The organism is Oryzomonas rubra, from assembly GCF_008369015.1.
GTDB classification, from domain to species: Bacteria; Desulfobacterota; Desulfuromonadia; order Geobacterales; family Pseudopelobacteraceae; genus Oryzomonas; species Oryzomonas japonica.
In genome coordinates, this window is record NZ_SRSD01000003.1 from 287597 (window position 1) to 397882 (window position 110286).

117 protein-coding genes, 1 pseudogene and 3 riboswitches (2 of these 121 only partly in view) are annotated in these 110286 nt (G+C 60.0%); of the genes and pseudogenes, 37 read left to right on the top strand and 81 right to left on the bottom strand.

The features are described 5' to 3' along the window. The 5 genes in view from ET418_RS06440 to trmB are tightly spaced (at most 27 nt apart) and all read right to left on the bottom strand, a layout consistent with a single transcriptional unit that may run on beyond the window. Positions 1–636: the 5' portion of a sugar phosphate isomerase/epimerase family protein gene (locus ET418_RS06440; RefSeq protein ID WP_149306759.1), read on the bottom strand. Its footprint begins 216 nt before the window's first position; the window shows 636 of its 852 coding nt (coding positions 1–636); it begins with the start codon at positions 634–636; its stop codon lies off the left edge, out of view. Positions 637–641: 5 nt separating this feature from the next. Next, positions 642–1877: a putative nucleotidyltransferase substrate binding domain-containing protein gene (locus tag ET418_RS06445; protein WP_149306760.1), complete on the bottom strand. Its 1236-nt coding sequence runs from the start codon at positions 1875–1877 to the stop codon at positions 642–644. Next, positions 1877–3403, bottom strand: coding sequence for a sodium:solute symporter family transporter (locus tag ET418_RS06450; protein ID WP_149306761.1), 1527 nt, complete (start codon positions 3401–3403; stop codon positions 1877–1879). Before ET418_RS06450 ends, ET418_RS06445 begins: the two co-directional genes overlap by 1 nt. Then, positions 3404–3748, bottom strand: coding sequence for a DUF4212 domain-containing protein (locus ET418_RS06455; RefSeq protein ID WP_149306762.1), 345 nt, complete (start codon positions 3746–3748; stop codon positions 3404–3406). Between the two features lie 27 nt (positions 3749–3775). Continuing rightward, complete coding sequence (trmB, locus tag ET418_RS06460) at positions 3776–4396, bottom strand: tRNA (guanosine(46)-N7)-methyltransferase TrmB (protein ID WP_188055360.1); 621 nt, start codon at positions 4394–4396, stop codon at positions 3776–3778. 224 nt (positions 4397–4620) lie between these two features. Here trmB and ET418_RS18425 point away from each other — a divergent pair, with 224 nt between their 5' ends. Genes ET418_RS18425 through hflX form a run of 3 tightly spaced genes read left to right on the top strand, consistent with a single transcriptional unit; the run spans position 4621 to position 7491 of the window. Beyond that, positions 4621–4911: a hypothetical protein gene (locus ET418_RS18425; protein WP_246152967.1), complete on the top strand. Its 291-nt coding sequence runs from the start codon at positions 4621–4623 to the stop codon at positions 4909–4911. Positions 4912–4966: 55 nt separating this feature from the next. Further along, positions 4967–5737: an enoyl-ACP reductase FabI gene (locus tag ET418_RS06470; RefSeq protein ID WP_149306763.1), complete on the top strand. Its 771-nt coding sequence runs from the start codon at positions 4967–4969 to the stop codon at positions 5735–5737. Between the two features lie 32 nt (positions 5738–5769). Beyond that, positions 5770–7491, top strand: a complete 1722-nt coding sequence (gene hflX / locus ET418_RS06475; protein WP_246152969.1) for a GTPase HflX — start codon at positions 5770–5772, stop codon at positions 7489–7491. Here hflX and ET418_RS06480 read toward each other — a convergent pair. Next, positions 7472–8131, bottom strand: a complete 660-nt coding sequence (locus ET418_RS06480; RefSeq protein WP_149306764.1) for a YceH family protein — start codon at positions 8129–8131, stop codon at positions 7472–7474. The genes hflX and ET418_RS06480 overlap by 20 nt on opposite strands. A gap of 196 nt (positions 8132–8327) precedes the next feature. On the opposite strand from ET418_RS06480, the gene ET418_RS06485 reads away from it, so the two are divergent. Beyond that, positions 8328–9470, top strand: a complete 1143-nt coding sequence (locus ET418_RS06485) for a phosphotransacetylase family protein (protein WP_149306765.1) — start codon at positions 8328–8330, stop codon at positions 9468–9470. Positions 9471–9750: 280 nt separating this feature from the next. Here ET418_RS06485 and ET418_RS06490 read toward each other — a convergent pair whose 3' ends face one another. The 16 genes from ET418_RS06490 to ET418_RS06565 form a co-directional block, all read right to left on the bottom strand. After that, positions 9751–10317, bottom strand: coding sequence for a hypothetical protein (locus ET418_RS06490; RefSeq protein ID WP_149306766.1), 567 nt, complete (start codon positions 10315–10317; stop codon positions 9751–9753). A gap of 22 nt (positions 10318–10339) precedes the next feature. Next, positions 10340–11098, bottom strand: a complete 759-nt coding sequence (locus ET418_RS06495) for a PDZ domain-containing protein (RefSeq protein WP_149306767.1) — start codon at positions 11096–11098, stop codon at positions 10340–10342. A gap of 114 nt (positions 11099–11212) precedes the next feature. Continuing rightward, on the bottom strand, positions 11213–12151 hold the full coding sequence (locus ET418_RS06500; protein WP_149306768.1) for an REP-associated tyrosine transposase: 939 nt from the start codon (positions 12149–12151) through the stop codon (positions 11213–11215). Between the two features lie 49 nt (positions 12152–12200). After that, positions 12201–12518 (bottom strand): hypothetical protein, encoded by a 318-nt coding sequence (locus tag ET418_RS06505; protein ID WP_149306769.1) that lies wholly within the window; start codon positions 12516–12518, stop codon positions 12201–12203. A gap of 469 nt (positions 12519–12987) precedes the next feature. Next, complete coding sequence (locus tag ET418_RS06510; protein ID WP_149306770.1) at positions 12988–13569, bottom strand: nicotinamidase; 582 nt, start codon at positions 13567–13569, stop codon at positions 12988–12990. Positions 13570–13571: 2 nt separating this feature from the next. Further along, positions 13572–14999 carry a nicotinate phosphoribosyltransferase gene (locus ET418_RS06515; RefSeq protein WP_149306771.1) on the bottom strand — a complete coding sequence of 476 codons (1428 nt, stop codon included), beginning with the start codon at positions 14997–14999 and terminating at the stop codon, positions 13572–13574. Positions 15000–15241: 242 nt separating this feature from the next. After that, positions 15242–16861, bottom strand: a complete 1620-nt coding sequence (locus tag ET418_RS06520; protein WP_246152971.1) for a methyl-accepting chemotaxis protein — start codon at positions 16859–16861, stop codon at positions 15242–15244. 78 nt (positions 16862–16939) lie between these two features. Next, positions 16940–18166, bottom strand: coding sequence for an EAL and HDOD domain-containing protein (locus ET418_RS06525; RefSeq protein WP_149306773.1), 1227 nt, complete (start codon positions 18164–18166; stop codon positions 16940–16942). Between the two features lie 47 nt (positions 18167–18213). Beyond that, entirely contained in the window at positions 18214–18708 is a 495-nt protein-coding gene (locus tag ET418_RS06530) for a chemotaxis protein CheW (RefSeq protein ID WP_149306774.1), read from the bottom strand. A 119-nt stretch (positions 18709–18827) separates the two neighbouring features. After that, positions 18828–18907: riboswitch (cyclic di-GMP riboswitch) on the bottom strand. 124 nt (positions 18908–19031) lie between these two features. Then, positions 19032–19235: a SlyX family protein gene (locus ET418_RS06535; protein ID WP_149306775.1), complete on the bottom strand. Its 204-nt coding sequence runs from the start codon at positions 19233–19235 to the stop codon at positions 19032–19034. Between the two features lie 183 nt (positions 19236–19418). Then, on the bottom strand, positions 19419–21536 hold the full coding sequence (ovoA, locus tag ET418_RS06540; protein ID WP_149306776.1) for a 5-histidylcysteine sulfoxide synthase: 2118 nt from the start codon (positions 21534–21536) through the stop codon (positions 19419–19421). 307 nt (positions 21537–21843) lie between these two features. After that, positions 21844–22275 carry an archease gene (locus tag ET418_RS06545; RefSeq protein ID WP_149306777.1) on the bottom strand — a complete coding sequence of 144 codons (432 nt, stop codon included), beginning with the start codon at positions 22273–22275 and terminating at the stop codon, positions 21844–21846. 2 nt (positions 22276–22277) lie between these two features. Continuing rightward, positions 22278–23735 (bottom strand): RtcB family protein, encoded by a 1458-nt coding sequence (locus ET418_RS06550; protein WP_149306778.1) that lies wholly within the window; start codon positions 23733–23735, stop codon positions 22278–22280. Between the two features lie 66 nt (positions 23736–23801). Next, positions 23802–24731, bottom strand: a complete 930-nt coding sequence (locus ET418_RS06555) for a DMT family transporter (RefSeq protein ID WP_149306779.1) — start codon at positions 24729–24731, stop codon at positions 23802–23804. Between the two features lie 69 nt (positions 24732–24800). Beyond that, positions 24801–25136 (bottom strand): cupin domain-containing protein, encoded by a 336-nt coding sequence (locus ET418_RS06560; protein WP_149306780.1) that lies wholly within the window; start codon positions 25134–25136, stop codon positions 24801–24803. A gap of 43 nt (positions 25137–25179) precedes the next feature. Then, on the bottom strand, positions 25180–25554 hold the full coding sequence (locus ET418_RS06565; protein ID WP_149306781.1) for a cupin domain-containing protein: 375 nt from the start codon (positions 25552–25554) through the stop codon (positions 25180–25182). Positions 25555–25833: 279 nt separating this feature from the next. On the opposite strand from ET418_RS06565, the gene ET418_RS06570 reads away from it, so the two are divergent. From ET418_RS06570 to ET418_RS06585, 4 genes are all read left to right on the top strand, one after another. Further along, positions 25834–26667, top strand: coding sequence for a sulfide/dihydroorotate dehydrogenase-like FAD/NAD-binding protein (locus tag ET418_RS06570; protein ID WP_149306782.1), 834 nt, complete (start codon positions 25834–25836; stop codon positions 26665–26667). Continuing rightward, the gene (gene gltA / locus ET418_RS06575) at positions 26664–28070 is read left to right on the top strand and encodes an NADPH-dependent glutamate synthase (protein WP_149306783.1); all 1407 of its coding nucleotides are present in this window, start codon (positions 26664–26666) and stop codon (positions 28068–28070) included. Before ET418_RS06570 ends, gltA begins: the two co-directional genes overlap by 4 nt. A 151-nt stretch (positions 28071–28221) precedes the next feature. Further along, the gene (locus ET418_RS06580; protein WP_149306784.1) at positions 28222–28728 is read left to right on the top strand and encodes an FKBP-type peptidyl-prolyl cis-trans isomerase; all 507 of its coding nucleotides are present in this window, start codon (positions 28222–28224) and stop codon (positions 28726–28728) included. Positions 28729–29268: 540 nt separating this feature from the next. Next, entirely contained in the window at positions 29269–30648 is a 1380-nt protein-coding gene (locus ET418_RS06585) for a DEAD/DEAH box helicase (RefSeq protein WP_149306785.1), read from the top strand. A gap of 149 nt (positions 30649–30797) precedes the next feature. On the opposite strand, the gene ET418_RS06590 is transcribed toward ET418_RS06585, so the two are convergent. After that, positions 30798–31370 (bottom strand): cation diffusion facilitator family transporter, encoded by a 573-nt coding sequence (locus tag ET418_RS06590; RefSeq protein ID WP_338045075.1) that lies wholly within the window; start codon positions 31368–31370, stop codon positions 30798–30800. A gap of 236 nt (positions 31371–31606) precedes the next feature. Between ET418_RS06590 and ET418_RS06595 the strand changes: the two genes are divergently transcribed. The 4 genes from ET418_RS06595 (at position 31607) to ET418_RS06610 (ending at position 34564) form a co-directional block, all read left to right on the top strand. Beyond that, entirely contained in the window at positions 31607–31939 is a 333-nt protein-coding gene (locus ET418_RS06595; protein WP_149306786.1) for a hypothetical protein, read from the top strand. 139 nt (positions 31940–32078) lie between these two features. Continuing rightward, the gene (locus tag ET418_RS06600; protein WP_218043376.1) at positions 32079–33311 is read left to right on the top strand and encodes a GGDEF domain-containing protein; all 1233 of its coding nucleotides are present in this window, start codon (positions 32079–32081) and stop codon (positions 33309–33311) included. After that, positions 33308–34333: a tRNA-dihydrouridine synthase family protein gene (locus ET418_RS06605; protein ID WP_338045076.1), complete on the top strand. Its 1026-nt coding sequence runs from the start codon at positions 33308–33310 to the stop codon at positions 34331–34333. Before ET418_RS06600 ends, ET418_RS06605 begins: the two co-directional genes overlap by 4 nt. 3 nt (positions 34334–34336) lie before the next feature. After that, positions 34337–34564, top strand: coding sequence for a DUF3820 family protein (locus ET418_RS06610; RefSeq protein ID WP_149306788.1), 228 nt, complete (start codon positions 34337–34339; stop codon positions 34562–34564). Here ET418_RS06610 and ET418_RS18535 read toward each other — a convergent pair. After that, a complete protein-coding gene (locus ET418_RS18535) occupies positions 34561–34689 on the bottom strand; it encodes a hypothetical protein (RefSeq protein WP_274596127.1) in 129 nt (42 codons plus the stop codon). The two genes, ET418_RS06610 and ET418_RS18535, sit on opposite strands and share 4 nt — an antisense overlap. 108 nt (positions 34690–34797) lie before the next feature. On the opposite strand from ET418_RS18535, the gene ET418_RS06615 reads away from it, so the two are divergent. Beyond that, positions 34798–35799, top strand: a complete 1002-nt coding sequence (locus ET418_RS06615) for a YhdH/YhfP family quinone oxidoreductase (RefSeq protein WP_149306789.1) — start codon at positions 34798–34800, stop codon at positions 35797–35799. A 411-nt stretch (positions 35800–36210) separates the two neighbouring features. Further along, positions 36211–36426, top strand: a complete 216-nt coding sequence (locus ET418_RS06620; protein WP_149306790.1) for a hypothetical protein — start codon at positions 36211–36213, stop codon at positions 36424–36426. Between the two features lie 137 nt (positions 36427–36563). Here the strand turns inward: ET418_RS06620 and ET418_RS06625 are convergent, their stop codons facing one another. The 9 genes from ET418_RS06625 to ET418_RS06665 form a co-directional block, all read right to left on the bottom strand. Next, positions 36564–37142 (bottom strand): pentapeptide repeat-containing protein, encoded by a 579-nt coding sequence (locus tag ET418_RS06625; protein WP_218043377.1) that lies wholly within the window; start codon positions 37140–37142, stop codon positions 36564–36566. Between the two features lie 192 nt (positions 37143–37334). Beyond that, a complete protein-coding gene (locus ET418_RS06630) occupies positions 37335–37706 on the bottom strand; it encodes a c-type cytochrome (protein ID WP_149306792.1) in 372 nt (123 codons plus the stop codon). A 46-nt stretch (positions 37707–37752) separates the two neighbouring features. Continuing rightward, positions 37753–38568 carry a UbiA family prenyltransferase gene (locus ET418_RS06635; RefSeq protein WP_149306793.1) on the bottom strand — a complete coding sequence of 272 codons (816 nt, stop codon included), beginning with the start codon at positions 38566–38568 and terminating at the stop codon, positions 37753–37755. Then, complete coding sequence (gene coxB / locus ET418_RS06640; RefSeq protein WP_149306794.1) at positions 38565–39776, bottom strand: cytochrome c oxidase subunit II; 1212 nt, start codon at positions 39774–39776, stop codon at positions 38565–38567. Before coxB ends, ET418_RS06635 begins: the two co-directional genes overlap by 4 nt. A gap of 9 nt (positions 39777–39785) precedes the next feature. Next, the gene (locus tag ET418_RS06645) at positions 39786–40076 is read right to left on the bottom strand and encodes a cytochrome C oxidase subunit IV family protein (protein ID WP_149306795.1); all 291 of its coding nucleotides are present in this window, start codon (positions 40074–40076) and stop codon (positions 39786–39788) included. A 9-nt stretch (positions 40077–40085) separates the two neighbouring features. Further along, the gene (locus tag ET418_RS06650) at positions 40086–40682 is read right to left on the bottom strand and encodes a cytochrome c oxidase subunit 3 family protein (protein WP_149306796.1); all 597 of its coding nucleotides are present in this window, start codon (positions 40680–40682) and stop codon (positions 40086–40088) included. Continuing rightward, the gene (gene ctaD, locus ET418_RS06655) at positions 40679–42295 is read right to left on the bottom strand and encodes a cytochrome c oxidase subunit I (protein WP_149306797.1); all 1617 of its coding nucleotides are present in this window, start codon (positions 42293–42295) and stop codon (positions 40679–40681) included. The genes ET418_RS06650 and ctaD overlap by 4 nt, the downstream gene beginning before the upstream one ends. Before the next feature lie 108 nt (positions 42296–42403). Beyond that, positions 42404–43234, bottom strand: a complete 831-nt coding sequence (locus ET418_RS06660; protein ID WP_246152972.1) for an SCO family protein — start codon at positions 43232–43234, stop codon at positions 42404–42406. Positions 43235–43390: 156 nt separating this feature from the next. After that, a complete protein-coding gene (locus ET418_RS06665) occupies positions 43391–44263 on the bottom strand; it encodes a bifunctional 5,10-methylenetetrahydrofolate dehydrogenase/5,10-methenyltetrahydrofolate cyclohydrolase (protein ID WP_149306798.1) in 873 nt (290 codons plus the stop codon). A gap of 410 nt (positions 44264–44673) precedes the next feature. On the opposite strand from ET418_RS06665, the gene ET418_RS06670 reads away from it, so the two are divergent. Then, positions 44674–45114 (top strand): hypothetical protein, encoded by a 441-nt coding sequence (locus ET418_RS06670; protein ID WP_149306799.1) that lies wholly within the window; start codon positions 44674–44676, stop codon positions 45112–45114. 275 nt (positions 45115–45389) lie between these two features. On the opposite strand, the gene ET418_RS06675 is transcribed toward ET418_RS06670, so the two are convergent. The 4 genes from ET418_RS06675 to ET418_RS18105 form a co-directional block, all read right to left on the bottom strand. Further along, positions 45390–46376, bottom strand: coding sequence for a serine/threonine protein kinase (locus tag ET418_RS06675; RefSeq protein ID WP_149306800.1), 987 nt, complete (start codon positions 46374–46376; stop codon positions 45390–45392). Between the two features lie 95 nt (positions 46377–46471). Then, complete coding sequence (locus tag ET418_RS06680) at positions 46472–47149, bottom strand: lytic transglycosylase domain-containing protein (RefSeq protein WP_149306801.1); 678 nt, start codon at positions 47147–47149, stop codon at positions 46472–46474. A gap of 50 nt (positions 47150–47199) precedes the next feature. Beyond that, a complete protein-coding gene (locus ET418_RS06685) occupies positions 47200–48045 on the bottom strand; it encodes an HDOD domain-containing protein (protein WP_149306802.1) in 846 nt (281 codons plus the stop codon). Between the two features lie 70 nt (positions 48046–48115). Continuing rightward, a complete protein-coding gene (locus tag ET418_RS18105; protein WP_188055365.1) occupies positions 48116–48265 on the bottom strand; it encodes a hypothetical protein in 150 nt (49 codons plus the stop codon). A gap of 201 nt (positions 48266–48466) precedes the next feature. Between ET418_RS18105 and ET418_RS06690 the strand changes: the two genes are divergently transcribed. Continuing rightward, the gene (locus ET418_RS06690; protein WP_149306803.1) at positions 48467–49129 is read left to right on the top strand and encodes an FKBP-type peptidyl-prolyl cis-trans isomerase; all 663 of its coding nucleotides are present in this window, start codon (positions 48467–48469) and stop codon (positions 49127–49129) included. 94 nt (positions 49130–49223) lie between these two features. On the opposite strand, the gene ET418_RS06695 is transcribed toward ET418_RS06690, so the two are convergent. Then, entirely contained in the window at positions 49224–49460 is a 237-nt protein-coding gene (locus ET418_RS06695; RefSeq protein WP_149306804.1) for a hypothetical protein, read from the bottom strand. A 215-nt stretch (positions 49461–49675) separates the two neighbouring features. Between ET418_RS06695 and ET418_RS06700 the strand changes: the two genes are divergently transcribed. Further along, positions 49676–50464, top strand: a complete 789-nt coding sequence (locus ET418_RS06700) for an SDR family NAD(P)-dependent oxidoreductase (RefSeq protein ID WP_149306805.1) — start codon at positions 49676–49678, stop codon at positions 50462–50464. 99 nt (positions 50465–50563) lie between these two features. Here the strand turns inward: ET418_RS06700 and ET418_RS06705 are convergent, their stop codons facing one another. The 4 genes from ET418_RS06705 to ET418_RS06720 all read right to left on the bottom strand — a co-directional run bounded on the left by ET418_RS06705 (position 50564) and on the right by ET418_RS06720 (position 53752). Then, positions 50564–50845: a PilZ domain-containing protein gene (locus ET418_RS06705; RefSeq protein ID WP_149306806.1), complete on the bottom strand. Its 282-nt coding sequence runs from the start codon at positions 50843–50845 to the stop codon at positions 50564–50566. Positions 50846–50987: 142 nt separating this feature from the next. Continuing rightward, entirely contained in the window at positions 50988–51782 is a 795-nt protein-coding gene (locus ET418_RS06710) for an ABC transporter ATP-binding protein (protein WP_149306807.1), read from the bottom strand. Further along, positions 51779–52687, bottom strand: a complete 909-nt coding sequence (locus ET418_RS06715; protein WP_149306808.1) for an ABC transporter permease — start codon at positions 52685–52687, stop codon at positions 51779–51781. Before ET418_RS06715 ends, ET418_RS06710 begins: the two co-directional genes overlap by 4 nt. A 69-nt stretch (positions 52688–52756) precedes the next feature. Continuing rightward, positions 52757–53752 (bottom strand): ABC transporter substrate-binding protein, encoded by a 996-nt coding sequence (locus ET418_RS06720; protein WP_246152973.1) that lies wholly within the window; start codon positions 53750–53752, stop codon positions 52757–52759. Positions 53753–54086: 334 nt separating this feature from the next. Between ET418_RS06720 and ET418_RS06725 the strand changes: the two genes are divergently transcribed. The 3 genes from ET418_RS06725 (at position 54087) to ET418_RS06735 (ending at position 55815) form a co-directional block, all read left to right on the top strand. Next, positions 54087–54569 (top strand): YchJ family protein, encoded by a 483-nt coding sequence (locus ET418_RS06725; RefSeq protein WP_149306809.1) that lies wholly within the window; start codon positions 54087–54089, stop codon positions 54567–54569. Between the two features lie 162 nt (positions 54570–54731). Next, a complete protein-coding gene (locus ET418_RS06730; protein ID WP_149306810.1) occupies positions 54732–55220 on the top strand; it encodes a PaaI family thioesterase in 489 nt (162 codons plus the stop codon). A 140-nt stretch (positions 55221–55360) separates the two neighbouring features. Next, a riboswitch (cyclic di-GMP riboswitch) is annotated at positions 55361–55437 on the top strand. 90 nt (positions 55438–55527) lie between these two features. After that, complete coding sequence (locus ET418_RS06735) at positions 55528–55815, top strand: hypothetical protein (protein WP_149306811.1); 288 nt, start codon at positions 55528–55530, stop codon at positions 55813–55815. Positions 55816–55885: 70 nt separating this feature from the next. On the opposite strand, the gene ET418_RS06740 is transcribed toward ET418_RS06735, so the two are convergent. The 3 genes from ET418_RS06740 to ET418_RS06750 form a co-directional block, all read right to left on the bottom strand. After that, positions 55886–57118, bottom strand: coding sequence for a bifunctional alpha/beta hydrolase/OsmC family protein (locus ET418_RS06740; protein ID WP_149306812.1), 1233 nt, complete (start codon positions 57116–57118; stop codon positions 55886–55888). A 28-nt stretch (positions 57119–57146) separates the two neighbouring features. Beyond that, positions 57147–58229: an ADP-ribosylglycohydrolase family protein gene (locus tag ET418_RS06745; RefSeq protein WP_149306813.1), complete on the bottom strand. Its 1083-nt coding sequence runs from the start codon at positions 58227–58229 to the stop codon at positions 57147–57149. 217 nt (positions 58230–58446) lie between these two features. After that, positions 58447–58701 carry a DUF3553 domain-containing protein gene (locus tag ET418_RS06750; RefSeq protein WP_149306814.1) on the bottom strand — a complete coding sequence of 85 codons (255 nt, stop codon included), beginning with the start codon at positions 58699–58701 and terminating at the stop codon, positions 58447–58449. A gap of 404 nt (positions 58702–59105) precedes the next feature. Here ET418_RS06750 and ET418_RS06755 point away from each other — a divergent pair, with 404 nt between their 5' ends. After that, entirely contained in the window at positions 59106–59306 is a 201-nt protein-coding gene (locus ET418_RS06755) for a cold-shock protein (RefSeq protein WP_149306815.1), read from the top strand. An 83-nt stretch (positions 59307–59389) separates the two neighbouring features. Beyond that, positions 59390–59545, top strand: a complete 156-nt coding sequence (locus ET418_RS18110; RefSeq protein WP_188055367.1) for a hypothetical protein — start codon at positions 59390–59392, stop codon at positions 59543–59545. Positions 59546–59583: 38 nt separating this feature from the next. Here the strand turns inward: ET418_RS18110 and ET418_RS06760 are convergent, their stop codons facing one another. Next, positions 59584–60477 carry a LysR family transcriptional regulator gene (locus ET418_RS06760; RefSeq protein ID WP_149306816.1) on the bottom strand — a complete coding sequence of 298 codons (894 nt, stop codon included), beginning with the start codon at positions 60475–60477 and terminating at the stop codon, positions 59584–59586. Between the two features lie 123 nt (positions 60478–60600). On the opposite strand from ET418_RS06760, the gene ET418_RS06765 reads away from it, so the two are divergent. The 4 genes from ET418_RS06765 (at position 60601) to ET418_RS06780 (ending at position 64772) form a co-directional block, all read left to right on the top strand. Continuing rightward, the gene (locus ET418_RS06765) at positions 60601–61677 is read left to right on the top strand and encodes a tartrate dehydrogenase (protein ID WP_149306817.1); all 1077 of its coding nucleotides are present in this window, start codon (positions 60601–60603) and stop codon (positions 61675–61677) included. 156 nt (positions 61678–61833) lie between these two features. Beyond that, a complete protein-coding gene (gene ttdA / locus ET418_RS06770) occupies positions 61834–62733 on the top strand; it encodes a L(+)-tartrate dehydratase subunit alpha (protein WP_149306818.1) in 900 nt (299 codons plus the stop codon). Next, a complete protein-coding gene (gene ttdB / locus ET418_RS06775) occupies positions 62730–63335 on the top strand; it encodes a L(+)-tartrate dehydratase subunit beta (RefSeq protein WP_149306819.1) in 606 nt (201 codons plus the stop codon). Before ttdA ends, ttdB begins: the two co-directional genes overlap by 4 nt. 15 nt (positions 63336–63350) lie before the next feature. Continuing rightward, positions 63351–64772 (top strand): DASS family sodium-coupled anion symporter, encoded by a 1422-nt coding sequence (locus ET418_RS06780; protein WP_149306820.1) that lies wholly within the window; start codon positions 63351–63353, stop codon positions 64770–64772. A 206-nt stretch (positions 64773–64978) separates the two neighbouring features. Here ET418_RS06780 and ET418_RS06785 read toward each other — a convergent pair whose 3' ends face one another. The 3 genes from ET418_RS06785 to ET418_RS06795 form a co-directional block, all read right to left on the bottom strand. Beyond that, complete coding sequence (locus tag ET418_RS06785) at positions 64979–65194, bottom strand: hypothetical protein (RefSeq protein ID WP_149306821.1); 216 nt, start codon at positions 65192–65194, stop codon at positions 64979–64981. Beyond that, positions 65191–65484: a putative quinol monooxygenase gene (locus ET418_RS06790; protein ID WP_149306822.1), complete on the bottom strand. Its 294-nt coding sequence runs from the start codon at positions 65482–65484 to the stop codon at positions 65191–65193. The genes ET418_RS06785 and ET418_RS06790 overlap by 4 nt, the downstream gene beginning before the upstream one ends. Positions 65485–65548: 64 nt before the next feature. Continuing rightward, positions 65549–66184: a flavodoxin family protein gene (locus ET418_RS06795; RefSeq protein WP_149306823.1), complete on the bottom strand. Its 636-nt coding sequence runs from the start codon at positions 66182–66184 to the stop codon at positions 65549–65551. A gap of 154 nt (positions 66185–66338) precedes the next feature. Here ET418_RS06795 and ET418_RS06800 point away from each other — a divergent pair, with 154 nt between their 5' ends. Continuing rightward, entirely contained in the window at positions 66339–66686 is a 348-nt protein-coding gene (locus ET418_RS06800; RefSeq protein ID WP_149306824.1) for a winged helix-turn-helix transcriptional regulator, read from the top strand. A 50-nt stretch (positions 66687–66736) separates the two neighbouring features. Here the strand turns inward: ET418_RS06800 and ET418_RS06805 are convergent, their stop codons facing one another. The 5 genes from ET418_RS06805 to ET418_RS06825 form a co-directional block, all read right to left on the bottom strand. Then, entirely contained in the window at positions 66737–67867 is a 1131-nt protein-coding gene (locus tag ET418_RS06805; RefSeq protein ID WP_149306825.1) for a M20 family metallopeptidase, read from the bottom strand. Then, positions 67864–68376: a GNAT family N-acetyltransferase gene (locus ET418_RS06810; RefSeq protein WP_149306826.1), complete on the bottom strand. Its 513-nt coding sequence runs from the start codon at positions 68374–68376 to the stop codon at positions 67864–67866. The genes ET418_RS06805 and ET418_RS06810 overlap by 4 nt, the downstream gene beginning before the upstream one ends. A 98-nt stretch (positions 68377–68474) precedes the next feature. Then, positions 68475–68957: a transcription elongation factor GreAB gene (locus ET418_RS06815; RefSeq protein ID WP_149306827.1), complete on the bottom strand. Its 483-nt coding sequence runs from the start codon at positions 68955–68957 to the stop codon at positions 68475–68477. A gap of 108 nt (positions 68958–69065) precedes the next feature. Beyond that, positions 69066–69539, bottom strand: coding sequence for a YehS family protein (locus tag ET418_RS06820; RefSeq protein WP_149306828.1), 474 nt, complete (start codon positions 69537–69539; stop codon positions 69066–69068). 79 nt (positions 69540–69618) lie between these two features. Next, positions 69619–70161: a YaeQ family protein gene (locus tag ET418_RS06825; protein WP_149306829.1), complete on the bottom strand. Its 543-nt coding sequence runs from the start codon at positions 70159–70161 to the stop codon at positions 69619–69621. 315 nt (positions 70162–70476) lie between these two features. On the opposite strand from ET418_RS06825, the gene ET418_RS06830 reads away from it, so the two are divergent. After that, positions 70477–70947: a VOC family protein gene (locus ET418_RS06830; protein ID WP_149306830.1), complete on the top strand. Its 471-nt coding sequence runs from the start codon at positions 70477–70479 to the stop codon at positions 70945–70947. A gap of 34 nt (positions 70948–70981) precedes the next feature. Next, on the top strand, positions 70982–71386 hold the full coding sequence (locus ET418_RS06835; RefSeq protein ID WP_149306831.1) for a DoxX family protein: 405 nt from the start codon (positions 70982–70984) through the stop codon (positions 71384–71386). A 12-nt stretch (positions 71387–71398) separates the two neighbouring features. On the opposite strand, the pseudogene ET418_RS06840 reads toward ET418_RS06835, so the two are convergent. The 5 genes and pseudogenes from ET418_RS06840 to ET418_RS06860 form a co-directional block, all read right to left on the bottom strand. Continuing rightward, positions 71399–71917: pseudogene (locus ET418_RS06840) on the bottom strand (tRNA-uridine aminocarboxypropyltransferase); the annotation flags it as partial. A 39-nt stretch (positions 71918–71956) separates the two neighbouring features. After that, positions 71957–72970, bottom strand: coding sequence for an aldo/keto reductase (locus tag ET418_RS06845; RefSeq protein WP_149306833.1), 1014 nt, complete (start codon positions 72968–72970; stop codon positions 71957–71959). 25 nt (positions 72971–72995) lie between these two features. Further along, entirely contained in the window at positions 72996–73859 is an 864-nt protein-coding gene (locus tag ET418_RS06850) for an NAD(P)-dependent oxidoreductase (RefSeq protein ID WP_149306834.1), read from the bottom strand. Between the two features lie 131 nt (positions 73860–73990). Then, positions 73991–75997: a transglycosylase domain-containing protein gene (locus tag ET418_RS06855; protein WP_149306835.1), complete on the bottom strand. Its 2007-nt coding sequence runs from the start codon at positions 75995–75997 to the stop codon at positions 73991–73993. 154 nt (positions 75998–76151) lie between these two features. Further along, complete coding sequence (locus ET418_RS06860; protein ID WP_149306836.1) at positions 76152–76682, bottom strand: YgjV family protein; 531 nt, start codon at positions 76680–76682, stop codon at positions 76152–76154. A gap of 304 nt (positions 76683–76986) precedes the next feature. After that, positions 76987–77063, top strand: a riboswitch (cyclic di-GMP riboswitch). A gap of 326 nt (positions 77064–77389) precedes the next feature. Here ET418_RS06860 and ET418_RS06865 point away from each other — a divergent pair. Further along, positions 77390–78232 carry a PA4780 family RIO1-like protein kinase gene (locus ET418_RS06865; protein ID WP_149306837.1) on the top strand — a complete coding sequence of 281 codons (843 nt, stop codon included), beginning with the start codon at positions 77390–77392 and terminating at the stop codon, positions 78230–78232. A gap of 86 nt (positions 78233–78318) precedes the next feature. Here the strand turns inward: ET418_RS06865 and ET418_RS06870 are convergent, their stop codons facing one another. The 6 genes from ET418_RS06870 to rsgA form a co-directional block, all read right to left on the bottom strand. Continuing rightward, positions 78319–79653, bottom strand: coding sequence for a serine hydrolase domain-containing protein (locus ET418_RS06870; protein ID WP_246152974.1), 1335 nt, complete (start codon positions 79651–79653; stop codon positions 78319–78321). 562 nt (positions 79654–80215) lie between these two features. Continuing rightward, complete coding sequence (gene dbpA / locus ET418_RS06875; protein ID WP_149306839.1) at positions 80216–81607, bottom strand: ATP-dependent RNA helicase DbpA; 1392 nt, start codon at positions 81605–81607, stop codon at positions 80216–80218. A gap of 102 nt (positions 81608–81709) precedes the next feature. Continuing rightward, positions 81710–82612, bottom strand: a complete 903-nt coding sequence (locus tag ET418_RS06880; protein WP_149306840.1) for a pseudouridine synthase — start codon at positions 82610–82612, stop codon at positions 81710–81712. 99 nt (positions 82613–82711) lie between these two features. Next, positions 82712–82891: a hypothetical protein gene (locus tag ET418_RS06885; protein WP_149306841.1), complete on the bottom strand. Its 180-nt coding sequence runs from the start codon at positions 82889–82891 to the stop codon at positions 82712–82714. A 171-nt stretch (positions 82892–83062) separates the two neighbouring features. After that, the gene (locus ET418_RS06890; protein ID WP_149306842.1) at positions 83063–83278 is read right to left on the bottom strand and encodes a hypothetical protein; all 216 of its coding nucleotides are present in this window, start codon (positions 83276–83278) and stop codon (positions 83063–83065) included. Between the two features lie 187 nt (positions 83279–83465). Continuing rightward, on the bottom strand, positions 83466–84422 hold the full coding sequence (gene rsgA / locus ET418_RS06895; RefSeq protein WP_149306843.1) for a ribosome small subunit-dependent GTPase A: 957 nt from the start codon (positions 84420–84422) through the stop codon (positions 83466–83468). A gap of 219 nt (positions 84423–84641) precedes the next feature. Between rsgA and ET418_RS06900 the strand changes: the two genes are divergently transcribed. Then, the gene (locus tag ET418_RS06900) at positions 84642–85490 is read left to right on the top strand and encodes a mechanosensitive ion channel family protein (RefSeq protein WP_149306844.1); all 849 of its coding nucleotides are present in this window, start codon (positions 84642–84644) and stop codon (positions 85488–85490) included. 25 nt (positions 85491–85515) lie between these two features. Here the strand turns inward: ET418_RS06900 and ET418_RS06905 are convergent, their stop codons facing one another. The 7 genes from ET418_RS06905 to lysA all read right to left on the bottom strand — a co-directional run bounded on the left by ET418_RS06905 (position 85516) and on the right by lysA (position 93831). After that, entirely contained in the window at positions 85516–86037 is a 522-nt protein-coding gene (locus tag ET418_RS06905) for a GNAT family N-acetyltransferase (RefSeq protein ID WP_149306845.1), read from the bottom strand. Between the two features lie 38 nt (positions 86038–86075). Further along, a complete protein-coding gene (locus tag ET418_RS06910) occupies positions 86076–87344 on the bottom strand; it encodes a DUF445 domain-containing protein (RefSeq protein ID WP_338045078.1) in 1269 nt (422 codons plus the stop codon). 233 nt (positions 87345–87577) lie between these two features. Then, complete coding sequence (locus ET418_RS06915; protein WP_149306847.1) at positions 87578–88810, bottom strand: LL-diaminopimelate aminotransferase; 1233 nt, start codon at positions 88808–88810, stop codon at positions 87578–87580. Positions 88811–88858: 48 nt separating this feature from the next. Beyond that, positions 88859–90451, bottom strand: coding sequence for a sensor domain-containing diguanylate cyclase (locus ET418_RS06920; protein WP_149306848.1), 1593 nt, complete (start codon positions 90449–90451; stop codon positions 88859–88861). 58 nt (positions 90452–90509) lie between these two features. Further along, positions 90510–91313, bottom strand: a complete 804-nt coding sequence (dapB, locus tag ET418_RS06925; RefSeq protein ID WP_149306849.1) for a 4-hydroxy-tetrahydrodipicolinate reductase — start codon at positions 91311–91313, stop codon at positions 90510–90512. Positions 91314–91519: 206 nt separating this feature from the next. Beyond that, positions 91520–92392, bottom strand: coding sequence for a 4-hydroxy-tetrahydrodipicolinate synthase (gene dapA / locus ET418_RS06930; protein WP_149306850.1), 873 nt, complete (start codon positions 92390–92392; stop codon positions 91520–91522). Between the two features lie 185 nt (positions 92393–92577). Beyond that, a complete protein-coding gene (gene lysA / locus ET418_RS06935; RefSeq protein WP_149306851.1) occupies positions 92578–93831 on the bottom strand; it encodes a diaminopimelate decarboxylase in 1254 nt (417 codons plus the stop codon). Positions 93832–94045: 214 nt separating this feature from the next. Between lysA and ET418_RS06940 the strand changes: the two genes are divergently transcribed. Next, positions 94046–94624, top strand: coding sequence for an NUDIX hydrolase (locus tag ET418_RS06940; protein ID WP_149306852.1), 579 nt, complete (start codon positions 94046–94048; stop codon positions 94622–94624). Between the two features lie 79 nt (positions 94625–94703). Next, positions 94704–95219, top strand: a complete 516-nt coding sequence (gene tpx / locus ET418_RS06945; protein ID WP_149306853.1) for a thiol peroxidase — start codon at positions 94704–94706, stop codon at positions 95217–95219. A gap of 222 nt (positions 95220–95441) precedes the next feature. Here the strand turns inward: tpx and ET418_RS06950 are convergent, their stop codons facing one another. From ET418_RS06950 to ET418_RS06965, 4 genes are all read right to left on the bottom strand, one after another. Further along, entirely contained in the window at positions 95442–95720 is a 279-nt protein-coding gene (locus ET418_RS06950; RefSeq protein WP_149306854.1) for a hypothetical protein, read from the bottom strand. Between the two features lie 25 nt (positions 95721–95745). Further along, positions 95746–98133, bottom strand: a complete 2388-nt coding sequence (locus ET418_RS06955; RefSeq protein WP_149306855.1) for a heavy metal translocating P-type ATPase — start codon at positions 98131–98133, stop codon at positions 95746–95748. 76 nt (positions 98134–98209) lie between these two features. Further along, the gene (locus tag ET418_RS06960; protein WP_149306856.1) at positions 98210–99271 is read right to left on the bottom strand and encodes an AI-2E family transporter; all 1062 of its coding nucleotides are present in this window, start codon (positions 99269–99271) and stop codon (positions 98210–98212) included. Positions 99272–99282: 11 nt separating this feature from the next. After that, a complete protein-coding gene (locus ET418_RS06965; protein ID WP_149306857.1) occupies positions 99283–99738 on the bottom strand; it encodes a UPF0158 family protein in 456 nt (151 codons plus the stop codon). Positions 99739–99796: 58 nt separating this feature from the next. Between ET418_RS06965 and ET418_RS06970 the strand changes: the two genes are divergently transcribed. Further along, a complete protein-coding gene (locus ET418_RS06970) occupies positions 99797–100519 on the top strand; it encodes a UDP-2,3-diacylglucosamine diphosphatase (protein WP_149306858.1) in 723 nt (240 codons plus the stop codon). A 52-nt stretch (positions 100520–100571) separates the two neighbouring features. Here the strand turns inward: ET418_RS06970 and ET418_RS06975 are convergent, their stop codons facing one another. Both ET418_RS06975 and ET418_RS06980 read right to left on the bottom strand, forming a co-directional pair. Next, complete coding sequence (locus ET418_RS06975; RefSeq protein ID WP_149306859.1) at positions 100572–101960, bottom strand: penicillin-binding transpeptidase domain-containing protein; 1389 nt, start codon at positions 101958–101960, stop codon at positions 100572–100574. 101 nt (positions 101961–102061) lie between these two features. Then, positions 102062–103090 (bottom strand): LOG family protein, encoded by a 1029-nt coding sequence (locus tag ET418_RS06980; protein WP_149306860.1) that lies wholly within the window; start codon positions 103088–103090, stop codon positions 102062–102064. A gap of 217 nt (positions 103091–103307) precedes the next feature. Between ET418_RS06980 and ET418_RS06985 the strand changes: the two genes are divergently transcribed. The 3 genes from ET418_RS06985 to ET418_RS06995 all read left to right on the top strand — a co-directional run bounded on the left by ET418_RS06985 (position 103308) and on the right by ET418_RS06995 (position 106121). Continuing rightward, entirely contained in the window at positions 103308–104894 is a 1587-nt protein-coding gene (locus ET418_RS06985; RefSeq protein WP_149306861.1) for a peptidylprolyl isomerase, read from the top strand. A 10-nt stretch (positions 104895–104904) separates the two neighbouring features. Further along, positions 104905–105795 carry a phosphoribosylaminoimidazolesuccinocarboxamide synthase gene (locus tag ET418_RS06990; RefSeq protein WP_149306862.1) on the top strand — a complete coding sequence of 297 codons (891 nt, stop codon included), beginning with the start codon at positions 104905–104907 and terminating at the stop codon, positions 105793–105795. A 146-nt stretch (positions 105796–105941) separates the two neighbouring features. Then, positions 105942–106121 carry an SAP domain-containing protein gene (locus tag ET418_RS06995; RefSeq protein ID WP_149306863.1) on the top strand — a complete coding sequence of 60 codons (180 nt, stop codon included), beginning with the start codon at positions 105942–105944 and terminating at the stop codon, positions 106119–106121. 59 nt (positions 106122–106180) lie between these two features. On the opposite strand, the gene ET418_RS07000 is transcribed toward ET418_RS06995, so the two are convergent. The 3 genes in view from ET418_RS07000 to ET418_RS07010 are tightly spaced (at most 54 nt apart) and all read right to left on the bottom strand, a layout consistent with a single transcriptional unit that may run on beyond the window. Beyond that, positions 106181–106591, bottom strand: coding sequence for a bacteriohemerythrin (locus tag ET418_RS07000; protein ID WP_149306864.1), 411 nt, complete (start codon positions 106589–106591; stop codon positions 106181–106183). A gap of 50 nt (positions 106592–106641) precedes the next feature. Further along, on the bottom strand, positions 106642–109059 hold the full coding sequence (locus ET418_RS07005) for a Lon protease family protein (protein WP_149306865.1): 2418 nt from the start codon (positions 109057–109059) through the stop codon (positions 106642–106644). Positions 109060–109113: 54 nt separating this feature from the next. After that, a protein-coding gene (locus tag ET418_RS07010; protein WP_149306866.1) for a dihydrolipoamide acetyltransferase family protein crosses the window boundary here: on the bottom strand, positions 109114–110286 show its 3' portion. The gene runs 111 nt beyond the window's last position; the window shows 1173 of its 1284 coding nt (coding positions 112–1284); the start codon falls outside the window, past its right edge; the stop codon is at positions 109114–109116.

Sequence of the window (110286 nt, forward strand, 5' to 3'; positions counted from 1 at the left end):
CGGCAGCATGCCGTGCCCCGGTAAAAGATGCTCCCGCCCCTGCCCGTAATCGGAAAAATGGATATTCCTGATGCGCCCTGATTCGTAAAATTGGTAAAAGTCGTTGATAAAATTGGCCTTGCCCGATCCCATGTGGGTACAGTCGAAGGTCATGAACAGGTTGTGGTCACGGATGAACTCGATCATCCGCTGGGTGCTGGACAGGATATGGGGATTGATCTTCATCCTGCCCACCCAGGGCATGTTCTCCAAGGTGACGGTCACCAGGCCATCCAGCCCCACGTCCTTCTGAAAATCGATCACGCTGTAGAGCCAGCGCCAGTAGCCAATCTCAAAGCTCATCCACGACGGCGGATGAAAATTCACCAGCGGGATACCGCATTCCGCGGCCAGGGCCACGCTCCGCCGCAGGGAATCCGCCGGGCCGCCCCAGCCATCCAGGGGCATGAAGGGCGCATGGATGGAGTGGATCACCGTGATCTGCTGCAGCGACCTGATCAGCCTGACCGGGTTGATCTTCTGGAAGTCCTGGTTGATGATCAACTCGACCCCGTCAAAACCGGCGGCCGCCGCAAGGTCCAAGATCCGCGGCAAGGGGAACGTGAAGAGGCTGCCTGTGGAGAGCGTGATCTGCACGGCGGCTACTCTTCCGTCCCGTTATAGACGACACTCACCAGACGCTGGACCGTCCCGACGGTATCCAGCGCATCCCTGAACATACCGAGGGTATCTTCGTCCAGGTTCGTGACGTCCAGGTAGAGAGCCGCCCCATTGTTCCTGGCCGGGAAAAATTCACGTTCCCGCATCAGGCGCAGTTCGTTCAGGATATGCCAGGACTGCAGCAAACGTTCGGCGGTATCCACATCCAATGCCTGGCGCCCGAGCAGCACCCGGATACGCTGGGGGATATCGGGGGCATCGACCCGGTGGATCAGGGCCAGGGCGGCGACCGCGGCCGAGAGCGGCAGCAGGGCATGCTCGAACAGCCTGAACAGCCCGCGCTGCGGTCCGCTCTTCTCCAGACGCCACCCCCCCATCATCCCTATGCCGTTGGACAGCCCCAGCAAGCGGGTCACAAGATCACCCATGGCCCGGCGGTCCTGTTGCAGGTGCGACAGCACAAACTCCCGGAACTCGCCCCCCCCCCCCTCGGCGGAAAAAAGGACTTCATGATCGGCCAACCTGAGCAGTTCGACCAATTCCTTCTGCTTCCCCCGCGCCAAGCCTTGCTCCAGGCGCTGGCTCCACTCCGGCAGGCTGCCGCGCCACGGAGGATGTACCGGGGCGACGTCGCCATCGACTTGCAGGCCGCAGGCCGCAAAACCCTCTTGGAGAATACGGGCATACCGGGAGCCCGCTTCCAGGTCGCCGCTGTCGTCCCGCCCAAGGACCAGCGCCAACTGCAGCGGGCAGAAGGGGGAAAACTCCCGGCGGCCGGCCGTTCCCATTGCCACGAGCGTCGTGTCATGCAGTTCTTTGCCGGACTCCCCGAGTTGGATCAGGGTGTAGCGGTGCAGGGAACCGCTCAACGCGTGCAAAAAGAGCGTGCTGAGATGGTAAAAGGCCACGCAGGAACCGTAGCGGCCGAAGTGGTCGTAGAGTTCCGCATAGAAGGCTGCACACAGTTCCCCGAGGCGAACCGGGTCAACGCTTGCCGTCGTCTCGACGACGATCCGATCGAGTCGTGCCATCCGCTCGTCGTTTTCGCCGGCAAGCGCCTCAAGCTCCCGGCAGGTTTCGCCGAACAGCCCCTCCGCCTCCTCGGAGCGACAGGGGGCGCTCTGCTTCAGGAGCGCCTGACGGAAGGCGGCGCCAAACTCCCCGGCAGCCCGCCAGGTGGTGATATCGCTCCCCTTTGCCGTGGCCAGAACCGCCATCACTCCTCCGCAGTGTCATGTACGTTGCGGGTAAGAAACAGCTTGATCCCGTCGCCCGGCGGCGGGGTCAGGAGCGAAACTGCCACCATGACCAGAATGACCAGCGGCGCGCCGATGAAGGCCGACGACGTGGCGGGCGGCAATGACGCGAGAAACGGCAGGATGCCCGCCAGGAACGGGGCAAAGGTAATCACCACCCCGGCCAGCATGCCGCTGATGACCCCGGGGGCGTTGGCCCTCCCCCACCAGATCCCCAGCAGGAAGGCCGGGAAGATGGTATTGCCGGCCAGGGCGAAGGCCAGGGCCGCGATCTCGGCGATCATGCCCCACGGCCTGAGGGCCAGCGTCATGACGATCACCGCCAGGAGCAGAAAAAAACCTTTTGCGGCAACGACCTTGTCCGTCTCGCTGGCGTTCGGCCTGATCAGGCGGGGATAGATATCGTAGGAAAACGAGGCCGAACCGGTCAGAAGCATGCCCGCCACCGTGGAAAAGGCGGCGCTCATCCCGCCGGCGGCCAACAATCCGATACACCACAGGGGCAGGCCGCTGTAACGGGCGGCGGAAAGCACCGCCATATCCGCCACCATCGGGTCGGAGCTGTTCAGCACGATGCCGCCGCGGGCCTCGAACAACCGGGCCAGGACGCCGTAGGCCGGGGCCGACCAGTAGATCAGGGCAATGAAGAACAGCCCCCACACCACCCCCCAGCGGGCATCCCGGATGGAGGGGACCATGTAGAAGCGGGAGAGGACGTGGGGCAGGCCGGCCGTGCCGAACATGAGGGTAAAACAGAGCGCCAGCCAGCGAAAGGGGGTCACCGTGGCAAACGGCTCCGACCAGGCGAAGCCGAATTGCTGCTGCAGGTCCCTGATGGCAGCGCCGTAGCCGAACTGGGGGAGGATCCAGAAATACCCCAGCTTGCGGGCCATGAGCATCAGCGGCAGGATGAAGGCGGTGATCAGTACGAAGTAGTGCAGTTTCTGATTCCGCGCCACCCCGAGGGCGCCGGATACGACCACGAACCCCACCACCAGCGCGGCGCCGACGACCACCGCCGGGGTATAGGCGATGCCGAACAGCCACGAGACGATCAGGGCGATGCCGCGGAACTGGGCGACACCGTAGATGACGGTGATACCGATGGAGATGATCGCCGCCAGGGTGCGCGCCGCCGCGGATTCATAGCGGAAGCCGACGAAGTCCGGGGCGGTGTACTTGCCGAAGCGCCGGATCTGGGTGGCCATGAGCACCAGCAGCAGGACATAGCCGCCGGTCCAGCCGACCACGAAGGCCATGGCGTAGTACCCCTTGAGGTAGAACATGCCGGCCAGCCCCAGAAAGCTGGCTGCGCTCATCCAGTTGCTGGCAATGGCGGCACCGATGCCGATCCGCCCGGTGTACCCGCCGGCGACACCGTACTCGGAGGCCTGCCTGCTGCTGGTGCGCAGTCCCGAGACGATGAACAGGGCAAACATGCCGACCACGATGGCCAGGGGCAGAAGCTGCACCGCGGATTCGGTCATTTACTCATCCTCCCGGCCGGAACGGACCCGGAAGCGCAGAGCGCCGTCCAGGCGGCGGGCCGCATGGCGGTCCATCCAGATGTTGAAGAGTACGCAGAGAATGATGAACCAGAGGGGCAACACCTGGCCGGTCAGCCAGAAATGGATCGGCAGGTTGAAAAAGGTCATCTCTTCGAGCAAAAGCTCTGAATAGTTGATTTCCAGCAGGTAGACACATGCCTGGATACCGACGATGGCGGCAAACCAACCGGCCAGAACCAGCCAGATGACCCAGACCTCGCCACGCATGGCGGTTCCGCGCGGCCTGAAAAAACTGATCTCCCTGTCCGTCCTGGATTCCTCCATGGCTGTACCCCCGTTTTCAACGCCCTGCTATGAAGCCTTGCGGTAGTGGACAAAGTAAATCTGTTTACCGGCATCCATGAATTTGAGCATGTACTTGGAAAGCGGATACCCCTCCAGGGCATGCCGATAGGGATCGGGGGCAAGGACGTTGGCGAACCCGGGCATGTCCGGCATGAAGCGGGCCACATCCTCGCCATAGTCATCGAAGTCCGTGGCAAAGTGGAAATCTCCGCCGGGCAGCATGAATTCCGACAGATAGCCGACGAACTCCGTATTGACCAGCCGCCGCTTGCGGTGACGCTTTTTGGGCCACGGATCGGGGCAGTTGATGACCACCATCCGCAAGGAGCAATGGGGGATGCAACGTTCCATGAAGGAGCGGGCCTCGGCACGGATAACCCGCACGTTGTCCAGCCCCGCCTTATCGACCCGCTTGGAGGTCTTCAGGCACCCCTTGTTGTAGTAATCCACGGCTATGAAATTCCAGTCGGGATGCAACGGGGCCATCTGGGCCACAAAATGCCCCGTACCGCAGCCGATCTCCAGCGCCAGGGGGTTGTCGTTACCAAAAATTTCGTTCCAGGCCGGCAGGGAAGCCAGCGATTCCGCATCAATGAATCGGGGGGAGGTTATGGGAATAAGCGTCACGCGTTCACCTTTTCTGATATCAAATCGTTTTAACTTACCACATTTCACGGCAATTTTTCATCGCTTTTTGCTCCCGATCACAAAAATAGCCTCACTGGCGGCGGCAACAACGATCGGACAGCGTTCTCCGGTACTTTTTTCCTTAGTTTGCGGACGGAAACACCTTAACATTTCCCGTGCGCTGTGGTATAGATGATCAGTTATTACGCAGTATCGGAGAACACATGGAAATATTTGGCGGTTTCATGGTAATGATGAGCATTATCGGCTTCTTTTTGGCGGTTATCTGGCTCATCATGCCGTTCGTGGTGTTCGCCATCAAGGGGAAACAGGACCGCACACTGGAAGTGATGGAACGCATCGAAAAACGGCTGTCAGAGGTGGAAACCCGGCTGACAACGCTCCAACAGGCTGGCCGGCCTGCCGTAGTTGAAACCGCTTCGCATGTTTCGGACACCACGGCACCGGACCAACTCCGGCCCGATGACGCACCCGCCTCCCCTCCCCTTGCCTAAGCAACCGTTTTATTGTACTATTCACCGCACCAATAAGAATCGGAGGACATGAGAGATGCCGTTGTTGCATGGCAAAAAAGTAGTGATTTTCGGGGTCGCAAACGAAAAAAGCATTGCCTGGGCCATAGCCCGGGCTTTTCATGAGCAGGGGGCCGAACTGGCCATTACCTATGCCAACGAGGCGATCGAAAAACGGGTCCGCCCGCTGGCCGAATCGTTGAACGCCGCGGCGGTCCTTCCCTGCAACGTCACCAGTGACGATGATATCAAGGCGGTATTCACGGAACTGGGCAAACGGTGGGACGGCATCGACATCGTTGTCCATGCCGTAGCCTTCGCCAACAAGGAAGAGTTGAAGGGAACCATCGTCAATACCACCCGCGAGGGTTTTGCCACCGCCATGGACATCAGCGTCTATTCCCTCCTGGGCATACTGAAGGCGGCCCAGCCGATGATGCAGGGGCGTAACGCTGCGGCGCTGACCCTTACCTACCACGGCGCCGTGAAGGTATTCCCGAGCTACAACGTCATGGGGGTGGCCAAGGCCGCCCTGGAGGCATCCGTACGCTACCTGTCCGAGGCGCTCGGTCCCGAGGGCATCCGCGTCAACGCCATCTCCGCCGGCCCTATCCGTACGCTGGCCGCTTCCGGCGTGAACGGCTTTATCCACATACTCAACCACGTGGAGTCCAAGGCCCCCCTGCGCCGCACCATCACCCAGGAGGACGTGGCCCGCTCCGCGGTCTACCTGTGCAGCGAGCTGGCCAGTGGCGTGACCGGCGAGATACACTACGTGGACGGCGGCTATAACGTAATCGGCCTATAATGTAACACTCGGGCAAAGGTGGGTTTCCACCTTTGCCCGATGTTCCCCGGAGCCTTCCCATCAAAGAACCTTACGGCAATCTCGCAGGACTCAAACAAAGCCAGATCCAGGCGTTGGAACGTCTCTACCGGAGGCGCGTCCCGCCGGCCGAGTTCTGCTCCTCCGAACTGGCTGCCCGCCTCGTCGAGATATCCTCCGACATCCGCCGTCAGCTCGGCATTCTGGTCAACCGCCAGGGTATGGTGGAATACGTCGTCGTGGGGGACGAAAAGGGGCTCGTTATCCCCGAACTGCGGGACTACCCCCTGGGCAAGCATCCGCTGCGGGGGCTGCGCCTGATCCACACCCACCTCAAGAACGAACCGGTCAGCGAAGACGATATCACCGACCTCGCCCTGCTGCGCCTCGACCTGCTGGCCGCCCTGCTCTTCACCCCGGAACGGCAACAGATCTCCGCCCAGATAGCACACCTCTCCCCGGCCCATGGCGGCCCCTCCACCATCACCGGTCCCGTGGCGCCGCTTGATCGCATCGATCTGGACTGCAGTCATTTCTTTTCCGAGCTGGAAGCCGACCTGGAGCGGGCCGTACGTACAACGAGCCGGGGCGGCGAGGCACTGGAGCGCGCCATCCTTATCTCGGTCACCACCGGCGGGACGCGCCAGGATGCCGAGGATTCCATCGCCGAACTGCGCGAACTTGCCAGAACCGCCAGCATCGAGGCCCTGGACACCTTCATCCAGCGCCCCCGCAAGCTCAACCCCCGCTTCCTCATGGGCGAGGGGAAGATGCGCGACGTGGTCATCCGCGCCCTCCAACGGGGCGCCACCATGCTGGTCTTCGACCAGGAACTGACGCCGGCCCAGATCCGTTCCATCTCGGCCATGACCGAACTGAAGGTCATCGACCGCAGCCAGCTGATCCTGGACATCTTTGCCCGCCGGGCCAAAAGCCTGGACGGCAAGGTCCAGGTGGAACTGGCCCAGCTCAAGTATCTGCTGCCGCGCCTCACCGGCCGGGGCGTGCAGATGTCACGTTTGATGGGGGGCATCGGCGGACGCGGACCGGGCGAGACCAAACTGGAGACCGACCGCCGCCGTATCCGCGACCGTATCGCCAGCCTGGAGCGGGAGCTGAAGGAACTCTCCCGGGGCCGCGACCAGCGCCGCCGCCAGCGGGTCAAGGCCGGCGTGCCGATCATCTCCATCGTCGGCTACACCAATGCCGGCAAATCCACCCTGCTCAACGCCCTGACCCAAAGCGAGGTCTTTACCGAAGACCTGCTCTTCGCCACCCTGGATACCTCCACCCGCCGCCTGCGCTTTCCCCGGGAGCGGGAGGTGATCATCACCGATACGGTCGGCTTCATCCGTTCCCTGCCCGCGTCCCTGCTGGGGGCCTTCAAGGCCACCCTGGAAGAGTTGCAGGACGCCGACCTGCTGCTGCACCTGGTGGATGCGGCCAATCCCCGCTTCGAGGATCAGATCGCCCAGGTGCGGGCCATTCTTGCAGAGTTGGGGCTGGGGGAAAAACCGGAACTGTTGGTCTTCAACAAGGCCGACATCCTGAACGACCTGAAAAAGAAGGACACGGTGGCCTTCCTCAAGGTACGCCAGGTTGCCCGCACCACGGGGGGGCTGACCATCTCGGCCCGGGACCGGAAGAGCCTGGCGCCGCTGCTGGAGGAGTTACAGCGGCGCTTCTGGCCATCCGAACAGACCGATTTCGGGACCACTACTCAAACTGAGCCTTGAATTCCTCCACCGCCTGGCGTAGGGCAGCGACCTCGGCCCGCAGGAGGGCGACCTCCTCCTCAAGCCTCCCGATCCGTTCATTCTCCGCCATCACCCGCTGCCGGGCCGCTTCGGGCGGCGGAGCACCTTCACCCGGCGCGAGTTCGGGCTCGCCGCCAAAAAGCTGGGCATAACGGGATTCCTTCCGCCCCGGCTGACGGGGCAGGCGCGCCACCAGAGGCGTTTCGCGCGCCATCAACGCCCTCAGCACCTCCTCCACCGCAGCCAAATCGGCAAAAGGATGCATCCGCTCGCCCCTGGTGCGCAGTTCCCCCACGGTCTGAGGGCCGCGCACCATCATTTCACAGACAACAGCCTGTTCAGCCGGTACCAACCCCAGCTTCTCCGCCAGAATATGGCGGTATTTGGGCACCCGTCCGCCGTCGGCCGAAACCACCGCCAACTGTTTGAAACGCAGCCCGTCCAGGGCACGAACCACCTCATCCTCGGTCAGGGCCATGATCGGGTCGCGGTTCGACTTCTGGTTGCAGGCAGCGGTGAGCCCATTCAGGGTCAGGGGATAATACTCCGGCGTGGTCATCTCCTTTTCGATCAGACAGCCGAGAACCCGCACCTCCACACCATCCAGCAGATTATCCATGGGAAACTCCTTTCGTGCATCACACCACGTGACGTCACCACTATAGCACGGGACGGAACGCCGGGCACCGGATTTTGCCGACCGCCCGCCGCAATAGTATACACGTCTACAGGTATACGTGATTGGTAATCACGAAGCCGCTCGCTATACTGAACGCGTTACACGTATGTCTTGTGCGTTCAGGGAGTATTCGTCCATGTGCAAAAAGCTCTTCATCGCCGCCACCGGCCAGAACTGCGGTAAAACCACCATCAGCCTCTCGCTGATGCATCTGGCGCGGCAGCGGTATGAACGGGTCGGCTATATCAAGCCGCTGGGTCCCAAATGCTTTGAGTTCGACGGCGTCATCGTGGACAAGGACGCGGCCCTGATGGCTCAGGTCTTTGGCCTGGAGCACGAGATCGCCCTCATGTCGCCATTGGTCATCGGCAAAGGCGCCACCAAAAAATTCGTGGACGGCGAGTTGTCCCGTGAGTGGGCCATGGAGAAGGTTGCCACGGCCTGCCGGGAGTTGGAATCACGCTACGATCTGCTCCTGATCGAGGGGGCGGGCCACGGCGGCGTCGGCTCGGTTATCGGCCTCAACAACGCCGACATGGCCAAGCTGCTGGATGCGCCGGTCGTGATGGTGGCGGGGGGGGGCATCGGCAACGTTATCGATTCCGTGCGGCTCAATCTGGCGTTGTATGAGCAGGAGGGCGTAGATGTACGCATGCTGTTGGTCAACAAGCTGCTGGCGGAAAAGCGCGCATCGTCCCTGTCCTACCTGGAACGTTATTTCGAGAGCAAACAGATCCGGGTCTGCGGGGCCTTCGATTACTCGCCGGTCCTGGCCGACCCGACGCTGCAAAATGTCGCCAAATTGCTCGAACGGCCGTTGATGGGGGACCAGAACAAGAAGATGCGCATCATCCATCACTTCCAGTTGGGTGCCGCCTCCTCCCAGAAGGTCATCGACAACCTGCGGGAATCGACCATGCTGATTTCCACGAGTTCCCGTGACGAACTCCTGGTCACCCTCTCGTCGCTGTACAACATCCCTTCGTTTCACAAACTGATCGCCGGGATGGTCATCCCCGGGCATGCGCCGGTGTCGGCCATCACCCAGCGGATCATCGACGACAGCGGCATCCCCTATATCCGCATCGAGCAGACCACGGCCGAGGCCTTCACTGCGCTGAGCGGCCACGTGTCCAAGATATCGGCCGAGGACACCGAAAAGATCTCGCTCATAACCAGCCAAGCCGAGCAGGCAATCGACTTCGACGCCATAGAGACGCTTTTCGAGAGCGGTGCGCCGCCGGCAATCGACAAGATGCCCCTTGCCCGGGCGGCGTGAGGATATACCCTTTAATTAAGAAAGGCGGCCAAGCGGCCGCCTTTTTTATTTATACCAGTGTTTAAATATAAGCCTGTTGCCATTCCAGAGCTATTCGGGCTTCACACTAAATTCGCAGCAGCTTGATTGGCGCATGTCAGACCATTTCGCAAACAAAATCGATATTCAAATCGCTAAATAAGATTCGAGTCCGTACCGATTCCCCAGTGCGGACAATTGTGGGCACTGGATTGAGTGTCTTGAAATGTAACGCCATAAGCCTGACCGGCCGGTCTTGGCGCTAGTTGGACATTGGTCGTTTTCGTTCAAATAAGCTACACAACTTACAAGCTATCCATCCGCATTCCTTGGTTTTAGTAACCTTGCCAGTTTTTGCTTCAGTTTTTGATTTATCCCACTCTTGCTTGAGCAACTCCTGTACTTTATTTTCTAGAATTTGTAGGTTACTAATAACAAGCGCACGCTGGGAAGAAACAAGTCCATCAATGACATTAGCCGCCGAAACCATTATTGCTGCATCAAGTTCGTGTTTCTGGTCTGGGTTTAATCTGAGTTTTGTCAAGATGCGAAGTTCTTGAAGCTTCGGAATGTTTATCTTAGTGGGGCCTTCGAGTTGTTCGTAGCATACACGACAAAACTCTGCGATTGTATTCCGCATCTCAGTCCGCCACTTTGCTCGCTCAACGGTAACGGTGTTAATGAATACATTTTTGTTGTTGTTCCGCGAGGTAAAGAAAGCGGTGAGAGCCACACCAAATAATGCAAGCAATGCACCTGTTAATGATGCTACTAATGTAAACATGCCACTGACTACGGCACTGTGTAGTTGTGTTGCTAGATCGTTCATTTAGAGTTTTCCTCTTTAATGACTATGGATTTGCTAAAAAAACGACGATATTTTTTTCGATATTGTTGCGGATTACCTTAAAAACCACTTTGTCGGCTGTCTGTGGGATATCAGTTAACAATTGTACTAAATGTTCATTTCCTTGGACACTCTTACCATTTATGCCGATTACCAAATCACCAGGAACAATATTCGCGATATAAACTGGTGAACCTTCAACTGCGGTACGTACCACAACTCCAGAGTTTCGTTCATACTGTTTCCTTTGATCTGGCGTAGGATCATCGGTAAACAATCCAAATCTTAATTTTTTGGAATTCTTTGCCAAAAATAAAGCACTCTGGTTGTATCGCAACTGTTGACTGCTCATCGAGGTAACGTTCAGACCTCCTATGCCGTTTGGCATAACTAAAGGCGAACTGGTTTGTTGAGTAGTCAGAAAACTCGAAGTCTGTAATACAAGCGTGGCTTTAACGTCAATTGCCTGACTTATAAAGTTCTCATCTGATTCCATTCCTCCGTTAAAATGGGACTCTCCAATTAAGAGGTAATTTTTTCCAAGGTATCGGTCATATTCGCGCCTCAGATCATCGGTCTTCACAATGACGGGAGATTGGCCTTCCTTTAATGTTTCGAGATTTTTAAGACCACTCTCGTCCATTCGCTGAGCATAAAACTTGCTGTATCCGCTAGCACAACCTGACAACAGTACCAACAGCGGCAAGAGAACCGTTAACCGCACGAAATTCCTTTTACGTGATCCATAAAATAAATTCTTCATTTATCAATTTCTCCTTTATTGGCTCCGAATTATGCCGTTGCACACCAAGATGGAGCCTTTGTCTTGTTGTTCAATTCGTTTAGCAAAATAAACAGGGGGTCAGGTCTCCAAAACTCAAATTTTAAGGATTGACTTCACACGTTCAACATCTTCTGACAATCTTTTGTCCACTTCCATTTTTCTTGCCAGCAGGCGGTGCGCTTCCGATATCGCAGTTTCCCCTACGCCGAACTGCTCGCCAATTTTACGTAACTTCTTGCCGCTATACTTATGGCAAAGATACATTCCCACCTGTCGGGCCAGTTTTGTGTTGTCGCCTATTATTGCTGCTGCGGCCTCGATTATTTCCGCCGGTTCGGGAGAGGCCTTTAGTCGCCGGATTTCCGGGACCGACCTGTCCACATCCTTTCCCGCAAGGTGAGCTGCCGTAATCTTTTCCAGGAAACCGGGCGTGCCTAACACGGTGGTTCCAGATACGCTCCTGGCCGGGTTATCGTATTCTTTCCCAAGCAGACTTTCGACAAATCCGCGATATTTCTTCTTTGCTTCCGCTTCACGTTTTCCAAAATATTCAAGTATCACCTTCGTCTGAAGCCACGCGGGCGCGGAAGCTTGGCCCGTATAGTACTGATAGCTTGACCACCGATATTCTTCCGGGCGCGCTACCATCCCGACTCTCACCGGGTTCAGATGTATGTAGCGGCTCAGTTCTTGGGCGTATTCATCAAATTCCACGAGCAATGCCTTGTACCTCCCCTGAAACAGATGCCCGGCCCGTTTTCGCTTGGTGTTGAAATAGGTGGTGTACGCTCCGTTTATGTGATGCATGATCTGGGACAGGTTCCCTGCCGGTGTCTCCAATAACAAGTGGTAGTGGTTACTCATCAGGCAATAGGTATGGATTATCGCCCCATAGCGTTCTGCCGATGATTCCAGATAGTCCAGGAACTTTTCACGATCCTTCTGGCTTTTGAAAATATCCTTACGCTCGTTGCCTCTCGATGTGACATGGTAGAATGCTCCCGGATACTCAATTCGCAAAGATCGCGCCATGGCAATCCCCTTTGGCTGATAAATTTATTTACCAGATCAAAGCATACCATCATATTTGAATTTTGGAGACCTGACCCCTTGTAAGTTTTTTATCTCCGCCCATAAGTTCCATTTCGACAGGGACAAGCCGAAGGCTATGCGATTCGAATTCGCCATTGCCTCTTTTCCACCATTTAGTAATCGAGGCATAGCCGTTTTCGTCTATTTCTTCAATCTTGAATGTCTCACCAACCATCGATATAATGTCTTCTTGTTCTTCTTCGGTTAAATATCCAAATAACGACATATCGAGACTCAACAGACGAACCGAGTCTCCCACTTTTAGTAGTTTTCCTGCTTTATCTTTTGTGGTTCTGTTGGTTTCCATTCGTCCTCAGTTCTTCAGCCAAAGAACTAATATGGGGTCACCCATTAGAAAACTAACATGGGGCCAGGTCTCCAAAACTCAAATTTTAAGTGACACCCTCTAAGGGTCAGCTCTACATTCTACATATTTTCAACCTACCCTTTAACACCGCCGATCTCTGTGCACTTTCTCTTGCCCTTCTACACCCCGCAAACTCAAATTTCAACGCAAAATCAAAATGTTAATAAAATTAACACAAAACTTTCACCACCCTCAACCTTCTGTTTTCACATAAAAAAAGGCCCCAAAACCTGCTTGGGAGCCTTTCATTGTATCATTTTGATACAGAGAAAATTGTATCAGTGAGGACACTCACTTACAAAAAAACAACGGAACTGTGACCAAAACAAAGGTACTGTTTGTCTTCCCCCTTTGTCAAAGGGGGGAACCGGCGCCAACCTGTTCTTTGGGGTATAGTCGTCCTGGGGTACTATATCCCGTCAACCGTGGCAAAGCGCACCCCGGCTTCCGCCATCTCCTCCAGGGCTCGGGCCGAATCCCCCGGTTGCAGCTCCACCCCGGCCACGCAATCCGTCAATAGCGTCACCGTGAGGCCCGCCCGTACGGCATCAAGGGCCGACGAGCGCACGCAGTAGTCGGTGGCCAGGCCGCCGATGTAGAGATGCCCCACCCCCAATGATGCGAGGCACGACCCGAGGGTGGCCCCATCATCGTTGATCCCCTCGAAGGCCGAATAGCTGTCACGATCCGGGTCGATCCCCTTGGAGATAACCGTCGTGCCCGGCGGCAGACGCAGGTCGGGGTGAAAGGCTGCCCCCGGGCTCCCCTGCACGCAGTGGGGCGGCCACATCCCGCCGTACTCCTTGAAATGCCTGGTCACGGCGGGATGCCAGTCGCGGCTGGCAAATACCGGCAGCCCGGCCCCCCTGAACCGTTCCGCGGCCCGGCTGAGCGGCACCGCCACCCGGTCGCCGTCCGGCACGCCGAGCGCCCCGCCGGGACAGAAATCGTTCTGCACATCCACGATTAACAGCGCACTGCCCCGTTCCATGGCTATGCCCCCTTTTTGCAGACTTCGCCGATCAGCCGGCAGCGCAATTCATTCAGGCGGGGAGACACCGAGACCTTGTAGCGGTGGGGGTTTATGAAACGCTGGCACCCCTGGGGGAGCAGGGCCAGTTCGCGCCGGCACCGGGCGGTCATGGCACCGAGCGGCTCCACGGCAACCGTGCGGTGCCCCTCTTCCATGACCACTTGCCGCAAATCGGACAGCTGGGCACCTTCGGGAAGGATCTTGTGCTGCAGTGGGTTGGTCGGGTCATAGACCGTTTCGCCCGGCTGCAGGTCATCCTCTGCCAGGCAGATCACGTCCTGAATGAAAGCTCCATCCGGGCCGGTTGCCCGCAGGAGGCGCTTCTTCCCCGGCAGGGTTGCCTTGGCCATGTCGCTGGTCACCTTCAGCTTGGGTTGCCCATCAACCCGGACCAGCTTGTAGACCCCGCCCAGGGAAACGCCGCCCGCCCCGGAGCAGGTTGCCAGCTTGGTGCCCACCCCGTAGACATCTATCCGCCCCCCCTCGTTGCGTATGGACTCGATCACATACTCGTCCAGCTCGTTGGATGCCACGATGAGCGCATCCGGAAAGCCGGCTTCGTCCAGCATCCTCCTCGCTTCGCGGGACAGGTAGGCCAAGTCGCCGGAATCGATGCGGATGCCCCGCAGCTCGTGGCCCCGCTCCCGCAATTCCCGCGCAACGATGATGGCGTTGGGCATGCCGCTTCCCAAGGTATCGTAGGTGTCGACCAACAGGATGGTGGCGTCGGGGAAGACCTTGGCATAGGCGCGGAAAGCGGTCAGTTCGTCGGGGAAGGCCTGAATCCAGCTATGGGCATGGGTCCCCCGCACCGGCAGGCCGAAGGCCATGCCGGCCAGGACATTGCTCGTGCTGCCGGCTCCGCCCACACAGGCGGCCCGGGACGCGGAAAGCCCGCCGTCAGGCCCCTGGGCGCGCCGCAGGCCGAACTCGATCACCTCGGCCCCACCGGAGACATGGCAGATGCGCGCCGCCTTGGTCGCCACCAGGGTCTGAAAGCTGATGATGGTAAGGAGCGCCGTTTCCACAAGCTGGGCCTCTGCCAGAGTCCCCTCCACCGTCAGAATCGGTTCGTTGGCAAAGACCAGCGTCCCCTCCGGCGGCGCGGTCACCCGGCCGCGAAAGCGGAAGCCACGCAGGAAATCGATAAAGCGGGGGGAGAACAGGCCGAGTCCCGCCAGATAGGCCAGTTCCTCTTCTGAAAAACGCAAACCTTCCAGAAACTCCAGGGCCGGCTCCAGACCGGCAAAAACGGCATAGCCCCCCTCAAAGGGGTTGGTGCGGAAAAAGAGGTCGAATACGGCCTGTTTTTCCGCCATTCCCTCATCCAGGTAGCCGGCCAGCATGGTCAGTTCGTACAGATCGGTCAAAAGAGGTGAATAGCGCATGATGCTTCTCCTGGGATACAGCAGTAATAATCGCCGGGCTGCGTGGGCTCGCGCACCGGGCCTTCCGGTAAAGTATACCATGGCGTCGCCGGCAACCGGCAACCATAACGCAAAAGGGAGATGCGGAAAGAATCCCGCAACCCCCTTTGGCCGTTTCGTGCAAACGTACAGGCTTTTTATTCACGCGTCAAGAGCACCCGAGCATGCCCGGGACGCTTTCCGGTTGGCAAACGATGACTGATTTACGCTACTTTAAACTGGCTGACCATGCGTTGCAACTCCTCCGACATGGCCGACAGGCTCTTGGCTGCTTCTGCCGTTTCACCCGCGCCTCGCGAGGTTCTTTGCACAACGGTGGTTATTTGCATCATATTGCTGCTGATCTCGCCGGTCGTAGCGGTCTGTTCTTCGGCGGCGGTGGCTATCTGGTTCGCCTGCTGGGTGACGGCGTTGATCTGCTCCAGAATATCCCCAAGCGCCTTCCCCGAGCGACCGGCCTCCTGGGTTCCCCGCTCAACCTCGCTGTTGCCCTCTTCCATGGCTGAGACAGCGCTTTTGGTCTCGCTTTGAATGGACTTGATCATGTCCGAGATCTCTTTGGTTGCGCGCGTCGTCCGTTCGGCAAGCGCCCGGACTTCATCGGCGACAACGGCAAAACCGCGTCCCTGCTCGCCGGCACGGGCCGCTTCGATGGCGGCGTTCAAGGCCAGAAGATTCGTCTGATCGGCGATATCTTCGATGGTCCCGACGATAGCGCCGATCTGGTCTGAGCGTGCGCCAAGGGACTCGACGGTCTTTGCCGCACTCTTGACGCGCTCCGCTATCGAGCCCATAACGGCAACCGTCGCCTGCACCACGCCGGAGCCTTCCACGGCGGCATCGTTGGCGCGCTGTGCGCTCTCGGCCGCCATATGGCAATTCTGGGCGATGTCGTTGGAGGTTGCGGCCATCTCCTCGCCGGCGGTCGCAACGGTGCTGGCCTGGGCGACGACCTCCTCGGAGCCTTCCGCCATCAGGTGCGCCGTACTCATGAGCTGCGTTGAGGCCGAAGCGACCTTGCTGGCATCGGTGATGAGCTGGAGCATGATGTTCTGGAACCTGTCGACGAAGTCATTAAAGTGGGCGCACAGCTGCCCCAGTTCATCCCTGCTCTCATACGCGACGCGACGGGTCAGATCCCCGTCGGCAATATGGGTAATGGAGCCCACGATCTCGCCCAGAGGCCGTTTGATGCTGCGGGTGATGGCTAAGGCGGTCAGGATGCTCAGGATAAGTGCCACCACTCCAAGGCCATACATCACCTCCATGGCTGTTTTAGCGACATCTTTGGCGCTCGCCACCCGCAGGTTGACCCGCTTTTCGTAAAAATCCAGCAAGGCATCGGCGGCTTGGGTCGTCCGCCCGATTGCCGCTTCTCCCTCGCTGCTCATCAGGGATTTGAACAGGGCGGCATCACCGGCCAGGGCCGCGTCAGTGAGTTTTTTATTAACCTCATCCCCAGAAATAGCGACATTTTTAAGTTTTTCAATCAGCTTTTTACCTTCAGGGGTCTTGGTGTTTTTTTCGACAAAGACAATATTGTCGCGATATGTTTTCCGGTATTCCTCGATGCGGGCGGTCAATTTTTCCCGGTCCGCAGGGGTGTCGGCCAGGATCAGCCCCTTGATGGATTCATCGATGCTTTTGAGGTTCATCTGCGCTTTTGCGACCCTGGCGCTCAGTTCGCTGACGCGATTGACGTTTTCCAACTGGTCGCCACTCGTGTAGAGACCGTTGACCGCCGTGGCGATCACGATGACCAGCAAGAGCGAAACGATAGAAAATCCCGCCAGCAGGCGGGTTCCGATGGTCAGATTTTTCATTACTACCTCCTGGAATATGGCTTCAGCGCCAATAACAATGCAATTTTCTTTTCTGCTTACCGGCATGGCACGAGGGTGTCACGCCGCCCCCACATGCCAATTGAAGGCCTTTCTCTGGCAGTCCAGCACCGACAGGAGCGGGATGCCCAGCACCTCGAAACATTCGGCGGCCTCGCCGAAGGCGTTCTCCTCAAGCATTTTTGCCAGGGAGAGCAGGACGCTCATCTCACCTTTGCGGTCCGATAACGCGTTGCGGATGTCGTCGGAAAGCCCCAGGCTGGTCACCACTTCGTCCATGGGAATTTCGTACACGTCCTTCAGCACCGAGAGGATGCCGACCATGAACGCTTCGTCGGGAGCGCACGTGTCGATGCGCGACGGCGTGCGGGCCAGCTCTTCCATGAAGGTGGCACGGGCCACCGCCAGGTGCATGATCGGGTTGTCGGCGCCCTGGCGGCCGTCACCGGCGAAGAGGGCTATCTGCACCCATCGTTTGAGTTGCTGCCGTCCGATGACGGTGAGGGCGTGGCGGATGGTGCGAATCTTCTCGTGCAGGCCGGCGGCGACGGAGTTGACCAGCATGAGGAGTTTGTAGACCAGGGCCGGGTTTTCCTTAAAGGTGGCCTCGATCTCACTGGTCTCGGCGTCGGTGGCCAGTTGCTGCATGAGGGTGAGGAAGCCGGTGAGGGCGTTTGCCACCCGCTGTTTTTGGATCAGGCTGGGGTGGGCGAAGAAGTACCCCTGGAACAGTTCCATGCCCAGGCTGCGGCAGCGCAGGAAGACGCCACGGGTTTCGACCTTTTCGGCCAGCAGCTTGACCGGGTAGCGCCGCAGGCGTTCCACCATGGCGGGGAGGTCGGTGAGGGGGGTCTTCACCAGGTCGATCTTGACGATGTCCACCAGGCCGGCGTAGAGGGGCTCGAAGGCGGGGCTGTATTCGTGGTCGTCCAGGACCAGCCGGTAGCCCCGGGATTTGAGCGCCCGGCACCGTTTGACGATTTCGGGGTGGGGTTCGACGTTTTCCAGCAGTTCCAGTCCGATCCGCTCGGGGGGCAGAAGTTCGATGACGTCGCTCATGAGGAGCTCGGTGTCCACGTTGATAAAACCGTGCTGCCGGCCCAGGAGCGTTTCGATGCCCATGGCGGAGAGGGTGGCGACGATTACCTGGGAGCTGGCCCGCAGCGGGCTCGAGAACCGGGCGGACGTGACCGAGTCCGGCGATCTGAAGAGCAGCTCGAAGGCCGCTATCTCTTCCCGTCCGTTCAGGATCGGCTGTCGGCCGATCAGATATGCTTCATCCGGCATTGCTTCCTCTGTCTGGTTGTGGGCGCCCCTGTCCGGGGCCGTCATGGTCAGCACTCGCCCAGGTACTCCCGTTCGGTCCGGGAGAGCATCTTGTCCGGGTCGAGCAGGATGAGCATGCGGTCGGCCCGGTTGACGACGCCGACGATGAATTCCTGTTCGAGGCCGCCGCTGGTCATGCTGGGGGGCGGCTGGATCTCGCTGCCGGTGATACGGATCACCTCCGCCACCGAGTCGACGATGAAGCCGGTCAGGGACCCGGCGATGTCGATGACGATGATACGGGTCTGGCTGTCGCTGGCTGTCTCGGCCAGGCCGAACCGCTTGCGCATGGACATGATCGGGATGACCTTGCCCCGCAGGTTGATGATCCCCTCCACGTAGGGCGGGGTGTTGGGCATGTGGGTGATGGTGGTCATGCGGATGATCTCCCGCACCTTCAGGACCTCAACCCCATATTCCTCGTTGCAGATGTTGAAGCTGACCAGTTGGGCCAGCTCACTCGACCCGCCAGCCCCTGTTATCGGTACCAGTGCGTTCGACATTGACTCTCCTTTCGGCGCTCCGCGCCCAATCCGCAGACAGGGATAACGATCATGTTACAAAAAAAGGCCCAACCTTTTACGCAAAGGTGGGCCTTGTCACAATGGTCGTATTGTGTCACTTCGGCGGCCCCTCTATCCAGTCGAAACTGGACAGGTAGCTTTGCGTCGCCAGGTTACCCTGGTTTTGCCTCTTCGATGAGATTGATTAACGATTAAAAATACACTAGGAAAAATACGAAAGCAAAATCGTATACCACGAATCCATGGTCAAAACAAATTATAAATGTTTTATTAATAAACTAATTAGGTGCCACCCTATTCCCTCAGTAATGGGGTGGCGGCTCCTCCTCGTCGGCGCTACGGTTGATGGAAGGCGCCAGCAGGCGGAGCTGTTCGCGAATCAGGCTCTGCTCCCGCACAAGCCGTTCAATGGTCATCTCCTGGCGGCAGACGGTGTCGTTCAATTCCTGGATGGTGTGTTCCTGCTGCATGAAACGCAATTCCAGTTCGGTAATCCGTTCGTTCATGGTTCCCTCCATAGTAGACTGTGAAAAACCAAGGTTTTCAAAAAATAGCCAGATCGCCGCATCCGCTCGACAAGCCCTGAGGAGGCGTAGCGGGCCTACTCCGCCGAAGCAGCTTTGGCTGCGAAGGCCGGGCGCTACGCCGCACGAAAGGTCTTTCGAGGACGAAGGTCTGACGGCTGTTTTTCAACAACCTCCTTTCAACTCCCATACGGTCATCTCGGCAATGGTGTGCTGGAACTTGCGCCGAGTCTCGCGAATCACAAAGGGGATGTCGCGCGGTTCGCCCAGCATGCGGAAACGGGGGGCCAGGGCACTCTTCAGCCCTTCCAGCGAGGTAACGTTCTCGCCCGCATCCTTGTACCCTCCGAGCCACTCTTCTTTTTTGGTGAACTCCTCCAGCCAGGTGTAGGGAGAGGTGATCACCAGCACCCCACCCGGGTTGATGCGTTCGTGGATGGTGGAGAGGAAGCGGCGGGGCGAGTAGAGCCGGTCGATCAGGTTGGCCGCCAGCACCAGGTCGTAGCCGGTGAATTTTTCCGGCAGGTTGCAGGCGTCGGCCTGAAAAAACTCCACCCGGTCGCGTCCCCCCTCCAATCCCAGGTCGACCAGGCCGACCTCGTGGAACGAGAGGATTTCGCCCTCCTCCGGAAAGGCATAGCGCAGATAGCCTTCCTCCTGCATCCGGGCCGCCAGGCGGAAGAAGCGGGTGGAAAAATCCAGCCCGGTCACCTTTTGAAAGCCGCCCCGGGCCAGTTCGAAAGAGGCACGCCCCAGGGCGCACCCCAGGTCCAGGGCCCGCCCCTTGGAGCGTCCCGCCATCGCCTCCAGGCAGAGCTTTGCACAGGTCGCCGGAAAGTTGGCCACGCCGAAGTGTTCCGCCCCGTAGTGGGCGTCGCAATATTGGGCCGTCAGGGTGTCGGTCTCGTACTGGTCCTGATGGACCTCCACCGCTGCCGTGCTCTCCACGTAACGGAACCCGGCGTGCTGGAAGAAATGCCTGCGGAAGGCATAGCGCGAATCCCGCGTCGCCTCGTTGCCGGTGGAGATCCACGAGCCGCCCTTTATCAGGTTGTGGCGGGTATCGAAGGTCGGGGTTGAGAAATCGTCGTACCACGGATGAATTCGGAAGCCGTGGAAGGGGTAGATGGGGGTTTCGGTCCACTGCCACACATTGCCCACCACGTCGTAGAAATCGCCGGAACGGAAACGGTCCACGGGGCAGGACGACGACCAGTGCTCCAGATTGATGTTGCCCGGCGCCTTCTCCCACCAGGGCTGGTCCGGGATGGCGCACACGTCCCGGAGCCGGGTCCATTCGTCCTCGGTCGGCAGGCGGATGGGGAGGCCGGCAACGGCCGCCTTCCAAGCGCAGAAGGCTTTGGCCTCCAGGCAGTTGACCTCCACCGGCCAGTTCCAGGGGAGATCGATCTCCAGGGCCATGGTGCGCAGCTTCCAGCCGCCATCGTTTTTGATCCAGAAGAGCGGATGCTCGGCCCCTTTGAACTCCCGCCAGTTCCACCCCTCCTCGGTCCACCACTTCCGCTCCCCGTAACCCCCGGCCTGGACAAAGGCCAGGAACTCCCGGTTGGATACCAGGCATTGGGAAGCCTTGAACCCGGCTACCGTGGCCTCGTGGCGGCCGTACTCGTTGTCCCAGCCGTAAAGCGGATGATCCGCGGCCTTGCCTAGGACCACCGCCCCCCCCGCGACCTGAAGCAGCCGGTTTTCCGGCGGTTCCCCCGCCTCGGTGCAGATCGCCCAGAAGGGAAGCTGCGCCACTTGGTCGATGGGCAGTTGACGGATCAGCACCGACGAGGTTTCCAGGTGGATACGCTCGTGTTCGATGCCCATCATGACGGCCCAGAACGGATCGTCCCAGGTAATGGGCAGTTTGAGCGGCAGGCGGCGGATCAGGCCGTCCACCAGTTCCCGGACCTTGTCGCGGTACTCCTTGACCTCCTGGCGGGTCGGCCAGTCGTAGTGGGTGGCATCCAGGTCGTCCCAGGACATCTCATCAACCCCCACGGCGAACAGGGATTCGAAGCGGGGATTGATGCGGCTGTCGATCGCCTTGGCGATGGTCAGCTTGTTGATGAAAAAGGTTGCGGTATGGCCGAAGTAGAAGATCAACGGGTGCCGCAGCCGGTCGGCCCGCAGGTAAAAGGTGTCGTCATGCCGGAGCGTCTCGTAGAGCTTCTCGTCGATGTCGAACGTTCGATGGAAATAATCCAGGATCTCGGCCCGTTTCTGCTCCGGGTCCCCTTCGTTGAGGATGGTGGTGCGGGTATTCTTAAGGTCCATGGCATATCCTCTCTCTTCATGACGGAAGATGACTCGTGCGTAGAGCAGTATACCCCAAGAGGGGCGAGCGGCAAGCGATACAGCCTGATTGAAGGAAATGACCTGAGTCCGCGAGGCCGGAATGCCGCACTGTTCGGAAGAGCCGGAGCCCGCACGTTGCCCCTGTCGTGGCACGTCACTCATGCTGCCGGCCCTCCGATGGGTTGCCGGCATCTTCTTAGAGGCAAAGGCTGAGGCCTTCCGGACACTGCGGCATGGAGGCGTCACGGATTCAGGAATAACAAAATGCCTGCCGTGTTATGCAGTGCTACACGTCCAGCACCACCACGGCGCGCCAGATCCCGGATTCGAAGGCGACCCGAAAACGATGCAGGGTGACCGCCTTGACGTCCACCACCAGGGGATGCCGCTGCCGGTCGATCCACTCGCCTTGCAAGGCCGCATCCAGCCGGAAGCAGCCGCCCTTTTCCACGATCAGTATCTTCTGCGGGTGCAGCAGCAACCGCCGGGCATCCTTGAGAAAGATCAATTCCTGCAGGAATGAAAAGAGCAGCAGATCAAGCTCCCCATCCTCCAAGACGATGGAGATCTTTTCCCGGCGTTCCACTGCCTCGGGATTGTGGACCATGGTCTGCAGAAGGGCTGTTGCAGCGGCGGCAAACAGCTCTTCCCGCGTCTCCCCCCATGCCTCGAAGGCCACGTCGGCCGTGGCGATGTCGTCCAGAAACCGGTAGGGCATGGCTATCCCTTGATGTTGCCCATGGGCACCAGCTTGACCACCCGCCGGGAGAGCCCAGCCTCTTCGGTGGCAGCGGTAACCAGGTCGATATCCTTGTAGGCAAAACCGGCCTCTTCGGCCAGGCCGCCCCAGGAATCGGTACGCACGTAGATCCCCCGCTGTTCCATCTCGCCCAACAGTTTCTGTCCCCTGACCATCTTCTTGGCCTGGTGGCGACTCATGGTACGGCCGCTGCCGTGGGCCGTAGTGAAGAAGGTAGCCGCCGCCCCCGCCTCTCCCGCCAGCAGGTAGGAACCGGTCTCCATGCTGCCGCCGATGATCACCGGCTGGCCGGTCTCGCGGTAGCAGTCGGGGATGCCGGCCATGCCGGGGCCGAAGGCGCGGGTGGCCCCTTTGCGGTGCACCAGCACCTCCCGCATCGTGCCGTCCACCAGATGACGCTCCAGCTTGGCCGTATTGTGGGCCACATCGTAAACCATGCGCATCCCCAACTCCTCGGGGGAACGATGGAATACCTGGGAGAACACCTCCCGCAGGCGATGCAAGATCACCTGGCGGTTGGCGAACCCCATGTTGACGGCGCACTTCATGGCTGCGAAGTAGGCCTGCCCCTCGGGGGAGCGGAACGGGGCGCAGGCCAACTCCCGGTCAGGGAGATTGATGCCGTACTTTGCGGTCATGACCCGCAGGAAGCTTTGCAGGTAGTCGGTGGCCACCTGGTGGCCAAAACCGCGGCTGCCGCAGTGGAACATGACCACCACCTGGTTGGGGATGGTGATGCCGAAGGCGCGGGCCGTGGCGGCATCAAAGATATTTTTGGGCCGGGCAACCTGGATCTCGCAGTAGTGGTTGCCGGAGCCCAGGGTGCCGATCTGGTCGAAGCCGCGCTCGATGGCCTTGTCGCTCACCGCGTCGGGATCGGCGCCGCCGAAGCAGCCCCCCTCCTCGGTCATCTCCAGGTCCTCGGGCCAGGCGTAGCCTTTCTCCCGGCACCAATGGGAGCCCTTTTCCAGCACCTGGCGGAACTCGCTGCGGGAGCAGTGCACGAAACCGGTGCAGCCGACCCCGGTGGGGATGCGGGCAAACATCAGGTCCACCAGTTGGTGCAGGCGCGGCCGCACCTCCTCCTCGGTCAGGGAGGTCAGCACCAGGCGCATGCCGCAGTTGATGTCGAAACCGATCCCGCCGGGAGAGATCACGCCGTTCATCGGGTCCATGGCCGCCACGCCGCCGATGGGGAAGCCGTACCCCCAGTGGCCGTCGGGCATGCAGTAGGCGTATTTCAGGATGCCGGGCAGGCAGGCCACGTTGGCCGTCTGCTCAAAGACCCCCGCCTCCATGCCGGCCAACAGCCCTTCCGTGGCGATGATCCGCGCCGGGACCAGCATGCCGTCCTTGTATGACACGGGGAGTTCCCAGACCGTGGGGGCAACCTTGCGTAGTTGGGGAGGAAGGGACATGGCATACTCCTCCTTCCGGGGATATCTATTCTGTGAATGAAGTATATCACATTGGCTGGATGCCGTTCAGTCCGCCTTCAGGCGGACCGTCCCGCCGCACACCCCGGCGATGACCAGCATGCCCCCCCACAACTGGGGCCACCCGAGCCGTTCCCCCAGGAGCAGGGCAGCCAGCAGGGTGCCGAAAACCGGCACCAGATTGACGAACAGGGCCGCCCGGCTGGCTCCCAGGGCCTGGACCCCTTCGTACCACCAGACAAAGCCGGCCACCGTGCCGAGCAGGGCCAGTTGCAGGATGGCCACCCACCCCAGGATGCTGAAACGGTGCGGCCCGGCCCCGCCCAGCGCCTCCAGTACGGCGGCGGGGATCAGGAGCAGGGTGCCGGACAGGGCGGCATAGGCGGTCGCCACCAGGGGCGAAAAGGTGCCCATGGCCCGCTTGCCCAAAATCGAATAGGCCGCCCAACTGAGCGGCGCCCCGAGCAACAGCAGATCGCCGTGGTTGAAGGTCAGGGTGCGGAGCACGCCGAGATCGCCACGGGTGACGATCACCCCGACGCCGGCCAGGGAGACCGCCAGCCCGACACCCTGGAGCGGCCTGATCCGCTCCCGCAGCCACCAGGCGGACAACACCGCCGTGAGCAACGGATTGATGGCGACGATCAGGGAGCCGTTGGCCGCGCCGGTCAGTTTCAGGCCGCTGAAAAAGAAGGCGTTGTAGCAAAAGATCCCGGTCAGGCCAAGGGAGGAGAGTGCCAGCACCTCACGGAGGCTGCGGGGCACCGGCACGGTTTCTCCCCTGCGCTGCGCCTGCCGGGCCACCAGCGCCATCAACACCACGGCCGCGATCGCAAAACGACAGCTTGCGGCAAAGAACGGCGGCGCTTCATGCACCGCAAAACGGGCGGCCACAAAGGTGCCGCCCCAGAAAAAGGTCGTCAGAACCAGCTTGAAATAGATCCCTGCCCTGCCGGCGTGCTGTGGGTCACTCGTCACCCTGATGTTGGCCCCCGATCATAGTATTCTATTCCCTCTAAGTATATGCGAAGAGTATCTGCCAGGTTGCTAACGGCCATTCCCGGGGATATTGACCGACACCAGGGTAAGCTCGTCGCTCCCGGTATTGCGGTAATAGTGTTCTTCACCCGCCTGAATGCGGACCGTCAGCCCCGGCCGTATGGCCGCTTCCTCACCGGCCACCCCAACCACGCCCGAGCCGGACAGGAAGTAGAGCAGGTGCCCATAGGCGTCGTGATGTGCCGTAAAGCCGTTCCCCGGCAAGACGCGGGTAACGGTCATGGTAACCCCTTCGTTGAGGATGGTCGTGCCCAGCACCCCGTGGGCGACGTCCGGCCGCACCTGCTTCCACGTCTGCGCGTCGATGTCGATGAATCTGCCCATGGCCGCATATCCTTTCTGCCCGCGTCTGTAATCCCGCCCAAGGTCAGCGAGCTGCCCTGGCGTAGTCCACCATGCCCTGAAAGTCTACCACGACGGCCGTCTCGTTGCCAACCACCCAGGCATCGTGCCCCATGGGCAAAAGCGACACATCCCCAGGCCGGCAGTCGAACTCGTTGCCGTCATCCATGACCACATGCAGTGTGCCGGCAACATGGTATTGGAAATGGGGGGCCTCGCAACTCCGCGTATTCGCCAGCGGCTGTACCGACGTCAGCCAGCGCCATCCCGGTTCGAACACCGCCCGCCCCACCGTTGCCCCGCCGATCGTGATCAATTCGAGCCTCCCCTTTGGAAAGCTCCTGACCTCATCCGGGGCTGTGAAGCTTTTAACCTCGGCTTTTTTCCCTGTCGTTTTCATGGCGTGCTCCTTGGTCCATGTACAGACACCATCGTCTGTATCTGATCTGATTGTCCTCCCGGGGGCGGGGCATGTCAAGCCAACGCTCGCCGGGGTACGCCGGACGCCCCGCGGGCCGTTTTCGGGCCGAATTGCCCCACGAGAAACGCAACATTTTGCCACGTAAGCGGATCGTCACCTGGAGCGCGCAGGCCGTATACAATCTTGTGTTTGCTTCACCATGTCGGATACCATAACGTCGGCCTTCGGGCCGTATATCTTATTTGGGCAGGTATTGACATGTTTGAAGTAGTAAGCAACGACGTCCTTGCACCGTCTCTCCACCGCATGGTGGTCAGAGCCCCGCGGGTGGCGGCGTCCCGAAAACCGGGACAGTTCGTCATCGTTCGTTCAGCACCGGGGGAAGAGCGCATTCCCCTCACCATCGGTGACGCCGACAACGCAGCCGGCACCATCACCCTTTTCATTCAGGCTATCGGCGCATCGACGCGCACGATCGTCGCCATACCTGCCGGCGGCTTTCTGCGCGACGTGGCCGGACCGCTCGGTCTGCCGACCCACATCGAACCGTGGGGACGGGTGGCCTGCATAGGTGGCGGCGTGGGGACGGCGGTCCTCTACCCCCTGGCCAAGGCGCTTGCCGCGGCGGGCAACGACGTAACCACCATCATCGGCGGCCGCGCCGAGTCCTACATCATCCTGAAGGACGAGTTGTCGGCCTTTTCCAAGGAGGTGCTGGTCACCACCGAGGACGGCAGCATGGGGCGCAAGGGGTTTGTTACCGCTGAACTGGCCGACCTGATGGCCAATCCGAACACCTGCCCCCGGGCGGTGTTCGCCATCGGCCCGGTGCCGATGATGCGGGCCGTGGCCGAGCTTACCCGCCCCTTGGGCATCACGACGATCGTCAGCCTCAACCCGATCATGATCGACGGGACCGGCATGTGCGGCGGGTGCCGCGTGCTGGTTGGAGGCGAACCGAAGTTCGCCTGCGTGGACGGGCCTGAATTCGACGCTCACAAGGTAGACTTCGAAAACCTTTTTGACCGCCTTTCCACCTATCGCGGCCATGAGGCCGCCGATTGCAAACTGAACAGGCAGGTGCAGCCATGACCACACCCATGACAACCAAGGAACGTCTCGCCATTGACCGGGCCAGGATGCCGGAATTGGCGGCGACCATACGCAGTGCCAACTTTGAAGAGGTCAACCGCGGGCTTGCAGAGGACGATGCAATCCGCGAGGCGCAGCGCTGCATCCAGTGCAAGAACCGCCAGTGCGTCGAGGGGTGCCCGGTCGGGGTATCGATCCCGGAATTCATAGGACTGCTGGCGGACAACGACCTGCCCGGCGCCGCCCGCATCCTGCAGCACGACAACGCCCTCCCCGCCGTCTGCGGCAGGGTCTGCCCCCAGGAAAGCCAGTGCGAGGCCAAATGCGTGCGGGGGATCAAGGGCGAGGCCGTGGCCATCGGCTACCTGGAGCGTTTCGTGGCCGATTGGGCCATGAAAAACGCCGCCCGACTCGGCGCGGAAACGCCCCCTCCCCCGGCCGGCAAGAGGGTGGCCATCGTGGGGTGCGGTCCGGCCGGACTCACCGCGGCAGGCGAACTGGCCCGCGCCGGTCATGGCGTGGTGATCTTCGAGGCGCTGCACGACACCGGCGGGGTGTTGCGTTACGGCATCCCCGAATTCCGCCTCCCCAAGGCGATCATCGACGTGGAGGTCGACCGCCTGCGGGCCCTGGGCGTTATGATCGAATGTAACGTGATCATCGGCAAGACCCTCACCCTGGCCCAACTTCGCCAGGAATTCGATGCGGTGTTCATCGCCAACGGGGCCGGTCTGCCGACCATGCTCAACATCCCGGGGGAGAACCTGAAGGGGGTCTACTCGGCCAACGAATACCTGACCAGGGTCAACCTGATGGGGGCCGGACGCCTGGCAGAAGCCAGCACGCCGATCATCAAGGGGCGCAACGTGGCGGTCATCGGCGGCGGCAATACGGCCATGGATTGTGTGCGCACCGCCCGGCGACTGGGTGCGGAACGGGCCATGATCATCTATCGCCGCAGCGAGGCCGAGATGCCCGCACGCGTGGAGGAGATCAAGCACGCCAAGGAGGAGGGGGTGGAGTTTCTCATGCTGACCGCGCCGGTGGCCATCCTCAGCGAAGGCGACGGCTGGGCGACCTCCCTTCGCTGCCAGCGCATGGAACTGGGGGAACCGGACGCCTCGGGTCGGCGCAAACCGGTACCGGTGGAGGGGGCCCAGTACGATGTCCCGGCCGATGTGATCGTCAACGCGGTCGGCACGGGGGCCAACCCGCTCCTGACGGCAACGGCTCCCGATCTGGCCCTGAACAAGTGGGGCAACATCGTTGCCGACGAGAACGGCCTTACCAATATTGAGGGGGTCTTCGCCGGCGGCGACATCGTCCGGGGCGGGGCGACCGTCATCCTGGCCATGGGGGACGGCAAACAGGCCGCAGCGGCCATCTCCGCCTTCCTGTCCTGACCGTGGGCGGCTCCGGCGGTCGGAGCCACCCGCCAACCCAGGCGTTGTGGGGGTCTGCACGATTTTTGTAGACGAATGACCATCTTCTCTCGTACCTTAGAGAAAGAGACAACGGCGATGAGCCGCATTACAGATGAGAGGTATGAGACACATGGCACAGGCAAAACAAGGCGACAAGGTAAAAATCGACTACACCGGCACGCTGGAAGATGGTACCGTTTTTGATTCAACTCTGGAGAGCGAGTGCGATTCCGATGAGTGCGGTTGCGAGGAAGATGGCGACTGCGGCGATGACGATTGCGGGTGCGGCTGCGAAAGCGGGCCGATGACACTGACCATCGGAGAGGGGGAACTGTTTCCCCAAGTCGACGAGGCCCTGGTCGGCATGGCCCCGGGCGACAAGAAGACCGTCGTTATCCCGGCCGCCAGCGCCTTCGGCGAGTACGACAAGGAGCGGATCTTCACCGTACCGCGCAGCGATCTCCCGGACGATCTGGACCCGGTGGTGGGCGACGAACTGGTGCTCGCCAATGAGGAAGAGGAAGAACTGGGCGTGATGGTCATCGAGGCAAACGCGGAGAGCGTTACCTTCGACGCCAATCATCCCCTGGCCGGCGAGGATCTCACCTTCGAAGTATCGTTGCTGGAGATACTGTGAGGCGTTGAGACATCGTCTCGCATAACCACGTGGAAAAGGCGACCTTCGGGCCGCCTTTTTCTGTTGTGGACAGGTTCTGCGGTCCAACACCTGCCGGACATCCCGGCATGAAGCTCAAATTGAAATTGTACACTGAAATAAATTATTTAACAGTCTTTTCATATGTATTTCCAGGAGGTATACTGTATTTACAGTAGCGCTACTGGAACAGACTGCCACGACAAGGAGGGGGAGACATAGCGGAAGTTTCACCCGAAAATCAAGTTGCAGCAGAGACCCGGCAGGTGGTGCGGCCGGAATAGCCCTTGAAAAGGGCACAAAGATATACGCCAACAGAGGCCCGCGAAGTTTGCGGGCCTTTCATTTCTGCGGGTGCAGACCGCCCCCGTGGCCGCCGTCCCAACAGATCGCTTGACATAATCTGTCAAAAGCTGTTATCTTAAAATAAATTAGCAGTACCGGATAACACGTCACGTCATCGTAGGCCCCGGAATAGCCGGGGCTTTTTTTTGTAAAACCAACAGAAACAGAGAGGCAATTATGGGTTTCACCCAGTTCAAGTTTCACCCGGCAGTGTCAGCCGGCATCCGCGAGGCAGGCTACTCGCACCCGACACCGATCCAGAAAGAAGCCATACCCAAGATAATGGAAGGACGCGATGTGCTCGGCCTGGCCCAGACCGGGACCGGCAAGACGGCCGCCTTCGCGCTGCCCATACTCGATCGGCTGAGCAAGGGGGCGCGCCATGCGACCCGCGCTCTGGTCATCGCCCCGACCCGGGAACTTGCGGAACAGATCGAGGCATCCTTCAGGCTGTTCGCAGGGCAGACCGGCCTGAAAAGCGCCACGGTTTACGGCGGCGTCGGCCAGACGCCCCAGATAGCCGCCCTCAGAAAAGGCACCGAGATCATCGTGGCCTGTCCCGGACGGCTGCTGGACCTCATGCAGCAAGGGGTGGCAGTGCTCGACAATGTCGAGGTGCTGGTCCTCGACGAGGCCGACCAGATGTTCGACATGGGATTTCTGCCCACGATCAAGAAGATCCTCCAGAAACTCCCCGCCAAGAGGCAGACCCTCCTGTTTTCGGCAACCATGCCGGACGAGATCCGGAAGCTGGCGGAAGAGATGCTGAAGGCCCCCGTGACGGTGCAGGTCGACACGATCAAGCCCGCCACCACGGTGCGCCACTCCCTGTATCCGGTCGAACAGCACCTGAAAACGGCCCTGTTGATGAAAATACTGGAAAAGCATACCGAGGGTTCGGTACTGGTCTTCACCAGGACAAAGCACCGGGCAAAACGGGTCGGCGAGTTGCTGGTCAAGGCCGGCTACCAGGCAGCATCACTGCAGGGCAACCTCTCCCAGAATCGGCGCCAGGAAGCCATGGACGGATTCAGGGACGGTTCGTACCGGATTCTGGTTGCCACCGATATCGCAGCCCGGGGGATCGATGTATCGCTGATTGGACTGGTCCTGAATCTGGATATGCCGGAGACGGCCGAATTCTACGTACACAGGATCGGGCGGACCGGCAGGGCGGAGCGCACCGGGGAGGCCATAACGTTCGTTACCAGGGATGACGCCGGCGCCATCAGGACGCTGGAAAAGTTGCTGGGCAAACAGATCGAGCGCAAGACGCTGCCGGATTTCGACTACACGGTTCCGGCCCCTGCGAAGGATGAGGAATTCAAGCGGCATCCCCACGAGATGGGCAACCGCCGGCCGGCAACGAAAAACGACGCCAAGCAGCAGGCGAAAAACCCAGCAAGGGGTTCCGGGCCATTCAGGACCAAGAGCGAGGTTGCCGGCGAGGAGACGAAAGCGTCCAAGGTGCAACCGACTGCGAAGCCGGGTGCCAAACCCGAAGCTGCACGTAGCGGGAAGCAGCGCCAATGGCGAGGCTCCAACAGCAGACCCTGATCACACCCGACTGCACATCTTGAAGTCGCGGCCGCCGCAACCGGGGCGGCCGCGACTCCCTGCCATTATTCACCGCCACACTTCCCAGCACAACAGCAGGTCATCCCCTTGGCCTTCCCAAACGCCTCGCTCCCCTCCCGCCAACTCAGCTAGGCGATCAGCATGGCGCCCACGGCATCGAGGCTGCCGATCCCGGTCACTTCGTACCCCAGGCTGGCTGCCATAAGGACCAGTGATAGGTACATACAGGCCCGCGAACAGGCCGCATTGGCCAGGATAGCGGCAGAATTGAGCGCCCTGCCGACCTTGACCTTGTGGTGAATCAGAGCCCACATAAAGGAGATTGAGACCAGCGAGACCACGATCCCCCACACCGTCGTCTGCGGCTTATGCTGTCGGCCGATGCTCACCACGGCAGTCAGAAACAGGCCCGACGCCAGGCAGTAGAAGGCTCCTCCGGTTATCCGCAACGCCCGCTGCTCGAACTCATCCCTGGTTTCCCCGTTGTTGCCCCTGATCCTTTTCAACATGTGCCAGACGCCGATGGCCGAAACCACCTCGATGAACGAATCCACCCCGAATCCGAAGAGCGTCAGGGTTTCATCGGCGGCGCCAAGCCACATGGAAGCAGCGCCTTCAATGAAATTATACACGATGGTGAACAGCGCCAGGAAGTTGGCCCTGGCGTAAAGCTTGTTTCGGGTGGAGGGAAGCATATCCATTGTATCCTCGCTGTCTTCGGCCCAAGAGCGGCTGGGCTGTTTTCGATCTTACAACAAATGTGCACACAAGTTTGGGACAAACAGCGGAATATCCTCCGCACGGTGTCGAATATCCTTCACACCAATAACGATGCATCGATACAAATTATATTCATATCAGATGGTTATGGTTTTGGCACACCACATGCTATCCTGAAGGCACACGAGAAATTTTTCGATCAAAGGAGACCGTCACCATGAAAAAATTTACCGTAGTACTGGCTGCCGTTTTGGCCCTGTCCGTCCCGATGCTGTCCCAGGCCCATGAGCACGACGATCACGCTTCCATGGATATGACCCATGAGACCATGCACAACCATCAGGATGACCAGTGCGCAAAAGAATGCGACATGCTCCTGAAAGAGTGCGCCCGCGAGGTTGATACGATCCAGCAGCGTATCCAACGGATTCAAACCGAGATACGGGATAAGGGGGCAACGGTCTACAACCGTGAAGAGTTGCAGATATTGAATAAGAAACTGAAAGAAACCAACGAACTGGTCCGGTCGCTCCAAAAACCGGGGCACTGATCGGCAGTCCCGGCCACGATTCGCCCGGGGCGTGGGCCGGGCATCTCAGACAGAGAAGACAAAGCAGGATAAAGCCAGGCAGCATCCAGAGATTGAACCTTGGATGCCGCCTGGCTTTATGCTATTCTGTGCCATTCCCATGCTCAGAAAAATCTCCACAATTCTTGTCCCGATGGCCGTTCTTTTTGCCGCCTGGGTCATCGTCTTCCGGATTCCCCTGCTTCCTCAGGAACAGCAGGGCTTGGTGCCCTTTGTTACCTACCTGCTGTACATCGTGGGGATGCTCCTTGCCTGCCATTTCCGGCGGGGGCGGGTCTTCCTGGCCCTGCTGGCCGTGGGGGTCTGTTACCACCTCTTTCGCACCCAACTCACCCACGGAACCGATACCCCTGAGGCATGGCTCGTCTACCGCGCCTTGTCGGTGGTTGTTCCGTTCAATATCCTCCTTGTTGCCCTGATGCGTGAAAAGGGGTTCTGGAGCATGGCGGGGCGCATGCGCCTGCTGTTCGTTGCCATGGAGATCGGCGCCGTGTGGTTGACGATTCGCCTTGACCAGCATGCCCTGTGGGTCGCCTTGACGCGACCGATCATCAACTGGCCGGCCCTTGAGCGCTTCGCCATGCCGCAACTGTGTCTGGTCCTGATCCTCCTGGCGGCCGGCATTGCCGTGCGGCGGGCGGTGTCCCTCGGTTCCCCCATCGAGGGGAGCGTGTTCGCCAGTTGTGTCACCCTCTTCGTGGTGTTCCGCTGGATGTGGTCCCCCCATGTGCCGGAGACATTCTGTGCCGCTTCCGCCCTCATCCTGATCATGGCCGTTATTCAGGATTCCTACAACATGGCGTTCCGCGACGATCTTACCGGCCTCCTCTCCCGGCGCGTGCTCAACGAGCAACTGCCGGGCCTGGGGAGCCGTTACGCCATCGCCATGGTGGATGTGGACCATTTCAAAAACTTCAACGACAGCTATGGTCACGATGTGGGGGACCAGGTGTTGAAAATGGTGGGGGCGCGCCTAATGAACATGACCGGAGGCGGCTCGCCGTTCCGCTACGGCGGCGAGGAGTTTACGGTGCTGTTTCCGGGCAAGAGCGCCAAGGAGGCGCTCCCGCATCTGGAGCGGCTTCGCCAGGCCATTGGCGATTACCGCATGACCCTGCGCGGGGAAGATCGCCCCAGGGACGAGGAGCGGGGCAAGAGCCGCCGCTCCGGTTCGCGCAAGGCCGGTGAGGTATCGGTTACGGTCAGCATCGGCGTGGCCGAAACGGGTGGTCGGCAAATATCGCCCCAGGAGGTGCTCAAGGCGGCAGACGGAGCGCTCTACAAGGCAAAGAACAGGGGCCGGAACCGGGTCTGCCTCGGGGGGGGCAGATGAGGAAACCAGCCCCAAACGCGCATAATGCCGCCCACACTACCGGAGCGTCGTGCATCCCCTCCCCTCCCCCGCTCCCCTGGCAGCCGGGCCATCCCCCCCTGATGCTGGCCCCCATGCAGGGGCTGACCAACCAGGCCATGCGGCGGCTGTTCATCGACTGGGTTCGCCCCGATACGGTCTTTACCGAATTCATGCGGGTCAATGCCGCCGCCCCGGTACGCCGGCTCTCGGCCACCGACCTGCGCGAGATCGCTCCCCAAGAGGGGGGCGTCCCCCTGGTGGTTCAGTTGATCGGCCACGGCTGCGAGGCCCTGGTCTCCGCCGCCCGTTCCGCCCAGGCTGCCGGAGCCGCGCATATCAACCTCAACCTGGGCTGTCCCTACGGGAGGATGACCAGCGGCCTGACCGGCGGCGGCATGTTGCAACGCCCCGAACTGCTGGAGGAGATCATCTTCGCCCTGCGCAGCGCCATTGCGGGCGGTTTTTCCATCAAGCTCCGCGCCGGCTATGATGATCCCAATCAGATCTTCGAACTGCTCCCCCTCTTCGAAGCCGCCGGCGTTGATTTCCTCGTGCTGCATCCCCGCACGGTGATCCAGGAATACCAGGGAGTGGCGGACCACGGCATTACCGCCCGCGTGGTGCGGCAGACCCGGCTGCCGGTCATCGCCAATGGGGATATCCGCACGGCCGCCGACGGGACCCGCCTGCTGGAGGAAAGCGGCGCCGTCGGCCTCATGCTGGGCAGGGGCGCCATTGCCGACCCGTTGCTGTTCCAACGGTTGCGCGGCAGCGCCCCCGCCGCACCGGCCAAGGCCGAACGGGCAGCCATGCTGCAACGGTACCTCAAGGAGCTTCTGGCCCGTTACGGAGAGCTGTTCTGCGGGGAGACCCAGGTCCTGAACAAGGTCAAGGGGGTGTTGGCGACCTTTGACGATGCCGACTTTGAAAAGGCGGTCCGGCAGCTCCGCAAGGCCAAAACCATGGCGGCGTTCAGCGCCCGGCTCGCAGAACTGGAGTAAACTATGGACACATCGGTACAACTCTTTGATCCGCAGAAATTGCTCGATTTGGCCGAAGCCCGCATGCCCTTCGGCAAATACCAGGGGCGGCTCTTGATCGACCTGCCCGAGCCCTACGTGGTCTGGTTCGGCCAGCAGGGTTTTCCCAAGGGCAAACTGGGCGACCAGCTGCGGACCATTTATGAAATCAAGGCCAACGGTCTGGAATACCTCTTCGATCCGTTACGCTAGTTGGCGCTCCACTCCTCTTTAGACCACGGCCATGTTCTGATCTGCACGGCCTCCTGTTCACCCACGCCGAGGGAGAGCAGAAAACCGCGGTGACCCATGGGGGGAGCGGCGTTCGAATTTCCCATGCCATCGCTCCATGGCGGCGCTTGTGAATCATGTATATTGGGGTATGTTTCTCATAGGGGGAAACCGCGTGCCAACCCCATCCCCAAAGCCACGAGAGGAGCGAGTCCATGGAAGATACCGTTTTCAAGGCCATGATCGTCGAGGAGCCGCACAAAGGGACCTTTACACGCCGCATCGGAGAACGGCGGATCGGCGACCTTCCGCCGGGAGAGGTCATCATCAGGGTCCACTTCTCGTCCCTTAACTACAAGGATGCCCTTTCCGCCACGGGCCACCCCGGCGTAAGCCGCAACTTCCCCCATACCCCGGGTGTGGATGCGGCCGGCGAGGTTGCGGCCTCTTCCACGGATGCCCTCTCCCCCGGCGACCGGGTAATCGTCACCGGCTACGACCTGGGCATGGGCACCCCCGGCGGTTTCGGACAGTACATCCGCGTACCCGCGGCCTGGGTACTGAAACTTCCGCCAGGCTTGAGCCTCCGGGAGAGCATGATCCTCGGCACGGCCGGTTTCACCGCCGCACTCTCGGTGCTTCGGCTCATGGAGGCGGGGGTGCGGCCGGCCAGCGGCGACGTCCTCGTCAGCGGAGCCACCGGTGGCGTCGGGAGCATCGCCGTTGGCCTGCTGGCAAAGGCCGGCTACCGGGTCGTGGCAGCCAGCGGCAAGGAGCATGAACGGGAGTTCCTTCGCTCCCTCGGGGCCGCCGAGGTCATCAGCCGCGACGAACTGCTGCAGGGGAGCGAGCGCCCACTCATGAAGGAGCGTTGGGCCGGCGCCGTGGATGTGGTGGGAGGAACCGTCCTGGCGGCGATCCTCAAAGGGACCCGTTACGGCGGGACCGTCACCTGCTGTGGCATGGTCGGTTCCTCGGAACTTCCGGCCAACGTCTTCCCCTTCATCCTGAGAGGCGTGGGACTTTTGGGGATCGACTCGGTACAGTGCCCCATGGGACCGCGTGTCACCGTCTGGAACCGGCTGGCGGACGACTGGAAATTAGGCACCCTCGCCGGGATGGCCGTCGAATGCGGCCTCCATGAACTTGAACAAAAGATCCAGACCATGCTGCACGGCGGGCTCCGGGGAAGGACCGTCGTCAACCTCTCTGACTGAACACCAGCCATGCCGCACCTGTTCTTCCAAGGCGGCCATCGGCCGCCTTTTCCACCCGGCCCCGCGGAAGTCCCGTCGCCCACGCACGACTTTCCCCCTCTATTCTGACGCTTTATGCCCATCCGATAGCGTACCGCGCCACCCCCTGCTGCCGAATCAACAACGTAGCCGACAGTTTTTATTTGATTGCCAAATGTTGTTTGATTTATTTTTTTGTTTTTATTTCAGCTATTTATAGTAATACTAAATCATGTTTGCACTCAAAAATAGAAAACATATCTATCCAGTAATACAACAATCGTGTAACATTTTGTTTTGTTTGAATAATTTTGGTATTACCACTTGCTTTTTTAAAATACGCTGTTTATAGTATTACTAAATTAAAGAGGTAGTTTAAAGAGGAGAAGAATCATGACATGCCCAGTATGCAACACCAATGGACACTATTTCGGGATTGATTCCGCTGCGGATGGGTCCGCCGAGAATGTGGTGACCTGCCTGTTCTGTGGAACGACTCGGACGACGGATAGTACGTTGACGGAGACCATCAAGAACGGCAAGGAAAAATCCTTCCTCAAGGCGTTCTCCAAGTATACGGAAAACGACGATTTCCATCTGGCGGCGTAACGACGCAGCCTTGCTTGGACTGAAGAAGTAATGCAGACACACAACCACGACAAAAGGCGGCCAATGGCCGCCTTTTGTCGTTTGGAACGTGTCCGTAAATAACGTTGGTCAGGTATCGTGCTCGGATTCAGGGTGGATTACTTGGAAGCAAAGGGCGAAACGGCTTCCCGGCACATACCATGGGACCCTTTCCCGCAGATCCTGCCATCCTGCCAGATGGCCCCGTCAAGAATGGCGTTTTCCAGATTCGAGCCGGTGAGGCCGCTCAACTTCAGGCTGGCCATCCGCAGGTTTGCACCGGCAAGATTGGCCCGTTCCAAGTCCGATTCCCCCAGGTCGGCCCGCTCCAGGTTGGCATTACTCAGATCAACGCCTTTCAGGTTGCACTTGCTGAGATTAACCCCCGTCAGGTTCATGCCGCTCAGGTTCTTGCCCGACAGGTCCCGCCCCGTTTTCAGGAGCGCCATAACCTCCCCGATGGAGAGCCTTTTGCCGGGAGCGGTTTCGACTATCGCCAAAGGTGCCTTGCGCAACGTCTTGCCCCTGGCCGACGACTTTTTCTTTTTCATCTTCTTGGGGACAACCGCGCCGAGACTCTTTTGGGGAGCCGGCGAGACCTGATCGGCCGATGCCGGGATTGCCGGATCGTTGCCCCCACTTGCCCCCTCCGCGGCCCACACGCTTGAAGAGGAAATATCCGCTAGTGAAACAGCCATAAAGAAAACTGCTACGGCACCAAACATCCTGAATATCGTCATGACGTACCTGCCTTGCGACCTCGAAAACCAGCTAAAACGGTTCGCGGGGAGAAATGTGTGCCCGATAGTATCATGCCGGCGAAAAAAAGCAACCAACCGGGGCGGTCACCACCATGGCATCAGCGGCAGCCCCCCGCCTGCGTATCCATCCTACCTGAAGGCGTACAGCACATACTCGGCGATTGCCCCGGCATCCTCGTCGGACAGGGTTGCCGCATCGAAGCGGATCATGCGTGAAATGGGGGTACGCATGATCCGCACGATATCCTGGGGCTTGGTGATATGGTGCGAGCGCAAGGCCCGTCCCCGCAGGGTGCGTTCCGGGTCGCTGACATTGCCGCCATCTGGATGGCAGGCGGCGCAGTACTGTCTGAACAATTCCTCACCCCTCTGTACCTGTTGCTGCCGCGGCGCTGCCGCGGGGGGGCGTTCCCCCCCTTGGGGCGGCTCATTGCTGCACCCTCCCAGCAGAGACGCAGTAACCAGCACAACCGCACAGGCCTGCATCGTTATTCTGAACATGGGTGCCTCCTGAACAAGGTATCGATGACGGCAACAATGTGCCAGTTCAAAAACGGCCGAGGGAGAGCGTTACGGTCACCAGAAGCGGGAACAGGTTGAGGTACGGGAAGAGGAATCTTTCGGAACGGGCCAGGGAGATGACGGCCAGCGGCAGGGGAAAGAGGGCATACCAGAGGGCGGCCTGCTGCCCGATGATGCCGAAGGCCGGCAAAAGCATGGCTGCGGCGGTCAAGGCGGCCATCCAGAGCCACACCAGGCCGGTCTCCCCGACCGGAGGGCGGAGGAGCGGGATGCCGGCGGCGCGGTAATCGGCGGCATGGCGGCGCTGGAAGAGCCAGAAATGGGGAATCTGCCACAGGTACAAAAGCCCGGCCAGGAACATGACCCGGTAATCCGTTGGGCTCCCCCCGGCCAGGCACCAGCCGATCAGCGGCGGCGCGGCGCCGCACACCGCTCCCGCTGCCAGGGCAAGGGAGGTGCGGCGCTTGAGGGGGGTATAGATCGCCAGATACCACCCCAGGGCCGCGGCGCCGAGCAGCGGGGGGAGCAACCCGCCGGCAGCGGCCAGGAGCAGCAGGCCGCCCGTCACGGCGGCCGCGCCGATGACCGTGGCGGAACGGGGCGTCAGGTCGCCTTGAGGAAGGGGACGTCGGTTGGTGCGCACCATCAGGCGGTCCAGGTCCCGCTCGACCACTTGGTTGATGGCGGAGCCCCCGGCGGCCAGGAGCGCCACCCCGCCCAGAAGCGCCCCCAAGGAGAGGACCCGCACCTCGGCCGGGTGGAGGAGATAGCCAGCCACTGCGGCAACGCCGTTCAAGAGCGCCAAGCGCGGCCGGAACAGCCTGAGCAGGGGGGCAATCACCTGAGCCCCTCGATGAATTCCACCAGGGCCGTCACCTCATCGTCCGACAGGTCGGGATCGGTGGGCATGATCGCCTGAAACCCTTCCACCACAGCGGCCCCCGGTTGGCGGATCGACTCGCGCAGATACCCCTCGTCGGCCGTAACAATGGTCTTTGTCTTCCCCCTCAGCACCGTAACCCGGCTGCCGAAAAGCCCCTTGAAGGTGGGGCCGACGCCACGGCGGCCGTCCAGGGAGTGGCAGGCCAGACACCCCTTTTCCTGGGCCAGCTTCCTGCCGTCGAGTTTGGGGGCAGCTGCTCCGCCGGTGCGGAGATACACGATGATCGCCTTGACCTCAGCCTCCGTGAGCACCCCGGCAAAGGGAGGCATGATCGGCTGGAAGCCCTTGACCACATCGGCGTTCGGTTCCAGCAGCGAGCGCCGCAGGTAGGCCTCGTCCACGCTGATGTGCCGCTCCGCACCATTGCTCAGGACCGTTTCGCTTCGCCCCCAGATCCCCTTGAGCGTTGGTCCGACCCCCGGCGTGCCATCCAGGGTGTGACATCCCAGACAGCCATGCTTTTCCAGGAGTTCATGGCCGGGCAGTTCCCCCTTGCCGGTCCGCTGCTCCAGCCAGGCGGCAAACTCCGCCTCGGGCAGCGCCTCCACGGTGGTGATCATGGCCGAATGGCCGGTGCCGCAGTACTGGGAGCAGAACAGGTCGTAGGAGCCGGGCTTGGTGGCCACGAACCAGGCATAGTTCTTCATCCCCGGCACCACATCCCGCTTGACCCGGAAGGCGGGCAGGTAGAAGCCGTGGATCACATCCCGGGAAACCAGTTCCACCCTCACCGGTTTATTCACCGGCACATACAGCTTGGCACTGGTCCTCCCGTTGGCGTAGGCAAAGCTCCACGACCACATACGGGCCGTGGCGGTCACCTCCATGGCCCCCTTGGGCACGTTGCGCAGCGCCAGATAGCCCGCCCAGCCGTAGTAAAACATGACCAGCACCAGGAGGGTCGGGAGCACGATCCAGACGACCTCCAGCCAGAGATTGCCCGTGGCCTGGGAGGTCGGCTCCGGAGCCCGGGAACGGTGGTAGCGGACCACAAAGAACACCATGGCCGCGGTGATGCCGACCAGCAACACCAGGCAGGCCCCGAAGATGAACATGAAGACCGGGTCGATGGCTTCGGTCGTGGTTGTGAGATATGCGCTATTCACGGTAGCTCCTCAGCGGTAGAGCACGTCGAAGAAGGTCAATCCGATAAAGATGGCCAGGGTCACCAGGGCCACGAACAGGAGCCAGCGCAAGAGCCGCCCCTCGTACTTCATGTGCATGAAGAATGCGATCACGAGCCCCGACTTGAGGCAGGCGATGGTCAGCGCCCCCAGCACCTTGTAGCCGCCCAGTTCGACGCGGGTGATCAGAACAGTCAGGGCGGTCAGGGCCAGCAGGGCCAGCCAGACCTGTGCCAGCTTGGCGTAGCCTACGATATGATGGGCACCAGTGTCGGACGTCATGTGGGACTCCTAGAGAATCAGGTAATACAGCGGGAAGATGAAGATCCAGATCAGGTCCACCAGGTGCCAGTACAGGGCGCTGTTCTCCAGCAGGATGTAATCTCCGCCGTGGACGGCGCCCCGTTTCACCTTGCTACCGACCCAGGTCAACAGCGTGGCGCCGATCAGCACGTGCAGGCCGTGGATGCCGGTGGTCATGAAGTACAGGCTGAAAAATACCGACTCCCCCGGAGGGCCGGCAGCCAGGTGGGGGGAGTTGGGATAGATGCCGTGCAGGATCTTGGTGCTCCACTCCACGTACTTGATCGCCATGAAGATGGCCGCGCAGAGGATCGTCCCCCCGAGCAGCCACAGGGTGCGCCGACGCTCGCCCCGTTGCACGGCGGTGACCGCCATGGCCACGAACAGGCTGCTGGTCAGCAGAACAACGGTGTTGATCGTGCCGAATACCACGTTCAATTGACGGCCGGCCGCTGAAAATTCATGGGGGTAGCGGGAAAGATAGGCCGAATAGAGCAGGAACAGGCCGCCGAACAGGAGCAGTTCGGTGAACAGGAACAGCCACATGCCGAGCTTGGCCCCGCTGTCGTCCTTGAGGTGGCTCATGGGATACCGGTCCCCCTGAAGTCGTAGGGACCGTGGGTGACGACCGGCTCCTGCTCGAAGTTTTCCGTGGGGGGCGGCGTGGCGGTCGTCCACTCCAGGGTCGCTCCCCCCCAGGGATTGCCCGTGAACGGCTCTCCCCGGAACAGGCCCCGGAACAGATTCACCAGCATGACGATCAGCCCGGCCACCAGGATCCAACTGCCGACGGTGGCCACCAGGTTGAGGGTGGCGAACTCGGGCAGGTAATCGTAGTAGCGCCGCGGCATCCCCTTCATGCCAAGCACCTGCATGGTGAAGTACATGACGTTGAAACCGACAAACATGAGCGCCCAGGCCACGATGGCCGGCTTTTCGGCATAGCGGCGGCCGTAGAACTTGGGCAGCCAGTAGTGCATGGCGGCAAAGAAGGCGAAACCGGCGCCGCCGAAGATCACATAGTGGAAATGCCCCACCACGAAATGGGTGTCATGCACGTGGACGTCGGTGGCGGCCGCCCCCAGGATCAGGCCGCTCAAGCCGCCGATGGAGAAGAGCAGGATGAAGGAGAGGGCGAACAGCATGGGTGCATCCAGGGAGATGGAACCCTTGTAGAGGGTGGACACCCAGTTGAATACCTTGATGGCGGAAGGGATGGCGACGATGAAGGTCAGAAACGAGAAGACCAGGATGGCGGTGTCGCTCATGCCGCTGGTGAACATGTGGTGTCCCCAGACCAGGGAGCCGAAGGCCGCGATGGCGATGCTGGAAAAGGCGATCATCTTGTAGCCGAAGATCGGCTTTCGGGAGAAGACCGGGATCACGTCCGAGATCACCCCCATGCCGGGCAGGATCATGATGTAGACCGCCGGGTGGGAATAGATCCAGAACAGGTGCTGGTACATGACCGGGTCGCCCCCCCGGCCGGGATCGAACAGGCCGGTGCCCAGGAGCCGCTCGGCCATGACCAGCACCAGGGTGATGGCCAGGATCGGCGTGGCCAGAATCTGCACCCAGGCGGTGGCGTACAGGGACCAGACAAACAGGGGGAGCCTGCCCCAGGTCATCCCCTCGGCCCGCAGGCGGTGGATGGTGGTGATGAAGTTGAGACCGGTCAGGATCGACGAGAAGCCGACCACGAAGACCCCGAACACCGCCAGGGAGACGTTGGTGCCGGTGCGGGAGCTGAAGGGGACATAGAAGGTCCAGCCGGTGTCGGGCGGGCCGCCGCCGGTGAAGAGCGAGGTGATGATGATCACGGCGCCGATGATGTAGAGCCACCAGGAGAACAGGTTCAGGCGGGGAAACGCCACGTCGCGGGCGCCGATCTGGATCGGCATGACCAGATTGCCGAAGGAACCTTGAAAACCGGGGATGATGAAGAGGAAGATCATCACCACGCCATGCACGGTAAAGAGGGCGTTGTAGGTCTGGGGCCCCATGATGGTGCGCCCCGGCGCCATCAGCTCGATCCTGAGCAAGAGCCCCAGCAGGACCCCCACCAGAAAGAAACCGAAGGTTGAGTAGAAATAGAGCAGTCCGATCCGCTTATGGTCGGTGGAGAATATCCAGGCCGCGAGGCCGGTTTTGCCGGTATCGTTCCAGAAACTTGGCTGCGTAGGCTGAACGGTGGTCATCAAACCTCCCGGAAAGGTGAAGAACGATGTTCACGGTGAAAGGCTAAATTTCGAACTACAGACTTGATGAGCAGGATAGCAGGGGGGGATGCTCCGGCCGGTATCCAGCTAATCCCGCCCTTTCTTGTCGGCAAGGGTGCCCGGTTTTCTCCGCTTTGTCCCGCCCAGCAGCAAAAAGGCCAGGAAGCCCCCGGCGCAGAGGATCACCACCGTGGCGCTCACCCGCAGCAGGTTGAAGACATAGGTCTTGCCCGTGGGATCGAAGCTGAAGCAGAACTCCATCACCTTGCGGATGGATGCCCCCGCCTTCCCCTCCCGCGCCTCCAGCAGGGCCAGGGACACATCCTTGGCCAGGAAGGTCGTGCCGTACAGGTACCGGACGATGGTGCCGTCCCTGGCGACCACCAGCGTCGTCACCGGATGGATGAAGTCCCGCCCCCGGCGCTGGAAACGATACCCGGCGGCAGCGGTCACGCGCCGGATGCTTGCGGCATCACCGGTGAGAAAGCGCCAGCCGTCCTCGGGAAAGGGGACATTCATGGAGGTCAGGTACATGCGCTTGTAGCGGGCGGCGAGTTGCGGCGTTTCGCTCTCGTCGAAGCTGAAGGAGATGACACGGTACTCGGTCGCCGGCCTGTTCTTTATGGTCGGCAGGACCCGTGCCAGCCCCCCTTGCAGGTAATTGCACACATTGGCACAACTGTAGTACACCGGGAGAATGATGGTCGGTCCGGTGATCAGGTCCCCCAGGCGGACCGTCTTGCCGGTCTCGTCGCGAAAGGTCGCGTCCAAGGGGATCTTGGCGCCCAGGCGTTCATCGATCCCGACCGCCGGTCCCTCTTCTTTCGGGAAGGGATCGCCGGCTTGGTGTTTTTGAGAGGCTTCTTCGCTGTGGGCACCGACCCGGCAGGGGCAAAGCATGAGTACGGCGAGCAGCATTGCCGCTCCGCAGCGAGCCATCCGAGCCGTTGTGCCACTCAAACACGCCATAACGTTTTATCCTTGAAAAAGCTATCGTCTCAGTGCTTCTGCGGCTCTGTGGCCGAATTGCCGTTGCAACCTGCTGACTCCACCGTTTTTACGGAAAGGTCGGCTTCAGTTCAAATTGAAATTATTCTCGTAGGCCATCAGGGTGTTGATCATCAGGGCCGCCACGGTCATACGACCGACACCGCCCGGCACCGGGGTGATCCAGGAACACTTGGGGGCGACGGCGGCGAAATCCACATCCCCCACAAGCTTGCCGTTCTCCAGCCGGTTGATGCCCACATCGATCAGCACCACCCCCTCCTTGACCATGTCCTCGCTGACAAAGCCGGGGATGCCCACCGCCACGATCACGATATCGGCCCGGCGCGTCTCATCCAGCAAGAGTTCCCGCGGGGTTTCGATATGGGTCAGGGTGACGGTGGCATTGCCGATATCGAAATCATTGGCAAGCATGATGGAGATCGGCTTGCCGACGATGTTCGAGCGACCGATGACGACGCAGTGTTTCCCCCTGATCGGTATATCGTAGAACTGCAACAACTTGCAGATGCCGTAGGCGGTCGCCGGGCGAAAGGCCTTCTGGCCGAGGGCCATGCGGCCGAAATTGGTGGGGTGGAAGCCGTCGATGTCCTTTTCCGGGGCGATGGCATTGATGACGTTCTGCTCGTTGATATGGGAGGGAAGCGGCAGTTGGACGATCACGCCGTCGGTGCTCGGGTCGTTGTTGATACCACTGATCTTCGCCAACAGCTCCTGTTCCGTGACCGTTTCCGGCAGGCGGATCAGGTTCCCCTCGAACCCGGCTCTCCCGCAGGAGGCTATCTTTGATTTGACATAGGATTCGCTGGGGGCGTGCGTGCCGACCAGGATGATGGTCATATGCGGCTTGCGCAGGCCGGAGCCGATATAACCGGCGACCTTCCGGGAAATATCGGCCACCAGGCTCTCAGCACACTTCTTACCGTCCAGCAGTTCCATGGTTATACGGCTCCTTGCTTCGAAATATCGGTCCCCCCGGTTCTCTTAGAGAAACGAGACGCTTAGGAAGTAGTATCACAAATCGGTGAGGGCCGCAACCGACGGGCGCGCATTTGGTTGCCAACTCCCCGCCGGAGGCAGCAACGAAACAGTGCGTAGCGTTCTTTCTTGCCGTATTTCAAGGGGATGCCTGCGCAACGACAAGGCGCCCGCCAGGGCGGCAGGTCCGGCCGGGCCTGTTTTGTTTGACAGCGCCCCAGGAAAGCTGGTACGCTGAAACATCCGTGGACGATACCATCACGGTGTAGACCGTGTCACGTGCGTCGCCACATAATGCTCCGGAGCAGTCCGGAGTTTTTTTATTGTGATGAATGAAGAAAATTTAATAGTCGGGAATACGGGAGAGCAGCATGGCAACCAAAAAATTAGCGGCAGGGGACTGTATCGAGGCGCGCTGCACGCGCTGCCGGGCAGTACTCAATCATACCATTGTCGCCATGGTCGGGGAAAAGATCATCAGGGTCGAGTGCAATACCTGCCGCGGGATGCATAATTACCGTGGCGAGAAGACAACCAAGGAACCGGCGGCAAGGACAACCAGGACAGCGGCAGCCGCTGCCCCCCGCAAAGCGAGAAAGGACCCGGGAGCCGCCGAGCGGGAAGAGTGGGAATCCCTCAGCCCGGCCATGGAGCCGGGACGCGCGCTCCCTTACGATATGAATGGCAAGTTCCGCGTGAACAGCCTGGTGGCTCACCCCGTGTTCGGCCTCGGCGTCGTAAAGGTTGTGGTTACGCCCAACAAGATGCAGGTCCTGTTCCAGGACGGGAAAAAGCTGCTTCGCTGCGGGTAACGTTTTGGGGTAAGGGGGGCAGTCTGGCGGGATAGGGACTCCCGGTCCAACCCGGGCAGCAGAGCCGGATACATGACCCGGCTCCGGGGACGTCATCCCCCATCGTGCCGAGCCAGGGCCAATCGCACCGTTCCGTGAAATATAATTCTGTTAAAACAATCCGTTACATAAGATAATTGCTGAAATCCAGAGGGGCCCCCACGAGCCCCTTTTTCTTTTCTCCATGAGTTGGAAAGCGCCGCTGGCCAGAAGGCCCCCAACTGCGCAGCCATCTCCTATTCCAGTTCCAGCGGCGGTTCCCCGAGGGCAGCCAGTTGCTCGCGCAGATCGAGGATGTGTTCTCCCCAGTAGCGGACGGTATTGAACCAGGGGAACGTGGCGGGAAAGATCGGGTCTTCCCAGCGGTTGGCGAGCCAGGCGCTGTAATGGAGCATGCGCAGGGCGCGCAGGGCCTCAACCAGGCGTAACTCCGCCGGATTGAAGTCGAAGAACTCGTTGTACCCCTCCAGCAACACTTCCAATTGGGCGATCCGCCGCTGGCGGTCACCGGAGAGCATCATCCAGAGGTCCTGAACCGCCGGGGCCATGCGCGCATCATCGAAATCCACGAAGTGAGGGGCATTGTCGCGCCACAGGATGTTGCCGCTGTGGCAGTCGCCATGGGAGCGGAGGTAACGGATCGGCCCGGCCTCGGCCAGGATACCGTCCACAGCCTCCAGCAATTGATCGGTCACGGCGGTGTAGCTTGCCCGGTACTCCTCCGGGATAAAGTGCTCCCGGATCAGCTCGACGCTGGCATGGCCGAAACTCCGGCTGTCCAAGGTCGGCCGGGAGGCAAACGGCTGTACGGCGCCTATGAGATGGATTCTGCCCAACATACGGCCGAGGATCAGCAGATTGTCCAGGTTGTCGAACTCCGGGGCATGCCCTCCCTGGCGCGGGTAGAGGGCGAAACGGAACCCGTCGTGGCGAAAGAGGCTCTCGCCGGCGGCATTGGTCCAAGGGGCCACCACCGGCAGTTCATGTTCGGCCAACTCGAAGCAGAAACGGTGTTCTTCAACGATCTGCTCGTCGCTCCAGCGACCGGGGCGGTAGAACTTGGCGATCAGGGGGTGCCCCTCCTCGATGCCGACCTGGTAAACACGGTTCTCGTAACTATTCAGGGCAAGGGTGCGGCAATCGCAACGAAACCCCTGGCTCTCAACGGCATCCATGATGAAGCCGGGGATAAGGGTCTGGAAAGGATGGGGGCTTTCAGGCATCGTGAGTGGTTCTCCATGGCGTTTCGGATTGCAGGAAAGGGATCGGAATCACCATACCATTAATCAAGGCTACAACCAAGGGGAAGCACGCAACATTAGTTGGCTGCGGGAGAAGGTGGGGGCTTCGGCAGGTCATTGCCGGAGATCGGCTGCGGCGCTACCGCCTCCCGGGAAGGAAGGGGTGGCGGTTTGCGCAGGGTCTGACGGGATACGCGCACATAGGGGACGAACTTGACGACCTTTTTCTCCCCTCTGCCCTGCTGTGCGGATTCGACCAGACCGTTTATCTGGTCCAGCATAACCTCTTTCATCTTGTTGTCCACCGGTTGGGACTCTTTATGATGTTCCAGTTGCTTTAAATGGCTGAAGACCTTCTTGGCGTAGACTTCGCTTTTTTCCGGCGTCTGGCTGTTGTAGCAACCGATGGCCTTCCAGTTATAGCCATACTTGTTTATGCAGCTGGCTAGTATCCATGCGCCTGTCTTCGTATTGTAGCAGGCATCCCCGAGATAGTTCCATCGCGTCTCGCCGAGTACCGGTTTCCAGATGGTGTTGATCTGCATCAACCCGATGTCAAAGGTGCCGTTACTGTTTTTGTTGATCGTTTCAGGCACGAAATTCGACTCAACCTTGGCAATGGCCCTCAGGACCAGGGGGTTGATGCCATACATCTCTCCGGCCTCATCGAAGCAGAACGGGTAGGCTTCCCGCCATGTAACGCAGACAACAACAAGCGCCAGAAGGCACGCCGTTTTCAGATTTTTCGTCGTCATGGCACCGTACTCCGAAAGAACGGGAAATCGCTGATGCATCTGCCGGCGCATCATGCCGGAGCAGGCAGGAAAGAGACACTGCGGGACGCTTCCAGCACCCTCCCAAGCTCTGTAAACTGCTGTTCGCCCATGCCGAGCCGGGTCGCCTCGGGGAATTCCACAAGCGGCCGGTCCGGTGCGGCGCCCAGGCTCAAGCCGCAGGTTCTGGTAGCCGCGTTCACAAGCCGGACAATAACAAGAACCATATCATCGGGATCAAAATGCTCGCCGGAATGTTTATCAACGGCAGCACGGTAGACGGCGGGCATGCTCCAATGCTCCATCAGGCGGGTCCCCTGTTCCACATGCAATTCGCCGAAAATTTCCAACAACAGCTCCCGTTCCAGCGCGGCCAGGGCAACCCCTGTGTTGGTTATCCGCTCCAGGGCCTTGATCAGATACAACTTGCCCACATCGTGGAGCAACCCAGCCAGATAGGCCTGCTCCGCCAAGCCGCGGTGGCCGGTGTTCATGGCCACCCAGCGGCAGCCGACGGCGCAGCCGTGGGAGTGGAGCCACAACTCCTGCATGATGGCATTGACCGTACCGTTGTGCGAGGCATGGAGCGCCGCCTGGGAGGCCGCCATGGCCAGGTTGGAAACGTGATGCGCCCCCAGCCGGATAAGCGCATCCTTGATCGTCTCCACCTTGACCCGCCCACTGTAACTGGACGAATTCGCCATATTCAGGATCTGGCCGGCAAGGGCCTGGTCGTCGTTGGCGGTGCTCGCCAATTCATCGATGGTGAAATTGCAATCGGAGAGCAGATGGATCAGTTTGAGGGCTATGGGATGGAAGACCGGCAGATCAATAGGTTGTATCGACAGAAGCCGCCGGATCGTCAGCGAAATAGGCATTCATCAATCCTTGGGAGCAGGCCGACCAAAGCCGGCCATGCGGTATCATGCAATTTCTGCAACTGCGACATCACATACCATATGATTCCGTCTGCCGACCGGCAGCGCCCGGCTCCTTATGGGAGGACTTATCGGCAGCCATCCGCAGATCCGCTTCCTGAAAGAGGTTGTCGATTCCTTCCGGCGCGGCGGTTGTGACGCTGCCGAGGGAGAAGCGCACCTTCGCTCCGCATGCGCAACGGGGAATCATATAGTTGACAGCCGAAAAAAGCAAGAAAGGTGAACACCCCTGCCATGGTTAAATCCCATGAAAAGTACGGTTTTGCCCAAGAGCACGCCGGAGTGCATCTATTTGTTGTCTCAGCCGTCAATTCTGCTAGAATACCGTCATTTTAAATCCATGAACATCGAAAGGAAAACCATGCGCAGATTATTCTTGGCCATACTTGTCACCCTGATTGCTCTCCCGGCTTTTGCTGCCGAAGCTCCACAAACCGAAGAACAAAAGACCATGTATGCCATTGGCCTCATCGTCGCCCGTCAACTGTCCGTCTTCAATCTCACCCCGGCAGAACTCGATCTGGTGAAGCAGGGGCTGGCGGACGGCATAACAGGGGCAAAACCTCTCGTGGATGTGGATGTCTACCAGAAGAAGACCCAGGAACTGGCCACCGCACGCCGCAACGCCCGGGGAGAGAAGCAGGCTGCCGCAGCTCAGGAGTTCCTCGCCAAGGCGGCCAAGGAAAAGGGAGCCGTCACGACCAAGACGGGCATAGTCTACCAACCCTTGAAGGAAGGTAATGGCGTTTCCCCGACGGCCAGCGACAAGGTCAAGGTACATTATCGCGGCACACTGATCGACGGGACGGAGTTCGACAGTTCCTACAAACGCGGTGAGCCTGCCGAGTTCCCCCTCAGCGGGGTGATCGCCTGCTGGACCGAAGGGGTGCAGATGATGAAAACGGGCGGCAAGGCCAAACTGGTCTGTCCGGCGGCAACCGCCTACGGTGAGCGGGGCGCCGGCCCCATCCCGGCCAACGCAGCGCTGGTCTTCGAGATAGAACTGCTCGGCGTGACGAAGTAAGCCGTCTTTAACCGAAAACGGGTGCGGGCGGCCGTGTTCCGCACGCAGTCCGCACCCGTTGTTTGTCCTGCCTTTTAAAAATCTTTGGGGAGGATCATGGCTTTTCTTCCCCCTCATGATCGTCACTGATAAAATCCTCGAAGTCGATCGCATCCCTCACCTTGGCCAGGAGCCTCTTCGGCCACCTGTCAATCGGGATTCTGGTCAGTATCTTGGCTTCCTCAAACGTCAAATCCACATCACCGGGCAGTTTGTCGGCAAGTTCCGTCGCCCAGCGTGTCTCCTCCGGCGTCAATGCCGCTACCAGCAGTGCCTTATCGGCCTTTGTCATAGGGTCCTCTCGGGGTGTTATTCTGATTTATCCGCAAGCCTACTAGTAAATTTCCGGAGACACAACCCCTATTTCCAGGCGCCTTTCCGTATCCCCCAAATGCGTCCTTCCGGCAGCTGCTTGATTTTTTCGTCATCGTGATAGACTTCTTTCAAAGGCCATCCGGCCTCTCAAATTCACATTACACGACAACCACACCAGTAAAAGGAGATATCATGGACTTGCAACTTAACGGTAAAAAGGCGCTCGTCTCCGGCTCGACCAAGGGGATCGGCCTTGCCATAGCCGCAGCACTGGCGCGGGAAGGAGCCCGCGTGGTCATCAACGGGCGTGACGACGACTCCCTGGCGGCGGCACGGGAACGGATCAAAAGTGCCCTACCGAATGCGTCGGTGGAAGGTTTCAACGGCGACCTCTCCCAAGCCGGAGAGGTTGACAGGCTACGCCAGCGGGTACCCTCGCTGGATATTCTGGTGAACAACCTGGGAATCTACGAACCAAAGCCTTTCGAGGAGATTTCCGACGAAGAGTGGCGGCGTTTTTTCGAGGTCAACGTATTGAGCGGTATCCGTCTCGCCAGAGCGTATCTCCCGGGCATGAAGGAACAGAATTGGGGGCGAGTCCTCTTCATCAGCAGCGAGAGCGGCATCCAAATCCCCGCCGAGATGATCCATTACGGAATGACCAAGACCGCACAACTGGCGGTTTCGCGAGGTCTTGCCGAGACATGTGCCGGCACGCGGGTTACGGTCAATGCGATCCTGCCGGGCCCGACCCACACGGCAGGCGTGGATGGTTTCGTAGCGAAACTGAGCGGCGGGAAATCCTTCGCCGATTTCGAAAAGGAGTTTTTCCAAACCGTGCGCCCGGCCTCGCTCCTCAAGCGCTTCGCTACCCCGGAAGAGGTTGCCAATCTGGCCGTCTACGTGTGCAGCACCCTCTCGTCCGCCACCAATGGTGCGGCCCTGCGGGTTGATGGGGGCGTGGTTCGGGCATGTTTCTAAGAGTCAGCCAGCCGATGCAGCAGGCCCGGAAGTGGAGCAGATGCAAAAAGGCCGGCACCCCATCCGGGGTACCGGCCTTTCGCTTTTGCAGCATGCCGATCATGCCCCCCCTCCCTTTTCCTGGAAATGGAGGCCGATCCTGGGGAAGTTCAAGCGGGCAATCGTGCTGTTATATTCGCCGGGGGATATGACCGGGTCTCCGCACAACACCAGACTGCAGCGGTCCCCCTGCCGCAGCCGATCCGGCAGGGGACGGCCCATCTTGATCAGGGCGCCGGAGAACGAGAGATTTTCGAGGATACATCCGTACGTTGCCCCATCGTGGTACAGGAAGCATTTTGTGAAGCACCCCACCCTATGGCTGGTCCTCTTTTCGCCCATGATATCCGCCCCCTCTTGCTACATAGCCAGCGGGAATACCAAGCATGCTTAACTGTTTTTAATGCTACCACGTAATTTCAGGAGCGCAACCGTTGGAGGAAAAAGAATTGTGGTCGCAGCAGGAAACCGTTGTCCTGTGCGTTCACGGGGAGAGAAGCGCCTTATCGTCCCCAAAGGAGGCATGGCGGATCTCGTGGAACTTCTCGATCAGCTTCTCCACCGTCAGTTCCCGTTTCGCTTCACCCTCCACATCGAAGATAATCTCTCCCTTGTCCATCATCAGCAGACGGTTACCGAACTCGATGGCATGGCTCATGTTGTGGGTGATCATCATTGAGGTGAGGTTGTATTCCCTGATGAACTTGTTGGTCAATTCCAGGACGATCTCGGCATTTTTGGGATCGAGCGCCGCGGTATGTTCATCCAGCAGGATGAGTTCCGGCTTGGAGAGGACCATCATCAGCAAGGTCAGGGCCTGCCGCTGCCCGCCGGAAAACATGGCGAGATTTTCCTTCATCCGGTCCTCCAGCCCCATCTCCAACTGGACCAGTTCCGCCCGGAAGAACTCTCTCATCTTGTTGTTCAGGCTCCGCTTCAGCCATTTGAACCCCTTCCGGTAGGTGATCATCATGTTATCCTCCAGACTCATGTTGGAGGCCGTGCCGAGAAGTGGGTTCTGGAATATCCTGCCGATGTACCGGGCGCGCCGGTACTCGGGCTCCCGCGTGATATCCCTGTCGTTTGCCAGGATGGTGCCCTGGCTCGGGATGATGGTGCCGGCTACGAGGTTGAAGAGCGTGGACTTCCCGGCGCCGTTACTGCCGATAACGGTGATGAAGTCACCCTCCTTGACCTTCAGGTTGATAGTGCTGATGGCCAGGTTTTCATTCACCGTGCCGGGATTAAAAAGCATGGACACATTCTTGAGCTCGATCATTTTTCCACCACCGCCTTGATGGCAACCTTCTTCAGTTTTTTGGCCTGGGTCAGGACCAGCAGTATGATGATCAGGATGCCCTTGATCAGATTCAGGTCATTGGGCGTCATATGGATGACATAACCGTAATACCTGCCCAAATACAGCACCGCGTGGAAAAGTATCGAACCCAGGATGGCACAGAGGGTCAGAACGCCGATGCGGTTGCTCTTCATGACCAGAAACTCGCCGATCATGACCGAGGCCAAACCCGAGACAATGATCCCCTGCCCCAAGCCCACATCGGCAAATCCGAGGTACTGGGCCGCAAAGGCACCGGATAGGGCCACCAGGCCGTTGGACAGCCCCACGCCGATGGTTTTCAGGGCTTTGGGGTCAACCCCCTGGGAGATGACCATCTGCTCATTATTGCCCATGGCGCCCAGGGTCATGCCCAGGTCGGTGCGGAAGAACAGGTCGATCAGTATCTTGATCACGATGGCTACCACGATGAAAAACAGGAGCAGAATGTACTCATCCGGGATAATGCCCGAAAAGCGCTCGGAAACCTTTGTCAGAATGGTTTCATGCTCCAGGACCGGCACATTGGCCCGGTTGCCCAGGATGCGGATATTGACGGAGTAGAGCATGGTCATGGTCAGGATGCCGGCCAGGAGGTTGGGCACCCGGAGGTGGTTGTGGATCAGCGCCGTGACCATGCCCGCCAGCATCCCGCCGACAAATGCGACCAGCAGGGCCAACCAGAGGTTCACGTCGAGCAGGATGCACTGCACCATCAGGGCCGCTCCCAGGGGGAACGAACCGTCCACCGTCAAGTCGGGGAAATCCAGGACCCTGAAGGTGATGAATACCCCCAGGACCATAATTCCGTAAATCAGGCCTTCTACCAGAATACCTTCGATCATAGCAATGCCGTGTACCCTTCGCGATAAAATAATGCCGGGCGGCCTCGGCCGCCCGGCGGGTAAAAAATTCTACTTTTTGGTCAGCTTGCCGTTTTCCACGACCCTGTTGGCGCTCTTGACGATATCCTTCGGTACGGTCAGACCGAGTTTCCTGGCCACATCAAGATTGACCAGGAGGTCGACATCCGAGGTCTTGGTCATAAAACGCGTCGGCATCTGCTCCGGCTTCTTGCCCTTGAGGATCTCGACGATCATCTTGCCGGTGGCGCGCCCAACCTTGTAATAGTCGAACCCCCAGGCGGCCAGGACGGCATATTTTTCAGCCGAACTCGGGTCGGCCGACATGATCGGCACTTTGTTCTTCACGGCCACGTCGGCGACGGCACTCATGGCCGATACGACCGTGTTGTCGGTGCTGATGTACAGCGCATCCACCCTGCGGATGATCGCCTGGGTAGCCTCTTTTACCTCGGACGACTTGGACACCGTCGTCTCCACGTATTCGATCCCCAACTCCTTGCAGGCCTGCTTTACGACACCGGCCAGCACCACGGCGTTTTCCTCGGAACTGGTGTAGATATGGCCAAGGCGTTTGATCTTCTTGATCTTGAGCAGCAGTTGGATCTGCTGTTTCACCGGGGTCATATCCGAAACGCCGGTAACCATCTTGCCCCCCTTTTTCAGAGAGGCTACCAGACCGGCCTTCACCGGGTCGGTTACCGCCGAGAAGACAACCGGGGTCCCCTTCAGGGTATTTACCAGCGACTGGGCCGTGGGCGTGGCGATCCCCACCGCCAGGGTCACCTTTTCCGACTTGAACTTGTTGGAGATTGACGACGCGGTGCCGATATCGCCATTGGCATTCTGCTGGTCGTATTCCGCGGCGATCTTCGAAGCGGCAAGCTCGTCCTTGATACCTTTTTCAACGGCATCAAGGGCGGGATGGGCCACGATCTTGGATATCCCGATGAGGACCTTTTTCGGCGGGTTTGCCGCAAAGAGCGAAGTCGCCACCATAAGAGAGACCGCAAGGAACACCAGCAACACACCTAGTTTCTTTTCCACCGAACACCTCCTGATCTGGATAGTCAAACCAAAACGTATCACCACACACGACAACAGCTATTTCACAATAATCGGGTGGCGAGAATATCATTCCCAAAGATCAGTCGTCAACGTGATACTGGCCTTTTCAGGCTCTTTTTTTGCCAAGTTAGGTCCAAGGTATAGCGCTGAATCGGCAAAAGGCGCTACCACCATGGTTTACAATGCGCAGGTCCCTGAAACCTGATGCCGGCAATGGCGTAAAGGTGGCTACTGCAGTTACCATTTGACAAATGGGCCGATTTTATGGCACCGAAGGAGATCAACGAATTACAATCATCAAGGAGAACCAGACATGAACAGCTGTCCTTGCGGAAGCGGCGTTGCCTATTCCGATTGTTGCGAACCGGTCATCAACGGAGTGCGTCCAGCCGAAACGGCGGAACAACTCATGAGAGCCCGCTATTCGGCCTATGTCGGCGTGCAGATGGATTTCATCTTCGAGAGTACCCATCCCGACCATCGCCAGGGCTACGACCATGCCGGAACCAAGGAATGGGCGCAGAATTCCGAATGGCTGGGGCTTGACATCATCGCCACCGATAAGGGTGGCCAGGAGGACAGCATCGGCCAGGTGGAATTCGTGGCACGATTCAAGGACAAGGGCGTTGCCCGCGAACATCACGAGTGCGGCCAGTTCAAACGCAAAAGCGGAAAGTGGTACTTCACCGAGGGGGCCATGGTGAAGCCGAAACCGATCACCGTCGTCAAGATCGGCCGCAACGATCCCTGCACCTGCGGCAGCGGCCTCAAATACAAAAAATGTTGCGGGAAGTGATGTTTTTCCCAACAGCTCCAACACCTGAAGGCGGCCCGATCGGCCGCTTTTTTTCCCCGCCAGCACCGCCCCAAAGCCCTTTATTGCCCTGCAGGAGTCTGTTAGTATGACGTATCATCCTGCCGCCACCGCCTGGCGGCGCTCTTTTGGAGGAAAACATCCGTGACAAAAGCTACTGCAAAAAAAGTTTGTACAACCCTTTGCCCACCGGTGGACCTGAGCGGTGAAGCCAGCTGGACCGATTTCGATGCCCCTGCGCTGGTGGGGGAATCCCTGCGCTTCGTCTCCGGCGAACCGGACGGCAACCGCTTCCGGGTGCGCTATTACCGTGACGGAGAGCAACAATTGAAGGCCCGCATCTGGTTCGGCCCCGAGACCGAAGGCCCTCCGGGACATGCCCACGGCGGCTCCATGGCCGCGGTGTTTGATGAGGTACTGGGGCTGGCCGCCTGGGCGGCAGGGTATTCGATTGTGGTCGGCAACCTGAATGTCAGTTTCCGCAATCTGCTGCCACTGCAACAGGTCGTCACGCTCGAAAGCCGGGTCATCTCCGCCGAAGGGCGCAAGATAATGGTGCATGGCCGCATCTGCAGCGGAGAAACGGTCTACGCCGAAGGGGAGTGCCTCTGTATCACCATCGTGAAAAAATGATCCTCCCCCCCCAATCGCACCTGCCTGGTGGCCTGGCAGCGGAACGCCGGCGGGCTGTCCATGGGCCGGGACGCCCTGAGGATTGACGCCGGAAGAGTTGTCCTCTATAGTGGTGGCCGTTTCAACAGCAGGAAGCAGATACGCGATAAGACTAAACCACCCGCGAGGGTGGGGCGGAAAGCCCATAGGGTCTCACCGAGACAGCCGGGATGCCGAACTATCACCATATTCGGCGTCCCGGCTTTTTTCGTGCCGGGGTTCCGGAGATGCACATAAGATTCAATCCGGAAAGGGGAAGGAAACAAACATGAACAGGTATCGGATGAAAGCAATGATCGGAACAGTGGTCGCAGCGATGGGTATTGCAGGCATGGCCGGTGCGGCCGGTGCGGCCGACGTGGCGGTCGGCGTTGACGTCAACACCCCCAACGTACGGGTGCAGGTTGGCACGCCGCCTCCGCCGCCGTTTGCCCCCCGCACGATCGTAGTGGAGAGGGAGCGCGCGATCACCCACGAGAGGGAAGAACGGCACGACCGGGGCAAACACAAAGGACACTACAAGAAATACCGCAAAGACAAGCACCACAGGGACTAGCTGACCATTACGGGGCCAGACTACCAGGAAAACGGCAGTCTGGCCCTTTGGTATCTGCCGCAGGCCCTCCTCACGCCGGCCGCAGGGTGGTTACGACCCGCACCCCTGCCGTCAAGGTGCGGTGCACCGGGCACCGCCCGGCGATCTCCAGCAAGCGCTGCCGCTGTGCCTCGTCCAGCCCACCATGCAGTTCCAACTCCCGCTCGAACGTATCCATCCGGCGTTCCTTCTCGTCACAGTCACGGCAATCTTCGGCGTGGACCTTGCGGTGCGAGAGCCGCACCACAACCTCTTCCAGCGGCCATCCCTTGCTACGGGCATACACCTGGAGCGTCATCCCGGTACAGGCGCCGAGGGCGACCAGCAGGTAGTCGTACGGGGATGGGCCCACGTTGCCCCCGCCGTCCTCCACCGGCTCGTCGGCCAGCAGGGGAAAACCGTTGGCAAACAGCTCGGTGCGAAATCCCGTCGCCCCGGTGCGGGCCGACACACGGTTGTCGATCACCTCCGGGGGAATAGGCTGGGGGCTCGGTGTTTCGGATATCCCCAGGTAGCGGCCGGCCCAGGCGGCGATGATCCCGCCGGCGTAGCGGGAGTCCCGGCTATCGGACAGCAGGTGGTCGGCCGAATCGAGGGAGACGAAGCTCTTGGGGTGTGGGGCGGCCCGATAGATGTCGGTGGCGTTGTCGATCCCTACCACTTGGTCCCGGGGAGAGTGCATCACCAGCAACGCCGCATTGAGCCGGCGCAACGTATCCTCCGGCCGATGGGCATCCAGGTCGTCCAGCAGGCTCTTGCGGATGGTGAACGTGCGGCCGGCTATGGTGACGGTTCCCTGCCCGGTCTCCTCGATCCGGCCCGCCGCCTCTCCCAGCAGGTCCCTTACCTGGACGGGACGAAACGGTGCGGCGATGGCGACCACAGCCGTGGTGCTGGGAATCTCCGCTGCCGCCGCCAACACGGCCGCCCCTCCCAGGGAATGGCCGATAAGCAGGCGGGGAGCTTCATACTCCTGTTCCAGGAAGCGGGCCGCCGCCACCAGGTCGCTCACCTCGGAGGAGAAGGTTGTGGCGGCGAACTCCCCCTCGCTCTCCCCCAGGCCGGTGAAGTCGAAACGCAACACGGCGATGCGCCGGCTGCTCAGGGCGCGGGAGATGTGCACCGCCGCCGTGAGATCCTTGGAACAGGTGAAGCAGTGGGCAAACAGGGCGTAGGCCAGGGGCCGTTCGTCCTCGGGGAGTTCCAGCCGGGCGGCGAGCAGCTCCCCCCGGCTATTGGGAAAGGCAATCCTCTTGGTGTTCATCACTATCACCTCATGTTTTCCTGCGGCGTTATGGCTTACCGACACCCGCAGCCAGATCGGCGGCCAACCGGCAGAGGGTAGCGGAGTCATCGAGACCGTCCAGGAAGCGTTGCGGTATCCGGGAAAGGCCGACCTGGGCGCCCACCAGGGCTCCGGTCAGGATGGCCCGAGCCTGATTCTGCCCTCCCCCGTTGACGGCATGCAGCAGGGCAGATTCGAAATCGTCGTGGAAACGGGCGGCCAGATAGTAGGCCGCGGGCAATTGGTGGTAGATCGCGCAGGGCATGCCGTAGACGATGGACACCTTCCAGGCGGGTTCGATACGGATATCCGGGTCCGCGGCCGCGCTCGCCATAGAGGACGGGGTCAGCAGGGCGTCGGGAGAGGCGAATCTGCCGGCCCGGGGCGGGTCGGGATCGCCGGGCCGGGGAGGTTGCAGGTTGTCGCCGGTAACGGCGTGGAAGGGGAGCGCCCCGTCATGCACCAGCTTCATCAACCTGCCCGATAGCCGGGCATCCAGGGCGTGCCCCTGCACCACCTGCCCCAGCACCGCACCATAGGCCACGGTCATGGACACCACCGTATCGTCCGACTGGGTCAGGACGGCATTGCCGGTGATGGTGCCGGCCAGCCGGGCGGGGTCCAGGGCATACCGTACCCCCAGGGCCAGGGTGCGTTCGATGGCTTCCGTCGTGTCGGCGTGCCCGCCGGTCTCGCCCCAGGGCAGTTTCTGCTCCACGCGCCGCCGCCACAATTCGCGGATCGACTGGCTGGTGTAGCCCCCCGGCCCGCTCATGGGGGTGCCATCCAGGAGCGGCAGCAACTCCTCATCCATGCGACGGCAAAAATCGGCCTCGTCGTACCCCCCCCGTTCCACCAACGACGTGACCAGCAGCCTGAGGATGAAACCCGCCTGGGAGAGTTGGCCCGCCTTGCACCCGTCGTGGTAGCGGCCGGGCCGGGGGTCGGTATAGCCGCTGATCCATTCGCCGTAGTCGCGGCGCAGTTCGGCAAGGTCGTAATACCAGTGCGGCCCCAGCCCCAGTGCATCGCCGATAAAGGCGCCCATAATGGCGCCCGCCCCGCGGTCCTGAATGTTTGCGTCTGACATGGTGACCTCCTGTGGATGCGCCTCAGCGCCCTGACTGCAAGCCTTCCCGAGTTGCATCACATCGTTTATCTGATTATATCCTGTTATTTTGAAGTGCCAAGGCTTGTTTCCGGAAACGGAAACGTGGTACGGAGGAGTATGTTCGCACGATGAAACGACAACGGGCTCCTTATCATCGATAAGGAGCCCGTTGTCGTTGTAGGTTTTCCTGGTGGTTTTACAGTTTCTTTTTGGCTGCCTTGGGCACCCTGGCGACTCGGGCGGCCTTCATCACGACGGGTACTTCGGGAGGGGGTAAAAAGGAGCCCGGAGCGGCCGGTTGCAGAGTGGTAAAGTGGGATACGGCTATTTTTCTGTTTTTGCCATCGCTGAACTGGATCATCGCCGAGGAGGATGTGATTTCCATAACCTTGCCGGCGCCCCATTCAAGTGCGCCCGTGTGGCTTACAATGTTGCCGACTTTGATTACCATAGTGTCATATCGCTTTCTTTTGAGAAATGAGTGGAATTACCATTTCCGGTCCGCCCCCATCACGACTATCGTCCATTCAAATAGGATTATATTTTTATAGTTTACGTCACAAACCGTATATTAGCAATGATTATTTGCAATATTTAGTAGTAATTGTATGCTATAAATTCAGTATAATCCTGGTTCATAAAAGGATGTAACACTATCCATACATAATATTCACAACATGGCATCATGATTGTATTTATTTTTTCAAGGCACCCATCCCAATATTTATATTATTCCGCCCCATCCTATGTCCTGATTTTTAGCTTGACTTGCGCCATTCAAAGCTGGTACGGTTACACTACGTCCGGAATGTTTCCAGACGAAATTTAAAAGCAGTATCAGGAGAACGTAAGAAAATGGTAAACGGAACAGTAAAATGGTTTAATGACAGCAAGGGGTTTGGTTTTATTGAGCAGGAAAATGGCGAAGATGTTTTTTGTCATTTTTCCGCAATCGAAGGCAACGGTTTCAAATCCCTTGCTGAAGGCGATAGCGTAACGTTTGAAATTACCAAGGGTCCGAAAGGGCTTCAGGCCGCGAACGTAAACAGAGCCTAAGAAACGCCGTAATTGGCCTCAAAAGCCCCGGGGGATACTCGGGGCTTTTTTTATTGAAAACCAACTAGTTAGGGAGTGACACGATGGCCAAGCCCAATTTTCAGTTTCAGAAAAAGCAGAAGGAACTGGAGCGGAAGAAAAAGAACGAGGAAAAGCTGCAACGCAAGCTGGCGGCCAAGAACAGCGCCCCAACCGACGAAAACGGCGAAGAGGCCCCTGTCGAGGAAGAAACAGCTTAAATCCGAACGCAAGAATCGATGCGGGGTGGTGCAAGCCATCAGCGGTCGAGCCATTGCTGAAGGAATTCAACGCAGACCCGCACCTTTGCCGATTCGGTCAGACGCAGCGGATAGACCGCTGCTATGTGCGCCTCCTGTTGATAATCGGGGAGCACCCTGACCAGAAGCCCTTCCCTCAAATAGGAATCCACATCCCATGTGGAACGCAGCATGATCCCATGCCCGTCAAGAGCCCACTGCTGGGTGATCTCCCCGTTGTTGCACGATAACGGCCCGGATACGTGGACCGTCTCCACCCCTTGTGGCCCTTTCAGCCTCCAAACCCCGAAACTCTGATCACGCTCGCGAATGACGATGCAGTCGTGCTGCTCCAGGTCAGCAATACGTGCGGGCACGCCGCGCCGTTCCAGATAGGCAGGCGCAGCGCACAGAATACGCGAATTGGCGGCTATGCGCTTGGCGATCAGGTTCGGCTCAGACGTGCCTCCAATCCTGATATCGATGTCGAACCCCTCCCCGATCAGGTCAACCGGCCGGGCAAGCAGTTCAAGCTGTATGCGCAACAGGGGGTAACGCACGACAAGCTCTGAAAGTGCCGGGGCAATACGTTTTCTGCCGAAACCGGCGCTCGCACTGATCCGCAGTAGCCCCCGCGGGGTCGTTTTTGCCGTCGTGACCGACTCGGCCATCTGCTCCACATCCTCGATAATCCGCTGAGCCCACCGATACACCATTTCCCCGTCCTCGGACAGACTCACGCGCCGGGTTGTCCGGTGCAACAGGCGTACGTGCAGCACATCCTCCAGCAGGGCGACCCTTTTGCTGACATAGGCTGGGGATACCCCCAGTTCCGTGGCGGTGGCAATAAAACTCCTGTTGCGCACCACGGCGCAAAAGAGTCGCAGGTCTTCGAGTGGGGGCAGATTATTCACGATACGTGTCCTTTGTATTCACATATTAGCTGATTATTTTCCAGAATTACAGTGATACGTTACCTACCGTTCAGATTAAAACAGCAGGATGAGACGATCCACACCCGTCGTCGGAGCCGAAGTATGAAAACCCACAAGATCGCGGTAATTCCGGGGGACGGCATCGGAAAGGAAGTGATGCCGGAAGGGCTCAGAGTGCTTGAGGCTGCTGCCCGCAGGTTTGGCATCGAGCTGGACTGCACCCATTTTGACTGGGCATGCGCCGGCTACTACCTTCGGCACGGTCAGATGATGCCGTCCGATTGGTTCGAGACGCTCAAGGCGTACGACGCCATCTATTTCGGTGCGGTCGGCTGGCCGGATGTGGTGCCGGATCACATCTCGCTCTGGGGGTCGTTGCTCAAGTTCCGCCGGGATTTCGACCAGTACGTGAACCTGCGGCCGGTACGGTTGATGCGGGGAGTGCCCTGCCCCCTGGCTGGCAAAAAACAGGACGATATCGACTTCTATGTGGTGCGTGAAAATACCGAGGGCGAGTACTCCAATGTGGGCGGCAAGATGTTCGAAGGCACGGAACGGGAACTGGTCCTACAGGAGTCGGTTTTCACGCGGAGAGGCGTGGACCGGATACTGAAATTCGCCTTCGATCTGGCTCAGAGCCGGCCGAAACGGCACCTGACCGCCGCCACCAAGTCGAACGGCATCGCCATCAGCATGCCCTACTGGGATGAGCGACTGGCATTGATGGCGCGGCAGTACCTGGAGGTCACCTGGGACAAGTATCATATCGATATTCTTGCGGCACGCTTCGTCCTCAGCCCGGAACGTTTCGACGTGGTGGTGGCATCCAACCTCTTCGGCGATATCCTCTCCGATCTCGGACCGGCCTGCGCCGGAACCATCGGCATCGCGCCATCGGCCAACCTTAACCCCGACCGCATCTTTCCTTCCATGTTCGAACCGGTGCACGGCTCTGCGCCTGACATCGCCGGCCGGAACATCGCCAACCCCACAGCCATGATCTGGTCCGGAGCGATGATGCTCGACTTCCTGGGCAATGGTGCATCGCGGTACCGGGCCGCCCACGATGCCATCATCAACGCCATTGAAACCATACTCAGCGAGGGACCGCGAACACCCGACATGGGCGGCAACGCCGACACCAGCCAGGTCGGCACGGCCATCGCGGCAGCGCTCTAGCCGGAAAACTTTGCACTACAAAGACCTCACGTAAAGTAGATCACGGCAGCAAGGCGAACGGAACCGGAATAGTGGCAGGGCAGCGATGTGAAACGGTTGGATTTGCTTGATGTCGTGTCAGCGTGCCGCAAAAATTCCACATTCGAGGAGATCAGCATGAGCCGCGAAGAAGCAGTAAAGACCATGACCGGTGTTATGGCCCGGTTTACCGATTATGCCGGAAAGCATCTGCCGGACGATATCCTTGAAAAACTCCGACACCTGCGCGAAACCGAGGACAGTCCGCTGGCGAAGGTGGTGTACGACTCCATGTTCGAAAACCTGGCACGGGCAGAGGAGTTGAATCGCCCCTGCTGCCAGGACACCGGCGTGATCCAGTACTACATAAAAGTCGGCTCGGAGTTCCCTTTGCTGGCCGACGTCGGGGCCATCCTGACCGAAGCGGCGTACGCGGCGACACAGACCGCTCCGCTCCGTCACAACGCGGTGCAGATCTTTGAAGAGAAAAACACCGGCACCAATACCGGCGAGCGGATTCCCTGGATTGACTGGACGATTGTGCCGAACGGCACGAGCATCGAGGTCGAGGTGTACATGGCCGGAGGCGGTTGCAGCCTGCCGGGGCAGGGAAAAACGCTCATGCCTGCTGCGGGGTACGAAGGGATCGTACAGTTCGTCTTCGATGTCATGACCTCGTACGGTGTCAATGCCTGTCCGCCGCTCCTGGTCGGCATCGGCATCGGCGGCTCCATCGACGTTGCCGCCAATCTGTCCAAACGGGCGCTGTTCCGCCCCATCGGTTCCCGTCATGCCCACCCCAGGGGGGCCGAGATGGAACTGTTGTTGGAAAAAGGGCTTAACGCAATCGGGCTGGGGCCCCAGGGAATGTCGGGTAAAAATTCCGTCATGGGCGTCCATATCGAGTCTGCCGCCCGTCATCCATCCACCATCAGCGTCGCCCTATCCGTCGGCTGCTGGGCGCACCGGCGCGGGACCATCCGCATTAATGAGGACATGTCGTACGAAATCCTTTCCCACAAGGGGGCTGCGCTGTGAAAAAGGTACTTACCACACCCATAAAGAACGAGGATATCGAACAATTGGCCGCCGGGGACATCGTATATCTGGACGGATACCTGATCACCTGCCGCGACATGCCCCATCGCAGGCTCGTGGAGTTGGGGAGGGAGTTGCCGGTTGACCTCCAGGGACTGGCAATCTTTCATGCCGGTCCGATCGTGGCCAAGGATGGCGACGGCTGGAAGATGATTTCCGTGGGCCCCACCACCAGCATGCGGATGGAGGTTCACGAAAAGGAGTTCATCAAGCAGACCGGCGTCAAACTGATCATCGGCAAAGGGGGAATGGGCCCCAATACCGAGGAAGGATGCACGGTCTACAAGGCCCTGCACGCCGTATTCCCCGGCGGCTGCGCCGTGCTGGCCGCCAGCGAGGTTGAGGAGATAGAGAGGGTCGAGTGGCTCGAACTGGGCATGCCCGAGGCGTTGTGGGTCTGCCGGGTAAAAAATTTCGGGCCGCTGATCATCTCCATCGACACCAAGGGAAACAACCTGTTCGAGAAGAACAAGATCACCTTCAACGCCAGGAAGGCTCCGATAGTCGAGGAGATAAACCGCCAGGTACGCTTCATCAAATAAAGGAGGTCATGGACCATGAACAGGAAACTGCTGGTCAATACGCTCATCCCCCTTGCCGCCTGGATACTTTTTCTTGCCATCCCGGTCCCTCTGGGCCTGGCACCGCTTGCCTGGTACTATTTCGCCCTGTTTGCCGCCGTTATCGTCGGCCTGATCCTGGAACCGGTGCCGGGCTCGATTATCGGCCTCTTGGGAATTTCACTCGCGGCGGCCCTCCAACTGGTCGGCAAAACCCCCTCCGAAACGACCAAGTGGGCGCTGTCAGGATTTTCCAACAGCACCATCTGGCTGATCTTCGTGGCCTACATGTTTGGCCTGGGATATGAGAAGACCGGATTGGGGCGGCGCATCGCCCTGAACCTCGTAAAGGTCCTGGGGAAAAAGACCCTCGGTCTTGGCTATGCCGTTGCCTTGTCGGATGGCTGCCTTGGCCCCTTCATGCCATCCAATACGGCGCGCAGCGGCGGGACGATCTATCCCATCATCAAGAACATCCCGGAGATATTCGGTTCCTATCCCGGCGAAACCGCCCGCAAGATGGGTTCCTACCTGATGTGGACCGGCCTGGCGACCTGCGCCGTCACCAGTTCGCTCTTTCTGACGGCAAACGCCCCCAACCTGCTGGGGCTGGAACTGGTCAGCAAGACCCTCAAGATAAGCATTTCGTGGCGCGAATGGTTTCTCGGCATCCTCCCTCTGGGGGCTTTCCTCTTCCTTGCCATCCCCCTGATCACCTACATTGTGTACCCGCCCGAGATCAAATCGAGCGCAGGCGCCGACACCTGGGCTGCCGAAGAGTTGTCCAAAATGGGGAAGATCAAGGGTAAAGAGCTTCTTATGGCGGCTCTCGCCCTTCTGGCGCTGATTCTGTGGATCTTTGCCGGCAACTGGATGGATGCGACACTGGTTGCCATCATGGTTCTGGTGATTATGATCCTTACCGGCGTCATCACCTGGAGCGACCTGCTCGAATATCGCCAGGCCTGGAACATGCTGATCTGGTTCGGGACGCTGGTCGCCCTGGCCGATGGCCTCAAGATCGTCGGCTTTCTCAAGTGGTTTGCCGGGGCAACCTCGGGGATGATGAAGGGGTTGCCGATCCTATGGATCGTCGTTTTGATGGTGGCCATCTATTACCTTGTCCACTATATGTTTGCCAGCCTTACCGCCCACGCCACGGCCCTGCTGCCGGTGTTCCTGACCGCCGTCGTCGCGGTTCCCGACATGCCATTGAAGATGGTTGCCATGCTGCTCTGCTATACGTCGGGCATCAGTTGCATGCTGACGCCCTATGCCAGCGGGCCAAGTGCCATCTACTACGGGAGCGGCTACATCGACCGCAAGGACTTCTGGTGGCTGGGAGCCCTGTTCGGGGTCCTGTTCATCGGACTATTTCTCTGTTTTGAGGTTCCCTACCTCAAATGGTATCTCGGATGAGCAGGCCCAAATGCGCAAAATCCGGGAAAGCTGAATATGCCGCCCGCCGAGTGCCAGTGCCTTGCCCGGCTGGGCCCGCGGGAGGGCGACAAAGCGCTCCTGTATGATCCGGCTCTGCCGATACGACAGAGACAAGGAACAAAGAGCAACAGGCGACCGATTGGCCGCCTGTTGTGTTTTCTGCACCCTCAAATGGGTTGCCGCGATTATGGCGTACTCACCGCCCCCTTGAAGCGGAAGAGCCCATAAAGCCCGCTGCCCAGGTTGATGCGCGACGTGGTGACGTTGATGAAGCCGCCGGGAGCGACCGCCAGGGTATCGGGCCACAGGAGTCGGCCATCCCGCACCACGACCTCGGCGGTCCCGTCCGGCAGTAGTTCGGCCACCTCCTGGATACTGGACGGCCGCTGTTGTCTGGTCACGCCTCAATCATGGTCAACCTGTTCACGGACCGTTCCTGAATCATGCCCTCTATGGCGCCGAAGCTGCTCCGGTAATGGGCCGTCTCCTTGTGTTTCCCCAGGCAGGCATCGCTCTCCCACGTCTCGTAGAAGAAAAACAGCGCCGGGTCGTCATTATCCTGGTGCAGCCGGTACTCGACGCACCCCTCTTCGTTTCTGGTCGGTGCAAGCAGCTTGAGGAGCTCGGCCTTGACGGCATCGGCCGCCTCTTTTCGTGCCAACAGTCTGGCAACAACGGTTACTCTCGACATAGGGAGTCCTTTCTCGTTTCGTTTTTCATGGAGTCATGGGAAACATCTTTGCATGCTGCATAATTTAGTGGATAAAATTCATGAATATCTTGGGTTCCGCCTCAGGCTCCGCAACCGTCCCCTTGCCATGTTCCGCCAATTTCAGCAGCCATGCCATGTTTTTGCCCAGCACCCGCATGATCTGTACACCCTCTTCATCCTGTGCAACCTCTCCCGGCTGGGTGCCATGGATGACGTTCCAGTAATTGGAGCTTGGTACCAGCATCTCGGCATAGTGCAGAAAATTGTTCAGCTGATCGAATGTGGGCACGCCGCCGGAGCGCCGCACCGCGACCACCGCTGCGCCGACCTTGTGCCGCAGCATCCCGCCGTTGGAGCCGGCGACATAAAAGGCCCGGTCCAGAAACGACTTCATGGTGCCCCCGATGGCGGCGTAATGGACGGGAGTCCCCAGGATGATCCCATCCGCATGCTTCATCTTCTGGAGGGCGTTATTGACGTCGTCGCCAGGCAGGACGCAGCGCTCGTTCCTGTTCTTGGCACACTGGCCGCAGGCGATGCACCCTTGAATCACCTTGTTTCCCATGTGAATGATCTCGGTTTCTATGCCTCCCTTTTCAAGCTCGGCGGCAACCATCCTGATGGCATGATAGGTGTTGCCCTCTTTTTTGGGGCTGCCGTTAATGGCGACTACTTTCATCGATCCGTCCTCCTGTTTTCGCGCTGGGTTTCACATTCACGCTTCAATTTTCCAAATATGTGCGCTATATTCTGCCATAGGTATCTATTCGTCAATAACGGACTATTTAGGTACGTAGTACCTTTTTTGTAACATAAGAAATATTGGAGGTCCCATGCAAGAGAACCGGGAGAAAGGGGATCGGATGGTGTATCGGGAGAAGGAATACAAATGCGGTATAGATGCCACACTGGCCGTGGTCGGCGGCAAATGGAAGGCCTCCATACTCTGGCACCTGTCGCAACGGACCATGCGCTTCTCCGATTTGCAGCGGCAATTCTCCGGGACCACGAGAAAGATGCTCACCCAGCAGTTGCGGGAGTTGGAGACCGACGGCCTGGTGCACCGGGAGGTCTACCCCCAGGTGCCGCCCAAGGTGGAGTACTCCCTCACCCCAAAGGGCACGACCATCATCCCCATCCTCGATCAGATGTGCGCTTGGGCCAAAGAATACCTGCAGTGACCATGCTCCTGCCGCCAGGTGTGCCCGCCAGCCTCCAGGCAGGTTTCGGATCAGCCCATACCCAGGCCCAGGGCGGCATAGATGCGGGCGGCCTCCGCCACCTCGTGGAAGAGGACTTGTTCATCGGGCGTATGGGCGTTTTCCAGGAAGCCGGGCCCCAGGATGATGGGGCAGGTACCGGCCGCATGGAACAGGTTGCCGTCCGAGTGGGAGCGGAAGGCGCTCAAGTCGGGTGTGCGCCCCAGGCGGGCATATATTTCCTCCACCAACCGGACCGGCCGGCTATCGTTGCCCAAATCGTAGCCGGGCGCGGAGAAGTCGAAACTCAACTCCATGTTTAGCTCCGGGATGAAGCGGCCCGCATCGGTGGCGATGCTGCGGATCGACTCCTGCAGGACGGCCGGGTCCATATCGGGCGGCAGGTGCAGATCGATCCAGGCCTCGCAGCGGTCCGGGACAACAAAACCGGCCCGGGACGAACTCAGCTCACGGATCGAGTAGACGATCTCCCCCCGCTCCCGGTCGAAGAGCTGAGCCTTGCCCAGGTGCAGCAACAGGCGCAGCATGGACTCCACCGCGTTGTTCCCCAGTTCGGGCAGCGACGAATGGCTCCGCAGGCCGCGGGTGACGAACCCCGCCTCCAGGTAGCCGTAATGGGCGAAACAGGCCGCAAGCCCGGTCGGCTCGCCGATCACCACCCAGGGAGGGCGGTATCGTTCCAGAAAAACGGCGCTGCCGTCACCGTTCTCTTCCTCCCCCACCACCAGCAGCAACCCCAGGGACGGCCGTTCCTCCGGCTTCAGGGCGTCGGTCAGGGCCAGCCACGCCTCCACCATGGCGGCGCAGCCCCCCTTCATATCGGCGCTCCCCAGACCGCGGATGAGGTTTCCCTCTTCATGCGCCTCGAATTCCTCCAGATCCCAGGCCGGGACCGTATCCACATGCCCGACCAGATAGAGTTCCGGTTCTCTGCTCCCCATGGTAACCCGCAGGTTATACCGCTCATGCTCCACCTCCTGGCGTTCCACGCGGAATCCGGAACGGGAGAGGAGGTCCTCCAGATAGAGCTGGATATCCTCTTCCTTGCCGGATGGGGAGTAGATATCAAGCATATCGAGCAGAGTCCTGCGCAGCCGCACCGGATCAATGGCCCTCCAGACCTCATCAAGGCGGGCGATCATGATTTTTTTACCGATTTTTTCCTGGTCTTGCGCGTCAGGTTGAGGGACATGTAGACGTGCTCCTGAATATCTCCGAAGCCCTGTTTCTTGAAAAAATTGATGGCGGCCAGATTATCCGCCGAGGTATCGATGATGATCATCCGCACCCCCTGCTCCACCATGCGGCGCCTGATCTCGTGGAACAAGCGGCTCCCCACGCTCCCCTTCTGGATGTCCCGCCGGACCCCAAGCCAGACCAGGTAACCGTACTTCCAGGGAGAATTATGCTTCTTCACCGTGGTCCCCAGGGCAAAACCGGCGATGCGGCCTCCCATTTCGGCCACCAGGCAGAGTTCGTTGTCCAGGTTGAAGTGTGTGGTAATCTCGAATTCGTCCCAGGTGCGGTAGAGGCTCTGGGAGTATTCGACGGTGAACACCTCCTCGCCGATATGGAATACCTCGGGGAAATCGTCGATCTCCATCTCGCGGATGCGAGGGGTATCCTCGCTGGTTATAGATGCTTCCGTCATGGCGTCACCTCGTGCATATTCTTAGTATACCAGAAAATCCCGATCCGGCAGTTCCGGCGGACACTACCGAGCGGGACCGCACACTGGCACGGGCCGCATCAACAGACTTCAACAACGATAAAGGACTGGGCCGCGGCAGCCTCTCCCACCTGCACCTCATCGCCGGTTTTCAGCCCCACCAGGGAGCGCCCCAGGGGGGAACGGGGGGTGATGACCACGATCTCTCCGTCACGATCCGCGACCTTCATGCCTCCGGCCTGGGGGCCGAGGAAAAGCCGCCGCACATCCCCCTGCGCACTTTCCAGGGTAACCAGGGCCGTCAGCCGGATCGGCGTATCGTCGTCGAAACCATGCAGCGTCAAGGTCCGGTAGCTTTCAAGGGCAATCCTGATCTCCTGGGCACGGTTGGCCTGCCCCTGGGCGATGTAGGATGCCTCCAGGGCGATGGTATCGTACTTGTTGTCGGGGAGGCACTCCGCGTGGGTGGCCGCCTCATGGGCCGCCCGCGCGGCGGTGGAGAGCACCGCAAGATCGGCGGAGAGCCGTGCGATTATCTCCTGAATCATCTGTTCCTTCGTCATAGGGTCATAACTCTCCTCTGGTTTCGATAAAAACAGGCATAAAAAAGGGGGCGGGCCGCATTCCATAAAGCGGGCCGTCCCCTCAAAATTTCGGGCAAACGCCGCTTCCTACTCTGTGTTCCCCCCGCCAAGCGTCAATCCGCGGATGAAGTTGCGGAGAAATTGGTCGCCGCAGGCCTTGTAGTTCCTATGTCCCTTTGCCCGAAACATGGCGGACAATTCAGACTTCGAGAGCTGGACCCCGGCCTTTGCCAGGACCGCGAGCATCCCCTCCTCGTTCAACTCCAACGCGATCCTGAGCTTTCGCAGGATGAGATTATTGTTCAACGCCGTATCCGGTGCTTTGGGCAAACCGGGTTTCGACTCCTGCACGCCGCGCCGGGAGACGATCAGGCCGTCCAGAAAGGCCCCCATCACCGCGTCGTCGCAGGCCGCAAAGCCGGTTTCTTCTTCCTTTTTCAGTAGTTTCAACACATCTATGGGCTTGATGTCATGCCCGCCCACCGTACACAATTCGGCGATGGTTTCGCCATTCAATTTCAGGGCGTAGCGCAGGCTGCGGAGAAGATCGTTATTGGTCATGGCGTTCCCTTCGTGACTGTCAATAGTGGGGAGGTTGCTCCATTTGAGCCGGGGATACGGCTGGCCCCGCCCGCAGGGCTCAGCGGCTGCCCATCTTTACCTGGAGAGGGCTTTCCAGCGTTTCTTCGCCGCAGGTCAGATAGAGCGTGCCTTCGGTTATGGTAACCGACCAGGTGATAGAGCGTTCCAGCTGCGATACCAGCCTGGTAATGATTGCAGGATCGATACTGATGACGATGAGGTTGGCGACCTTCTCCAACTTGGGCAACTGTTGTTGATCCCACGTGGCGAGTTGCCTGCCGCAGGCCAGCAGGGCGACCCGTTCCGAGTGGCGGCTCGCTTTGATGATACGGTCCGGCTCCGGCAGGCCGACCTCGACCCAGAGCCGGACCCTGTCGTCGGCCCGTTTCACCCAAAGGTCCGGTTCGTCGGTGGCGCTGATTCCCTTGGTGAACGTCAACTCCGGTTCGTGGAAGATCGCGTAGGCCAGCAGCCGGGCCAAAAGCCGTTCCTCGGTTTCAGAGGGATGCTGGGCGACCGTCGCCAGCAAGGTTTCATAGATGCCATGGTCGACATCGGAGAGCTGGAGGGACGCTTTGTAAACTTTGGATGGCAGTGCCATGTCGAGTGATATCCTTATTTTTCCCCGGTCAAGGGATTTGGGCGGTATGCGAAGTCAGGAGTATGGGTTATGAACCCCAAAATTACAACCGTCATCATGTGGTCGTGAGCGTCAGGATGACAAGTTGATCGACAATGTTCCGGGGGCAAAGCCGATTGTGGTCCGTTTTTTCTTGCTTGCCCCAGCCGGTTGGCACGCTATAAAGCGGCGTATTGCCTTTTTCCGCCAAGAGACTAAAATAATCTCATAAGCAACGGGCATCCCATGGTGGAGAGACACCTTAGTTAGCGTTACGCCACAGAAAGGAGAAGAATCATGAGCACCACGGCAAAGCCGATCCCGGACGGCTACCACACGGCTACCCCCTATCTGATTATCACCGATGCCGCCAAGGCCATAGAATTCTATAAAGAAGCATTCGGCGCCACGGAGTGCATGCGTCTGCCAACCCCGGACGGCAAATTGATGCATGCCGAAATCATGATTGGCGATTCGCCGATCATGCTGTGCGATGAATGCCCCGAGTGGAATGCCCTCAGCCCGCAGACCATAGGGGGCACCGCCGTATCCATCGTACTCTATGTGGCAGATGTGGACGCCGTCGTGAACCGTGCGGTTGCGGCCGGCGCCACGCTGCTGATGCCGGTTGCGGACCAGTTCTGGGGGGACCGCATGGGCACGGTCGCCGATCCGTTCGGGCACAAGTGGTCAGTTGCCACGCATACGGAAGACGTGACGCCGGAAGAGATCGGGACGCGTGCCAAGGCCCTCTTTGCCGCAAAATGAACCGGCACGGTCACAAACCACAGGAGGTGGTACCATGAAACCATTCATGTCGATCTACAATTCCCAGGGGTATGCCCTGATGCGGATCGTCGTCGGGTTTCTTTTTCTCTGGCACGGCGTCCAGAAGCTGTTCGGCATCCCGATCCCAATGCCGCCGGGAGCCCCGGCATTCATTACCTACGTCGCCGGCCCGATCGAGCTGATTGGGGGTATTCTGGTCATGGTCGGGCTTTTCACCCGCTGGGCGGCCTTCGTCACCAGCGGCCAGATGGCCGTGGCATACTGGATGGCGCACGGGACAAAGGCGCTGCTGCCGATTCAGAACAACGGCGAACTGGCGGTGATCTATTGCTTTGTGTTCCTGTTCATCGCCACCCAGGGTGGGGGAATCTGGAGCGTCGATGCCTTTAGGGACGGTGAGGGGCGGCAGGGGAAGTGATGTTTCTCCGCCTCAGTGCCCCGGCACCGCCCCCCGCATGACGCCGGGGGGCCTGATGAATGCCAGGAAACGTTCCCGCAGGCGCTCCGCCTCCTCGGTCCTCCCCGTGCTGCGCAGAATCTCCATCACGCACTCCGCGGTGCAGAGGCAGGCCTCCTTCTGGTTCTTCCTGAGGTTGTAGAGGGACTTCCCGGTCGGTTTGAGACAGACCCGGCGGAGCTTCAGGAGATAGGGGCTACGCTGGTGAATTTTGCGGGCCTCGTGCCAGGTGCCGTCGATAAGGACGAAGTGGTCGATACCGGTCAAATCGTCGTCATTGTCGTCCGGTGCGCCGGGATAGACCAGCGCCACGCCGCCCGCCTCGATCTCCTCCACGAGCCCGGCGGGCGGGTTCAGCCGGTCCCAGCGGACCTGCTCGGCCGCGTTTCCCAGGACCTCGAGTACCAGTTTGCCGGTATTGGAGGGTTTTTCGAACTCCTTGAAATGGGTCAGGAGGGTGAATTTCATCTCATGCCCCCATGAAGAGGGATCATGGGGGCACGTGTGGACGCACCGAGGCGGTTCTTCGTCTTAAGGTACATCCTGCCTCCGTAGAGGCGGGGCCATGAATTCAGGGCCGACCGGGTCCGGTATGATATCGTGGATCGCCGTATCGATATCCATGAGATCCTGAGGGGTCAAGGACCACCCGAAGACCTGGCCGACCGGGTCCAGTTGACCGGGATGTCGGGCTCCCCAGAGGGCAATCGCCCCCTGATCCAGTACCCAACGCAGCGCCAGTTCCAGAACCCGACGGCCATGCCGTTTTGCTGCCAGTGCGTCCAAGGCCGAGACGGCCTTGAGGTAGTGGGAAAAGCGGGGGTCTCGGAATTTGGGATCGTGCAGGCGCAGGTCGTCCCCTTGGAACTGCGTCCCCTCATTCATCTTTCCCGAAAGCAGCCCGCGGCAGATGGCACCATAGGCCAGGACGGCAAGCCCATGTTTTTTCGCGTACGGCAGCACGTCCTGTTCGATCTGGCGCTCGAACAGGTTGTAAGGGGGCTGGACCGTATGCAACGGCGCCACCTTCCTAAATACGTCCATCTGCTCCGGCGTATAGTTGCTGACCCCCACCGCCCGGATTTTTCCCGCTTTCAGGAGGTCGGCCATGACCTGAGCGGTCTCCTCCATGGGGGTGAGGGGGTCGGGCCAGTGGACCTGATAGAGGTCAATGTACTCCGTCTGCAGCCTGCGCAGTGAATCATCCACCTCTTTAAGGATTCTCCGGCGGGTCGAGTTTCTCGCCACCCCCCCCTTGTCGTCCCATTCAAGGCCCACCTTGGTTGCAATAACCACACGATCCCGTTCCCGGTATCCCTTGACGGCCTTGCCGACGATCTCCTCTGATCGGCCGAACCCGTACACCGGCGCGGTATCGATGAAGGTAACCCCCCTGTCGAGAGCCGACCGGATGGTACGGATCGACTCAGCCTCCTCGGAGCCGCCCCACATCCACCCCCCGATGGCCCACGTACCCAGACAGACCTTGCTCACGGTAATGCCGCTATCGCCCAGTTGGGCGTACTCGATGGTATCGCTGTTCATGATCTCCCCCCTGTTCCTGATCGCCCTACTGCTTGATGACTTGGAAGACCGCGGCAAGATCCTCATCGGCGTGCCCTGCCATACGGGCCCGTTTGAAGGTCTCGTTGACCGCGGCGATGCAGTGGAGCGGCTGCCCCAGTTCATCCCCCAGGGCCACGGCGAGGCGCAGGTCCTTCTGCATGTGTTTGAGCGGAAAACTGGTGGGGTATTCACCCTGCAACAACATCGGTCCCTTGCCCCTGAAGAGCGGGTTGGCGAGCGCACCGGCATCGAGGGTTTCCAAGATTTCGGCGCCGTCGAGCCCCCCCTTCTGGCCCAGGGCCACTCCCTCGCAGAGGGCCGTCATCATCCCGCCCATGATCGCGTTTACCACCAGCTTCATGCGCGCGCCCTGGCCGACGGTCCCCAGGTACATGCGTTTTTTCCCCATGGTGTCCAGGGCCGGGGCGGCCTCGTCGTACAGCGCCCGGGCGCCCGCGGCCAGGATGATCAGGGTTCCGTCTTCGGCTGGTTTCTTCGTGCCGGAAACCGGGGCCTCGAGGAAACGCCCGCCCCGTTCGGCCACCGCCTCGGCGATGGTGCGGGCGGTCACGTCGTCCACGGTGGACATGTCGATGTAGCCGCGCCCGCCGCCGATCCCTTCCAACACCCCCTCCGGGCCGAAACAGACCTCCGAGGCGGCAGCGGGATCGGCGAGCATGGCAAAGGTGATGTCGCAGGCAGCGGCCACCTCCCGGGGGCTCCCTCCCTGGCGCGCGCCCAGGGCCACCAGGGGGGCGCATTTGGCCGGGTTGCGATTCCAGACCACGACCTGGAAACCGGCCCGCACCAGGTTGGCCGCCATGGGGTTACCCATGATACCGAGACCGAGAAAACCATACTGAGTCATATTCCTTCTCCTTTTTACCACGGTGATGAATGTTGGGACTCTTACGATGCGCCGAGGCCACAGGCTCCGTGCCGGTTGCTCCGTGCATCCCCACGTTGCCCACCCGCCCCGGGTGAAGCATGTGGTATGCATTATAATATACCATCCTTTGCCGCCGGCGGTGGCGGGGGCGGTGGCGATGGCGTGACCGGCGGAGGTACGGTCTCACCTCCACCATGCTTGGGGCAGTATTGGGTGGGCTCGGTCCCGGCGATATAGAATTCGTCGCGCTTCTTCGGGCACTCCGCCGTTGCCAGATAGCCCGTGGTGGGGTCTATGGTAACGGAAACCACCGCATCCGGCTTGGGAAAATCCACGGCAGGCTTCGCTGCCACGGCCCGGCGCATGAACCGCTCCCAGATGGGGGCCGCGACAGCACCGCCGGTAAAGCCCTTCCCCCCCGGCCGGGGCTTGTCATAACCGACCCAGACGCCGGTTATCACCTGGGGGGTATAGCCGACGAACCAGGCATCCCGGTAGTCGTCGGTGGTCCCGGTCTTCCCGGCGGCCGGGTGTTGTTGGCTGAACCTCCTGAGCGACTTTGCGGTGCCATAGGTCATGACGTCCTTCAGCATCTGGGTGGTGACAAAAGCGGTGGCAGGCGCCAGGACCGGAGTGACTATCGGAGGATTCTCCGTCCAGGCACGGCGTCTGTGGTCATAGATCCTGATAATGGTCCGCCCTTCGGAGCGCATGCCCCCGCTGGCCAGAGGCGTGTACGCCTGGACCAGGTCGTTCAGGGAGACTTCATCCGTTCCCAGGGCCAGGGAGAGACCGTTCTGCGCCCGTAACGGCAGCCCCATCTTTCCGGCGAAATCGGTAAAATACGGGACCCCGATGGCCTCAAGCACCTTTATCGTGATGACATTGTTGGAATATGCCAGGGCACGCCTCAGGGAAAGATCACCATACCGTTCCCTCCCATAGTTCTGCGGTTTCCAAACTTGATTATTGCCCCGGTCGTAGGCCACCGGCGTATCGTTCCAGATGCTGCCGGCGGTTATCCCCTTTTCCAGGGCTGCAGCATAGATCAGCGGCTTGATGGCCGACCCAGGTTGACGCTTGGCGGAAAAGGCGCGGTTATAGGACCCCTTGGTAGCGCCCACGCCCCCCACGGCGGCCAGCACATCACCCGTGGCGGGATCAAGGCACACCAGAGCCCCCTGCATGTGGGGAGAAATGCGTTTTACCCCCTCGGCCAGCGCCAGCTCCGCCTGTTTCTGCAGGTTCAGATCCAGAGCCGCGGTCACCTCCAGCCCCCCCTGCTCAATGATCTCCGCACCGTACCGTTCGATCAGCTTGGCCCGGACATGGGCCACATACTGTAATGCCTGTCCGGAGCGCATGAAGGTGACCCGCTGGGTCCTCAGCCGTTGTTGCTGCCGGGGGGTGATGATGCTCAACTCCACCATCCGTTTGAGAACAACGTCCCGCCGCCGCGTGACGTTGTTCGCTTTCCCCAGCGGATTGTAACGGCCCGGGTTCTTCGGTACACCGGCCAAGAGGGCGCACTCCGCATCGCTCAACTCCTCCGGGTTTTTGTCGAAATAGATGCGGGCAGCCTGGACAATTCCCCAGGCCCCGTTCCCGTAATAGATCTCGTTGAAATACATCTCCAGGATCTGCTTTTTGGTATATTTCTTTTCAAAATCAATGGCCATGCGGGCTTCATCGAGCTTGCGCTCGATGGTCTTTGCACCGGAGAGGTATTTATTCTTGATCAACTGTTGGGTGATGGTCGAGCCCCCCTCGACCATCTTTCCCTTGACCACGTCCTTCACCAGGGCCCGGGCGATGCCGCGGATATCGATCCCCCCATGTTCGTAAAAGCGGGCGTCTTCAACGGCCACCACCGCCTTTTGCAGAAAGGAAGGGATGCGGTCGATGGAGGCCCAGTACCGCTTCTCCGGCAGGAGCCGGCCGACATACCTCCCCTGGTTGTCGAAGATCTTGATGGACGTATAGTCGGATACCAGCGGGGGGTAGTCGGCAAAATTGCCCTGGGCAGACGCCGGGGCGACCTGGGTCAGGACCAGGGAAGCTGCCAGGAGCACGGGATACAGCAGCCATTTACCACAAGTGTATCTGAGGAGATTCAAGGTATTCAGTCCTAATGCGTAATCGCACGGTAATCCATCGGTTTTCGTTCTGTCGTTGCCTTCAGCAAGCCTGCCCCGTATTCCTACATATTTCGGTGGACGTCAAGGGGAAAATGGCACTCGCGCCCCCAGTATGTCACTCTGCCCGCCTCTCTCAATCTTCCGCCCCGGGAAGCCCCCGAGACAATCTCCGTTCAGGCGACCTGAGAATACGGAACATGGTCGAACCGTTGACGATGGCGATAACGGTCTCCAGCAGCGTGCCGCCAATGGAGCCGCAGATGATGTTGTTGGCCAGCCAGAGAAACGTGCTGACCAGCAAAGCCAGCCTCATGGGGATCCCCCGCATGGTGAAGACCGCCAAGGTGGCCATACTCGATGCGCCGACGGGAAACCAGCCGACCCAGTTCTTGGCGAGGGTGAGCCCGACGGCGACGTTAAGACCGATTATCACCACGGCCAGCAGCGGCGAGCGGATCTTTATGGCGAGGAACGAGCGCACGCTCGATATCAGGGCGCTGGCCGCACCGGGGAAATTTCCCAAAAGCATGAAATGCACCGCATAAGCGAGGCATTCAGCGGCGTTGAAGAATTTCAGGCGATGATCGATCTTCTGAAAAAAGGCCGTCACCCCCAAAACAAAGGCGCCATACCCGACGCATTGGGCCATCGAAAACAGTTCCACCCATCAGACTCCTGCACTGGGGCGCTACGCCCCGGAAGCGCAAACCGGGCGGAGCACCGGAACCCCGCATCTGCGAGGGACCGCCCCATGCCGGCGCGTATGAAATGCCCTGGTGTTTCCTGTTCTGGGAATAGCACAAAAGGGAGGGCACTGCAATGGGAGCATTTTGATGTCATCCCAAGCCCTTCCTGTCACGCGGGGTGCGCGGCCCGAAGGGGGCTGGCGTGTGGGCCGGACGTCCCCGCCTTGACAGGCGTCTGCCCATAGGGTAAGGTTATGCCACTTCAGACAGGACAGATTCAGATAGCGATACTACTAAACCATCCGCGAGGATGGGACGGAAAGCCCACAGGGTCTCCCTGAGACAGCCGGGTCGCCGAACTATCAGTATGACGATAGCTGCGGCGACCCGGCTTTTTTTATTGCCGGCCCCGGCTGTCGCTGGTCGTCACCGGCCGATAGTACCGGAAAGCCAAACATATGTGGTGGGCGGCCCTTGGAAATCCCCTATCCTTTAGGCGGGATTTAGGCTATAGTTATATCTTGACTTACTTCCTGAAAATATCTTCTCAGGTGTCCTTCGATCCGACCGCCTCTCTTCCCTCCTCGGGAACAGCCCGCCCCCCCGTCATGCGAACCGCCCCAGCCGAAACGAACAGGAAATACGGAAAACGCTTCCGTGCGTCCAGGATAGGATATAATGCCCCATGAGAATGCCGAAGAAATTTGAGTTACTGGTCCATAACGGCCTCGTCGATGAGGTGGTCTCCCAGCTTATGAGCGGCAAGGAGGCCGAGGTCTATATCGTCCGGTCCATGGGAGAGTTGCGCTGCGCCAAGGTGTACAAGGAAGCCGAGCACCGGAGCTTCAGTTCCCAGGCACGCTATCAGGAGGGGCGCAAGGTGAGGAACAGCCGGCAGGCACGCGCCATGGGAAAAAATACGAAGTTTGGCCGCAAGGAACAGGAAGGCGCCTGGCAGAACGCCGAGGTGAACGCCCTGCAACGCCTTGCCGACGCCGGGGTACGCGTACCGAAGATCTTCAGCTACGCCGGGGGAATACTGCTGATGGAACTGGTGACCGACCACGACGGCAACACCGCGTCGCGGCTGAACGATGTCAGGCTGACGGCGGAACAGGCCCGGAAATATCATAGCACGATGATCGCGCAGATCGTTCTCATGCTCTGCGCCGGCGTCGTTCACGGCGACCTGTCCGAGTACAACGTACTGGTCGGTAACGGCGAGTTGGTCATCATCGACCTCCCCCAGGCCATCGACGCCGCGGGGAACAACAATGCCGCCGACATGCTCAAACGGGATGTCGCCAACATGACCGCCTACTTCAGCCGATTTGCTCCCGAGCTGCTGGCCACCGACTACGGCAGGGAGATCTGGAAGCTTTACGCCAGGGGCGAACTCAGACCGGATGCCGTGCTGACCGGACGCTTTGAGCAGAGCAGCACCCCTGCCGACGTGCATGGCGTCATGCGGGATGTGGAATCGGCACGGCGCTGGCATGAACTTAACAGTTCGCGCACCGCAGAATAGACAAAGGGCGACCGCTTGGCCGCCCTTTGTCTATTCAGGTATCAACCGATCTCCCTATGAAGCATGGAAACCGGCCCTTCGGTGATTCACGCCCGGCGGGTCCGGCCATAGGATTTGTGACGATGATTCTTGCCGCCCTTTTTGGCGTACTGACGATACGCCTTGGTGTGTTTGGATACCGCCGCTACCAGCCTGATGCGGTGTGAAACGACCGGGGCCTTCCGGGCCGCCACATTCTGGTGCAGGTCCGAGGAGATTCGTGCAAGCTCCGGGGCTACCGTCGATCCCCGCTCATCGCCCGATGTGCGGAACTCCGCCGCGGCAATGGTGGAGATATCGCTGCGCAGCTTGTTGAACTGTCTGATGTGCCGGTAATCCAGTCGGTTTGTCAGGAGAACCACGAACAGGTCCTGCTTCGGGTCGATCCAGATGGAAGAACCGCTGTAACCGGTATGGCCGAAGGAGGCATCTGAAAACAATTTCCCCTTCGGCGCCGAAAAAGGAGAATCCATGTCCCAGCCCAGGCCGCGCACCACCGTGCCGTTGCGGCAGGAAAACGGGGTGGTCATCTGCTTCACCGCCTGTTCGGACAGGATGCGCTTGCCGTCAAGCGCCCCCCCGGCCAGCATCAGGCGGGCAAACCGGGCGAGATCCTGGGCAGAGCTGAACAGGCCGGCATGGCCCGCAACACTGCCGAGGCGCCGTGCATTCCGGTCCTGCACGGTGCCACCGTCACCGCCCAGCGTGGGGGCGATCCGGTTCGCGAGATTCGGTGTGGGCAAAAACATGGTCTCGGGGACGGCAAGCGGCGTGTAGATCTCTTCGCGGCAGAAGACGTCCAATGTCCTGCCTGAAACCCGGTGGACGAGCTCACCCAGCAGAATGAAGTTGATATCGGCATAATGGAAACTGCTGCCCGGCCGGGGCCGGTCTTTCTCCGCCGCCGCCCTGATGACGGCTATTTTCATGGTCTCATCCGTACTCATATCGAAATCCGCGAGTCCCGAAGTATGGGTCAGCAGATGGATGATTGTGACGTTTTCAAGTTCAGATCCCTTGAATTCGGGAAACCAGAGGGTCAGGGGGTCCAGCAAGGAGATGCGCCCCTCATCCAGCAGTTTCATCACCGCCGGCGCGGTTGCGATTACCTTGGTCAGGGAGGCAAGATCGAAGATGGTCTGCCCGTCGAGCAACGGCGCATCAGGGCGGGCGTTCAGCCGTCCGCGGGCGGTACTGGAGAGGATACCATTGTGGTTGCCGATCACCACGACGCCGCCGGCGATGAGATTGCTGGAAATGGCCCGTTCCATGAGAAGATCGATGGTGGCGATACGGCCGTAATCCAGGATCTCATCCGATGCGAACAGGGGCGATGCAGAAAAAAACAGGCAGCATGAAATGAGGCAACAAAAAAGACGCACGGTAGACCTTTGCAGGGTGCAGGCTGTTGATCGCAGGGCCCGGGCGATTATCCGGGCTGTGTATGGCACTCCAGTGCTTACCATAACATGGGAACAGATGCAAATGTTGTGATGTCCATCACGCGAATCGCGGCAATCCGCAAAGGGGCGCACTCGACATTTCACATCACAGCCTTCTGCGAAACCATTTGTTTTCGATGCTGGTGAAGACCGGGGGCGCTTCCAGGGTTCGGCATCTCCCCCAGAAACACGAAAGGCGGCCGATTGGCCGCCTTTCGTCGATTTTCCATCCCTTGAAGTCTGCCCCCACTCCTATTTGTTCTTCTCAGCCTTTTTGATCTTCTTTTCAGCCTTCTTTTCCTTCGGGGTTTTAGCCGGTTCTTTTTTTGTTTCCTTCTTACTGTCCACACCTTTGCTCATGGCTGTTTCTCCTTATCGCGTATGGTTATGGCGCCTCTCCGACAGAGCGGTTAGGCACACTATACCACTCATTGAAGGCAGAGACATTTTTTTATTACCGTCATAGAGCCAATCGGCTCGACCCGCGGCCCTGCGGTGGATTTCAGAAAGGCAGGCACAATTTTCGGGCCTTGAAGAAGCGCCCCTTGATCCTGTTGCCCCCCAGGCAGGCCACGGCCCGATCGACACTGTGCCGCATGATCGCCACATAGGTGTGAAAATCCAGGACATCGATCCTGCCGACCTCGCTCCCGGCGATTCCCCCTTCCCCAGTCAGGGCACCCAGGACATCGCCGGGGCGCAACTTATTCTTGCGGCCGCCGTCGATGCAGAGCGTCACCATGGGGGGTCCCGGCGGCCTGCCCGACGCCGGGGTCAGGGCGGAAAGATCGCCGCGGGTAATCACGCTGCCCAGAGCCTCCTCGATGGCGGCGACCACCCGACTTTCCCGGGGGGTGGCCAGGCTTATTGCCAGCCCCTGTTCCCCGGCGCGACCGGTGCGGCCGATACGGTGGGTATGGATCTCCGGGTTGCGGGACAGTTCGTAATTGATCACCGCCGGCAACTCCTTGATATCCAGCCCGCGGGCGGCCACATCGGTGGCCACCAGCACCGAGGCGCTCCGGTTGGCAAAACAGATCAGCACCTGATCCCGCTCCCGCTGTTCCAGGTCGCCGTGGATAGCCAGGGCCGCAAAGCCCCGGCTGTTCAGGGCGTCGGCCAGTTCCTGGCACTCCACCTTGGTATTGCAGAAGATCAGGGCCGACTCCGGCCGGTAATGGCCGAGAATGCGCGCCACCGCCTCGGTCCGCTGCTCGTGGTCCACCTCGTAGAAGACCTGTTCGATAGCCCCCTCGTCATGTGCCTCGTCCACACTGACCTCCACCGGCTCGTGCTGGATCGCCCCGCTCATGGCGGCAATGGACTCCGGGTAGGTGGCGGAAAAGAGCAGGGTCTGCCGCTTGGGCGGGGCGGCGGCGATCAGGGCGCTGATGTCCTCCTGAAACCCCATGTCGAGCATGCGGTCCGCCTCATCCAGCACCAGGGTGTGCAGGGCGGAGAGATCGAGACTGCCTCGGCGCAGATGGTCCAGCAGGCGGCCGGGGGTGCCGACCACCACGTGGGCCCCATGCTCCAGGGAGGTGAGCTGGGGACCGAAGGGAACGCCGCCGCACACCGTGAGGATCTTGATGTTGTCGGTAAAGCGGGCGATGCGCCGCAGTTCCTTGCCGACCTGGTCGGCAAGTTCGCGGGTCGGGCAGAGCACCAGCGCCTGCACCCGGAAGGATGCAGCGTCCAGGCGGGTCAACAGACCGATGCCAAAGGCCGCGGTCTTGCCGCTGCCGGTCTTGGCCTTGGCGATCACGTCCTTGCCGGCCAGGATGAGCGGCAGACTATGGGCCTGAACCGGCGTCATCTCGGCATAGCCGAGGGAGACCAGGTTCTTGAGCAGAGGGGCTTTCAGGTGGAGTGATGAAAATGCTGTGGGGTTCATGGCGCTACGCTCCCGTTCTGCGTCCACAAAAAAACCACAGGTGGATTGTCCCTGTGGTTCAGACGCGCTGCAACTATACCATGGTACCGCTTTCCGAGCAAACTATTCGCCAGGCACGCCGGGCTGCCACAACAGCTTACGTTCGGAGACAAACTCCCGGTCCCGGCCGCTGAGGGGGTCCTTGAAGCGCAGCCTTTGGGCGACAAGCTGGAGCGGGGTTGTGAAGTTATCCTCGCGCTCGGCCTGCAACTCGGGGTAGTAGCGGTCGTTCAGTATCCCGAAGCCGAGACCGCTCATGTGGAGCCGCAACTGGTGAGTCTTGCCGGTTTGGGGGTGCAGGACAAAACGGGCTAGCGCCCCCCTGACCTCCACCAGATGGATGATGGATCGGGCATTGGCAGCGCCGGGTACGGTCTTCATCCTGAACCATGGCTCTCCCCGCTCGATTCTGTTCGCCACATCCCACGATCCCGGTTCCTGAAGCGGTCGACACGCCGCCAGGGCCTGATAGGTCTTTTCAACGCGGCCATTCATGAAGAGTTGACCGTAGAGCCCCCTGCTCCCCCGGTTGACGGAAAAGAGCACCAAACCGGCTGTTTCCCGGTCTATGCGGTGCAACGGCGCCAACTCCTCGATCCCGGTGCTGGTGCGCAGGCGGTTCAACAGGCATTCATCGACATACCGTCCGCCAGGGGTTACGGGAAGAAAATGGGGTTTACAGACGACCAGGAGCTGGTCGTCCTGAAACAGGATCTTTTCGCTAAAGGGGATGGACGGTTCGGCGCCGACCTCGCGAAAGTAGAAGATGCGCCGCTGGGGGGCGTATTCCGTGTCCAGGGTTATGCGCTGTTCCCCCTCGTCGAGGACCTTGCCCTCCCTGATCCTCCCTTCCCAAATTTCCGGGGGGATAGCGGGAAATCTCCCACTCAGGAAAGAGAGGATGGAGGGGTACGGCCTCTCGGCCTTCGGCATGGTCACGACGGAAGGGTGTTTCGAAATCCCCATAAGGTTTCCTCGATCACCGCGGGACGGTGTTCAGGCGATTTCAGGCCGGCATGTTGCAGCTTCCACGGAAAGCGCCATCAGAAGCGGCACAGGCGCCTGCTATTTCCTGTTGGAAAATTCGAGGCGATCCAGATGGTTGCAGATGTAGCTTCCCCCCATGCGGAGAGAATGCTCACAGAATTCGGGGTCGGGCCGTTTCACCTTGCACTCGAAAAAATCCTTGCTGATCATCCGGGTACGGCAAACTTTCTCGGGGTTCCACAGGTTGAATATACTCATAGTTTCACCTTCAGTCGGTATTTTTTAAAGCTTGTTTGATCTTCTTTGCCGCCGTTGCGCTTTTCACCCACGGGCATGCGTCTCGTCGGCCCATGCCACCGAAAGAAACGGAAGGCGGCCGATGGGCCGCCTCTGTCGTCGGGTCTGCTCTGTTGTGAGGTGCACGAGCGGCTAACGGGGCGGTTCCTCCAACAGCGGCAGGAGGAACCTTTCGAACGTGGCCTTCTGCTTGGCGGTCAGCAGGTCGATATCCCCTTCGTTATCGAGCAGAAAGGTGCCGACGCCCATGACGGTCTTTACCAGATAGCCGGTGCCGGTAACACTCTTTTCGATCTCATCACCCCGCTTGCTCAGCAGGTTTTTCATCAAGTCCAAGTCCACTTTCATCTGTTGCACTCCAGCAGGATTAATATGCGCGTCTCCAGTCAGACGGTGTCCCGCGCGGAATCTACTCTGTCAGTATGCACTATCGCACGCAGAACTTCCACCATCAATCGCCATACAGCGCGTATTCACCACGTAATTGCTTTTAAATTCTTCCGCAACCGTTTTCTCAATAAAAGTCTATAATACGTCAGTTTTTCCAGCCTTTGCTGCGGGCCTCGCTCTGATCAGCCTCGACCTCGCCCAGCAGTTTCAAATAGACGGCGTAACGGTCGGCCGGGATTTGCCCCGACTCCACCAGCTTGGTGATAGCACAGCCCGGTTCGGTCCTGTGCCGGCAGTTGCGGAAGCGACAACTCACCTCGCCATGCTCTTCAAAGCCGGGGAAGTGGATGGCCAGCTCCTCCGCCAGGATATCCACCAGGCCGAAATCCCTGAAACCGGGGGTGTCGACCAGTTCGCCACCTCCGGACAGGGGGTGCAGGGTGGAGACGGTGGTGGTGTGCCGTCCCAGGCCATTGTGGTCGCTGACCTTCCCCACCTTGAGATTGATCTCCGGGCAGAGGGCATTCAACAGCGAACTCTTGCCGACACCGCTTGAACCGACAAACACCCCCCGATGCCCCTGATTCAGAAACGCCTGCAGCGGCGCCAGACCGGTTCGATCCATGGCGCTGATGGCAAACACCGGAAGCGAATCGGCATAGATTCGGTGCAGGTCGGCGAGCAGGGCGGCGGTGTCGTCCAGATCACACTTGTTGACCACCACGAAGGGTTGCAACTGAGCCACCCGGGCCGCGACAATGGCCCGGTCGATGAAGCCCGGCGACGAGTTGAGCGCCACCACGATCCCGAGTACATCCAGGTTTGCCGCCACCAGGTGGATACCGCCGCCGCCATCGCGCCGGCGCAGTTCTGTCCGGCGGGGCAACCGCCGCAACATCTCGCCCGCGACCTCCACATCGTCGCCTACCACGTGGCCGGAACTCCGCTTGACCCGTACCATACGGCGCTTGCCGGTGGTGAAGACGACCTCGACCTCAACGCCGTGGTGGGCCGTTATCAACCCGCAACAGGTCGGGTCGGTGCATGCGGAACCCGACTGAGGGGATTTCAAACGGTGTGATGAAGATGCTCCATGATTCATGGGGTGACGCTCTCATTCCGCGTACATAAAAAAACCACGGGGAGGTGTCCCTGTGGTTCAGACGCTAAATTATCATAGCACAGTATGGCTCGCGGAACAATTTATTCGCAGTGCCGGCATTCTCTGTCCGCCCCGGAAGACCTCAGATGCTACCGGTGGTGATTGGGGACGTCGCGGGGCCTCCTTGCGCACCGCCCCATCCCATGATACCCTTTTTACATGGCAGACAGCGCACTGGTAAAAAAGGCGGCCGCGGCAACCTCACCGGAACTGACCGAAAAGGTAATCTTCTATTTTGTCGATCACGGGATGCAGATCCTCACCGCCATCGTCCTCATGGGCATCGGTGTGTTTATCGCCCGCTGGGTCGGCAACCTCATCCATCGCTGGCTGAAGTCAAGGGCGTATGACGAGCCGGTGAGCAACCTCATCGTCAAGGTTGTGAAGCTCCTGATCATAGCACTCATAGGGATCATGTCCCTTGGCCAGATGGGGGTACAGATCACGCCTCTCATAGCCGGGATCGGCGTGGCCGGGGTCGGCGTCAGCCTTGCCATGCAGGGGCTCCTCGGGAACCTGGTGGCCGGACTGACGATCATCTTTTCGAAACCGTTCACCATCGGCGATTATATTGAACTCCTCGGGGTCTACGGCCAGGTAACCGACATAGCCCTGTTCTCCACCACACTGCTGCATACGGACAACTCCCTCGTCATCGTCCCCAACCGGAAGATCGTGGGGGAGATCCTTCACAACTACGGCACGATCCGCCAGCTCGATCTGACGGCGGCCGTAGGGTACGGTGCGGACATTGCCCTGGCGCTCTCACAGGTGAACACCATCCTGCAGCAAAATATCTGTGTTTTACGGGAGCCTGCCCCCGTTGTCGGCATAGCCTCCCTCAATGAATCGTCCATCGCCCTGGCGATCAAGCCGTGGGTGAAGGTTGAAGATTTTGTTCCCACCCAGGCAGCGATCTACCAGGCCGTGATCGAAGCCTTCCGGGACAAGAAGATCGAGTCCCCGGTTCCCCGCCGCGATGTTCGCCTCCTGAATCCCCTCCCCTGATCCCCGGGAGCCTATCTCCCGCTGTTCACCTTGCCCGTCGCTTCTTCCCCTGGGGACGGGGCGGTGTGGCAGGCGGCTTGAACTCAGGTTCGTACCCCACCACGAAACTGTCGGTGCTACTGTTCCGCATGCCCAGGAAATGGGCGTTGTCGGTATCGAACGGACAGAGGGGCATGCTGCACGGCTCGAAGCCGAACCGGCTATAATAGCCCGGTTCGCCCAGGACAAACAGGGGCTGGTTTTTGATCGCCTCCTGGCGCAGGGCAAACCGGAGCAGTTCCGAGCCCACCCCCTGCCTTTGAAAATCGGGGGCCACGGCCATGGGCGCCAGGTGCAGGCCGCAGACCTCATTGCCGTGATAGGCGTTGGAAAAGGCGATGTAGGCGATAACCTTGTTGGTATGGATGCAGACCCACTCGTGCAGGGCCCTACCATTCCCGTGGAGTTTCTCTACCAGCCCGGCTTCATAGTCGCTGCCGGGAAAGGTGCGGTGCAACAGGGCATAGACCTTGGGCCGGGTTTCCAGCGTCACTGTTTGTATCTTCATAGGGCCCCCCGTGGTAATGACTGAAATATGGAGAGGTGCTACCCGAGCAGCAGGGAGACGGCATGCAGCAGCAGGCCGATCATGCCGCCCACCAGGGTGCCGTTCATCCTGATAAACTGTAGGTCGGAACCGATGCTCAGTTCAATCTCATTGGTATAGTCATCGATTTCCCACTGTTGCATGGTGCCGGAGATATGCCCGGCAACCGCGCTCCGCAGCGTATCTCCGTGGTGCAGCAGCAACCGTTCCAGGTATGCGTTCAACGACTCCTGCAACTCCCGATTGTGGGACAGGGTCGTGCCGATGCCCGCAACCGCCGCCCCGACCTTCTCCTGCACCCGTGACTCGGGCTGCTGCAGGTCGTCGCTCAGCCAACTCTTCAGATCGTTGCCGAGGCTCTGGGCGTAATCGGCTATGGCCTGGTTATGGACGACCTCACCCTTGATCGTTTCGACCTTGGCGCGCAGTGCCGGGTCGGATTTCAGCCGGGCGATGAATTCGGTCACGGTGGTATCGAACCGGTACCGGACCTCATGGCACGGATCGGCATTAACCTCCTGGATGAAGGCGTTGATCCGGTGTGCGACCTTTTCCCCCACCCCTTTGGCGAACTGGTCCCGATTGGGGATGAAAGCGCTCAGGAGCGGGTATTCTTTCGTACACAGGGTATCGATGGCGTTGGCCAGCCCGGTCTGCGCCTCGGCGGTCGCCAGCCACGCGGCGCAGCGGCGCAACAGGTCATCGAGAACGATCTGGTGGCGGTTGTCTTTCCTGAGGGCATCGAGCATCCCCCCGGCGGCAGTGGAGAGGTCGAAGCTTTCCAGCCGGTTGCCCAGGGCGGCCCGCAACAACCGCTGCACCCGCTCGTCATGGATAAAATCCAGGGAGTCGGCAAGCACGCGGGTCACCCCCTTGGCCAGGCCGGCGGCATTATCCCTGGACATGAGGTACACGGCAAGATGCTCGGCCGGGTTGTACTCCCGCAGCCGGGCGATCAGGGTGTCGGTGGCCAGGAACTTGTCGCGGATAAAGCTCGCCAGATTTCCGGCGATGACGTCCTTCTTGTTCTTGATGATGGCCGTATGGGGTATGGGCACCCCCAGGGGGTGGCGGAATAGCGCCACCACGGCAAACCAGTCCGCCAGGGCGCCGACCATGGCCGCCTCGGCAAAGGCGGCGACCCACTCCCAGGCCCCCTGCCCCTTGTGCAAGCGGGCCACCACAAACAGCAGGGCCGCGCCAATCATCAACCCCGTGGCTATCGTCTTGTTTCTGATCAGTAGTCGTCTTCTGTTGTCCACACACATCTCCAAAAATGTTTTACAGTACCATCATGGGAAAAATAAAAACCGCTTCATCAGGCAGAAGCGGCTTTCCCTTACCGAGCTATTTTATGGCATAGCGGTGGTGTTTTTGTCAACGGTTGGTGCGTCGAAATAATCGTTTCAGAAGCACTGTATGTATGCCCTCGGAATTGGCGACAAAAAATATACTTAAATCTAGTAAGTAAGGGCAGCCAATCGGCTGCCCTTACTCAATCCTACTTCAAATTCTTCTTGATCCTCTCCACCGCCTCAATGACGTTGTCTCTGTTCCCGAAGGCCGACAACCGGAAGAACCCTTCCCCGCTGGGGCCGAAACCGGAGCCGGGAGTCCCGACCACGTTGGCCTCGTGCAGGAGCTTGTCGAAGAAGTCCCAACTGGTCATGCCGGCCGGCACCTTGAGCCAGATGTAGGGGGCGTTGACCCCGCCGTAGACCGTGAGCCCCGCTTCCGCCAACCCTTCGCGGATGATGCGGGCGTTCTCCATGTAGTAGTCGATGGTCTCCCGGACCTGGGGCCACCCCTCGTCGCTGTAGACCGCGGCGGCGGCACGCTGCACCGGGTAGGAGGCGCCGTTGAACTTGGTGGTGGTGCGGCGCAACCAGAGTTTGTTGAAACTGTACCGCTCGCCGGAGGGAGTAGTGCCCATGACCTCTTCAGGCACCACCACCAACCCGCAGCGCACGCCGGTGAAACCGGCGGTCTTGGAGAAGGAGCGGAATTCGATGGCGCACTTTTTGGCCCCTTCGATTTCGTAGATGGAGTGGGGGATGGTAGGATCGGTGATGAACGCCTCGTAAGCGGCGTCGTAGAAGATCACTGCGTCGTTGGCCAGGGCGTAATCGACCCACTTCTTCAACTCGTCCCTGGATGCCACCACGCCGGTCGGGTTGTTGGGGAAGCAGAGGTAGATGATGTCTACCTTCCGGTCCGGCAGGGCCGGGATGAAGCCGTTGGCCTCGTTGCACGGCAAGTAGACGATGTTCTTGTAGTACCCCTTGTCGTCGGCCTCGCCGGTGCGGCCGATCATGACGTTGGTGTCGTTGTAGACCGGGTAGACCGGGTCGCCGATGGCCACCACGTTGTCCAGGGCGAAGATGTCCAGAATGTTGGCGCAGTCACACTTGGAGCCGTCGGAGATGAACATCTCATCCGTCTTGAGGTTGACCCCCAGCGGCTTATAGGATTTTTCGATGATGGCGTTGATCAGCCAGTCGTAGCCCTGCTCCGGGCCGTAGCCCGCGAATTTGTCGATGGTGGCCAGGTCGTCCACGGCGTCGTGGAAGGCCTTGATCACGGCCGGGGCCAGGGGGCGGGTAACGTCGCCGATGCCCAGACGGATGATCCTGGCACTCGGGTTGGCCTCGCTAAAGGCGCGCACGCGGCGGCCGATCTCCGGGAACAGGTAGCCTGCTTTGAGTTTCAGGTAGTTGTCGTTGATTTTTGCCATTGGTGCTTCAATCCTCCTTGAAATGTATGAATATAACGTAACGGGTAGCTACAGTTCTGATTCCTTTTCCACCAGCTTGCGGCTCACTTTGTCCAGGTACATCTGCTGGTCGGCCAGTTGCAGGGCCTCATCCAGCTTGGCCGGGTTCTCCACCGTGGCGCGCCCCAGGGAGATGGAGAGGGTGAGACCGTTTGCCTGGGCAGCATACTTGTCAGCCACGCTCCGGACCCGTTTTAGGGCAATCTCCGCATGGACGGCATCCACGCCCGGCAGCAGGATGGCAAATTCGTCGCCGCCGATGCGGGCAACCACGTCTTCGGCCCGGAACGATTCCAGCAGGATCATGGCGACGGTAGTGATCAGCACGTCTCCGGCCGAATGGCCGTGACTGTCGTTAAAGACCTTGAGGTCGTCGATGTCCGCCATCACCACGGAGATCGGTGCGATGCGGCCGGCGGAGAGGCGGTCCATCTGGTCGTCGAAATAGGCGCGGTTGTAGAGCCCCGAAAGGGCGTCGTGGGTACTGATGTAGAACAGCTCCTCGTTCTTCTTGTCCTGGTCCTCGACCATGGCGTTGAAGGTCTGCACGACGAACCCGACCTCGTCTTTGCTCTCGAGCTTGAACAGCCGGTCCGCGCCGCTCTTGGATGAGATCTGCCCGACGTGCTCGGCGAAGCGCACCAGGGCGTTGGTGTAGCTGCCCATGATCAGCCTGATGATCAGGATGATCAGGAAAGCGCTGACCACCACCGCCACGGCGAAATATCTCTCCAGCCGGTAGACCGATTGGTAGGCTTCGTTCAGCGGATACTCCCCCCCCACGACCCAGTCGGTGGCTTGGAGGCGTTTGAAGGATGACAGGACATGCACACCATGGGAGGTGGTGTTTTCCGCCACCCCCTCAAAGCCGTCCAGCGCCTTGTCCAAGAGTTTGTTGGCGCCCGGTGCGATCTTGGTGGATATGATCCGCGACCTGTCCGGGTGCATGATGACGGTCCGGTCGCCGGACACCAGGAAGAGATACCCGTTCTGCGCGATGCGGGTATGGGACAGCTCCCCCAGGAAGTTGTCCTGCAACAGGTTTATGCCGCCCCCCAGGATGGCGATCAGGGCGCCGTTCTTATCCCGCACCGGGGCGGTGATGCTGATCGCCGGGGTTCCGGGGGAGTGGGTCGAGATGAAGGGGGCGGAGATGAGCGGTTTTCCCGTGGCAATGGTTTGCCGGTAGAACTGCCGGAAAGAGATGTCCTTGCCGCGCCGATCGGGAAGAAAAGGCGATTCTGCGATGATCCGCCCGTCCTTCGAGACCAGGTAGATGCCGTTGTCGAAGAGACTCTTGACGCTGTGCAGACTGTCGAGAAACCGTTGCGCCGCATCCGGGTCGGCGACCATGCCGGGGGTGACGTCACGGGACGCCTCGACAACCGTCTTTTGGGCGGACGTCAGCTTTTGGTCGATGCCCTGAGCCACGACGGTAAGCAGGGTCATCTGCTGGCTGGAGATGGTTTCCTTGAGTTCCTGTTTGAAATAGTACAGGGAGGCGACCGCCATAAGCGACGAGAACAGGATGACGAAGGTGCAAACCGCCACGGTCATCCTCACGGTGATGCTGTGCCGCCTGAACGGAACCCCGGCATTCATTGGTCAAAAAGCTCCCCGTTTTTAATGGCGTGGCGTGGCCGCGGAGTTCTGCTTGGGGCTACCGCAGCCCCAGGACATCCTGCATATCGTACAGGCCCGGTTTCTGGGATACGACCCACTTGGCGGCGCGGACCGAGCCGCGGGAAAACATGTCGCGGGTCATGGCCCGGTGGGACAGTTCGATGCGCTCACCCATGCCGATGAAGTAGACCGTGTGCTCGCCGATGATGTCGCCGCCGCGGATGGTCTGCATGCCGATCTCTTCCTTGGTGCGCTCGCCGGTGATCCCCTCGCGATGGAAGTTGGCCACCTTGTTGTAATCGCGTCCCAGGGCCTCGGCCACCACCTCGCCCATGCGCACGGCCGTGCCGGAAGGGGCGTCCTTTTTCAGGCGGTGGTGCGCCTCGACGATCTCCACGTCGAAATCGTCTCCCAGGGTTGCGGCGATGTCCTTGAGGATCTTGAAGCAGACATTGACCCCCACCGACATATTGGGCGCCAGTACCACCGGGGTGGTCTTGGCCAGTTCCGCAGCCAGGGCGCGTTCCTCGGGGGTAAAGCCGGTGGAGCCGATCACGATGGCCTTCTTTTGCAGGCCGCAGGCCTCCAGGTTTTTGAGGGACACCTTGGGCGCGGTAAAGTCGATCAGCACGTCGCAGGCGGCGATCACGCCGTTCAGGTCATCGGAAACCGCGACTCCCAACTCGCCGCAACCGGCGATCAGGCCCACATCCTGCCCCACCAGCGGGTGACCCGGACGCTCCAGCGCGCCGGAGAACCGGACCCCTTCGGTTTCGACAATGGAATTGATGATGCGCTGTCCCATACGGCCGGCAGCACCGCAAACGGCGATGTTGATCATGGTAAAATCCTCGTTGTACCTTTAACAGGGCGTTGAAAAATCCTGGTTGTTCAAAAATAGTCAGATCGTCGCACCCGCTAGACAAGCCCCGCGGAGGCGTAGCAGGCCTACTCCGCCGAAGCTGCTTTGGCTGCGAAGGCCGGGCGCTACGCCGCACGAAAGGGCGTTCGAGGACGGAGGCGAGATGGCTGTTTTTCAACAACCTGCTAAATCAGGTTGTACTCTTTCATGATGGCAGCCAGCTTGGCCTTGTTGGCCTCGCCCATAGGGCAGAGCGGCAGGCGCATCTCGTCGCTGCACTTGCCCATCAGACCCAAGGCGGTCTTCACCGGGATCGGGTTGCTCTCCAGGAACATGGCGTTGTTGATCTTGAGCAGTTTCAGGTGCAGGCGGCGGGCCTCATCCATGTTGCCGACCTCGAAGGCGTCCACCAGGGCCGCCACCTCCGCGGGCATGATGTTGGCGGTCACCGAGATGATCCCCTTGCCGCCGCAGGCCATCAACGGGAAGGTGATGAAGTCGTCGCCGGAGAGTACATCGATCTGGTCGCCGCACAGGGCCAGAATCTCGGACGCCTGTTGCAGGGAGCCGGTGGCCTCCTTGACAGCAACGATGTTCCTGTGGGGCGCCAGACGGGCCACGGTCTCGGGCAGCAGGTTCACGCCGGTGCGGCCGGGCACGTTGTAGAGGACCAACGGGAGTTCGACGGCATCGGCAACGGCCATGTAGTGGCGATAGAGCCCTTCCTGGGTCGGCTTATTGTAGTAGGGGGTGACCAGCAGGGCGCCGTCGGCGCCGAGCTTCTTGGCATGGGCCGTCATCTCGATCGCCTCGCGGGTCGAATTGGAGCCGGTGCCGGCGATGACCGGGACCCGCTTGCCCACCTGCTGCACGACGATCTCGATCACCCGGTCGTGCTCTTCGTAATCCAGGGTGGACGACTCACCGGTAGTGCCGCAGGGCACGATGGCATCGGTGCCGCCCGCAATCTGGAATTCCACCAGTTCACGCAATTTTTCTTCGTCAACCGCACCGTTCTTGAATGGCGTCACGATGGCGACAATGCTGCCTCTAAACATACCCTTTTCCTCCTTGCGGGTGGAATACTGTGATTTCAACTACCAGGCTGTTGAAAAACTCAGGTTGTTCAAGAATAGTCAGATCGTCGCACCCGCTAGACAAGCCCCGCGGAGGCGTAGCAGCGCTACGCCGCACAAAAAGGACTTCGAGGACGGCGGCGAGATGACTGTTTTTCAACAACCTCCTACAGGAACGTGGCGACCTTCTCGCCCTTGATCAGGTCTTCGATCGTCTCGCGCTCGCGGATAATCTCGAATGCGCCCCCCTTGACCATCACCTCGGCCACACGGGGGCGGCTGTTGTAGGAACTGCTCATGGCAAAACCGTAGGCGCCGGCCGACATGAAGGCCATCAGGTCGCCCTGCTTGAACATCGGCACCTCCCGGTCCTTGACCAGAAAGTCTCCCGACTCGCAGATCGGCCCGACGATGTCGGCGGTGATCAGGCCGTCCTGATCCTTTTTCAGCGCCTGCACGCTATGGAAGGAGCCGTACAGGGCCGGGCGCGCCAAGTCGTTCATGCCGGCGTCGATCATGATGAAGTTCTTCTCGTCCCGCGCCTTGGTGTAGAGGCAGCGGGCAACCAGGATACCGGCATTGCCGACGATGTTGCGGCCCGGCTCGAACACCAGGTGCAGGCCCAGATCCTTCGTGGCGGCGATGATCTCCTTGCCGTAGTCGGCCGGCAGGGGCGGTTCCTCGTTGTTGTACTGGATACCCAGGCCGCCGCCGCAGTCGAAGTACTGCAGGTTGATGCCCATCTCCTTCAGCTTGCCGATCATGACCTTCAGCTTCTCGATGGAATCCACGAAGGGGTTGACCTTGGTCAACTGGGAGCCGATGTGCATGTCGATGCCGATCACCTCAATGCCCGGCAGACCGGCGGCGCGTTTATACTCCTCCATGGCCCGGTCGATGGTGATGCCGAATTTGGCGTTTTTCAGGCCGGTGGTGATGTAGGGATGGGTGCCGGGGTCCACGTCCGGGTTGACCCGGATGGCGATGCCGGCCTTTTTCCCCAGACGGGAGGCGATCTCGCTGATCCTGGTCAACTCCTGCTCCGATTCCACGTTGAACATCAGGATGCCGGTATTCAGGGCGTATTCGATCTCCTCGTCCTTCTTGCCCACACCGGAGTATACCACCTTTTTCGGATCGACGCCGGCCTTGAGCGCCCGGTACAGTTCGCCGCCGGAGACAATATCCACCCCGCCGCCGAGGTTGATGAAGGTTTTGAGTACCGACTGGGTGGAGTTGGCCTTGACCGAGTAGCAGACGGTGTGGGGCACCGAGGCGAAAGCACCGTCAAAGGCCTTGAAGTGCCGTTCCAAGGTGGCGTGAGAATAGACGTAGACCGGCGAACCGACCTTGGCGACGATATCCGCGAGCCGCACGTCTTCCGCATAGAGCTCATTGGCTTTGTACTGAAAGTGGTTCATTGCATGCCTCCCTGTATGAACTATATAATGATTTCGTAAATATTCAGACAATAATTTCAGGAAAAAGTGGATATTTATAACATGGGGGACATGAAAAGTCAAAAAGTATGGGATTACTTTGGTCCCCTATTCCGGGCCACGGGAAAATGGCTTTGACTTCCCTTACCATTGCCGTTTACAGTTCCGTAAAACAGAACATGTGGCAGGTTCCTGTATGACCCTCACCTTTGATACCATCTGCGCAACCATTTCCCGGTTGCAGCACGACGAAGCGCCCGATGACGGGCGCAGCCCCGCAGCGGTGGCCATGGTTCTGGTTGAACAGTCCGCCGGCCTCCATCTGCTGTTCCTGGAGCGGGCAACCGACGAGCGCGACCCCTGGTCCGGCAACCTGGCATTTCCCGGGGGACGGGTCGAGCCGGGGGAGACACTGCGCCAGGCCGCCGAGCGGGAAACCCGCGAAGAGGCGGCCATCGAGTTGGCTGCTGCCCGCCATTTGGGCAGACTGGGCGATATCGTCGGCGCGCATCTGCCGGTCAGGATCGCCTGTTTCGCCTACGGTTTCAGCGGCGCCCTCCCGGCAGTCACCATCAACCACGAATCGCGGGACGCATTTTGGGTCAATCTGGCCGACCTTGCCGACCAGCGGCGGCACATCACCACCCAGGTCCATTTTCGCGGCCGACCGGTGGAGACCCCGGCCATTCGCCTGCCGCAGCCGGACAAACCGGTGCTATGGGGCATTACCTATCGGCTGGTGATGCAGTTTCTAAAGATGCACGGCTTGTTTTGACGGGGGAGGATTGCATTTTTCCGGTTACGGAGTAAAATTGTCCAAAAAGATAGGCAGCTAATTTCAGGAGGACACGTCCATGAGCGAACGCAAAGGCATCATCACCTTCAAGGGGAACCCCATGACCCTGGTCGGCCCGGAGGTTAAGGTCGGCGACAAGGCGCCCGATTTTACCGTGGCGGATAACGGCCTGGCGGCAACCACCCTGGGGACCTACGCCGGCAAGATCAAGATCATCAGCGCCGTGCCGTCCCTGGACACGCCGGTGTGCGACACGGAAACCCGCCGTTTCAACCAGGAGGCCGCCGGCCTGCCGGGCAACGTGGTGGTGCTGACCGTCAGCCAGGACCTCCCCTTTGCCCAGAAACGCTGGTGCGGAGCAGCGGGCATCGACCGGGTGGTCACCCTGTCCGACTACCGCAACCGCTCCTTCGGCAAGAACTACGGCGTTCTGATCGAAGAGCTGGTATTGCTTGCCAGGGCGGTCTTCGTGGTGGATGCCAACGATATCGTCCGCTACGTCCAGATCGTTCCCGAGGTGACCAGCGAGCCGGACTACGCCGCCGCAATCGCTGCGGCAAAGGCGCTCTTGTAGGCTGTTTCAGGTTCTGGCGGGGCGATTCGTGAATCGCCCCGCATCACACCCCGATTCTCTTCATCAGCCACGCCGTGTTTACCACCACCAGGTCGCGCATCGTCTCGATCCCCCCCACGGTTCAATTCCGTGAAGACAGGCTTGATGAGCAGCGAGGCATTACCCTTTTGCGGGGGCTGCCGTTGAACGCGACGACCTTCAAGAATGAATCTCCACCGGGGCTCAGAAAAGCGCTTTCTTCCCTGCTTCCGTACAATACCACCACACCTCTTCCGGGTCATGGTCGGCAGGACGGGTAAGCTGCTTGAACGCTCTCGTCTCTGTTTCGTAAAGATAGGCTTTCACCAGCCCCCGCCCAAGGTGTGCCAGCAGCACCCCGAACACCTCCCGGTCGGTGGCCTGGCGGCCAAGAGAGGAAGAGACCTCGCCGACGATGGCAGGCGCCCGCTCATAGTCGAGGCACACCCATTCGAGGACGATCTCTTCCTGTTTGGTCAACACCGCTCCACCTCCGGGGCCGCCCCCCTCACAGGCTCCGCTCCATCCGTTTCAGCAGGATGGAATTGAGCACCACCGAGACCGAGGAAAAGGCCATGGCCAAGCCGGCGTACTCCGGCTTGAGGGTTATGCCGTAGCGGGAGAGCAGGCCTGCCGCCACCGGGATGCCGAGGATATTGTAGAACAGTGCCCAGAACAGGTTCTGCTTGACCTTGGCCAGGGTGGCCCGACCGATGGCGATGGCCCGCACCACGTCCGTCAGGTCGTTGCGCATCAGAACGATATCGCCGGTTTCCTTGGCCACGTCCGTGCCACCGCCGATGGCGATGCCGATATCCGCCCGGGCCAGGGCCGGAGCGTCGTTGATGCCGTCCCCCACCATACCGGTGATCATGCCGCGTTGCTGGTATTCCCTGACCACCTCCTGCTTGCGGTCCGGCAATACCTCGGCCTCGAAGCTGTCCACACCGGCCTGCCCGGCCACAATCGCGGCCACATCGGCATGGTCGCCGGTAATCATGCAGGTCTGGATGCCCATGCGTTTGAATTCAGCCACCGCCTTGGCGGAACCGGGTTTCAGCGTGTCGGCGAAGGCGGCTACCCCCACCAGGGTCGTGCCGGCGGCCACGTATATCAGCGATTTGCCGGTCCCGGCCAGTTCCTTGGCCTTGTCGGCCAACCCCTTGAGACTGATCCCCTCTTCCTCCATCAGCCGTTCATTGCCCACCGCCAGGCGGAACCCTTCATGGGTGCAGGTGATGCCGAAACCTCCCCGCTCCTCGAAGTCCGTTGCCGCCCCCGGCTTGATGCCCGCCTCCTCGGCCGCCCGCACCGCAGCCTGGGCCAGAGGGTGGGTCGAGTGGATCTCGGCCGTTATCAGGCACTCCAAAAGACGCGCCGGATCAACCCCCGCCACGGCCGCCAGGTCGGTCATGGTCGGCGTTCCGATGGTCAGCGTTCCGGTTTTGTCCAGCAGCAGCACCTGCATGCGGGAGATGGCCTCCAGGGCCGAGCCCTTCTTGATGAGGATGCCCCGGGCCAGGGCCACGCCGCTCCCCACCATGATGGCGGTCGGCGTGGCAAGCCCCATGGCACAGGGGCAGGCGATCACCACCACGGCGATGGCAAAACGGAAGGCCGCCAGGAAACCTGCGTGGAGGGAGTAGAACCAGATGGAAAATGTCGCAAGAGAAAGGAGGAGCACCACCGGCACGAACCAGCCGGAAACGGCATCGGCGAACCGCTGGATGGGGGCCTTGTCCCCCTGGGCCTCCCGGACCATGCGGACAATCTGGGAGAGGAGGGTGGCCTCACCGACACGGGTGGCCCGGACTCGCAGGACGCCGTTTTTATTGATGGTGGCCCCGGTCACCGTGTCGCCGGCCTTCTTTTCCACCGGCAGGGATTCTCCGGTCACCATGGACTCGTCCACCGCGCCGTTCCCCTCGATGACCTCGCCGTCCACCGGGATCGCCTGGCCGGGTCGCACCAGCACCACGTCGCCCACACGGATCAGGGATGCCGGCACCTCCCGCTCCCCCTCCTCCGTCACCAAGCGGGCCGTATCGGCCTGGAGGTGGAGCAGCTTCTTCAGCGCCTCGCCGGCCTTGCCCCGTGCCCGGGCCTCCAGGTACTTGCCCAGGCGAATGAAGGCGATAAGCATGGCCGAGGTTTCGAAGAACACCTCCCGATGGGGCCCCAACAGGCCGGCATAGGCCAGGAGCGAATAGAAATAGGCCGCCGAGGTCCCCAGGGCCACCAGCACATCCATGTTGGCGCTGCGGTTTTTCAGGGCGCTCCAGGCGCCGCGGTAAAAGGTCAGGCCGGCCGAGAACTGGACCGCCGTGGCCAGAAGCAGGTTGAGCTGCATCACGGCCCGGTTGGCATGGACACCCATGGTAAGCATGATCGGCAGCGAGGCGGCCAGGGAGAAGAGGAACCAGTTGCGTTGCAGGCGGAGCGCATCGTCGGCCGAGGCCTCGGCGCCATGCAGCTCAACCGGGGTGTAGCCGGCCTCGTGAACCATGGCGAAGATATCCGCCATGCCGAGTTGGTGAGGGTCGAAACGCACAAAGCCGGTTTCGGCCGCCAGGTTGACGATGGCGGCGCTGACGGCCGGGTTTTCCAGCAACTTCTTTTCCAGCCGGTTGACGCAGGAGGCGCAGTGCAGGCCCTGAACACCGAAGGTCAACTCATCGGCCGGTTCGGGGCGGATCGCGCCGTATCCGAGCTTCTCGACGCGGCCGGCGATCTCATCCAGCGAAACAACAGCTTCATCGAAGCCGACGACCAACTCTTCCATGGCAAAGTTGACGGTTGCCGTGGAGACGCCGGGCTGTTTTCCGATCTCCTTCTCGATCCGGGCGGCGCAATTGGCACAGGACATGCCGGTGATTTTCATGCTGATCGTAGTCATAGGCCGACTTTCCAGAGGTCCGGTCCCCCATCCTTGATCAGGGCGAATGGGTGGGGGCAGGAACGTCTCGTAAGAATTAATCCCTGAAATCGCCGTTATGCAGGTGCCCCCACGTTATCTTTATGGCGGCGGCGATGGGCAGGGCCAGCAGGATACCCCAGAAACCGAGCAGTTCGCCCAGGGCCATGACCATGATGATGGTCACCAGCGGATTAAGGTTCATGGAACCTCTGAACACCAGCGGCTTGATCACGTACCCTTCCAGGAAGTAGATAACCCCGAAGGCGGCGGCGGTCTGGGCCAGGCTGGCCATGGTCTGGTATTTGAACCAGGCGAAGAACAGTGCCGGCAATGCGGCGATAAACACCCCGATAAAGGGGAGCACCGAAGCGGCCCCGGCAAAGATGCCGCTGATGATGGGGTGCGGGATATCCAGCATGAACAGCGCCGTCAGGGACAGGAACGCCACGATGATGGAAACAATGGCCTGCCCCCGCAGATACCCGCCGATACTGGTATTGACCTCGCGGCCGATATTGAGGAGCATCTCGCGACGCTGTTCCGGGACCCAGGAGGAGGCGGTCTCGATGATAGTCTGCTTGTAGTAGAGCATGAAAAAAACCAGGATCGGGGAGAGCACGATATTGAAGATGTTGAAGAATATCCGGGTGCCGAAGACGTAGACCCAGGCGCCGGCCTTCTCAGCCGCCGTATCCACATTTGCCGAGACTTTGTCCAGAATCCACTGGATCTCCTCGGAGCCGTAGCGGTCGGGAAGCCGTGACTTCCATTCCAGGGCGTCCAGTTTGATCCTCTGGATATAGGTGGGCAGTTCAGCGAGGATACCGTTCCAGCTGATGGTGAGTTTGGGGAGCATGAAGGCAAAGAAGAAAACGATCAGGATACCGAGGGCGACGTAGAGCAGCCCCAGGGCGAAAAACCGTTTCATGCCGCGCCGTTCGGCCTGTACGAGCAGCGGATCGAGGAGATAGGCGATTATCCAGGAGAGCAGAAAACAGGAGATGGTATGCTGCAGGGCGTATCCGGCGGCGGCCAGCAGGCAGAGCAGCATAATGATGGCGATCAGCCGGCCATAATCGCTTCGGTGAACACTCTGGTGTTCGGTATGGTGTTCCATGGCCGCCTTCCTTACATACGCGATGAAAGCAGCGTTTCCGAATCAACCGTGAACAGATTGTTTTCGTCGAGCCAGGTTTTGACCCTGCTGGCAAGGAAATCGTCCTTCATTGCCCCGAGCCGTTCCTCCTCTTCGGGGAAAAAGGAAAGGATCTCCTTGATGTTGCCATAGGGTTTTCTACCGGCCAAGGAGCCATTGAGTATGCTGCGCAGGCTCGGATCCTGGATGGCCCCGATGAAGCCGGACATGAGCTGTCGTTCGACGCCGTAATCGAAGCGGGGGATCTCCAGAAAGCGATCACGGCCGGTATCCATCTGCTGCCAGACATCCTCGTCCTCCAACGTGGTCGGAATGAAGAACACCTCGCCGGTATAGCGGTCGAGAAAGTATACCCGGTCGCTCTGCCCGCTGGTGAAGGCGTCCATCAGTTCATCCCAGACAATTTCCACATTATGTATAATAGCCATGACGCCTGTTCCTCTTATCCTGTTGACATATCATGCAAGTGACAGCACAATCCCCGGCATGCGAACCATCTTCCTGGCCGATGCCCACCTGAAAGCGCCGACGGACCCGAATTACCGTTTGCTGCTCCGTTTTCTCGATTCCCTGAAGGGGAACACGGAAACCCTTTTCATCATGGGCGACCTGTTTGACTTCTGGGTCGGCTTCCCCTCCCACCCATTCCGCCAGTACGACGCCGTGCTGGAGGCCCTTCTGGACCTGACCCGCAACGGCTGCCGCATCGTATACTTCGAAGGCAACCACGACTTCCACCTGGGCACGATCTTCAGCAAGCACCTGAAGACCGAAATCCACTCTGGCCCGGCAACCGTGATGGTGCAGGGAAAGCGGCTCCTGCTCTGCCATGGCGACCAGATCAACCGGGAAGACCGAGGCTACCGCCTGCTACGTTTCTTGTTGCACAATCGCCTGGTTGCCTCCGCCGTCCGGCATTTTCCGCCATCCCTGGCGCTGAAGGTCAAGGAACGCCTGCAACGCACCAGTCAATCCGGCTACCAGGCCAAACGGAAGCGCTGGAACTACCAGGAGATCATCCTCACCTTCGCCCGCTCAGCGCAACAGCAGGGGTACAACGGGCTTGTTACCGGCCATTTCCACCTGGCGTTTCGTCAGGAACTGGCCTCCCCACCCTTTACCGTCCTCTCCCTGGGGGACTGGATGGAACAGTTCACCTACGGCGAGATGCGGAACGGGGAGCTGCACCTGCTCACCTACCGGCCATAGCGCCATAACGTAACAAGAGCACTGAAAACTCCGGCTGTTTTTCAACAGCCTGTCAGTGCCTGAAAAATTCCTCCAGTGCCTGTTCCCCCACCTGGGCAGACTTGATCTTCCACCGGTCCTGGTTAATGACCAGCGCCACCAGGGCTATGCGCGGCTCATGGGCCGGCGCGTAGGCTGCAAACCAGGAATAATGCCCCTTGGGTGAGATTCCGTCGATGGAACCGGTCTTGGCGGCGATATCGATCCCGGCCAGCATCGGCCGGCCCCGGCGATCATGGAAGGCGCGCCGGGAGGTGCCACGGGTAACGGTATTGGAGAGCATCTGGGTGAGGGACGCCGCCGTTTCGGGCGACACGAGCCGACGGAGCTCACGGGGCTTATGCCCATCCTTTTCCGTCCCCGCGGCGCTGACAACCTTGTCGGTCAGGGTCGGGACCATCATCCGTCCCTGATTGGCGATGGCCCCCATGATCACCGCCGCGTGCAGGGGCGATATCTTGACCTCGTGGTCGAGGCCTGCGCCCATCAACATCAAGGCATGGCCCGGCTGGGGGTCGCTGGTCTTGCTTGCCTTGACCGGGACGCCCGGGAAAAGCGCCTGGTTGAAGCCGAATTTATGCACGTACTCCATGACGGACGCCTTGCCGACGATATTGTTGGCGACCCGGCCGTAAACCGGGTTGATGGACTTGCCCATGGCATAGCCCACATCCATGCGGTTGTTGTTGCCCCTGGGGCTGATATCCCAGTAGCGGGGGTTCTCCGAATAGGGGGCGCCCCGAAACTCGACCACCGTTTGGGGGGTGATCTTCTTGTTTTCCAAGGCGGCGGAAGCGATGATGATCTTGAACAGCGACGCCATTGGATAGAGATCGAAGAACGCGGATTGCGGCCACTGGGGATCGACGGAAGAATAGGACGTCATGGCCAGGATTCGGCCGGTTGACGGTTCGATGGCCACAAATACCCCGAACGGCACCTGCTTTTGGGCCATGAAATCGTGAACCCGCTTCTGCAAATCGTCCTTGATGGTGTAGTGCAGGGTGTCGCCGCCCGCGCTGCGGGCCGTGAGCTGTCCATCGTTCACGACCGCCGTGTCGAACAGGCGCACGGCAGACTCAAAACTGCCACTGGCCGGGGGCTTGGCCGCCTCGGCCGCTTTGATGTCGGGAGTGGAGTGGGAATGGAGCCAGAGCGTCACCGCCCGCACCATGTGGGGTGACTTCTGGTACACAAGGGCGCAAACCGGCGTCAGCGCCAGCACAACGGCCAGAAACAGGAGGATATGCTTCAGCTGTTCGCGACGTTTGCCTACCGGGATGGGTAGCCGCAAGACCGTGCGTTCGCCAGAGTCCTTGATTTTCCTGTTGCTGCGATAGAAGCCGAAAAAACGGAAGGCGGAAAACTGCTTTTTTCTGGATAGATGTTTAAGGTCCTGCATGGCGTTCCGGGAATAGAGAGTCCGAGTAAGATAATGAGACTATACCGCCAATCGGCGACCTTTGTCAACGAATGCCGGGCGCGTTCATGAGAGCGTTTGCCTCAGAAGGTGTTTATCCGGTGAATAAAGGCCAGCAGCAGGCCGTAGTGGTGGTGGTTGAACTTCATGGTTATACGCGGCAGGGCGATCAGGTCGGGCTGATCGGCCTCTTCGGGCATTGCCCCGCAGCAGACGATATGTTCGCCGTCCTGGAGCAATTCGGGGAACTCTTCCTCAAGGGTGCGGATCTGTTCCGGGGCCAGCTCCTTGTTCAACCGGATGACAAGACGGTGGTCGATGAAACGCATGGAGTGATAGATGCGGTAAAAGGTTTCGATGGCCTCTGCCGCTTCCTGTTCGTCCTTGGTGATGGTGAACAGGGAAAAATCCTCCCCGGAAATAAAGCCTTTCACCAGCAGGCTCTGTTTGACAAAGGCGAAGAACTGCTCCCAGTAGCCCCCCTCGTCGTCCACCAGGATCAGCGGTTTGGGCGAGGTCTTGCCGGTCTGGATCAGGGTGAATACCTCCATGGCCTCGTCCAGGGTGCCGAAACCGCCGGGGAAAACGGCGATGGCGTCGGCCTCCTTGACGAAAGCCACCTTGCGGTTGAAGAAGTATTTATAGGTGATCAGGCGCGGGTTGCGGTACATGACCGGGTTTGGCTGCTGTTCGAAGGGGAGCCGGATATTGACGGCAAAAGAATTCTCGCTGCCCGCCCCCTCGTTGCCGGCCTGCATGATACCGGGGCCGCCCCCGGTGATGATCATGTAGCCGTTATCCGCCAGGATGCGGCTGAAGCGGACGCATTTCCGGTACATCTCCTCATCCCGCCCGGTACGGGCCGAGCCGAAGATGGTGACCTTCTTGCGGCCGCGATACGGACCGAAAACCCGGGCCGTGAACCGCATCTCGCGCAACGTGCGGTTGATCAGCTTGAGATCCGCAGGATAATCGACCTCCTGCCCGATCTTGAGGGCCGACAGGATCATCTCGCGGGTGATCTCGGCGTGGTGAATGTCGCCGACCGCCTCGACCAGCCGGTTGATCAACTGGTCGATTTCGGCGTTGGGCCGTGAAAAGCTGAGTTCCATTACCACATCCCTGTGATTGGATTCGGAATCTGATCGCTCACCCTACCACAGGTCCGGGCGCAAATCAAACGCCGCAAAGAGGGCTCATCCGCCCGATCGTGGAGCCAAACAAGCATCTTGCATTCGGGTGGGACGTATAGTAGTATTTGTTTTCTTTTTCTTCCGCCACTAGGGCACTTATCCACGAAAACCAATCTATTCAAGGAGTATTTCGGCCATGCTGGACTTCATCCGCAAGAAGAAGGAATCCTTCATCATCAAGATCGTGTTCGTCGTCATCGTGCTTTCCTTTATCGGCACCATGTTCCTGGTATGGGGCAAGGGGAGCGAGGGTGTCAGCGGACGCGGGGGGTACGCGGCCAAGGTCAACGGCACCAAAATCCCCCTGGAAGAATACCAGAACGCCTATCAGCGCATCCGCACCATCTACCAGCAGATCTACGGCCAATCCATCACCCCCGACATGGAAAAGGCCCTGGGGCTGAAAAAGGTGGCCCTGGACAGCCTGATCGACAACTTTCTGATCGCCAAGGAAGCCAAGTCCATGGGGATCAAGGTATCCAAGGAAGAGGTGGCCAACTCCATTGAAGCCGTGCCGACCTTCCAGAAAGACGGAAAGTTCAATTTTGACCTGTACCAGCAGCTGTTGCGGAGCAACCGCCTGACCCCCAAGGACTTCGAGGAGGGACAGAAGCAGGACCTACTGCTTTCCAAGACCCGCCAGGCCATCAAGGACAAGGCCACGGTCAGTGACGACGAGGCCCTGGCCCAATACAAAAAGGAAAACGACAAGATCGAACTGGAGTACGTGTCCTATGCGCCGAATGAAGTGATCTCCGAGGTGAAGCCGACCGATGCGGAACTGAACGACTATCTGCAGAGAAACCAGAACGAGTTCAAGACACCTGAGAAAACGGCTCTTTCCTACATCCTGCTCGATCCGGCCGCCCAGGCCGCAAAGCTGACGGTCTCCGAAGAGGAGATTCAGACCTTCTACCAGAAGAACATCGACCGCTGGCAGGGCAAAGACGGTATCCTGCCCCTCAAAGAGGTAAAGGAAAAGGTCAAGGCCGACGCCCTCCGGCAGAAGGCCACCAAGCAGGCCTTTGAACTGGCGGCCGATACCCTCTACAAACATACCAAGTCGAACGATCTGAAACAGATCGCCGGGCAATTGAACCTCAAGGTACAGGAAACGCCGCTGTTCGACGCCAATGCCCCGGCGGCCGCCCTGGCCGGTGAGACGGCCGTTATCAAAAAGGCCTTTGAACTCAAGGTGGGCGAATTGGGCGGCCCGATCGAAACCCCCAAGGGCATTTACATCATCAAGGCCAGGGAACGCAAGGCCTCGGTCGTCCCGCCGCTCAGCGAGATCAGGGCGACTATAGAAGTGAAGGTCAAGGCCGCCAAGGCGGTGGAACTGGCCAAGAAAAAGGCTGCCGACGCGGCCCGGCAGCTTGCCGCCAAAGGGGCGCTCAAGGCCCAGACCACCGGCACGTTCGGCTTCTCGGACAAAGGCAACATCCCGGTGATCGGCAACGCCCCCGACCTGATGGAGGCGGCCTTCAAACTGACCGCGGCAGCGCCGGTAACCAACGAACCGTTCAAGGTAGGCAACCGCTGGTATGCGGCACGCCTCAAACAACGCATCGAAGCCCCGAAGGCGGACTTCGACAAAACCAAACAGCAGCTCAAGCTGAAAATGCTGCCCAAGAAACAGGAAGAAGCGCTGGCCGCCTGGGTAAAGGGCCTCAGGAACAAGGCCAAAATCGAGATCAACCAGACGCTTATTGCTGAAAAATAGGAGAGAGATCATGTCACAACCAGTTTTACAGACCAATTTTCCCGGCCTGAATCTCATCGCCCGGGGCAAGGTGCGCGACATCTATGACCTGGGGGACACCCTGTTGTTGGTCACATCGGACCGTATCTCAGCCTTTGACGTAATCATGAACGAACCGATCCCGGACAAGGGTTTCGTGCTGACCCAGATATCCGCCTTCTGGTTCCGCCAGATGGAGGACATCGTCAAGAACCACATCATCTCCACCGATGTGGCCGATTACCCGGCGGCGTGCCGGCCCTATGCCGATGTACTTGCGGGGCGTTCCATGCTGGTGAAAAAGGCCAAACCGTTGCCTGCGGAGTGTATCGTGCGCGGTTATGTTTCCGGTTCCGGCTGGAAAGCCTACAAGGACACCGGCTCTATCTGCGGCATCAAGCTTCCGGCCGGGCTCCAGGAGTCGGACCAGTTGCCTGAACCGATCTTCACCCCTTCCACCAAGGCAGAACTGGGCACCCATGACGAAAACATCTCCTTCGAAAAGATGGCTGAAATCTGCGGCCGTGAACTGGCAGAGCAGGCTCGCGACTATACCATCAGGATCTATACCCGGGCTCGTGACCTGGCCGCCCAGAAGGGCATCATCATTGCCGACACCAAATTCGAATTCGGCGTGTATGAGGGCGAACTGATCATCATCGACGAGTGCATGACCCCGGACTCCAGTCGTTTCTGGCCGAAGGATCTCTACAAGCCGGGCGGCCAGCAGCCCAGCTTTGACAAGCAATTCCTGCGGGACTATCTGGAAACCCTCGATTGGGGCAAAACAGCCCCTGCCCCGCCCCTGCCGGCGGAGATCATCGAAAAGACCGCCGAAAAGTACCGCGAGGCGCTCTTCCGCATCGCCGGCATCCGCGCATAACCAGCGTTTTCAAACCATGCAAAAAGGGCGGGCCAGTGGCCCGCCCTTTTTGTTTACGATTTTTTTACGCAACCGTTGTGGAGATTTTACCAAGCTGCGTTATTATCTTACGAGATGTCATCACCAAGATGATGGGAGAACACGGTATGAAGCTTGATGAAATCAAGGAACGGGCGAAACAGCTCAACATCAAGACAGGCAAGATGAAAAAGGCTGAGCTGGTACGCACCATCCAGCAGGCCGAAGGGAACGAACAGTGCTTCGATTCCGGCAAAGCCGTCACGTGCGGCCAGGACAACTGCCTCTGGCGGGAGGATTGCGACTGATAACGGGGAACGGGCACGGAGCCATCCCTACCGCCCCGGGAGCAATCGCCCCGTTCCCATTATTGCGCCCTGTTGGCCCGCAGGTACTTGCCCAACTCCGCATCAACCTTGGAGATGTGGTTGATCAGCCATTTGAGCAGCATGTTGTTGGTCTCCGTCACATGATGGACGGCCACCCCTTCTGACTTTATCTCGTCCTTGACCGCCTTTACCCGGGCGATGAATCCGTCATGCTCTTTTTTATGGGCGGCATAGGCGGGATAATTGCTGCTTCTCTGGATGCTCTCTTCGTCGCTGAAGTGGCTGATCACATAGTCATCGAGAAACCCCAAAAGCCTCCGCAATTCATCCATCCCCTTGCCCGCCTCGCAGGCCTTGAGCAGGCTGTCGAAACGTGCAAGCAACTCCTTATGCTGATTGTCGATCTCCGGTACGCCGATTGCCAGCGACTCTCTCCACGCGATTCCCATACCCAATACCCCTCTTTGACCGTCTTAAATCACAGGTCGGTCAACCCGACTCATTTTCTTGGTTTTCTTTTACCCTTTTCTTCTTGTTTTTGCAACAGCTCCGCCATCCGCCCCAGACGGGCATCCACCAAATGGTACAGCGTCCCTTTGGGAAAGGCGCCGTTCTTGGCCCGCGCTCCGGCGGGCATGCCGGTCAGGATCTCGATCCCCTGTTCGATGGTCTCCACGCTCCAGATGTGGAATTGGCCCGCCGCAACGGCGGCCACCACGTCATCATGCAGCATCAGATTCCGTTCATTGGCCTTGGGAATCAGGACCCCCTGCCGCCCGGTCAGCCCCTTGGACTTGCAGACCGCAAAGAAGCCCTCGATCTTGTAGTTGGCCCCGCCGATGGGCTGGATGACACCCCGCTGGTTAACGCTGCCGGTCACCGCGATTCCCTGCTTGATCGGGACATCGGACAAGGCGGACAGCAGGGCGTACAGTTCGGTGGAGGAGGCGCTGTCCCCCTCGACGCCGTCGTAGGACTGTTCGAAACAGATGGAAGCGGAGAGGGACAAGGGATACTTGGCGGCAAAGGTCCCTCCCAGATACCCGGTCAGGATCAGGACCCCCTTGTCGTGGATCGGGCCGGAGAGCTTGACCTCCCGCTCCACGTTGACCATGCCGGCCTGCCCGGTGTAGACCCGGGCGGTGATGCGCGAGGGACGGCCAAAGGTGTGGTCGCCGAGGGACATCACCGACAGGCCGTTGATCTGGCCGGCCACCTCCCCGTCCGTATCCACCATGATGGTGCCGTCGTCGTACAGCTCCTGCAGGCGTTCTTCGATGCGGTTCACCCGGTAAAGCTTTTCATCGGCGGCGCGCTGCACATCGGCGCTGTTCACGATGCCATGGCCGTCTTTCTGGGCCCAGAAAGCAGCCTCACGGATAAAATCGGCGATCTCCATGAACTGGGAGGAGAGTTTTTCCTGGTCCTCTACCATGCGGGCGGTGTACTCCAACAGGCGGGCGACGCCGCTCCGGTCGAAATGGAGCAGTTTTTCGCACCGGCAGTGGGTGGCCACGAACAGGGCGTAGTCCCGCATGATCTCCGGCGTGCGGGCGACCCGGCTGTCGAACTCGGCCTTGACCTTGAAGAATTTGCGGTAATCCGGGTCCAGGTGGAACAGCAGGTAGTAGATCCAGGGGGTGCCCACCAGGATGATCTTGGTCTGGAGCGGCACCGGTTCCGGCTTCAGGGATACCATGGTCATGAACCGGTACTGTTCCAGCACGTCCTCGATCCTGATCTCGCCGGTCCGGATGCAGCGTTTGAGCGAGTCCCACACAAAGGGGTTGATCAGCACCTCACGGGCGTCGATCACCAGATAGCCGCCATTGGCCCGGTGGAGCGCCCCGGACCTGATCATGGTGAAATCGGTCACCGCCACCCCGCCGTACTGCATGACGTGCTCGATACGGCCAAAGAGATTGTTGTAGGTGGGATTCGACTCGAAGATAACCGGCGCGCCCTTGGCCTCCCGATTGTCCACCAGCACGTTGACCTCGTAGCGTTCAAAGGTCGGCTCCTGGCGCGGCATCTTCAGCCCCGGGATCTGGGATTGGGGCGCCTGGGGTTTGAAATCCTCAAGATTATTGAGGATATCCTCCTGTACCGCCTCAAGATAGGCCAACACCTTGGGAAACTCGCCATACTTCTGGCGCAGCGGGTCGAGACGATGCCCCAGGCACGACATGCCCAATTCGCGGTCGGCCTGGGAGAGTGCGTCCTTGGTCGCCTTTTCGCTTTCCCGTACCTGACGCAGCACCTCGTTCAACCGTTCCGTCAGTTCCTTGCCGTCCTTTTCCAGCTTTTCGCGCTTTTTCTGGGGCAGCCCCTCATACTCCTCCTGGGTGTAGTTGCGCCCCTCCTTCTGGGGGACGACCACCAGCCCGGAGACCGTTCGCTGCAGGGTGAAACCGCGTTTCCCGCACTCCTTTTCAAGCACCTGAAACAGTTCGCTATTGGTGGCCTGATAGGTTTCCAGTATCTCGGCGCGACGGTTCTCGTACTCCCTGCTTTCCAATGCCTTGGGGATATCCTCCTTGAAGGCCTCGATCAACTCCTTCATGTCCGCGGCCAGTTCGCTGCCCATGCCGGCCGGCAGCGACAGGGATACCGCCGCATCGTGATCCTTGAAATTATGGACGTACAACCAGTCGCAGGGTTGGGGCTCGCTTGCGGTCCGTTTCCTGAGGATGCTGCGGATGGTCGAGGCCCTGCCGGTGCCGGTCTCGCCCGAGATGTAGAGATTGAAGCCGGTGCCCTGCATACCGAGTCCAAACTCGATCGAGCGCAGGGCTCGTTCCTGGCCGATGGCGTCTTCCAGGTCGGGAAGATCTTCGGTGGTCTCGAAATCGAAGGTGTGGGGATCGCACGTCCAACGGAGCTTTTCAGCAGGTATGAGCAGTTTGGTGGATGACATGGGGGTCTCCTGCACAAGGGAAATGGGAATCATGCTCCATGGCCGGCGGTTATGTCACGGCGAACCATGGGCGGCCAGCAACAAAACCGGGTGTTCCAGAACATGGCGCAATTCGGCCAGGAACCTGGCGGCATAGGCGCCGTCCACCACGCGGTGGTCGCTCGACAGGGTGACCCGCATGGTGGGGGCCACACAAAGCTGACCGTTTCTGACCACGGGCCGCTCGGTCACTGCGCCCACAGCCAGGATGGCGACCTGCCCCGGCACGATCAGGGCATCGAATTCGTCCACACCGTACATGCCCAGGTTGGAGAGGGAAAAGCCGCCACCCGACATCTCTTCGGAGGTGAGCCGTCCGCTTCTGGCCTTGTCCGCCAGGCGGGCGGCCTCGCGCTCGATCTCCGCAGCCCCCAGGCGCGAGCAATCCCTGACCACCGGCATCAAAAGGCCATCAGGCAACGCCACGGCAAAGCTGATGTTGACCGGCCCGTCGGCACTACCGGCCATGAGCAGCGGAAAACCTTGCAGGGCAACGCCGCAGGCCTTGAGCAGCAGGGCATGGTAGCCGACCGGCCCGTCGCTCCCCTTCAGCTCGCTCACCACCTCGCGGCAGGCCTCCATCCCCACCTCCACCGTAGCGGTGAAATAAGGAATCTCCCGCCAGGAGCGGCTGACCGTGGCGGCAATGGCCTGGCGCATGGCGCTCGAAGCCGGCAGGCCGGCAGGCGAGGCGGCCTCCGGCGGGCCAGGGGGAACAGAAGCCGAATCAGTGGCCGGAATAGGGGCTGCCTGCGGTTCAGGGGCTTGTGCCGGTTGTGCCGCCGGTGCCGCCAGGTCTTCCTGAAGAATCCTTCCCTCGGGGCCGCTGCCGTGCACCAGGGAGAGATCGATGCCCATCTCCCGCGCCATGCGGCGCACCAGGGGCGACGCCTTGTCGTGATCGTCCCTATCGTGGCCCGTCGGCGCGGGGGAGGCCGGCGCCGCGGGCTGCGGCGGGAGCGCGGCATCCTGGGGCGGTGGGACCGGCGGATTCGCGGGGACAGGTGCGACAACTGCCGCGGCCGTTGGGGAAGGCGCTTCCGTCTCGGCCGCCAGTTCGCCCGGTTCGCCGATCAACCCGAGCACCGTGCCGACCGGGACGTTTTCGCCCTCGTTAGCCATGGTTTTAAGCAGGACACCCGAGGCAAACGCCTCCAGTTCCATGACCGCCTTGTCGGTTTCCACCTC

Excerpts from the sequence above, each read along its gene's own strand:
- ET418_RS06445 (WP_149306760.1), bottom strand. The coding sequence starts at position 1,877 with ATGGCGGTTCTGGCCACGGCAAAGGGGAGCGATATCACCACCTGGCGG.
- ET418_RS06450 (WP_149306761.1), bottom strand. The coding sequence starts at position 3,403 with ATGACCGAATCCGCGGTGCAGCTTCTGCCCCTGGCCATCGTGGTCGGC.
- ET418_RS06455 (WP_149306762.1), bottom strand. The coding sequence starts at position 3,748 with ATGGAGGAATCCAGGACGGACAGGGAGATCAGTTTTTTCAGGCCGCGC.
- ET418_RS18425 (WP_246152967.1), top strand. The coding sequence starts at position 4,621 with ATGGAAATATTTGGCGGTTTCATGGTAATGATGAGCATTATCGGCTTC.
- ET418_RS06470 (WP_149306763.1), top strand. The coding sequence starts at position 4,967 with ATGCCGTTGTTGCATGGCAAAAAAGTAGTGATTTTCGGGGTCGCAAAC.
- ET418_RS06480 (WP_149306764.1), bottom strand. The coding sequence starts at position 8,131 with ATGGATAATCTGCTGGATGGTGTGGAGGTGCGGGTTCTCGGCTGTCTG.
- ET418_RS06485 (WP_149306765.1), top strand. The coding sequence starts at position 8,328 with ATGTGCAAAAAGCTCTTCATCGCCGCCACCGGCCAGAACTGCGGTAAA.
- ET418_RS06490 (WP_149306766.1), bottom strand. The coding sequence starts at position 10,317 with ATGAACGATCTAGCAACACAACTACACAGTGCCGTAGTCAGTGGCATG.
- ET418_RS06495 (WP_149306767.1), bottom strand. The coding sequence starts at position 11,098 with ATGAAGAATTTATTTTATGGATCACGTAAAAGGAATTTCGTGCGGTTA.
- ET418_RS06500 (WP_149306768.1), bottom strand. The coding sequence starts at position 12,151 with ATGGCGCGATCTTTGCGAATTGAGTATCCGGGAGCATTCTACCATGTC.
- ET418_RS06505 (WP_149306769.1), bottom strand. The coding sequence starts at position 12,518 with ATGGAAACCAACAGAACCACAAAAGATAAAGCAGGAAAACTACTAAAA.
- ET418_RS06510 (WP_149306770.1), bottom strand. The coding sequence starts at position 13,569 with ATGGAACGGGGCAGTGCGCTGTTAATCGTGGATGTGCAGAACGATTTC.
- ET418_RS06515 (WP_149306771.1), bottom strand. The coding sequence starts at position 14,999 with ATGCGCTATTCACCTCTTTTGACCGATCTGTACGAACTGACCATGCTG.
- ET418_RS06520 (WP_246152971.1), bottom strand. The coding sequence starts at position 16,861 with ATGAAAAATCTGACCATCGGAACCCGCCTGCTGGCGGGATTTTCTATC.
- ET418_RS06525 (WP_149306773.1), bottom strand. The coding sequence starts at position 18,166 with ATGCCGGATGAAGCATATCTGATCGGCCGACAGCCGATCCTGAACGGA.
- ET418_RS06530 (WP_149306774.1), bottom strand. The coding sequence starts at position 18,708 with ATGTCGAACGCACTGGTACCGATAACAGGGGCTGGCGGGTCGAGTGAG.
- ET418_RS06535 (WP_149306775.1), bottom strand. The coding sequence starts at position 19,235 with ATGAACGAACGGATTACCGAACTGGAATTGCGTTTCATGCAGCAGGAA.
- ovoA (WP_149306776.1), bottom strand. The coding sequence starts at position 21,536 with ATGGACCTTAAGAATACCCGCACCACCATCCTCAACGAAGGGGACCCG.
- ET418_RS06545 (WP_149306777.1), bottom strand. The coding sequence starts at position 22,275 with ATGCCCTACCGGTTTCTGGACGACATCGCCACGGCCGACGTGGCCTTC.
- ET418_RS06550 (WP_149306778.1), bottom strand. The coding sequence starts at position 23,735 with ATGTCCCTTCCTCCCCAACTACGCAAGGTTGCCCCCACGGTCTGGGAA.
- ET418_RS06560 (WP_149306780.1), bottom strand. The coding sequence starts at position 25,136 with ATGGGCAGATTCATCGACATCGACGCGCAGACGTGGAAGCAGGTGCGG.
- ET418_RS06565 (WP_149306781.1), bottom strand. The coding sequence starts at position 25,554 with ATGAAAACGACAGGGAAAAAAGCCGAGGTTAAAAGCTTCACAGCCCCG.
- ET418_RS06570 (WP_149306782.1), top strand. The coding sequence starts at position 25,834 with ATGTTTGAAGTAGTAAGCAACGACGTCCTTGCACCGTCTCTCCACCGC.
- gltA (WP_149306783.1), top strand. The coding sequence starts at position 26,664 with ATGACCACACCCATGACAACCAAGGAACGTCTCGCCATTGACCGGGCC.
- ET418_RS06580 (WP_149306784.1), top strand. The coding sequence starts at position 28,222 with ATGGCACAGGCAAAACAAGGCGACAAGGTAAAAATCGACTACACCGGC.
- ET418_RS06585 (WP_149306785.1), top strand. The coding sequence starts at position 29,269 with ATGGGTTTCACCCAGTTCAAGTTTCACCCGGCAGTGTCAGCCGGCATC.
- ET418_RS06590 (WP_338045075.1), bottom strand. The coding sequence starts at position 31,370 with ATGGATATGCTTCCCTCCACCCGAAACAAGCTTTACGCCAGGGCCAAC.
- ET418_RS06595 (WP_149306786.1), top strand. The coding sequence starts at position 31,607 with ATGAAAAAATTTACCGTAGTACTGGCTGCCGTTTTGGCCCTGTCCGTC.
- ET418_RS06600 (WP_218043376.1), top strand. The coding sequence starts at position 32,079 with ATGCTCAGAAAAATCTCCACAATTCTTGTCCCGATGGCCGTTCTTTTT.
- ET418_RS06605 (WP_338045076.1), top strand. The coding sequence starts at position 33,308 with ATGAGGAAACCAGCCCCAAACGCGCATAATGCCGCCCACACTACCGGA.
- ET418_RS06610 (WP_149306788.1), top strand. The coding sequence starts at position 34,337 with ATGGACACATCGGTACAACTCTTTGATCCGCAGAAATTGCTCGATTTG.
- ET418_RS18535 (WP_274596127.1), bottom strand. The coding sequence starts at position 34,689 with ATGGGAAATTCGAACGCCGCTCCCCCCATGGGTCACCGCGGTTTTCTG.
- ET418_RS06615 (WP_149306789.1), top strand. The coding sequence starts at position 34,798 with ATGGAAGATACCGTTTTCAAGGCCATGATCGTCGAGGAGCCGCACAAA.
- ET418_RS06620 (WP_149306790.1), top strand. The coding sequence starts at position 36,211 with ATGACATGCCCAGTATGCAACACCAATGGACACTATTTCGGGATTGAT.
- ET418_RS06625 (WP_218043377.1), bottom strand. The coding sequence starts at position 37,142 with ATGGCTGTTTCACTAGCGGATATTTCCTCTTCAAGCGTGTGGGCCGCG.
- ET418_RS06630 (WP_149306792.1), bottom strand. The coding sequence starts at position 37,706 with ATGTTCAGAATAACGATGCAGGCCTGTGCGGTTGTGCTGGTTACTGCG.
- ET418_RS06645 (WP_149306795.1), bottom strand. The coding sequence starts at position 40,076 with ATGACGTCCGACACTGGTGCCCATCATATCGTAGGCTACGCCAAGCTG.
- ET418_RS06650 (WP_149306796.1), bottom strand. The coding sequence starts at position 40,682 with ATGAGCCACCTCAAGGACGACAGCGGGGCCAAGCTCGGCATGTGGCTG.
- ctaD (WP_149306797.1), bottom strand. The coding sequence starts at position 42,295 with ATGACCACCGTTCAGCCTACGCAGCCAAGTTTCTGGAACGATACCGGC.
- ET418_RS06660 (WP_246152972.1), bottom strand. The coding sequence starts at position 43,234 with ATGCTGCTCGCCGTACTCATGCTTTGCCCCTGCCGGGTCGGTGCCCAC.
- ET418_RS06665 (WP_149306798.1), bottom strand. The coding sequence starts at position 44,263 with ATGGAACTGCTGGACGGTAAGAAGTGTGCTGAGAGCCTGGTGGCCGAT.
- ET418_RS06670 (WP_149306799.1), top strand. The coding sequence starts at position 44,674 with ATGGCAACCAAAAAATTAGCGGCAGGGGACTGTATCGAGGCGCGCTGC.
- ET418_RS06675 (WP_149306800.1), bottom strand. The coding sequence starts at position 46,376 with ATGCCTGAAAGCCCCCATCCTTTCCAGACCCTTATCCCCGGCTTCATC.
- ET418_RS06680 (WP_149306801.1), bottom strand. The coding sequence starts at position 47,149 with ATGACGACGAAAAATCTGAAAACGGCGTGCCTTCTGGCGCTTGTTGTT.
- ET418_RS06685 (WP_149306802.1), bottom strand. The coding sequence starts at position 48,045 with ATGCCTATTTCGCTGACGATCCGGCGGCTTCTGTCGATACAACCTATT.
- ET418_RS06690 (WP_149306803.1), top strand. The coding sequence starts at position 48,467 with ATGCGCAGATTATTCTTGGCCATACTTGTCACCCTGATTGCTCTCCCG.
- ET418_RS06695 (WP_149306804.1), bottom strand. The coding sequence starts at position 49,460 with ATGACAAAGGCCGATAAGGCACTGCTGGTAGCGGCATTGACGCCGGAG.
- ET418_RS06700 (WP_149306805.1), top strand. The coding sequence starts at position 49,676 with ATGGACTTGCAACTTAACGGTAAAAAGGCGCTCGTCTCCGGCTCGACC.
- ET418_RS06705 (WP_149306806.1), bottom strand. The coding sequence starts at position 50,845 with ATGGGCGAAAAGAGGACCAGCCATAGGGTGGGGTGCTTCACAAAATGC.
- ET418_RS06710 (WP_149306807.1), bottom strand. The coding sequence starts at position 51,782 with ATGATCGAGCTCAAGAATGTGTCCATGCTTTTTAATCCCGGCACGGTG.
- ET418_RS06715 (WP_149306808.1), bottom strand. The coding sequence starts at position 52,687 with ATGATCGAAGGTATTCTGGTAGAAGGCCTGATTTACGGAATTATGGTC.
- ET418_RS06725 (WP_149306809.1), top strand. The coding sequence starts at position 54,087 with ATGAACAGCTGTCCTTGCGGAAGCGGCGTTGCCTATTCCGATTGTTGC.
- ET418_RS06735 (WP_149306811.1), top strand. The coding sequence starts at position 55,528 with ATGAACAGGTATCGGATGAAAGCAATGATCGGAACAGTGGTCGCAGCG.
- ET418_RS06740 (WP_149306812.1), bottom strand. The coding sequence starts at position 57,118 with ATGAACACCAAGAGGATTGCCTTTCCCAATAGCCGGGGGGAGCTGCTC.
- ET418_RS06745 (WP_149306813.1), bottom strand. The coding sequence starts at position 58,229 with ATGTCAGACGCAAACATTCAGGACCGCGGGGCGGGCGCCATTATGGGC.
- ET418_RS06750 (WP_149306814.1), bottom strand. The coding sequence starts at position 58,701 with ATGGTAATCAAAGTCGGCAACATTGTAAGCCACACGGGCGCACTTGAA.
- ET418_RS06755 (WP_149306815.1), top strand. The coding sequence starts at position 59,106 with ATGGTAAACGGAACAGTAAAATGGTTTAATGACAGCAAGGGGTTTGGT.
- ET418_RS18110 (WP_188055367.1), top strand. The coding sequence starts at position 59,390 with ATGGCCAAGCCCAATTTTCAGTTTCAGAAAAAGCAGAAGGAACTGGAG.
- ET418_RS06765 (WP_149306817.1), top strand. The coding sequence starts at position 60,601 with ATGAAAACCCACAAGATCGCGGTAATTCCGGGGGACGGCATCGGAAAG.
- ttdA (WP_149306818.1), top strand. The coding sequence starts at position 61,834 with ATGAGCCGCGAAGAAGCAGTAAAGACCATGACCGGTGTTATGGCCCGG.
- ET418_RS06780 (WP_149306820.1), top strand. The coding sequence starts at position 63,351 with ATGAACAGGAAACTGCTGGTCAATACGCTCATCCCCCTTGCCGCCTGG.
- ET418_RS06790 (WP_149306822.1), bottom strand. The coding sequence starts at position 65,484 with ATGTCGAGAGTAACCGTTGTTGCCAGACTGTTGGCACGAAAAGAGGCG.
- ET418_RS06795 (WP_149306823.1), bottom strand. The coding sequence starts at position 66,184 with ATGAAAGTAGTCGCCATTAACGGCAGCCCCAAAAAAGAGGGCAACACC.
- ET418_RS06800 (WP_149306824.1), top strand. The coding sequence starts at position 66,339 with ATGCAAGAGAACCGGGAGAAAGGGGATCGGATGGTGTATCGGGAGAAG.
- ET418_RS06805 (WP_149306825.1), bottom strand. The coding sequence starts at position 67,867 with ATGATCGCCCGCCTTGATGAGGTCTGGAGGGCCATTGATCCGGTGCGG.
- ET418_RS06810 (WP_149306826.1), bottom strand. The coding sequence starts at position 68,376 with ATGACGGAAGCATCTATAACCAGCGAGGATACCCCTCGCATCCGCGAG.
- ET418_RS06815 (WP_149306827.1), bottom strand. The coding sequence starts at position 68,957 with ATGACGAAGGAACAGATGATTCAGGAGATAATCGCACGGCTCTCCGCC.
- ET418_RS06820 (WP_149306828.1), bottom strand. The coding sequence starts at position 69,539 with ATGACCAATAACGATCTTCTCCGCAGCCTGCGCTACGCCCTGAAATTG.
- ET418_RS06825 (WP_149306829.1), bottom strand. The coding sequence starts at position 70,161 with ATGGCACTGCCATCCAAAGTTTACAAAGCGTCCCTCCAGCTCTCCGAT.
- ET418_RS06830 (WP_149306830.1), top strand. The coding sequence starts at position 70,477 with ATGAGCACCACGGCAAAGCCGATCCCGGACGGCTACCACACGGCTACC.
- ET418_RS06835 (WP_149306831.1), top strand. The coding sequence starts at position 70,982 with ATGAAACCATTCATGTCGATCTACAATTCCCAGGGGTATGCCCTGATG.
- ET418_RS06845 (WP_149306833.1), bottom strand. The coding sequence starts at position 72,970 with ATGAACAGCGATACCATCGAGTACGCCCAACTGGGCGATAGCGGCATT.
- ET418_RS06850 (WP_149306834.1), bottom strand. The coding sequence starts at position 73,859 with ATGACTCAGTATGGTTTTCTCGGTCTCGGTATCATGGGTAACCCCATG.
- ET418_RS06865 (WP_149306837.1), top strand. The coding sequence starts at position 77,390 with ATGAGAATGCCGAAGAAATTTGAGTTACTGGTCCATAACGGCCTCGTC.
- dbpA (WP_149306839.1), bottom strand. The coding sequence starts at position 81,607 with ATGAACCCCACAGCATTTTCATCACTCCACCTGAAAGCCCCTCTGCTC.
- ET418_RS06880 (WP_149306840.1), bottom strand. The coding sequence starts at position 82,612 with ATGGGGATTTCGAAACACCCTTCCGTCGTGACCATGCCGAAGGCCGAG.
- ET418_RS06885 (WP_149306841.1), bottom strand. The coding sequence starts at position 82,891 with ATGAGTATATTCAACCTGTGGAACCCCGAGAAAGTTTGCCGTACCCGG.
- ET418_RS06890 (WP_149306842.1), bottom strand. The coding sequence starts at position 83,278 with ATGAAAGTGGACTTGGACTTGATGAAAAACCTGCTGAGCAAGCGGGGT.
- rsgA (WP_149306843.1), bottom strand. The coding sequence starts at position 84,422 with ATGAATCATGGAGCATCTTCATCACACCGTTTGAAATCCCCTCAGTCG.
- ET418_RS06900 (WP_149306844.1), top strand. The coding sequence starts at position 84,642 with ATGGCAGACAGCGCACTGGTAAAAAAGGCGGCCGCGGCAACCTCACCG.
- ET418_RS06905 (WP_149306845.1), bottom strand. The coding sequence starts at position 86,037 with ATGAAGATACAAACAGTGACGCTGGAAACCCGGCCCAAGGTCTATGCC.
- ET418_RS06910 (WP_338045078.1), bottom strand. The coding sequence starts at position 87,344 with ATGTGTGTGGACAACAGAAGACGACTACTGATCAGAAACAAGACGATA.
- ET418_RS06915 (WP_149306847.1), bottom strand. The coding sequence starts at position 88,810 with ATGGCAAAAATCAACGACAACTACCTGAAACTCAAAGCAGGCTACCTG.
- ET418_RS06920 (WP_149306848.1), bottom strand. The coding sequence starts at position 90,451 with ATGAATGCCGGGGTTCCGTTCAGGCGGCACAGCATCACCGTGAGGATG.
- dapB (WP_149306849.1), bottom strand. The coding sequence starts at position 91,313 with ATGATCAACATCGCCGTTTGCGGTGCTGCCGGCCGTATGGGACAGCGC.
- dapA (WP_149306850.1), bottom strand. The coding sequence starts at position 92,392 with ATGTTTAGAGGCAGCATTGTCGCCATCGTGACGCCATTCAAGAACGGT.
- lysA (WP_149306851.1), bottom strand. The coding sequence starts at position 93,831 with ATGAACCACTTTCAGTACAAAGCCAATGAGCTCTATGCGGAAGACGTG.
- ET418_RS06940 (WP_149306852.1), top strand. The coding sequence starts at position 94,046 with ATGACCCTCACCTTTGATACCATCTGCGCAACCATTTCCCGGTTGCAG.
- tpx (WP_149306853.1), top strand. The coding sequence starts at position 94,704 with ATGAGCGAACGCAAAGGCATCATCACCTTCAAGGGGAACCCCATGACC.
- ET418_RS06955 (WP_149306855.1), bottom strand. The coding sequence starts at position 98,133 with ATGACTACGATCAGCATGAAAATCACCGGCATGTCCTGTGCCAATTGC.
- ET418_RS06960 (WP_149306856.1), bottom strand. The coding sequence starts at position 99,271 with ATGGAACACCATACCGAACACCAGAGTGTTCACCGAAGCGATTATGGC.
- ET418_RS06965 (WP_149306857.1), bottom strand. The coding sequence starts at position 99,738 with ATGGCTATTATACATAATGTGGAAATTGTCTGGGATGAACTGATGGAC.
- ET418_RS06970 (WP_149306858.1), top strand. The coding sequence starts at position 99,797 with ATGCGAACCATCTTCCTGGCCGATGCCCACCTGAAAGCGCCGACGGAC.
- ET418_RS06975 (WP_149306859.1), bottom strand. The coding sequence starts at position 101,960 with ATGCAGGACCTTAAACATCTATCCAGAAAAAAGCAGTTTTCCGCCTTC.
- ET418_RS06980 (WP_149306860.1), bottom strand. The coding sequence starts at position 103,090 with ATGGAACTCAGCTTTTCACGGCCCAACGCCGAAATCGACCAGTTGATC.
- ET418_RS06985 (WP_149306861.1), top strand. The coding sequence starts at position 103,308 with ATGCTGGACTTCATCCGCAAGAAGAAGGAATCCTTCATCATCAAGATC.
- ET418_RS06990 (WP_149306862.1), top strand. The coding sequence starts at position 104,905 with ATGTCACAACCAGTTTTACAGACCAATTTTCCCGGCCTGAATCTCATC.
- ET418_RS06995 (WP_149306863.1), top strand. The coding sequence starts at position 105,942 with ATGAAGCTTGATGAAATCAAGGAACGGGCGAAACAGCTCAACATCAAG.
- ET418_RS07000 (WP_149306864.1), bottom strand. The coding sequence starts at position 106,591 with ATGGGAATCGCGTGGAGAGAGTCGCTGGCAATCGGCGTACCGGAGATC.
- ET418_RS07005 (WP_149306865.1), bottom strand. The coding sequence starts at position 109,059 with ATGTCATCCACCAAACTGCTCATACCTGCTGAAAAGCTCCGTTGGACG.